The organism is Streptomyces sp. NPDC050121, from assembly GCF_044460385.1.
Classification (GTDB): Bacteria; Actinomycetota; Actinomycetes; order Streptomycetales; family Streptomycetaceae; genus Streptomyces; species Streptomyces soliscabiei.
In genome coordinates this window covers 1-115,343 of record NZ_JBITJV010000030.1, presented here as the reverse complement: position 1 = coordinate 115,343, position 115,343 = coordinate 1, and the positions used below count along the sequence as shown (strand labels likewise).

94 protein-coding genes and 8 pseudogenes (1 of these 102 running past the window's edge) are annotated in these 115,343 nt (G+C 69.6%); 55 read left to right on the top strand and 47 right to left on the bottom strand.

The window, feature by feature from the left end; all coding sequences use genetic code 11:
- The 3 genes from ACIBTS_RS35175 to ACIBTS_RS35165 all read left to right on the top strand — a co-directional run.
- Positions 1–139, top strand: partial view of an MFS transporter gene (locus tag ACIBTS_RS35175; protein ID WP_399324757.1) — the 3' portion only. The gene continues 1,331 nt to the left of window position 1, outside the view; only the last 139 of its 1,470 coding nucleotides appear in the window; the start codon falls outside the window, past its left edge; its stop codon occupies positions 137–139.
- 854 nt (positions 140–993) lie between these two features.
- On the top strand, positions 994–1,467 hold the full coding sequence (locus tag ACIBTS_RS35170) for a hypothetical protein (protein ID WP_399324756.1): 474 nt from the start codon (positions 994–996) through the stop codon (positions 1,465–1,467).
- A 278-nt stretch (positions 1,468–1,745) separates the two neighbouring features.
- Positions 1,746–3,758: an NB-ARC domain-containing protein gene (locus tag ACIBTS_RS35165; protein WP_399324755.1), complete on the top strand. Its 2,013-nt coding sequence runs from the start codon at positions 1,746–1,748 to the stop codon at positions 3,756–3,758.
- Positions 3,759–3,806: 48 nt separating this feature from the next.
- Here ACIBTS_RS35165 and ACIBTS_RS35160 read toward each other — a convergent pair whose 3' ends face one another.
- From ACIBTS_RS35160 to ACIBTS_RS35150, 3 genes are all read right to left on the bottom strand, one after another.
- The gene (locus ACIBTS_RS35160) at positions 3,807–5,984 is read right to left on the bottom strand and encodes a hypothetical protein (protein ID WP_399324754.1); all 2,178 of its coding nucleotides are present in this window, start codon (positions 5,982–5,984) and stop codon (positions 3,807–3,809) included.
- A gap of 50 nt (positions 5,985–6,034) precedes the next feature.
- Complete coding sequence (locus tag ACIBTS_RS35155; RefSeq protein WP_399324753.1) at positions 6,035–6,295, bottom strand: trypco2 family protein; 261 nt, start codon at positions 6,293–6,295, stop codon at positions 6,035–6,037.
- 219 nt (positions 6,296–6,514) lie between these two features.
- On the bottom strand, positions 6,515–6,982 hold the full coding sequence (locus ACIBTS_RS35150) for a zinc-binding dehydrogenase (RefSeq protein WP_399324752.1): 468 nt from the start codon (positions 6,980–6,982) through the stop codon (positions 6,515–6,517).
- Between ACIBTS_RS35150 and ACIBTS_RS35145 the strand changes: the two are divergent.
- Positions 6,957–7,232, top strand: a pseudogene (locus tag ACIBTS_RS35145) (helix-turn-helix domain-containing protein); the annotation flags it as partial. The gene ACIBTS_RS35150 and the pseudogene ACIBTS_RS35145 overlap by 26 nt on opposite strands.
- A 402-nt stretch (positions 7,233–7,634) precedes the next feature.
- Here the strand turns inward: ACIBTS_RS35145 and ACIBTS_RS35140 are convergent.
- The 4 genes and pseudogenes from ACIBTS_RS35140 to ACIBTS_RS35125 all read right to left on the bottom strand — a co-directional run bounded on the left by ACIBTS_RS35140 (position 7,635) and on the right by ACIBTS_RS35125 (position 9,628).
- Positions 7,635–7,901, bottom strand: a complete 267-nt coding sequence (locus ACIBTS_RS35140) for a metal-sensitive transcriptional regulator (RefSeq protein WP_327731253.1) — start codon at positions 7,899–7,901, stop codon at positions 7,635–7,637.
- 95 nt (positions 7,902–7,996) lie between these two features.
- Positions 7,997–8,530 (bottom strand): MMPL family transporter, encoded by a 534-nt coding sequence (locus ACIBTS_RS35135; protein ID WP_399324765.1) that lies wholly within the window; start codon positions 8,528–8,530, stop codon positions 7,997–7,999.
- 106 nt (positions 8,531–8,636) lie between these two features.
- A pseudogene (locus ACIBTS_RS35130) lies at positions 8,637–9,116 on the bottom strand (MMPL family transporter); the annotation flags it as partial.
- Positions 9,053–9,628, bottom strand: coding sequence for a hypothetical protein (locus ACIBTS_RS35125; RefSeq protein WP_399324751.1), 576 nt, complete (start codon positions 9,626–9,628; stop codon positions 9,053–9,055). The pseudogene ACIBTS_RS35130 and the gene ACIBTS_RS35125, both read right to left, overlap by 64 nt.
- A 113-nt stretch (positions 9,629–9,741) precedes the next feature.
- Between ACIBTS_RS35125 and ACIBTS_RS35120 the strand changes: the two genes are divergently transcribed.
- Positions 9,742–10,128 (top strand): DUF302 domain-containing protein, encoded by a 387-nt coding sequence (locus ACIBTS_RS35120; RefSeq protein WP_399324750.1) that lies wholly within the window; start codon positions 9,742–9,744, stop codon positions 10,126–10,128.
- Here ACIBTS_RS35120 and ACIBTS_RS35115 read toward each other — a convergent pair.
- The 4 genes from ACIBTS_RS35115 to ACIBTS_RS35100 all read right to left on the bottom strand — a co-directional run bounded on the left by ACIBTS_RS35115 (position 10,049) and on the right by ACIBTS_RS35100 (position 15,669).
- Positions 10,049–10,816: a hypothetical protein gene (locus ACIBTS_RS35115; RefSeq protein WP_399324749.1), complete on the bottom strand. Its 768-nt coding sequence runs from the start codon at positions 10,814–10,816 to the stop codon at positions 10,049–10,051. The genes ACIBTS_RS35120 and ACIBTS_RS35115 overlap by 80 nt on opposite strands.
- 293 nt (positions 10,817–11,109) lie before the next feature.
- On the bottom strand, positions 11,110–13,062 hold the full coding sequence (locus ACIBTS_RS35110; protein ID WP_399324748.1) for a primary-amine oxidase: 1,953 nt from the start codon (positions 13,060–13,062) through the stop codon (positions 11,110–11,112).
- A 68-nt stretch (positions 13,063–13,130) separates the two neighbouring features.
- Positions 13,131–14,609: an APC family permease gene (locus tag ACIBTS_RS35105; RefSeq protein ID WP_399324747.1), complete on the bottom strand. Its 1,479-nt coding sequence runs from the start codon at positions 14,607–14,609 to the stop codon at positions 13,131–13,133.
- 214 nt (positions 14,610–14,823) lie between these two features.
- Positions 14,824–15,669, bottom strand: a complete 846-nt coding sequence (locus ACIBTS_RS35100) for an IclR family transcriptional regulator (RefSeq protein WP_399324746.1) — start codon at positions 15,667–15,669, stop codon at positions 14,824–14,826.
- Between the two features lie 63 nt (positions 15,670–15,732).
- On the opposite strand from ACIBTS_RS35100, the gene ACIBTS_RS35095 reads away from it, so the two are divergent.
- The 13 genes from ACIBTS_RS35095 (at position 15,733) to ACIBTS_RS35035 (ending at position 28,447) form a co-directional block, all read left to right on the top strand.
- Entirely contained in the window at positions 15,733–17,214 is a 1,482-nt protein-coding gene (locus ACIBTS_RS35095; protein ID WP_399324745.1) for an aldehyde dehydrogenase family protein, read from the top strand.
- A 58-nt stretch (positions 17,215–17,272) separates the two neighbouring features.
- Complete coding sequence (gene wrbA / locus ACIBTS_RS35090) at positions 17,273–17,896, top strand: NAD(P)H:quinone oxidoreductase (RefSeq protein WP_399324744.1); 624 nt, start codon at positions 17,273–17,275, stop codon at positions 17,894–17,896.
- Positions 17,883–18,659, top strand: coding sequence for a DsbA family protein (locus tag ACIBTS_RS35085; protein ID WP_399324742.1), 777 nt, complete (start codon positions 17,883–17,885; stop codon positions 18,657–18,659). Before wrbA ends, ACIBTS_RS35085 begins: the two co-directional genes overlap by 14 nt.
- A 174-nt stretch (positions 18,660–18,833) precedes the next feature.
- Positions 18,834–20,411: an acetolactate synthase large subunit gene (locus tag ACIBTS_RS35080; protein ID WP_399324741.1), complete on the top strand. Its 1,578-nt coding sequence runs from the start codon at positions 18,834–18,836 to the stop codon at positions 20,409–20,411.
- 11 nt (positions 20,412–20,422) lie between these two features.
- Complete coding sequence (locus ACIBTS_RS35075) at positions 20,423–21,973, top strand: aldehyde dehydrogenase family protein (RefSeq protein ID WP_399324740.1); 1,551 nt, start codon at positions 20,423–20,425, stop codon at positions 21,971–21,973.
- Between the two features lie 24 nt (positions 21,974–21,997).
- Complete coding sequence (locus tag ACIBTS_RS35070) at positions 21,998–22,792, top strand: SDR family NAD(P)-dependent oxidoreductase (RefSeq protein WP_399324739.1); 795 nt, start codon at positions 21,998–22,000, stop codon at positions 22,790–22,792.
- A 28-nt stretch (positions 22,793–22,820) separates the two neighbouring features.
- Positions 22,821–23,843 (top strand): WD40/YVTN/BNR-like repeat-containing protein, encoded by a 1,023-nt coding sequence (locus ACIBTS_RS35065; RefSeq protein ID WP_399324738.1) that lies wholly within the window; start codon positions 22,821–22,823, stop codon positions 23,841–23,843.
- The gene (locus ACIBTS_RS35060) at positions 23,843–24,406 is read left to right on the top strand and encodes a VOC family protein (RefSeq protein ID WP_399324737.1); all 564 of its coding nucleotides are present in this window, start codon (positions 23,843–23,845) and stop codon (positions 24,404–24,406) included. Before ACIBTS_RS35065 ends, ACIBTS_RS35060 begins: the two co-directional genes overlap by 1 nt.
- A gap of 37 nt (positions 24,407–24,443) precedes the next feature.
- Positions 24,444–25,046, top strand: a complete 603-nt coding sequence (locus ACIBTS_RS35055) for an amino acid synthesis family protein (protein ID WP_399324735.1) — start codon at positions 24,444–24,446, stop codon at positions 25,044–25,046.
- 1 nt (position 25,047) lies between these two features.
- On the top strand, positions 25,048–25,968 hold the full coding sequence (locus tag ACIBTS_RS35050) for an alpha/beta fold hydrolase (protein ID WP_399324733.1): 921 nt from the start codon (positions 25,048–25,050) through the stop codon (positions 25,966–25,968).
- Positions 25,965–27,656 carry a bifunctional 3-(3-hydroxy-phenyl)propionate/3-hydroxycinnamic acid hydroxylase gene (locus ACIBTS_RS35045; RefSeq protein ID WP_399324732.1) on the top strand — a complete coding sequence of 564 codons (1,692 nt, stop codon included), beginning with the start codon at positions 25,965–25,967 and terminating at the stop codon, positions 27,654–27,656. The genes ACIBTS_RS35050 and ACIBTS_RS35045 overlap by 4 nt, the downstream gene beginning before the upstream one ends.
- On the top strand, positions 27,653–27,958 hold the full coding sequence (locus ACIBTS_RS35040; protein ID WP_399324731.1) for an NIPSNAP family protein: 306 nt from the start codon (positions 27,653–27,655) through the stop codon (positions 27,956–27,958). The genes ACIBTS_RS35045 and ACIBTS_RS35040 overlap by 4 nt, the downstream gene beginning before the upstream one ends.
- 57 nt (positions 27,959–28,015) lie before the next feature.
- Positions 28,016–28,447: a carboxymuconolactone decarboxylase family protein gene (locus tag ACIBTS_RS35035; RefSeq protein ID WP_399324730.1), complete on the top strand. Its 432-nt coding sequence runs from the start codon at positions 28,016–28,018 to the stop codon at positions 28,445–28,447.
- 762 nt (positions 28,448–29,209) lie between these two features.
- Here the strand turns inward: ACIBTS_RS35035 and ACIBTS_RS35030 are convergent.
- Positions 29,210–30,883 (bottom strand): histidine phosphatase family protein, encoded by a 1,674-nt coding sequence (locus ACIBTS_RS35030; protein WP_399324729.1) that lies wholly within the window; start codon positions 30,881–30,883, stop codon positions 29,210–29,212.
- A gap of 347 nt (positions 30,884–31,230) precedes the next feature.
- Between ACIBTS_RS35030 and ACIBTS_RS35025 the strand changes: the two genes are divergently transcribed.
- Complete coding sequence (locus ACIBTS_RS35025; protein ID WP_399324728.1) at positions 31,231–31,734, top strand: transposase; 504 nt, start codon at positions 31,231–31,233, stop codon at positions 31,732–31,734.
- 92 nt (positions 31,735–31,826) lie between these two features.
- Here the strand turns inward: ACIBTS_RS35025 and ACIBTS_RS35020 are convergent, their stop codons facing one another.
- Both ACIBTS_RS35020 and ACIBTS_RS35015 read right to left on the bottom strand, forming a co-directional pair.
- Positions 31,827–32,504: a response regulator transcription factor gene (locus tag ACIBTS_RS35020; protein ID WP_399324727.1), complete on the bottom strand. Its 678-nt coding sequence runs from the start codon at positions 32,502–32,504 to the stop codon at positions 31,827–31,829.
- A complete protein-coding gene (locus ACIBTS_RS35015; RefSeq protein WP_399324726.1) occupies positions 32,501–33,754 on the bottom strand; it encodes a sensor histidine kinase in 1,254 nt (417 codons plus the stop codon). The genes ACIBTS_RS35020 and ACIBTS_RS35015 overlap by 4 nt, the downstream gene beginning before the upstream one ends.
- A 125-nt stretch (positions 33,755–33,879) precedes the next feature.
- Between ACIBTS_RS35015 and ACIBTS_RS35010 the strand changes: the two genes are divergently transcribed.
- The 5 genes from ACIBTS_RS35010 (at position 33,880) to ACIBTS_RS34990 (ending at position 40,621) form a co-directional block, all read left to right on the top strand.
- The gene (locus ACIBTS_RS35010; protein WP_399324725.1) at positions 33,880–34,824 is read left to right on the top strand and encodes an ABC transporter ATP-binding protein; all 945 of its coding nucleotides are present in this window, start codon (positions 33,880–33,882) and stop codon (positions 34,822–34,824) included.
- Positions 34,821–36,389, top strand: coding sequence for a hypothetical protein (locus ACIBTS_RS35005; RefSeq protein WP_399324724.1), 1,569 nt, complete (start codon positions 34,821–34,823; stop codon positions 36,387–36,389). The genes ACIBTS_RS35010 and ACIBTS_RS35005 overlap by 4 nt, the downstream gene beginning before the upstream one ends.
- On the top strand, positions 36,386–37,222 hold the full coding sequence (locus tag ACIBTS_RS35000) for an ABC transporter permease subunit (protein ID WP_399324723.1): 837 nt from the start codon (positions 36,386–36,388) through the stop codon (positions 37,220–37,222). The genes ACIBTS_RS35005 and ACIBTS_RS35000 overlap by 4 nt, the downstream gene beginning before the upstream one ends.
- A gap of 223 nt (positions 37,223–37,445) precedes the next feature.
- On the top strand, positions 37,446–37,955 hold the full coding sequence (locus ACIBTS_RS34995) for a hypothetical protein (protein ID WP_399324722.1): 510 nt from the start codon (positions 37,446–37,448) through the stop codon (positions 37,953–37,955).
- Between the two features lie 341 nt (positions 37,956–38,296).
- Complete coding sequence (locus ACIBTS_RS34990) at positions 38,297–40,621, top strand: glycosyl hydrolase family 95 catalytic domain-containing protein (protein WP_399324721.1); 2,325 nt, start codon at positions 38,297–38,299, stop codon at positions 40,619–40,621.
- A gap of 56 nt (positions 40,622–40,677) precedes the next feature.
- Here ACIBTS_RS34990 and ACIBTS_RS34985 read toward each other — a convergent pair whose 3' ends face one another.
- Together ACIBTS_RS34985 and ACIBTS_RS34980 are read right to left on the bottom strand one after the other, a co-directional pair.
- Entirely contained in the window at positions 40,678–41,430 is a 753-nt protein-coding gene (locus ACIBTS_RS34985; RefSeq protein ID WP_399324720.1) for a polysaccharide lyase, read from the bottom strand.
- Positions 41,431–41,436: 6 nt separating this feature from the next.
- On the bottom strand, positions 41,437–42,117 hold the full coding sequence (locus tag ACIBTS_RS34980; protein WP_399324719.1) for a polysaccharide lyase family 7 protein: 681 nt from the start codon (positions 42,115–42,117) through the stop codon (positions 41,437–41,439).
- Positions 42,118–42,478: 361 nt separating this feature from the next.
- Here ACIBTS_RS34980 and ACIBTS_RS34975 point away from each other — a divergent pair, with 361 nt between their 5' ends.
- Together ACIBTS_RS34975 and ACIBTS_RS34970 are read left to right on the top strand one after the other, a co-directional pair.
- Positions 42,479–44,173, top strand: a complete 1,695-nt coding sequence (locus ACIBTS_RS34975; RefSeq protein ID WP_399324718.1) for a glycosyl hydrolase family 28-related protein — start codon at positions 42,479–42,481, stop codon at positions 44,171–44,173.
- Between the two features lie 49 nt (positions 44,174–44,222).
- Positions 44,223–45,497 carry an alginate lyase family protein gene (locus ACIBTS_RS34970; protein ID WP_399324717.1) on the top strand — a complete coding sequence of 425 codons (1,275 nt, stop codon included), beginning with the start codon at positions 44,223–44,225 and terminating at the stop codon, positions 45,495–45,497.
- Positions 45,498–45,568: 71 nt separating this feature from the next.
- Here ACIBTS_RS34970 and ACIBTS_RS34965 read toward each other — a convergent pair whose 3' ends face one another.
- Positions 45,569–45,742: a carbohydrate-binding protein gene (locus ACIBTS_RS34965; RefSeq protein WP_399324764.1), complete on the bottom strand. Its 174-nt coding sequence runs from the start codon at positions 45,740–45,742 to the stop codon at positions 45,569–45,571.
- A gap of 726 nt (positions 45,743–46,468) precedes the next feature.
- Here ACIBTS_RS34965 and ACIBTS_RS34960 point away from each other — a divergent pair.
- Complete coding sequence (locus tag ACIBTS_RS34960) at positions 46,469–46,936, top strand: cytosine permease (protein WP_399324716.1); 468 nt, start codon at positions 46,469–46,471, stop codon at positions 46,934–46,936.
- Between the two features lie 1,074 nt (positions 46,937–48,010).
- Entirely contained in the window at positions 48,011–49,063 is a 1,053-nt protein-coding gene (locus tag ACIBTS_RS34955) for a substrate-binding domain-containing protein (RefSeq protein WP_399324715.1), read from the top strand.
- Between the two features lie 63 nt (positions 49,064–49,126).
- Here ACIBTS_RS34955 and ACIBTS_RS34950 read toward each other — a convergent pair whose 3' ends face one another.
- The 3 genes from ACIBTS_RS34950 to ACIBTS_RS34940 all read right to left on the bottom strand — a co-directional run bounded on the left by ACIBTS_RS34950 (position 49,127) and on the right by ACIBTS_RS34940 (position 54,528).
- On the bottom strand, positions 49,127–50,227 hold the full coding sequence (locus ACIBTS_RS34950; RefSeq protein ID WP_399324714.1) for a LacI family DNA-binding transcriptional regulator: 1,101 nt from the start codon (positions 50,225–50,227) through the stop codon (positions 49,127–49,129).
- Positions 50,228–50,339: 112 nt separating this feature from the next.
- Positions 50,340–52,499, bottom strand: coding sequence for an alpha-galactosidase (locus ACIBTS_RS34945; RefSeq protein ID WP_399324713.1), 2,160 nt, complete (start codon positions 52,497–52,499; stop codon positions 50,340–50,342).
- A gap of 43 nt (positions 52,500–52,542) precedes the next feature.
- Complete coding sequence (locus tag ACIBTS_RS34940) at positions 52,543–54,528, bottom strand: beta-galactosidase (RefSeq protein ID WP_399324712.1); 1,986 nt, start codon at positions 54,526–54,528, stop codon at positions 52,543–52,545.
- Between the two features lie 180 nt (positions 54,529–54,708).
- On the opposite strand from ACIBTS_RS34940, the gene ACIBTS_RS34935 reads away from it, so the two are divergent.
- Positions 54,709–56,553, top strand: a complete 1,845-nt coding sequence (locus ACIBTS_RS34935) for a ricin-type beta-trefoil lectin domain protein (protein ID WP_399324711.1) — start codon at positions 54,709–54,711, stop codon at positions 56,551–56,553.
- Between the two features lie 7 nt (positions 56,554–56,560).
- Here the strand turns inward: ACIBTS_RS34935 and ACIBTS_RS34930 are convergent, their stop codons facing one another.
- The 4 genes from ACIBTS_RS34930 to ACIBTS_RS34915 form a co-directional block, all read right to left on the bottom strand.
- Positions 56,561–58,699, bottom strand: a complete 2,139-nt coding sequence (locus ACIBTS_RS34930) for a beta-galactosidase (protein ID WP_399324710.1) — start codon at positions 58,697–58,699, stop codon at positions 56,561–56,563.
- 135 nt (positions 58,700–58,834) lie between these two features.
- Positions 58,835–60,589 (bottom strand): cellulase family glycosylhydrolase, encoded by a 1,755-nt coding sequence (locus ACIBTS_RS34925; RefSeq protein ID WP_399324709.1) that lies wholly within the window; start codon positions 60,587–60,589, stop codon positions 58,835–58,837.
- A gap of 55 nt (positions 60,590–60,644) precedes the next feature.
- Positions 60,645–62,159 (bottom strand): glycoside hydrolase family 43 protein, encoded by a 1,515-nt coding sequence (locus ACIBTS_RS34920; RefSeq protein WP_399324708.1) that lies wholly within the window; start codon positions 62,157–62,159, stop codon positions 60,645–60,647.
- An 88-nt stretch (positions 62,160–62,247) separates the two neighbouring features.
- Entirely contained in the window at positions 62,248–65,091 is a 2,844-nt protein-coding gene (locus ACIBTS_RS34915) for a glycoside hydrolase family 3 C-terminal domain-containing protein (protein WP_399324707.1), read from the bottom strand.
- A 393-nt stretch (positions 65,092–65,484) separates the two neighbouring features.
- Here ACIBTS_RS34915 and ACIBTS_RS34910 point away from each other — a divergent pair, with 393 nt between their 5' ends.
- From ACIBTS_RS34910 to ACIBTS_RS34855, 12 genes and pseudogenes are all read left to right on the top strand, one after another.
- Positions 65,485–67,167 carry a Tat pathway signal sequence domain protein gene (locus ACIBTS_RS34910; RefSeq protein WP_399324706.1) on the top strand — a complete coding sequence of 561 codons (1,683 nt, stop codon included), beginning with the start codon at positions 65,485–65,487 and terminating at the stop codon, positions 67,165–67,167.
- Between the two features lie 53 nt (positions 67,168–67,220).
- Positions 67,221–68,267 carry an ABC transporter permease gene (locus ACIBTS_RS34905; RefSeq protein ID WP_399324705.1) on the top strand — a complete coding sequence of 349 codons (1,047 nt, stop codon included), beginning with the start codon at positions 67,221–67,223 and terminating at the stop codon, positions 68,265–68,267.
- Positions 68,264–69,217, top strand: coding sequence for a carbohydrate ABC transporter permease (locus ACIBTS_RS34900; protein ID WP_399324704.1), 954 nt, complete (start codon positions 68,264–68,266; stop codon positions 69,215–69,217). The genes ACIBTS_RS34905 and ACIBTS_RS34900 overlap by 4 nt, the downstream gene beginning before the upstream one ends.
- A gap of 39 nt (positions 69,218–69,256) precedes the next feature.
- A pseudogene (locus tag ACIBTS_RS34895) lies at positions 69,257–69,427 on the top strand (LacI family DNA-binding transcriptional regulator); the annotation flags it as partial.
- Positions 69,424–69,964 (top strand): annotated as a pseudogene (locus ACIBTS_RS34890) (phytanoyl-CoA dioxygenase family protein); the annotation flags it as partial. The pseudogenes ACIBTS_RS34895 and ACIBTS_RS34890, both read left to right, overlap by 4 nt.
- Positions 69,965–69,977: 13 nt before the next feature.
- Positions 69,978–70,313 carry a hypothetical protein gene (locus ACIBTS_RS34885; RefSeq protein WP_399324703.1) on the top strand — a complete coding sequence of 112 codons (336 nt, stop codon included), beginning with the start codon at positions 69,978–69,980 and terminating at the stop codon, positions 70,311–70,313.
- Positions 70,314–70,422: 109 nt separating this feature from the next.
- Positions 70,423–71,406: an acetylxylan esterase gene (locus ACIBTS_RS34880; protein ID WP_399324763.1), complete on the top strand. Its 984-nt coding sequence runs from the start codon at positions 70,423–70,425 to the stop codon at positions 71,404–71,406.
- Between the two features lie 40 nt (positions 71,407–71,446).
- Positions 71,447–72,847 (top strand): GH1 family beta-glucosidase, encoded by a 1,401-nt coding sequence (locus ACIBTS_RS34875; RefSeq protein ID WP_399324702.1) that lies wholly within the window; start codon positions 71,447–71,449, stop codon positions 72,845–72,847.
- On the top strand, positions 72,844–75,126 hold the full coding sequence (yicI, locus tag ACIBTS_RS34870) for an alpha-xylosidase (RefSeq protein WP_399324701.1): 2,283 nt from the start codon (positions 72,844–72,846) through the stop codon (positions 75,124–75,126). Before ACIBTS_RS34875 ends, yicI begins: the two co-directional genes overlap by 4 nt.
- An 89-nt stretch (positions 75,127–75,215) precedes the next feature.
- Positions 75,216–76,205: an aminoglycoside phosphotransferase family protein gene (locus ACIBTS_RS34865; RefSeq protein WP_319670642.1), complete on the top strand. Its 990-nt coding sequence runs from the start codon at positions 75,216–75,218 to the stop codon at positions 76,203–76,205.
- A 108-nt stretch (positions 76,206–76,313) separates the two neighbouring features.
- Entirely contained in the window at positions 76,314–78,296 is a 1,983-nt protein-coding gene (locus tag ACIBTS_RS34860) for a TIM-barrel domain-containing protein (protein ID WP_399324700.1), read from the top strand.
- A 162-nt stretch (positions 78,297–78,458) separates the two neighbouring features.
- Positions 78,459–78,719, top strand: a pseudogene (locus ACIBTS_RS34855) (IS110 family transposase); the annotation flags it as partial.
- Positions 78,720–78,734: 15 nt separating this feature from the next.
- Here ACIBTS_RS34855 and ACIBTS_RS34850 read toward each other — a convergent pair.
- Positions 78,735–79,061 carry an ankyrin repeat domain-containing protein gene (locus ACIBTS_RS34850; protein WP_399324699.1) on the bottom strand — a complete coding sequence of 109 codons (327 nt, stop codon included), beginning with the start codon at positions 79,059–79,061 and terminating at the stop codon, positions 78,735–78,737.
- A 101-nt stretch (positions 79,062–79,162) separates the two neighbouring features.
- Between ACIBTS_RS34850 and tpg the strand changes: the two genes are divergently transcribed.
- A complete protein-coding gene (tpg, locus tag ACIBTS_RS34845; protein ID WP_399324698.1) occupies positions 79,163–79,420 on the top strand; it encodes a telomere-protecting terminal protein Tpg in 258 nt (85 codons plus the stop codon).
- A 140-nt stretch (positions 79,421–79,560) separates the two neighbouring features.
- On the opposite strand, the gene ACIBTS_RS34840 is transcribed toward tpg, so the two are convergent.
- On the bottom strand, positions 79,561–80,364 hold the full coding sequence (locus tag ACIBTS_RS34840) for a helix-turn-helix domain-containing protein (protein WP_399324697.1): 804 nt from the start codon (positions 80,362–80,364) through the stop codon (positions 79,561–79,563).
- Positions 80,365–80,470: 106 nt separating this feature from the next.
- Complete coding sequence (locus ACIBTS_RS34835; protein WP_399324696.1) at positions 80,471–80,692, bottom strand: alpha/beta fold hydrolase; 222 nt, start codon at positions 80,690–80,692, stop codon at positions 80,471–80,473.
- A 174-nt stretch (positions 80,693–80,866) separates the two neighbouring features.
- On the opposite strand from ACIBTS_RS34835, the gene ACIBTS_RS34830 reads away from it, so the two are divergent.
- The gene (locus ACIBTS_RS34830; RefSeq protein WP_399324695.1) at positions 80,867–82,471 is read left to right on the top strand and encodes a M48 family metalloprotease; all 1,605 of its coding nucleotides are present in this window, start codon (positions 80,867–80,869) and stop codon (positions 82,469–82,471) included.
- The gene (locus ACIBTS_RS34825; RefSeq protein WP_399324694.1) at positions 82,468–82,656 is read left to right on the top strand and encodes a hypothetical protein; all 189 of its coding nucleotides are present in this window, start codon (positions 82,468–82,470) and stop codon (positions 82,654–82,656) included. Before ACIBTS_RS34830 ends, ACIBTS_RS34825 begins: the two co-directional genes overlap by 4 nt.
- A gap of 229 nt (positions 82,657–82,885) precedes the next feature.
- On the opposite strand, the gene ACIBTS_RS34820 is transcribed toward ACIBTS_RS34825, so the two are convergent.
- From ACIBTS_RS34820 to ACIBTS_RS34780, 9 genes and pseudogenes are all read right to left on the bottom strand, one after another.
- Entirely contained in the window at positions 82,886–83,587 is a 702-nt protein-coding gene (locus tag ACIBTS_RS34820) for a hypothetical protein (protein WP_399324693.1), read from the bottom strand.
- Positions 83,584–84,984, bottom strand: a complete 1,401-nt coding sequence (locus ACIBTS_RS34815) for an SMI1/KNR4 family protein (protein ID WP_399324692.1) — start codon at positions 84,982–84,984, stop codon at positions 83,584–83,586. Before ACIBTS_RS34815 ends, ACIBTS_RS34820 begins: the two co-directional genes overlap by 4 nt.
- Before the next feature lie 560 nt (positions 84,985–85,544).
- The gene (locus ACIBTS_RS34810; protein ID WP_399324691.1) at positions 85,545–85,796 is read right to left on the bottom strand and encodes a DUF3459 domain-containing protein; all 252 of its coding nucleotides are present in this window, start codon (positions 85,794–85,796) and stop codon (positions 85,545–85,547) included.
- A gap of 440 nt (positions 85,797–86,236) precedes the next feature.
- Positions 86,237–87,604 (bottom strand): annotated as a pseudogene (locus ACIBTS_RS34805) (molybdopterin-dependent oxidoreductase); the annotation flags it as partial.
- On the bottom strand, positions 87,601–88,167 hold the full coding sequence (locus ACIBTS_RS34800) for a universal stress protein (protein WP_399324690.1): 567 nt from the start codon (positions 88,165–88,167) through the stop codon (positions 87,601–87,603). The pseudogene ACIBTS_RS34805 and the gene ACIBTS_RS34800, both read right to left, overlap by 4 nt.
- Positions 88,164–89,522 carry an MFS transporter gene (locus ACIBTS_RS34795; protein ID WP_399324689.1) on the bottom strand — a complete coding sequence of 453 codons (1,359 nt, stop codon included), beginning with the start codon at positions 89,520–89,522 and terminating at the stop codon, positions 88,164–88,166. The genes ACIBTS_RS34800 and ACIBTS_RS34795 overlap by 4 nt, the downstream gene beginning before the upstream one ends.
- A gap of 280 nt (positions 89,523–89,802) precedes the next feature.
- On the bottom strand, positions 89,803–90,138 hold the full coding sequence (locus tag ACIBTS_RS34790) for a carboxymuconolactone decarboxylase family protein (protein WP_366362841.1): 336 nt from the start codon (positions 90,136–90,138) through the stop codon (positions 89,803–89,805).
- Positions 90,135–90,692, bottom strand: coding sequence for a hypothetical protein (locus ACIBTS_RS34785; protein ID WP_399324688.1), 558 nt, complete (start codon positions 90,690–90,692; stop codon positions 90,135–90,137). Before ACIBTS_RS34785 ends, ACIBTS_RS34790 begins: the two co-directional genes overlap by 4 nt.
- A gap of 319 nt (positions 90,693–91,011) precedes the next feature.
- On the bottom strand, positions 91,012–92,226 hold the full coding sequence (locus tag ACIBTS_RS34780; RefSeq protein ID WP_399324686.1) for an MFS transporter: 1,215 nt from the start codon (positions 92,224–92,226) through the stop codon (positions 91,012–91,014).
- A gap of 61 nt (positions 92,227–92,287) precedes the next feature.
- Here ACIBTS_RS34780 and ACIBTS_RS34775 point away from each other — a divergent pair, with 61 nt between their 5' ends.
- On the top strand, positions 92,288–93,184 hold the full coding sequence (locus tag ACIBTS_RS34775; protein ID WP_399324685.1) for a LysR family transcriptional regulator: 897 nt from the start codon (positions 92,288–92,290) through the stop codon (positions 93,182–93,184).
- 354 nt (positions 93,185–93,538) lie between these two features.
- Here the strand turns inward: ACIBTS_RS34775 and ACIBTS_RS34770 are convergent, their stop codons facing one another.
- From ACIBTS_RS34770 to ACIBTS_RS34755, 4 genes and pseudogenes are all read right to left on the bottom strand, one after another.
- Entirely contained in the window at positions 93,539–94,474 is a 936-nt protein-coding gene (locus ACIBTS_RS34770) for an ISL3 family transposase (protein ID WP_399324684.1), read from the bottom strand.
- A 115-nt stretch (positions 94,475–94,589) separates the two neighbouring features.
- Positions 94,590–94,959, bottom strand: a pseudogene (locus ACIBTS_RS34765) (transposase); the annotation flags it as partial.
- 357 nt (positions 94,960–95,316) lie between these two features.
- Positions 95,317–97,620 carry a beta-L-arabinofuranosidase domain-containing protein gene (locus ACIBTS_RS34760; protein WP_399324683.1) on the bottom strand — a complete coding sequence of 768 codons (2,304 nt, stop codon included), beginning with the start codon at positions 97,618–97,620 and terminating at the stop codon, positions 95,317–95,319.
- Positions 97,621–97,778: 158 nt separating this feature from the next.
- The gene (locus tag ACIBTS_RS34755) at positions 97,779–98,213 is read right to left on the bottom strand and encodes a hypothetical protein (RefSeq protein ID WP_399324682.1); all 435 of its coding nucleotides are present in this window, start codon (positions 98,211–98,213) and stop codon (positions 97,779–97,781) included.
- Positions 98,214–99,030: 817 nt separating this feature from the next.
- Between ACIBTS_RS34755 and ACIBTS_RS34750 the strand changes: the two genes are divergently transcribed.
- The 3 genes from ACIBTS_RS34750 to ACIBTS_RS34740 all read left to right on the top strand — a co-directional run bounded on the left by ACIBTS_RS34750 (position 99,031) and on the right by ACIBTS_RS34740 (position 103,805).
- Complete coding sequence (locus ACIBTS_RS34750; RefSeq protein ID WP_399324681.1) at positions 99,031–100,458, top strand: glycoside hydrolase family 43 protein; 1,428 nt, start codon at positions 99,031–99,033, stop codon at positions 100,456–100,458.
- Between the two features lie 295 nt (positions 100,459–100,753).
- Positions 100,754–102,322 (top strand): alpha-L-arabinofuranosidase B, encoded by a 1,569-nt coding sequence (locus ACIBTS_RS34745; protein WP_399324680.1) that lies wholly within the window; start codon positions 100,754–100,756, stop codon positions 102,320–102,322.
- Between the two features lie 88 nt (positions 102,323–102,410).
- Positions 102,411–103,805, top strand: a complete 1,395-nt coding sequence (locus ACIBTS_RS34740) for a glycoside hydrolase family 43 protein (protein ID WP_399324679.1) — start codon at positions 102,411–102,413, stop codon at positions 103,803–103,805.
- On the opposite strand, the gene ACIBTS_RS34735 is transcribed toward ACIBTS_RS34740, so the two are convergent.
- Both ACIBTS_RS34735 and ACIBTS_RS34730 read right to left on the bottom strand, forming a co-directional pair.
- Positions 103,741–104,661: an IS3 family transposase gene (locus tag ACIBTS_RS34735; RefSeq protein ID WP_399324678.1), complete on the bottom strand. Its 921-nt coding sequence runs from the start codon at positions 104,659–104,661 to the stop codon at positions 103,741–103,743. The genes ACIBTS_RS34740 and ACIBTS_RS34735 overlap by 65 nt on opposite strands.
- Positions 104,649–104,981, bottom strand: a complete 333-nt coding sequence (locus ACIBTS_RS34730) for a transposase (protein WP_399324677.1) — start codon at positions 104,979–104,981, stop codon at positions 104,649–104,651. The genes ACIBTS_RS34735 and ACIBTS_RS34730 overlap by 13 nt, the downstream gene beginning before the upstream one ends.
- Before the next feature lie 578 nt (positions 104,982–105,559).
- Here ACIBTS_RS34730 and ACIBTS_RS34725 point away from each other — a divergent pair.
- Positions 105,560–106,351: an IS5 family transposase gene (locus ACIBTS_RS34725; protein ID WP_399324676.1), complete on the top strand. Its 792-nt coding sequence runs from the start codon at positions 105,560–105,562 to the stop codon at positions 106,349–106,351.
- Here the strand turns inward: ACIBTS_RS34725 and ACIBTS_RS34720 are convergent.
- Both ACIBTS_RS34720 and ACIBTS_RS34715 read right to left on the bottom strand, forming a co-directional pair.
- Entirely contained in the window at positions 106,308–106,844 is a 537-nt protein-coding gene (locus tag ACIBTS_RS34720) for a hypothetical protein (RefSeq protein ID WP_399324675.1), read from the bottom strand. The genes ACIBTS_RS34725 and ACIBTS_RS34720 overlap by 44 nt on opposite strands.
- A 421-nt stretch (positions 106,845–107,265) precedes the next feature.
- Positions 107,266–107,424, bottom strand: a pseudogene (locus ACIBTS_RS34715) (ATP-binding protein); the annotation flags it as partial.
- Positions 107,425–107,768: 344 nt separating this feature from the next.
- On the opposite strand from ACIBTS_RS34715, the gene ACIBTS_RS34710 reads away from it, so the two are divergent.
- The 3 genes from ACIBTS_RS34710 (at position 107,769) to ACIBTS_RS34700 (ending at position 109,933) form a co-directional block, all read left to right on the top strand.
- Positions 107,769–108,242, top strand: coding sequence for a DUF1348 family protein (locus ACIBTS_RS34710; protein ID WP_399324674.1), 474 nt, complete (start codon positions 107,769–107,771; stop codon positions 108,240–108,242).
- A 405-nt stretch (positions 108,243–108,647) separates the two neighbouring features.
- Positions 108,648–109,352, top strand: a complete 705-nt coding sequence (locus tag ACIBTS_RS34705; protein ID WP_399324673.1) for an ATP-binding protein — start codon at positions 108,648–108,650, stop codon at positions 109,350–109,352.
- Positions 109,353–109,357: 5 nt separating this feature from the next.
- On the top strand, positions 109,358–109,933 hold the full coding sequence (locus tag ACIBTS_RS34700) for a TetR/AcrR family transcriptional regulator (RefSeq protein ID WP_399324672.1): 576 nt from the start codon (positions 109,358–109,360) through the stop codon (positions 109,931–109,933).
- A gap of 429 nt (positions 109,934–110,362) precedes the next feature.
- Here the strand turns inward: ACIBTS_RS34700 and cynS are convergent, their stop codons facing one another.
- Both cynS and ACIBTS_RS34690 read right to left on the bottom strand, forming a co-directional pair.
- The gene (gene cynS / locus ACIBTS_RS34695; protein WP_399324671.1) at positions 110,363–110,833 is read right to left on the bottom strand and encodes a cyanase; all 471 of its coding nucleotides are present in this window, start codon (positions 110,831–110,833) and stop codon (positions 110,363–110,365) included.
- A 110-nt stretch (positions 110,834–110,943) separates the two neighbouring features.
- A complete protein-coding gene (locus tag ACIBTS_RS34690) occupies positions 110,944–111,567 on the bottom strand; it encodes a carbonic anhydrase (protein WP_399324670.1) in 624 nt (207 codons plus the stop codon).
- Positions 111,568–111,693: 126 nt separating this feature from the next.
- Between ACIBTS_RS34690 and cynR the strand changes: the two genes are divergently transcribed.
- Positions 111,694–112,602 (top strand): transcriptional regulator CynR, encoded by a 909-nt coding sequence (cynR, locus tag ACIBTS_RS34685; RefSeq protein ID WP_399324669.1) that lies wholly within the window; start codon positions 111,694–111,696, stop codon positions 112,600–112,602.
- 353 nt (positions 112,603–112,955) lie between these two features.
- Here cynR and ACIBTS_RS34680 read toward each other — a convergent pair whose 3' ends face one another.
- Positions 112,956–113,327 carry a hemerythrin domain-containing protein gene (locus tag ACIBTS_RS34680; RefSeq protein ID WP_399324668.1) on the bottom strand — a complete coding sequence of 124 codons (372 nt, stop codon included), beginning with the start codon at positions 113,325–113,327 and terminating at the stop codon, positions 112,956–112,958.
- 762 nt (positions 113,328–114,089) lie between these two features.
- Between ACIBTS_RS34680 and ACIBTS_RS34675 the strand changes: the two genes are divergently transcribed.
- Complete coding sequence (locus ACIBTS_RS34675; RefSeq protein WP_399324667.1) at positions 114,090–114,464, top strand: hypothetical protein; 375 nt, start codon at positions 114,090–114,092, stop codon at positions 114,462–114,464.
- A gap of 181 nt (positions 114,465–114,645) precedes the next feature.
- The gene (locus ACIBTS_RS34670) at positions 114,646–115,152 is read left to right on the top strand and encodes a transposase family protein (protein WP_399324666.1); all 507 of its coding nucleotides are present in this window, start codon (positions 114,646–114,648) and stop codon (positions 115,150–115,152) included.
- The last annotated feature ends 191 nt before the right edge of the window (positions 115,153–115,343 follow it).

Below are 115,343 nucleotides of genomic sequence, written 5' to 3'. Positions count from 1 at the left end.
CGTCACTTTGGCCACCGCCGTGTTCACCGGTCTGTGGCTGGCGGGGTCCAAACCCGCGGAAGGCTCCGCGGCGCCGCAACGTTCCACTGATCCAGGTGCGGTCACCACCTCGAACGAGGCATCTGTGAACAGCCGTTGACCATGACAACTCCTTGGCCGGGAGAAGCGGCTGCGCGCCGAAGCGTCGACATCACCATGCCGCTGCCGAGGACCCCTGGACGAACGCTACTTCCAGGTCACCGACCCCGGCGGCGTGATCGTCCAGTTCATCGAGTAGGTCACCCCGCCCCTCCCCGAGAACACCTGAAGCCCCACCGGGCCGGCGTGATCCGCCCCCGGCCCGGCGACGCCCCACCAGGGCCGCGTGCGACATCCAGTTCGGCGGCCGGTGGGCCGGCACGCGGTCTTCTCCTGGCGGCCGGTCACGGCCTCGCTCGCGCCGTATGCGCTTTCTGCCCCGCCCCTGGCCACAGGATCCGCGTACGTATGGGTTCAACACGCTGCACTTGACAGGGAACAGGCGCGATCGGTGTACAGCTTGGTGAAGAGTTGATGCCCGCACCCACCCAGCCAAACGCCGCACCAGTAGGTCTGGCCGGCGTGATGGGCCCCGGAGTCGTCGAGCTCCATCGCTTCCATCGGAAGGACCGCAGGGAGCTCGGAATCGGCGTGGGCGATCACTGCGGTCTGCACTCGGCCTCTGTCCAGGGCCATGCAACCTCCAGCCGTACTGGAGCCGAGATCCGCCTCCGGTCGGCGCCCCGCCACACTGCTGGGCGCCCAACTGATTGACGGTACGTTCGGCGAGCCGGCCTGGGACCACGAGGCCCGTAAGCTGCCCGGACCGGTTGCCCGGGCAAACGGGACCCGGCTCCGCATCGGTGCTGTCTGGTCCGTGCGAATCCTTTGTGAAGAAACCACCCGGTGTCGAGGAGCGCGCCGGGGTTAAGATCAACGACATCTTTGGTGATCAGCACGGAAGGGGGATGGCGCGTGCTGCCTGAGGCTTTGACGGTGCTGGCAGCCACCGGGGGAACCGCGGTGGTGCAAGCAGCCGGTACGGATGCCTGGGAGGGGTTCCGTCGACGGGTGGCGGTGTGGTTCGGGCGCGGGGACGCTGAGCGGGAGTCCGGTGAGCTGGCGCGTCTGGACCAGACTGCGGCTGATCTGGCGGCGGAGGACGGAGTGGCGGCCGAGCGGATTCGCATCCGTCAGGAGGCGTGGTGGCAGGCCCGTTTCGAGGGCCTTCTGGAGGGCCTCGCGCAGGACGAACGCGACCGTGCGGTCGCGGAGTTGCAGTCGCTGCTGGACGCAGCCAGCGCGTCCAGGGCAGTGGTCGGGGACGGCGGACTGGCCGTCGGCCGGGACCTGAACGTCAGCGCCGACAATGGCTCGGTCGCCGCAGGGGTGATCAACGGAGGTGTACAGCTGAGCCCCCCTCCACCGCCGGTTTCGTCCCAGGGCTGAGCGAACCGGCTGACGACCCCAGCCCGCGCCCCTCCTCCGCTTCCTCCACCGCGTCAGCGCCGCACGTCGTCCAGGCCAGTCACCACGGCGTGGCCGTCGGGCACGCCGATCAGGTTTCGTACTACGGCAATGCCCGTCCTCCCGCGTCGTGGCCGCTTCTCGTGGGAGTCGTTCCAGCTGCGGTGCGCTGCTTTCAGCCACGCCGAGAACTCGACGAGGGAACGGGGCTCAGAGGGCCGGCGGACACTGGGGACGCGTCGGACGCCGTGCGTTGCACGGTGCTCGTCGGCACTGCGGGTGTCGGCAAGACACAGCAGGCCGCCCGGATCGCGCGCGCGGCCTGGCGGGATGAGCAGGTCGACCTGCTCGTGTGGGTCACAGCCACCGACCGCAACGCAGTCGTCGCCGGATACGCCCGCGCCATGGCCGAGATCACCGGGACCGATGCGGCCACCGGCTCGGGCACGTCCGCAGCCGAACACGCGGCGCAGGCGTTCCTCGCCTGGCTGCGGCCCGACGCCGAGGGTGCGCAGCGCCGCTGGCTGATCGTCCTTGACCATGTGGCCGACCCTGATGATCTGCAGGGTTTGTGGCCGCCCGATCACCCGGACGGCCAGCTCCTGGTCACCACACGGCGCCGAGACGTCGCCCAGCCAGGGCTGAACCGCCTGGTGGTCCCCGTGGCGGACTTCAGGCCCCACGAGGCGACGGCCTATCTCTCGGAAGTGCTGGCCGAGTACGGGCATCCGGGCACTGCGGCCGATGAACTCGCCGTCCTCGCAAGGACGCTGAGGTATCTGCCGCTGGCCCTGTCGCAGGCGGCTGCGCAGCTGGCCGGCGCGGGGCTGGGCTTGGCGGCGTATGTCCGCCTGCTGGAGGAGTACGACCTGCTCGGTGGGCCCGACGAGTGGGGCGAGGTCCGACCTCGCTGTGGGCAGCCGCTCGCCGAACTCGTGCCCAGACATGGCGCGTTGCCCGACGGCCAGAACGCAGCCGTGCCCGAGGCATGGCGGTCGTCGCTGGACCAGGCCGACCGGATGCCCTCTGGCGACCTGGCCCGTCCCCTGCTGGAGCTGGCTTCCCTGCTGCCTGCCGAGGGGATACCCGAATCCGTCTTCACCAACTCCGCTGCCGCGGAGTACCTCCAAGAGCACCGCACCACTGCGGCGTCCGGCCAGACGCTGCGGGCGGACGAGGTGCACAGTGCGCTCCGCCTGATGGACCGTCTGGGGATCACCGACTACACACCAGGCGACCCGTACCGTGCGGTGCGTGTACACCCAGTACTCCAGCGCGCGACGCGCGAGGCACTGTCCGTCGGCCGGATACGCAACCTCACCTGGAAAGTCGCCTCGGCACTGGTGAAGGCAGCCGACGCTCAGAAAGAGGTCCCCGGTTTCGCCCCAGTACTCGTCGACGCCGTCGAGGTGCTCCGCGGGCACGCCGACTCGGCCCTCTGGTCGGGCATGCCCTACCCCAGACCCGAGGAATTTTCCGGCCTCTGGGGCAACGGCCCGAGCCCGACCGACCATGAGCTGCTCTACCGCGTCGGTGAGGTGCTGGGGACGACCGGCCAGGCGCAGGCAGCCGTCGCCTATTTCGAGCGGCTGGCCGACGCGGCACTTCACCACCAAGGCCCCTACTCTCCGGGCCTCGAATTCGCCCGCCTCCGTCAGGCCCACTGGCAGGGCGAGTCCGGCGACGCAGCCGGGGCTGTGGCGGGGTATGAAGCAATCCTCGACCAGCAGAGCCGCTTCTTCGGACCTCACCACAAGCGCACACTCGACACCCGGGCCGCCCTGGGCCGCTGGCGCGGCGCCGCGGGTGACGCGGCCGGCGCGGTAGCCGCATACACCGAACTCCTGTCCTTGCTGCAGCAGCACTCGTTCCCGGACTCTGCCGCTGTCCTCGACACCCGAGCAGAACTCGCGCGCTGGCAGGGTGAGTCGGGAGACTCGTACGGAGCAGCGATGGCGTGCGAAGCACTCCTGGCCGATCTGATCCGCGTACTGGGCCAGCACGGCGGCCTCCGGCATCCGAAGGAGACACTTTCGGGGCCATACCGGAGCGGCCTGGAAGACCTGACCGCGCTCTCCAACTGGTTGAAGGTGTTCGACGCCCACCACAGCCATGCCCACTGGCGCGGCCGGGCCGGAGACCCCGCCGGGGCCGCGACCTCCCTCACGTATCTGCTGAACCAGCAGATACAGATCCTTGGCCCCGACCATCCCCGAATCCTGGCCACACGTGAAGAGCTGGCCTACTGGGAGGAACGCGCCCGGATCCGGTGAGCCTGCCGTCAACGGCCATCGCTGGTCATGGCTGCCGTCAGCCTGCGGTCACGGCCTGCCGCAGCCGGCGGTGATGAATGTCGTGCTGAGCCTGTTGGACTGCTCGATCAGGGCGTTGGCGAGGCGTGGCAGTCGGTTCGGATCCCCCGCTGGAAGGTTGCGCGTGCGGTTGGTGAGCATGGTCGTGGCCGTTGCCACCCACCCCGCGAGGCGCTGGGTCGAGGCCGGAACCCAACTGATGAGTCGTTCGAGCTCGTCCAGCACGAGCTTCTCGCCGGTGATGCATTCAAGTGCCGCCAGGAGTGGGCCGGGATGCTCGGTCTGGATGGCGACGTCGATGTGTTGTGGAACGAACCGCGTCCCGTTCCGCACGCAGAGGCCGGTCAGATGGTCGTCCAGTCGACCACGGACGTCGGGGTGGGCTGCGGCCCGGCTGTAGACGGTCAGCAGCTGCGCGGCCTGCAGGTCGTCCGCGCCCTGCACCAGGCTTTCTGCCAGGTCTGGGTCCTTCTCGAGTCGCAGCCCGACAAACCGTTCGGCCAGCCGGTCGGGATAGAGGGTTCCCCACAGGCGGTCGGCGTCCAGCGAGGGGAAGATCGCCGCCAGCCAGAGCGCGACCGCTTCTCGCCGGTCGCGCGGCAGCTCGGCCAGTCTGTCCACGCGCCGCAGCGTTCCGTCGGCCTGCCTGCCGTCGGCGGCACCGACGAGCAGGGCAGCGGTGACCGCCTCGTGAAGGGTGGCTTCGAGTATCCCCGTCACCCCTTCGGAACTGGCCGTTCGGGCCCAGTAGCGGGTCTCGTGGTTGAGCAGTCGTTCTTCCACACTCGGGCGCGGCGCCGTGTTGTGGGAATCGGGCTTCTCTGCCTCGTCGAGCAGGTCCGCGAGCGCCGTCATCTGCAGGGTCAGCGCGTTGCCCAGTGCCTCGCGGGTGAGCTCGGGTACCGGGAGCCCGGCGGCCAGCTTCGTCCAGCCGTGGTTCTCGTAGCCCTCGACCAGAGGAAGGCTGTCGGCGAAGGCCTGCATGGCATCCTGATAGGCCTTCACCCGGTCCGGTGGGTCGGGATCGAGCGGGGGGAGAGCGACGTCCTGGGTGCCTACCAGGTAGCTCTCGGTGATGCTGGTGAGGTTCTTCGCCCGGCTCCACCAGTCACCGGCCGTTCGGGCCAGCAGGAGCATCTTGAACGGGGTGCCGCCACCGTGCTCGGCGGCGGCCTCCACGAGTCCGGCGATCTGATCTGTGCGTGCCTCTGCGTAGTCGACGACGATCAGCAGTGGCTTGGCGGCATGTCTCAGGCCTCGGATCTCCTGGGCTGTGGCTCCGGCACGCAGCCACAGCACTGCCCAGCTCTTCTCGGCGAGAGTGCCGGCGAGATGGCGGGTGACTCTGGTCTTGCCCTGGCCGCCGGGCCCGTGCAGCAGCCAGGCGCCGAACCCGCTCAGGTCGCACCAGGTCTCCAACTGGTTCATCAGGTCGACTCGGCCGTGGAACGGAACGGTCTGCCGATCCGCGGTGAGAAGCGCCGCAGGCGAAGCCGGCCCCTTGTTGAGGGCGGGCTCCACGGCGGCCAGGTCCTGGAACTCCACTGCTTCCAGCTGCTGTGGTCCCGCATCGTGAGCCGCCAGTGCCTCACGGAGCGTCTTGTCGTGATGCAGCACATAGGACGGGACGATCTTCAACGCCGCATGCGCGGAGTGTGCCGCCTCCGCGAGGACCACGCCGGTCAGCAGCCGGTCGCAGAACATCGCAGCGCCCGACAGGCCTCCCCATGGTGAGGTGGTGCCGGACGGCCAGCTCGGCGGGTAGGCCGACAGGTCCATGACGTAGCGGTTGTGGACGTAGCCACTGCCGGGGTTGAGGTGACCGCGCTGGTGACTGACGTCGATGGCCGTGCGGCGCTTCTGGACCAGGTCGGGCACACCCCAGGTCTCGCATTCCCGGCCCGGTCGCATGGTCGCGAGTCGACCCCAGCGCACGTCCGGTCCCGGCGGCGGCCGCCAGCCGCTGTCGGTCACTACGACCAGGGCGGCGTCGTCGATGTCGCCCGGTGTCCCGCACCACACGGTCTCGCCCGTGTACTCCCGTTCGATGCCCTGGTGGAAGACCTTCACCCGGGCGCCCTTTCGGGCCACGACGTGCGCTGATGTCAGGACGAGCCGTGGCCCCACCACGTACCCCGATCCCGGCCCAGCCGTCCCGGTGACCGCCACCAGTCTCGCCTCGTTCACCGCTACCCCGAACCCGCTGAGCCGACCAAATCCCTGTCACCGACGCACCGTCAGTGCGGCACATGGCGGGTGGTGCGGCCCGGTCCGTCGGCACGTTCCGTCGATCCTTTGATCAGCAGGTCCTCACCGCTTGCGCTCTTCGGCGTCAGCGTGAACGTGACCCTGTGCGTCCGGCCCCGGGAGACTCCAGCCTCCGTCTTCGCGGAGACCGCCCACAAACGGAAGCCGCCCGTGGCCTTGACATCGGCCCGCAGCTCGACCTGGAACTCCATCTCGACGGGCCCCACCGCGAACTGGATCTCCTGGTCCACCCCCCCCGCGCAGCCGCTGCCAGCAGCTCGTCGCGCACCGCCGCCACGGCGTCCACCAGAGGAATGTCCATCCGCCCCACCCCGACTCTGACACTGCATCACATCGCTTGCTCGTCAGCTTAGAAGCCCGAGCCGGTGCCTCGCCGCGCAATCCACGAATCGCTGCCGCACACCGGCCTGGTGCCAACGAGCGGCAGCACAGGCTCTGGGCCTGCATCGTCAGCAGCGGACTCGCCCCGTCAGCTTGACGCGCTGGCGCGTGCGCCAGCGGTGCTCCATCAGCACGATCTTGCCCGTGGTGCGGTTGGTCTCTCCGAGGGCGTGGGCCTGGGCGGCCTCGGAGAGGGGGAAGACAGCCTCGACGTGGGCGCGCAGGGTGCCGGCTTCGACGAGGTCGGCGATGGCCCGCGTGCCGGCGTGGTCGGCCTCGACGAGGAGACCCTCGACGCGGATGCCGCGCCCGGCGCCGTCCGCCGCAACCTGGGGGTCGCCGCCCAGGAGCGAGACGAGGGTGCCGCCCGGGCGCAGGACATCGAGCAAGCGGGCCAGCGTGTCCCCGGCGATCGGGTCGAGGACGATGTCGACGTCCTTGACGGCCTCGGTGAGGTCGACCGTCCGGTAGTCGATGACCTCGTCGGCTCCGAGGGAGATGGCCGACGCCGCCGACCTTGCGGGCCACTCCCACATGAGCCTGCGCGCCTTAGCCTGCTGCTTGGCCGAGGAGGTGGGCATGAGCCCGGCACGGTGGCTGATCCAGCAGCGCGTCGTCCGGGCCCGTCACCTCCTGGAGACCACCGACCTGCCGGTGGACGAGATCGCCGGCCAGGTCGGCTTCGCCGCCGACACATCGCTACGACAGCATCTCCACGCCGCCATCGGCGTCTCCCCGCTCGCCTGCCGACGCACGTTCCGTGGCCCTGTGGCACCTCACAGCTGAGCATCGCCGTACGTGCCGCTCTCGAAGGCGCCGATGAACCGGCGTGCCTCTAGAGATCAGTCACGGACCGCGAGCGAAAGCCACCCTCGGAAGTGCGGATCGCCGGCGATGTCGAGTGCCGTGGCGGTGTCGGCACAGGTCCGGGTCCGGGTCCCTTCGGTGATGCTGCTGTTTGCTTTCCGTATCAGGACGCCAGATGCCAGTGGGTCCCGAGCAGCCCGGTGCCGGCTCGGGACGCTCTGCGCTACCTGCCGGAGGTCGTGGACGAGGCCCGGTTCAGCGGGCGCCGGGAGGCGCGACGAACGGATCGACCGGGCGTTGAGCGCATCACGCCGCGGCGCCGTCGGCGGTCGGCTCTGCACAACGGACGGACTCATGGTCGTGATGCACGGCCGAGAGGTGTCAGGCGAGGGCGAGGAAGAGTTTTTCGAGTTCGGCTTCGCTCATCGGGGGTGCGTCCTCGTCGGCGGCGGTCATGCACTGGCGCATGCCACTGGCGACGATTTTGAAGCCGGCGCGGTCCAGGGCGCGGGAGACTGCGGCGAGCTGAGTGACGACGTCCTTGCAGTCGCGGCCTGCCTCGATCATGGCGATGACGCCGGCGAGCTGCCCCTGGGCGCGACGGAGGCGGTTGAGAACGGCGGTGCTGGCTTCCTCGTCGACTTTCACGGGCGGCTCCTCCGAGTGAGTTCCTTGCGGTCGATGGTACCCCCTGGGGTATCGGTGGCCCCGGTCGGGACCGGGGCCACCGGGGCGGGGAGCGGTCAGTCGTGGGAGAAACGGATATCGGGCAGGACCTTGCGCAGGCATGCGGGGCTCCACCATGCGGCACGGCCGGTGACGCGGGGCAGGGCGGGGAGCAGAACGAGTCGGATGAGGAAGGCGTCGAGGAGAACGGCGGTGCCGAGGACGATGCCCATCTCCTTGGGCGGGAGCGGCTTGGCCAGGGCGAAGGTGAAGAAGACGGCGACCATGACGCCCGCTGCCGCGAAGATGACGCGGCCGGAGTGGGCGAGGGTGGCGGTCATGGCCTGACGGGGGTCGCCTGTGCGCTCGAAGTGCTCCTTGGCGGAGGAGAGCAGGAAGACGGTGTAGTCCATGGCGATGGCGAAGATCACCGCGAAGAAGAAGACCGGACCCCAGCCGTCCAGGAATCCCTGCGGGTCGAAGCCGAGCAGCCCGGAGCAGTGGCCGTCCTGGAAGATCAGCCGGGCGACGCCGAAGGCTGCGGCGGTGGCGAGGAGATTGGTGAGCACCCCGAGGGCCGCGATCAGCGGGGCCTGGAGGGCGATGAGCAGCAGGACGAAGCTGGTCGGCGCGGGTCCCGGGCAGGGCGAGCTTGTTGACGCGCGGGCCCAGCTTGCCGAGGACGGCGGGCAGCAGAGTCAGGGTCGCGGCGAGCACGAAGACGACGGAGAGCATGATGCCGACGGCCATGGTGCGGACCGCCGGGGCGGGCACGAGCATCACGGCGGACAGGCTGACGAGCACGGTCAGTCCGGACGGCAGCACGGCCTTGCCTGCGGTGTCCATGGTCTCCTCCACCGCGCGGCGCGGGTCGCCGTGGCGGGCGAGGGCGCCGCGGAAGCGGATGACGAGGAAGAGCGCGTAGCCGATATCGAGAGCCAGGGCGAACATCAGGGCGAAGTCCATGGCCCAGATGGAGATCGGTGTGACATGGCTGATCAGGACCAACGAGCCCACGGAGGCGGCCGGCCCGGCCATGGTGAGCAGCAGGGGCAGGCCGACGGCGACGAGCGAGCCGAAGGCGATCACGAGTACGACCAGGGTGACCGGCCAGGAAAGGATCTCGGCGTGGATCATCGCGTCCAGGTTGGCGGTGTTGAAGTCGCTCCACATGACCGACGCTCCGGTGGCCCGCACGGCGATGCCGTCGGTGGACAACGTGCGCAGCGGATCCTTGAGGTCATCGGAGGCCCGCACCATGTCGTCCGGGTTGGCCTTGGCGCGCCCAGCAGTACGGCGGTCCTGCCGTCCCGGCTGATCGTCGCCCCGGCCCGGGGCTGGACGACCTCGGAGATCCGGTCGTCGGCGGTCAGTAGCTTGGTCGCGTTGGCGAGCACGGTCTGCACGGCGGGGTCGGTGACCGGCCGGTCGGCGTGGACGACGACCTGGATCGCGGTGGAGCCGGTGCCGCCGAAGTGCCGCTGGGCCAGCTCACGGACCGCGACCGACTCCGAGCCGTTGCTCTGCCAGCCCGCACCGGACAGCGCCGTGGTCACCTGCGGCGCGAAGACACCGAGCACGGCGACCACGATCACCCACCCCGCCAGCACGGTCCTGAAGCGGCTCGCCGTCCAGTCGCCGAGGCGCCCCAGCGGGCCGGGTGGGGAAGGTGGTGCTCCGGTCTTCGGGGCGTGGTCGACGATCGTCATAAAGTCCTCCTGGGATACCCCTGGGGGTAAGCAGTCTGCGGCGACGAGCGCACCAAATACCTAGGGGGGTATTGTTGGGCGCGTTCGCATGCTTGCCCATCACTGGAGAACCCGTGAGCTACGACCGCACCGTCAGCCTGACCAGTGACTTCGCCACCACGGTCGACGCCGTGCGCGAAGCCCTCGCCGCCCAGGGCTTCGGCGTCCTCACCGAGATCGACGTCAGGGCCACCCTCAAGGCCAAGCTTGGCCACGACATGGAGGACTACCTGATTCTCGGCGCGTGCAACCCGCCCCTGGCCCACCGCGCCATCGAAGCCGACCGTGCCATCGGTCTGCTGCTGCCCTGCAATGTCGTCGTGCGCCGAGAGGGGGACCACACGCTCGTCCAGGCCTTGGACCCGAACACCATGGTCACTCTCACCGGTCTGCCCGCCCTGGAGCCCGTCGCGCAGGAGGCCGCTGCCCGCCTGGACGCCGCCCTCGCCTCGCTCGCCTGACCGCCCGTGAGGTCTCTGCCTCGCGAGGCGCGACCTGACGCGCCGCTGCGGATTGCCGCCAGGCGGTCTCCCCCGCGGCCGTTCGGCTCCCGGCGAGCGAGAGTGAGGGCCCACGTCGTCGGCCCGGGCGGCAGGGTGCCATGGCGCATTCCGGCCGCCCATCGGACCAGCCCGGCGAGTTGTCGCGTTCCGTCCCGGTGACCGGCCGGTCCTCGGTGCCGAGCTTGTACTGAAACAGCAGTGGGAGGGGTGGGTTCCAGACGCGTTCGTGGGTGTCGTAGGCGCTGACAAGTGGGATGGCGCCGTCGGCTCTGCGGACGCGGCTGACGATGGTGCTGAGGACATCAGCGAGTTCGGGACTGATCAGCAGGAGTCGTTCGGTGTCGGTCTTGGACGGCGCGACCTGGAGGAGGGGGATGAGTTCGCCAGTGGTCGGCAGCCGGTATTGCACGAAGCTGTGGTGGTTGAGCTCGTGCAGCTCTTCGATCCGGATGCCGGTGTGCCTCAGGACTTCGATCGCTGCCCAGGCCCAGAACGTGGCGTGTTCCTCGTAGGTGAGGTTGTGTACTTCTCCAGTGGCCGCGTCGGTGACGTGGATCGTGTTGGCGTCCCTGCGGACGGTGGTGGGCCGCAGGTAGGAGATGCCCTCGAAGGTGAGAGTGGTGCCTGGCTCGGCCTTGTTGGACACTCTTCGTCGTCGCCGCGGGCTTCCAGGTCCACGCCGTCCTCACCCCCACGACCACGACTGCCGAACGCCAGATCCAGGTGCTGGAAGCACTCCTGGCGTCCTACGCCTGAACGGCGCGCCCGTGGGCGGAAGCCCGTGCGGTCGGTGTCGCCGCCCCGTGTCCTGGCAAACGCCGCCCTCCCTCCCACGCGGTGGGAGGGAGGTGCTCGGAACGGCTCCGGCGACCGCACGTGCCGGCCGGTGGCGGCGCCTCCATGGCGGCGCCGCCACCGGAACGCTGGGGTCCCCGAACGTCACGAGGCCTGTTCGGTGCCGGGCTCATGGCAGGGGGCGCAGTGCGCGGTGCCGTGGCCGGCGGGCGGGGGGACGTCCAGCGAGGGGTTCCGGTCGAAGAACCCTGCCGGCTTCAGAGAGAAGCCGACGTAGTCACACGGCATGATCGGCCAGTCCTCGGGCCGTGGCAGGTGTGAGGTGCCGAAGGTGTGCCACAGCACGACGTCGGTGTTCAGCAGATCGCGTTCCTGCTTGACCCATTCGCCGATGCCGTCGCCGGGATGCTGGTTGGGGTAGTCACCGGCCGCGTGCAGTTCGGTGGGTGAGTAGCGGGTGACCCACAGATGCGTCCGGGCGAACTCCGCTCGCCGCGCGAGATCGCTGTCCGGGGCCGCCAGCAAGGTCGGACCGACGAAGGGTACGAGCTTGTAGGCGACCGGTTCGCCGTGGCGGTTGAGCACGCCGGGGTTGATGACCTTCCAGGTGCGTGCGGTGAGCGGGTCGCACATCCGGCGGCTGTCCCGTTCGTTGCCGATCGGGGTCTTGCGCGCCACGATGGCGTTGCCGTAGGGATTGTCCGGTCCGATCGGCATGCCCACCGCGTCGACTTCCACGACGGTGTTGTCGGGGCCGTCGACTTCCAGGTCCAGCCGCATGTTGAACAGGTGCTGGTGGTTGGGGGCGTCCAGTTGCGGGGCCACAAGAGCTCCGAACTGCGGGGTGGCGCCCGGTGCGATCGCCCGGGTCTGGACGATGCCGGTGAGTTTCGCCTCGAACTGGATTGTTCCGTCGAGATAGAAGTACCAGAAGAAGCCGTATTCGTAGTTGCCGATGGTGTGGATCGCCGACACGACGAAGCGGCGTGAGCGGCGGACCTCGGCCTGGTCCGTATAGCGGAAGTTCCAGTGCTTCCAGAGGATTCCGTAGTCCTCCTCGTGCAGACAGATCGCGTTCGTCACGGTGTGCGGAACACCCGATTCGTCGGCCAGTACCGCGTCCATGTAGCGGATCTCACCGAGGCAGTCGCAGCCCAGTGACAGGGATCCGACGGTCTTCCCGAGGTTGTACTCGCCGGCGTCGAAGACATTGCGGAAGTAGAAGTCGTCGCTGGTGTCGCCGTAGGGCACGACCATCTCGCTGATGCTCGCCCGGTGCAGGACCGACCGCCGACGATCCCCGTCGAGGTAGGAGACATCGCTGATGACGAGTCCTTCGACGGTGTCGATATGCGCGTGCAGCCGCCACCGCTGCCACTCGATGACGTGTCCGTCCAGCGTGAACGACGGGCCGTCGGGCTGGGTGATCTCCAGCGGGCGCAGATCCGTTCGGAGCGGTCCGACGCTGTCGACGTCGTAGTTTCCGCTCTCCGGGGGGACGGGAATCGGGTCGCCCTCGATGATCGCGGCCACGGACTGCTCGTTGCAGTCGATGACGAACACCAGGTTGCCGACCGGCCGGGCGTAGCCGTTGTCCTCCGGGAAGGTCCGCACATATGCGCTGGCCCGGATGATGCGCCGGCGCGCGTCGATGCCGTCGATGGAGAGCGTTCCCGTGGACCAGGGATCGATCTGCAACAGGTCCAGGTCGTGAACTCCGTGCCGTTCGAGAGCGGCCACGGCCCGGGGATCCTTCTTCACGATGTCGTCCAGGGCCATGATCTCCTCGATCATGATGGCCGGCTGGATGCCCGGAAGATGGGTCCAGGACGTGAGGGTCCCGGTGGTGAGATCGACACGCGCCTCGTAGGTGGCGGTGTCGGCGCGGTCGTAGACGACGAGGAATGCCGACCGGGGGAGCGGGGCGTGCGGATCGTGGTCGCGCACCGACTGCTTTTCGGGATGGTCGAGGCGCACGAGGGGGAAGCGCGGGGCCGTCAGCTGCGGCTTGCCGGCTCGAACGGCTGCGACGGCCGCCTCGATCTCCGGGGCGGACAACGGGTCGTACGGGTGGGCCGGGGTGGACTGCTGCGTCATGCTGGTCGTCTTCCAATCGACGGTTTTTCGGACTGCCGGGCCGAGGTGTTAAGGCCTTGGCCGTTCGGCTATCCCTTCTCGCTGGCGAGCGGAGAGGGATCGGCGACCGGGAACTCGATGCCCGGGCGCTCTTGGCGGCGGAGGGCGAAGAAGGCCCAGATGACGCCGAGAACGAGCCAGATGCCCAGCGCCGGCGCGACGGTGTTGAGCGGGCTGGTCGCCTTGTAGATCGATCCGAACACGGCTCCGGTGGCGACGAGGATCCCGGCGGCGGCGGCGATCACCAGCTTCACGCGGTTGACCTCGTGCCACAGCCCCTTGGCGCCGGCGGCGCTGACGACCAGATACATCAGCGCCAGGCCGGTGCCCCCGAAGCCTGCCATCCAGCCGAACATCGGTGACCACTCGGGCTGCAGAACACCCGGTTCCCCGGTGGCGAGGGAAAAGATTCCGTGGTTGACCCGGACCAGGACGATGGCGATGACCGACACCACGCCGAGCAGCACGGCGCCGCCCACGGGGGTGAAGAACCGGGGATGCACCGTGGCCAGCGGAGCGGGCAGCCGACCGGCGCGCGCCATGGCGAGCATGCCCCGGGTGGCGGCGACCCCGACTCCGATCGCGACGGCCATGACGTCGAGGATGATCAGAACGGCGACCACGTCGCCGAACGTGCTCGAGCCGAAGGCGCTGCCCGAGGCGAGGGTCTGAAGCGGGAAGACGCTGTTCTTCCACGCCGTTCCGTTGAGGCCGAAGCCGATGTCCTGGGCGTAGGCGGTGATGACGAAGTACACCCCGACGATGGTGAGTGACATGAGCACGGCCCTCGGGACATGCCGTTTCGGGTCGTCGGTCTCCTCGGCGAGGTTGGCGGCCGACTCGAATCCGATGAACATGTTGATGCCGTAGAGCACGCCGTAGAGGAGGTCCACGCCGCTGATGGACAACGGGTTGAACGGCTTGGCCGACAGGCTGTGCCCGCCGAGGCCTCCCCGGAAGATGATGTAGAGCGAGAAGCCCAGCACGACCGCGGAGGAGATCAGTACCAGCGCCAGCTGGGCATTGACCGAGACCTGGACGCCGATGACGACGATGACCAGCACCACGGCGAGGAAGGCCAGCGCGAGCGGCCACCAGGGCACGTCGATCGAGAAGGCGGTGTGCAGGAACGACTGGGTGAGACCGCCCAGCACCAGGAAAGTCGCGGCACCGAGTATCAGCATGGCGCCGTAGTACACCCAGCCGGCCACGATGCCCACGCGTGGTCCGGCGCCGTCGCAGACGTATTCGTACAGCGAGCCGCACAGGTGAATCCGCTTGGCGTACTGCGCGATGATCCAGCCTGCGCCGAATATCCCGATGCCCGCGACGATGATCGCCAGCGGTGTGGCGACGCCCGCACCGCGGCCGGTGGCCGACAGTCCGACGATCAGCGGCAGCAACGCCGCGACCGAGAAGACCGGTCCCATGAAGCCTACTGATTGAGCCAGGACGCCGGTCATGGAGAGTTTGGCACGCCCGAGCGACTGACTGTCTGGAGAAGCCATCTGTCCGCTCCCTGTGGAGGGGCCGAGGAACGCTGTACGATTTTCGTACAGGCTGTTCGCTATTGGGCAGATGGTGGGGTCATGCAGCTCGCGTGTCAACCATGCGGCTTGTTAACTCTGGATGCAGGGCCATGGGGCGGACGCCTGCCGGGTACGTCGAATCCGGGCATGCCGATGAGCCGCTCGGTGCGGCTGCGTTCATCGGTGGTGGGGTCTAGTGACCGCTGGGCATGTCGAATCCAGGCGCCCCGCTGAGCCGCTGAGCCGCTTGGGCGGCCGCGCTCGTCACCAGGTCACCGAAGGCGGGGTCGGGCGCGTTGGCTCCGATCCGGACGATGCCGAGGCTGGCGGTCGGCCAGTCCGAGACGCGGATCGGGGCTGCCACGCCGACGGCGCCCTCCTGTAGGGCGCCGACGCTGATGGCGTAGCCCTGCCGGCGTGCACACAAAACGTCTTCCGTGTCGGAAGAGCTCGGTGGCCGGCCGGCGAGAATTGCCACGCCGTCGGCTCCCACGGTGAGCGGGTGCCGCGCGCCCTCCCGCATCGCCAGATGCATGGTGCTGTCGGGTGGCTCCGCGGTGAGCAGGACCAGGGCCTGGTCGCCGTCGGCGACGCTGAGGATCGCGGTGCTGTTGGTGCGTTGGCTCAGTTGTTGCAGGATCGGCAGTGCGACGCTCTGAAGCCTGGGCCGTAGTCGGCTGGCCAGCTCGGCGAGGCCGAATCCCAGGACGTAGCGCGTGTCGAGGCGAGTGACGAGATTGTGGGCCTCGAGAGTGCGCAGCAAGCGATAGACGATCGCGCGCGCGGCCCCGATGTGCCCGGCGAGCTCGGCGGCGGTGAGGCCGTCGCTGTGCTTGGCAAGCAGTGCCAGCACGGTCAGTCCGCGGTCAAGCGTCTGCGATGTCTCGCCGCCCGAACTCACTCGCGCCGCCTTCCCCTTGGGCCGATCCCGGTATGCCGACTCATGCTGCCATGTTTTTCGAATGCTCATGACCGGGTCGAATTCGACATGATCCCGGCAATCCGTTACCGATCCGGCGTCGCTGCCCAGTATCAGCACCCTTGACTGCTTGCATCAAGCCGCGTAGCGTCCGACTATCGTCCAGTAGAACGGTAATCGTACATGTCGAAGCGTGCAGAGGCGGAAGAGCTGGCCAGTACGGTGCCCTCGGTGCCGTATGTGGCGGGAACATGGGAGCCGACCGGAAAGGCCGGGACTTTTGAGGTGATCGACCCGGTCACCGAACGTGTTCTGGCGTCGGTCACCGAGGCGGACGCCGCCGCCGTCGACCTCGCGGTGTCGGCCGGGCACTCGGCGCTGGACGACGGTGAATGGGGCCGACTGGACGGCGCCGCGCGCGGTGTGCTGCTGGGCCGGCTGGCGGACCTGCTCGAATCGCGCACGGAAGACTTCGCGAATCTGGAATCGCTCGAAGTCGGCAAGCCCGGCATCGAGCCCCGGGTGATCGACCTGCCGCAGGCCGTGCAGACCTTCCGGCACTACGCCGGGTGGGCGGACAAGATCGAGGGGCGCACGATCCCGACTCCGGGATACATGGGCCACCAGACCTTGAGCTACACGATCCGCCAACCGATCGGCGTCGTCGCGGCCATCACGCCGTGGAACTCACCCACGATGATCGGGTCCTGGAAGGTCGCGCCCGCCCTGGCCGCCGGCTGCGCCGTCGTTCTGAAGCCGCCGGAGGACGCGCCCCTGACGTCGTTGCTGCTCGCGCAGCTCATCGACGAGGCCGGGTTCCCGCCGGGCGCGTTCAGCGTCCTTCCCGGCCGGGGCGCGACGACGGGCAACCTGCTGATCGAACACCCCGGCGTGAACAAGATCTCCTTCACCGGCAGCCCGGAAACCGGGCACATCGTCGCGATCGCGGCGGCCAAGGGGTTGCGGCCCACGACGCTGGAGCTCGGCGGCAAGAGCCCGCAGATCGTCTTCGCCGACGCCGACCTCGACGCGGCCGCCGACGGGGTGGCTGTCGGGATCTTCGCCAACCAGGGCCAGGTCTGTGCGGCCGGGAGTCGCATCCTGGTCGCACGCTCGGTGTACGGCGAGTTCGTCGAGAGGCTCGTCGCCCGAGCGGAGGCCGCCGTGCTGGGCGATCCGTTCGATCAGGGCACCACGATGGGCGCGCTGATCAACGCCAGGCAACGCGAGCGGGTCGCCCGCTACATTCAGATCGGCCGGGACGAGGGCGCCCGACTCGTCGCCGGCGGCGGGCGACCGGATCGCAGTGGCTACTTCATCGAGCCGACCCTGTTCGCGGACGCGTCCAACGACATGACCATCGCGCGGGAAGAGATCTTCGGACCCGTCGGCACCGTCATGTCTTTCGACACGGACGACGATGCCGTAGCCCTTGCCAACGACAGCGACTTCGCTCTCGCCGCGACGCTGTGGACCTCCGATCTCAGTCGCGCGCACGCGGTGGCACGGCGCGTCCAGGCCGGCGCCGTCGCGATCAACGGCTGGTCACCCCTGGACCCCCGGCTTCCGTGGGGCGGATCGAAACTCAGCGGCCACGGTCGCGAACTCGGCCGCGCGGGGATCGAGGCCAACACCGAAGAGAAGACCGTGACGGTCGTCCTGTGAAACCCATCGCCCGGGCTGCTTCGCAGCCGCACCGCGACATCCTGAAAGGCATGCAGTCATGACCGCTCGCATACTCGTCGCCTATTACAGCGCGACCGGCTCGGTCCACCGCCTCGCCGAGGCCGTCCGGGACGGCGCCGTCTCGGCGGGTGCCGAAGTCCGCCTGCGCCGCGCCGCCGAGCTCGCCCCGGAGGAGGCCATCGAGTCCAACCCGGCCTGGGCTCAGCATCGGCGTGACACTCACGACGCCGTCGAGGTGGCCACGCTGGAGGACCTGGAGTGGGCGGACGGATACGCCTTCGGCACCCCGACCCGCTACGGTGCCCCGGCCGCCCAGCTCAAGCAGTTCCTCGACACGGCCGGCGGCCTGTGGCAGGACGGCAAGCTCGCCGACAAGCCCGTCACGGCGTTCGTGTCCTCGGCCGAGCGCAACGGCGGCCAGGAGTCGACCATCCTGTCGCTGAACAACGTCTTCTACCACTGGGGCAGCATCATCGTCCCGCTGGGATACACCGACGACGTCGTGTTCGCGGCCGGCGGCAACCCGTACGGCACCTCATGGCCGGCGGGCTTCCCGTCCACGATGCCCGACGACGTGACGCTGGAATGCGCCCGGTTCCAGGGCGCGCGCCTCGCCCGGTTCGCGGTCGCCCTCGCAGCAGCTCGCCATGTCGCCGCCTGACAGCCCGTCCGATGCCGCCCTACAGGTGGAGATCTGGTCGGATCTGCACTGCCCTTGGGCGCTGGTCGCGCTCCACCGCCTGCGGACAGCCCGTCAGGAACACGGCCTCGACGTCGTTTTCGTGCCCCGGGCCTGGCCCCTTGAATGGGTGAACAGCCGCGGCACGCCGCGCGAGATCGTCACCACCGAGACCGCCGCGCTCGCGAGCCACGAACCCGACCTGTTCACCGCCTACCGCGTCGAATCCTGGCCGTCGACCTTTCTCCCCGCGTTCGAACTCGTCGCCGCCGCCCGCCGTCTCCACGGTGTCGTGGCCGCGGAGGAGGTCGACTACGCGCTGCGCCTGTCGTTCTTCCGGGACAGCGTGGACGTCAGCATCGCCGCCGGGCTGTACCGGGCGTTGGAGCTGGCAGCGGGCACCACAGAACTGGATCCCGAAGCGGTCATGGATCTGTGGCGGGAGTCCGACGTGCGGTCTGACGTCGCCGCCGACTACCGCGAGAGCGGGCGGGTCGCGATCCAGGGAAGCCCCCAGATCATGTGGCCGGACGGGTCGAGCGATCACAACCCGGGGATGACTGATCACCAGTGGCACGGTGGGCTCGTAAGGATCATGAGCACCGACCGTCGTGCGCCCGAGCGGCGCCTGCTCGAGGTCTTCCGCGCCGTCCGGGAAACCGACTCGTCGCGGGATGCGATCGAGACCGAGACCGAGGCCGAGACCGAGACCGAGGCCACGAGAACGCCGGACGCCGGCATCTGACATCCGGTCCTCCGCTCCTTCGCTCCTTCGCTCGTCCGCACGTCCACTTGTCCGGCCCCGCCCACCCCTTTCCGGCTCCGGTTCGACCGCGTACCAAGCCCGCTGCGCCTGAGCCGGCGGGCTCGGCCGAATCACGAGAGGCACTGCCGTCCTATGACTGATCCGATCACCGACATGACCACGCACCGGGGCGGGGACAAGACCGGCGCACACCTACTGGTCGAGACCGCCGCCGCCGAGGGCGTCGAGGTCTGCTTCGCCAACCCCGGTACCACCGAGATGCCGTTGGTGACGGCGCTCGACGCAGTACCCGCCGTACGTCCTGTGCTCGGTCTGTTCGAGGGCGTGTGCACCGGCGCGGCCGACGGGTACGCGCGTATCGCCGGAAAGCCGGCCATGACCCTGCTGCACCTGGGCCCCGGTTTCGCCAACGGCGCGGCCAACCTGCACAACGCCCGCCGGGCCTACTCACCGATCCTCAACGTCGTGGGCGATCACGCCAGTTGGCATCTCTCCTACGACGCGCCCCTCACCAGTGACATCATCTCCCTGGCCCGCCCGGTGTCCGGGTGGGTCGGCACGGTCGGCTCGGCGGACGACATGAGCCGCGCCACCACCGAGGCCCTCGCAGCGGCCCGGACCCCTCCGGGCTGCGGTGCCACGCTGATCGTTCCGGTGGACTTCCAGCAGCGGACCGTCACCGAAGCGCTCGCCGGCACCCCACCGCGACCGGCAACGGCACCGGCACGTGTCGACGCAGACGCGGTGGCGAGGCTGGCCAAGCGCCTGCGCGGCGGTTCACCAGCCGTGCTCCTGCTCGGTGCGGGAGCTCTGACGGAACACGGACAGCGCGCCGCGGAACGGATCGCCGCCGTGACCGGGGCCACGCTCTACAGCGAGACGTTCCCCGCGACCGCCGAACGCGGCGGCGGCCTGCCCGACCTGGACCGACTGCCGTACTTTCCCGAAGCGGCGATACAGGCTCTGGCCGGTGCGGGGACGGTCATCCTGGCCGGCGCCGTGGAACCCGTCTCCTACTTCGGCTACGAGGGGATTCCCAGCCTGCTGGCCCCGCCCGGATCGGTTGAGGTGCTCGCGGCCCCGGGCGACAACGCCGTACAGGCGCTGGAGGACCTGGCGGACGCGCTCGGAGCGCCCTTGGTCACCCAGGGCCGGGCGGCCGTGCCCGACGGCACTCATCTGCCAAAGGGCCCGCTGACCCCCGGGACGATCGGCCGGATCGTCTCCGCTCTCCTGCCGGAGCAGGCCATCGTCTCCGTCGAGGGCGGCACCTGCGGCTACCCCTTCTTCACGGCTTCGGTGAACGCTCTGCGCCACACCACACTGACCAACACCGGAGGAGCGATCGGCCAGGGACTGCCCGCCGCACTCGGCGCGGCGATCGCCGCGCCCGAGCGTCAGGTCGTCGCCCTGCAGTCCGACGGCAGCGCCCAGTACACCGTCCAAGCCCTGTGGACGATGGCCCGAGAGCAGACGTCCGTCGTCACGCTGATCGCTTCCAACCGCAAGTACAACATCCTGCAGACCGAGCTGACCCGCCATGGCGCGAGCGTCGCCGGCCCCGCATCCACAGCTCTGACCAGCCTCGACGACCCGGCACTGGACTGGATGGGGCTTGCCCGTGGCTACGGCGTCCCGGCCGCACGGGCGCAGACGGGCGACGAACTGGCCCGCGCGCTGCGGCGGGCACTGGCCGACGGCGGCCCCCGGCTCATCGAGATGGTCCTGTGAGAGGAATCCCCGTGCACGACACTGCTCCGCCCCCAGCACCCGGAACCGATCTGACCGAAGCCCATCTGACGGAAGCCCAAAGGAAGGTACAGCGGTACCTGTCCGCTGCGCGCACGATGCTCGTCGGCGGAGCGTGGGTGCCGGCCGTCTCCGGCCGGACCTTCGACACCCTCGACCCGGCGACCGGCACGGTACTCACCAAGGTCTCCGACGGTGATGGCGCCGACATCGACCGCGCCGTCGCCGCCGCGCGGCGTGCCTTCCAGGATTCTCGCTGGCGGCGCATGAGCCCGATGGACCGGGGCCTGCTGCTGCACCGGATCGCCGACCTCATCGAGGCCAACGCCGACGAACTGGCCCTGCTCGAATCCCGTGACAACGGAAAGCCCGTCTCCGTGGCCCGTGCCGTCGACGTCGGAACCAGCGTCAAGCTGTTCCGCTACTTCGCGGGCTGGCCGAGCAAGCTGGAGGGCAGCACGATCCCGGTGTCCCCCCGCGGCGGAATGCGGGTGCTGAACTACACCACCCACCAGCCGGTCGGTGTGGTCGGCCTCATCGTTCCGTGGAACTTCCCCATGTCGATGGCCTGCTGGAAGCTGGCCCCCGCACTGGCCATGGGCTGCACCGTCGTGCTGAAGCCGGCCGGGGAGACTCCGCTGTCCACGCTCCGGCTGGCCGAGATCCTGACCGAGTCGGGCCTGCCCGACGGTGTGGTCAACGTGGTCACCGGCGGCGCCACCGCGGGCGCCGCCCTGGCCGCACATGACGACGTCGACAAGATCGCTTTCACCGGCTCGACGGAGACCGGCCGGGCCATCGTCCGGGCCGCCGCCGGAAACCTGAAGAAGGTCTCGCTCGAACTCGGCGGCAAGTCACCCAACATCGTGCTGCCCGACGCGGACCCGCAGAGCGTCGCGGAGGCCGCCGCCCAGGCCATCTTCTTCAATCAGGGCCAGGTGTGCACCGCCGGATCCCGGCTGTACGTCCACGACGCGATCTACGACGACGTGGTGGACGCCGTCGCCGAGCAGGCCCACAAGATCGTGATCGGGCCGGGCAGCGATCCGGCCACCGAAATGGGCCCCCTGGTCTCCGCCCGGCACCACGACAGGGTCTCCTCCTACATCGAATCCGGCCGGCAGCAAGGCGCCCGCCTGGCCACGGGAGGCCGGCGACCCGAACTGGCGTCGCCCTACGACGGAGGCTATTTCCTCGAACCGACGGTCTTCGCCGAGGCCGGCCAGGGCATGCGGATCGTGCAGGAGGAGATCTTCGGGCCGGTGCTGGCCGCGTTGCGCTGGAGCGACGTGGACGACCTCGTCGCCAAGGCCAACGACACCCCCTTCGGGCTGTCGGCCGGAATCTGGACCTCCGACCTCGGACACGCCCACCGGATCGCCGACGACCTGCAGGCGGGCACCGTCTGGATCAACTGCTTCAACGTGACCGATCCGGCCTCCCCCTTCGGCGGCTTCAAGCAGTCCGGCTGGGGCCGCGAAATGGGCCGCAAGGTGCTCGATCTCTACACCGAGGTCAAGAGCGTCTGGGTCAACCTCGACTGACACCGCATCACTTCGGAGCGATCGATGGATCTTGAACTGACCGGCAGAGTCGCCATCGTCACCGGCGGGAGCCTCGGCATCGGCAAAGCCGTCACCCGCGAGCTGGCCAGGGAAGGCGCCGACGTGGTGATCACCGCGCGCCGGCTGCCCGCCCTGGAGGCGACCGCAAAGGAGATAGCAGCCGAGACCGGCCGCCGGGTGGTCCCGATCAGTTCGGACACCACCGACACCCGGTCCGTACGCGACATGGTGCGCGCGGCCGCCGACGAACTCGGCCGCGTCGACATCCTCGTCAACGGTGCGGCCGCCCCGTCCGGTCTGGTGCGCAACGGCGTCGAGGACGCGGACCCCGAGCTGCTGCTCGCCGACATCGACACGAAGGTCGTCGGCTACTTCCGCTGTGCCCAGGCCGCCACCCCGTACATGAAGGAGAACGGCTTCGGCCGGATCATCAACATCGGCGGGCTGACGGGACGTTCCAGCCACGCGCTGTCCGGCATGCGCAACCTTGCCGTCGTCCACATGGCCAAGGCCCTGTCCGACCAGCTCGGACCGTACGGCATCACCGTGAACACCGTGCACCCCGGCGTGGTGGAGACCGAACACATTCACGAGCTGTACGAGAAAGAGGCCGCCAAGCGCGGCATCACGGCGGCCGAGGTCGAGGCCGACTTCGCCGCCCGCACCCCCATCCGCCGTGTGCTGGAGGCGCAGGAGGTGGCCCAGAGCATCTGCTTCCTCGCCTCGCCGCGAGCGGCGGCGATCACCGGTGAGTCGCTGGGCATCGACGGCGGTCTCACCCGCGGCATCTTCCTCTGACCAGCTCTGACCAGACAGGAGTCCGCTCATGCAAGGAACCATTCTCGTCGCCACCGCAGGCCAGGGCGTGCTGCGCAGCTCCGACGACGGCGCGACCTGGTACCGGGTCGGCCTTGGGCAGGCCCTCGAATTCGACGCCGTCGTGCGCTGCCTCGCCGTGCACCCCGAGCAGCCGAACGTGGTCTACGCCGGAGCCGATGTGGGCCTCGTCCGCAGCGACGATGCCGGTGTCACCTGGCACCGCGTCGACTCGCCCCTGAACGACCGGACCATCTGGTCACTGGCGATCGACCCGAACGACGCGGACTTCATGATCGCCGGCACCGGGGCGCCCTCGCGAGCCGCGGTCTTCCGTACGGCCGACGGTGGCGCCCACTGGGACCGGTTGCCCCCGCAGATCCCCGAGTTCTGCGCGGGAGTCAGCAAGCCACGCGTTCTCACCGCGACCGTCGACCGGTACGACCCCAAGAACCTGTGGTTCGGCATCGAGGAGGGCGGGCTCTGGCGCAGCCGCGACCGGGGCGACACCTGGGACCGCGTCGACGGCACACCCGCGACCCTGCCCGATGGGGTCACCAACTCCGACATCCACTGTGTCCTGGTTCTGGAAGGCCCGCCGAAGACTGTCGTGTGCGTCGTCGTCAACGCCCTGTTCGTGAGCCAGGACGACGGCAGGACCTGGACCCGCACGGACACCCGCAAGGAATGGGGCATCTACTACACCCGCCTGGTCAAGCAGATACCGGGAACCAACGAACTGCTGCTGGGCATCGGGGACGCCACGCCGGGGACCCTGACGAGGATCTTCCGCTCCACCGACCTCGCGCAGACCTGGCAGGAAGCCTCGCTCGACATGCCGGCCAACTCCACCGTCTGGGCCTTCGGCGTGCACCCCGCCGACGCGCGGGTCGCGTTCGCCGGTACCAAGTACGGCCATCTGTTCCGCTCCACCGACGCCGGACGTACGTGGGTCAAGGAGTGGCGCGAGTTCAGCGAGATCACCGACGTGGCCTGGACCCCGGCCATCGCCGCAACCCCGGAGGGACACTGATGAACCGCAGCATCGACGACTCCACGCAGACCGGTATCGACCCCGACGAACGCGCGCTGGAAGAACACCAGCAGCCGACACCGATCCGCGACGAGAGCGTGCACGACCTCAAGCCGAGGGTGGTGCGCACGCACCTGTCGCTGTTCGTCCGCGACCCCGAGGCATCCGCCCCCTGGTACGAGGACGTGCTCGGCATGGAGGTCACCGCGCGGGGCCCGCAGTGGGTGTTCCTGTCCTTCGGCAAGAAGCACCACGACATCGCCCTCATCCGTGCCGAGGAAGGCGCGGCGATGAGCGGCATCGGCCTGCAGCACTACGGCCTGGAGGTCGACGGCAGCCTGGACGAATGGCGGCGGCTGTACGGAATGCTGCTGGCCAAGGGCGTGCCCGTGGTGAAGACCACGGACCACAAGGTGGGCTTCGGGCTGTACTTCACCGACCCGGACGGCAACCGCTTCGAGTTCTTCCACGAGACCGTCACCGACGACGAGGAGGGCAAGCGCATCCTCGGCCTCTACGGCGCCCCCAGCGATCCGTTCGAGGTCGAGCCCCTCCACAGCTGAACACCCCCGCCCCACTTCCCACAGCATGGAGAACGCCGTGCCCCAGCCGAACTTCGCCGGTTACCACATCCGCAAGTGGTTCACTCAGGTCGAGGAGACCCTCGCCAACGAGACCGGAGCCCACGCCGACGGCGAGCCGGTGCGCAAGATCGTCATCGCCGCCGCCGTCCACAACCCCTACGCCGGCCGGTTCAGCGAGAACCTGGACGACATCGTCGCCGATTCCCCCAAGCTGGGCGAGGAGTTCGGCCGCCGTATCACCGAGGCCGCGGGCGGCCTGGCCGTCGAGAGCTACGGCAAGGCGTGCCTGGTCGGCGTCAACGGCGAGTACGAACACGGCAACGCCTTTCTGACCGCCGTCTTCGCCGACCCGGTTCGCGAGTCCGTCGGCGGCGGGAAGTCGTGGGTGCCCTCGACCGGCAAGCGCGGCGCGCCCGGGACCGTGATCGACGTGCCGCTGGCCCACAAGGACGCCCTCTACGTCCGCTCCCACTACGACACCGTCACGGTCGGCTTCACCGACACACCCGGTCCGAACGAGGTCGTCGTCATCTTCGCCGTCGCCACCCGCGGGCGGTTGCACGCGCGACTCGGCGGCATCAAGGCCGACGAGATCCAGGGACAGGACGGGCTGCACTGAGATGGACAGCGGCGCCCACGGCCGGGGCGAGGCGACGGGCAACGGCCCGTCGGCCGCCGACGCCGACGCAACCGGCAAGGACCGCTTCATCACGCTGAACGGCCTGCGCGCCCACTACGTCGAGTGGGGCGAGCCCGGCCGTCCCGTCATCGTCATGCTGCACGGCCTGCGCAGCTACGCCCGCACCTTCGCCCCGCTGGCCGCCCGCCTCGCCGGCAGCCACCGCATCCTCGCCGTGGACGCCCGCGGCCGGGGGGACAGCGACTGGGACCCGCAGGGCGAGTACTACACCTCCGCGTACGTCAGCGATCTGGAGCAGTTCGCCGACCGACTCGGCCTGGAGCGCTTCATCCTGCTCGGCCACTCGATGGGCGGTACCACTTCCTACGTCTACGCGGCCCGCCACCCCGGGCGGGTCACCGCGCTGATCGTCGAGGACATCGGCCCCGGTTCATCGCTCTCCGGGGAGGGAGCCGAGCGCATCAAGCGCGAAATGGGCGACACACCTGCGGAGTTCCCTCACTTCGAAGCCGCTCGTGCCTACTGGCGCACGCTCCGTCCCGGCATCTCCGAGGCGGCTCTGGAGTCCCGGCTCAACAACACGCTGCGACCGGGGACCTGCGGTCGATGGCTATGGAAGTTCGACATGCCGGGTATCGCGAAGGCCCGCCTGAATTCCGATCCTGCCCGCCAGGTGGACCTGTGGCCCCACGTCGACGGGCTGCGCTGCCCGACCCTGGTCATCCGCGGCGGTGCGTCCGACTTCCTGCCCGCGGCCACCGCCGAGGCCATGGCCGGGCTCAACCCACGGGTGCGGGCGGTGGAGATTCCCGGCGCGGGCCACTACGTCCACGACGACGCCCCGGATCTGTTCCACCACCAGATCGCACAGTTCCTGACCGATCCGGAGGTCAACCCATGAGCGAGCCCACCGAGATCCGTACCGAGGTGGCCGTCGTCGGTGCCGGACCCTGCGGCGCCACGGTCGCCAACTACCTTGGCCTGTACGGGGTACAGGCCCTGCTCATCGACCGCAGCACCGAGATCATCGATTACCCCCGCGCCGTCGGCATGGACGACGAATGCGTACGCAGCTTCCAGGGCATCGGGCTCGCGGAGGAGATGCTCGCCGACGCGGTCCGCAACGTCCCGCTCAAGATGTTCGCAGCGGACGGCCGGTGCTTCGCCGACATCCGGCCCACCACCAACGAATACGGCTGGCCCCGCCGGAACATCTTCATGCAGCAGCTGGCCGAGGCCACGCTGCGCACGGGCCTGGAACGCTACCCGCGGATCAGGCCGATGCTGGGCCATGAACTCGTCCGGCTGGAGCAGGACGGCACCGAGGTGCGCCTCCATGTGAGAGGTCCCGCCGGTGAGAAGGTGCTGGTGCGTGCCCAGTACGTGGTCGCCGCGGACGGCGGCCGCAGCACGATCCGCACCCACCTGGGGATCCCCCTGGTCGGGGACACCCATCCACGCAAGTGGGTGGTGGTCGAGTGCGACAACGATCCGCTCGACGCCCCCTACACCGGGTTGCACTGTGATCCGAAACGGCCGTACGTCTGCGTGGACCTGCCCTACAACTACCGGCGCTGGGAGTTCATGCTCTTCCCCGGCGAGGACGCCGAGGCGATGCTCCAGCCCGAGAAGGTACATGAGCTGCTCACCGGCCACGTGCCCGACCCGACGGCGCTCAACATCGTCCGGGCCCGCGTCTACACCCACCACTCGCGCGTCGCCGCCCGCTTCCTCGACGGCCGGATCTGCCTGGTGGGCGACGCCGCCCATCTGATGCCCCCGTGGGCCGGTCAGGGCATGAACACCGGAATCCGGGACGCCACCAACGTCGCCTGGAAGCTCGCCGCCGTGGTGACGGGCCGGGCGCACCCGCGGATCCTGTCCACGTACGACACCGAGCGACGCGAGCACGCCAAGGCGATGGTCGGACTGTCGGACACCCTTGGCCGCGTGCTCTCGTCGACCAGCACCTGGGCGGCACGCACCCGCGACGTTCTGCTCCGCGGTCTCACGGTGGCGCCACAGGTGCGCGACTGGCTTCTGGAGATGCGATTCAAGCCGATGCCCCGTTACACGGAGGGCGTTGTACTGCACAGCCGGCGGCCCGTGGCCAAGGACTCGGCTGTCGGCCGGATGATCGTCCAGCCGAACGTGGAGACGGCGGACGGGCGGTCGGTGTTGCTCGACGACATGCTCGGTGAGTGGTTCACCCTCGTCGGTTACGGAACCGACCCCCTGGTGCACCTGGACCCCGAGTCCCGTGCCTTCTGGGACAGGATCGGCACCCGCTACGTCACCATCGTCGAGTCCCGTTCAGGGCGTTCGCGCGCCGAGCGCCTCCGCTCAGTCACTGATTCGGTCGTCCTGGAGGACCTCGACGGCGCCTTGCGGAAATGGTTCGCCGCTCAGTTGGGCACCGTGGCCGTGATCCGTCCCGACCGCTATGTGGCGGCCATGGCCGACACCGCGGAACTCCCGGGCATCAGCGTCGACTTCGAGCGGCTGCTGTCCCCCCGGCGGAGGCCGGACGCGCACGACGAGAAGCCGCCCCGCCCGGCCGCCGTCCTGGCCGACGGGGGTGCGTCGTGATCATCGAGGAACGCAACTATCTGGTCAGACCCGGGGCGGCTGCGAAGTACGCCCGGCTGTGGGACGAGTACGGCCGCGAACCTCAGGTGCGCATCCTCGGGAACCTGCTCGGCTTCTACGTCACCGAGGTGGGGGAGCTGAACACGCTGGTCTACCTGTGGGGCTACGAAGGGCTGGACGACCGGGTCAAGAGGCGGGCCGAGCTCGCCGCCGCCCCCGACTTCGCGGCATTCCGCGCCCAGGTGAGAGACCTGCTGGTGCGTCAGTCCAACAGGATCCTCACGCCCGCCCTGCAGTCCTGAACACCTGCGCCGCGGAGCGGAAGCGGCGACTGAACAGCACTCGCGCCCAGGAGAACAATGTCCACCGACGCCCAGATGCCGAACAACGCGCAGGAATACATCGACGCGATGGCCCGAGAACGCGGGTACGTTCTCGACTACCACAAGATCATGGCCCAGCACGACTTCGAGGTGCTGCAGGCGACCAACGCCCTGGTGCGGGCCGCCTATCTCGCTCCTCGCGCCCTGGACCCTCGTACCAAGGAACTGCTCTTCATCCTGAGCCTGACCGTGATGAGAGCGGGCAAAGGACACATCCAGAGCCACATCCGGGTAGCCCTGGACCTCGGTGTCACCTCGCAGGAGATCCTCGAAGCGATCGAGATCGCCCTCCCGGAGGCCGGAATCGTCGCCTTCCAGGCGGGCTTGGACGCGTGGCGCGAGGTTGTCGACGCCCGCGGCGTCGAACCCACCGTACAGGTGCACCAGGGCGGCTCAGGAACGGGCTGACAGAGCCCCGGCCGAGCGTTCCTCGACGTTCCTCAGCCTTACGGTGCAGGTCACCGTACTGGTCGGGGCCCCGTCGGGCCATGGCCCAGGATGCGAACAACCCTCATTGGTGAAACGCTCGCAAGCATGGACGAAACGCGACTGATCCCCCTTCGAGGCAGTAACGACCCGGTCGGCGATGGAGGTTGGGGCGTGCTCTCCTGGCGGTTCGGCTGGTGGGTGATTCAGCAGGCGGTCCGTCGAGCGAGTACCAGTTCGGTGCTGTGCACGGGTCGGGTGGGCCGTCGGGCGGCGCGGTCGGAGACCAATCCCGCGATCGCGCGGTGTGCCTCGGCGTAGTCTTCGCGGCGTCCGGTGCAGCGCTGCAGTGGCCGCCACTGGCGCATATCGGCGGTGGCGTGCTCGACGGCGATGCGGCGGGAGGACTGGCGGCGGCGCGTCTCGCGCCGGGCCCGTTTGTCCCTGTCGGGGGCGACGACGCGAGCACGGCGACTGGCACGCGGCCGCCCAGCGCAACCTCTTCAACCGCATGATCGGCCAGCTCTACCACTGTCTCCAGCACCGCAAGCTGTTCGACGGGGACACAGCGTTCCCCGCCGAACTCCCTGCCGCAGCTTGGCACGTTGGCATCGTGAGGTGTCTGCTTCCATGCGCCGACCTCACGCGATCACCCGATCACCCGATCAGGAACCCTGTTCGACCAGCCCGGCCCCATGATCGATAATCGGATGGCGACTCAGTGCTCTATTTCGAGGTCTCCGATCACTTGCCCGGTGTCAACAGGCCCGGGATGGTGCGGGTCTGCCGCGTTTCGGAGGCTTCGGGGACGCTCGGGGTCAGGTCGTGGCGGTGGGCGTGAAGGAAGATCCGTTCGTCGGTGTAGACCGCGAAGAAGAAGACGAGTGCGACGCCGAGGCCGATCACCGAGGGGCGGTGGCCCGTGGTGGGGGCCAGGACGGCGGTCATCGCCAACCACAGGAAGACGTTCGGAGTGTTCTGTGTGATGTAGAGGTCCCGGCCGAGGCCGGTGCCGTGGGGGCGCAGGTGCAGGAACAGCGTCGTCAGGAGGCGCTGGGCGGTCAGGGCCGCCGCTGCGGCGGACATCACCAGCAGGAGTCGGATGGCCGTGTGGGAGGTCAGACCGGTCGGCGGGGTGAGGGCGAAGGTGGCGAGGCCGGCCACGGGGACCAGGGCCAGGCCGCCGAGCCAGTTCCAGTTGGTGCTGAGGGCGCCCGCCCGGATCGGGTCGCGCCGGCGCAGGGCCTGCGCTCCCACCCCGGGCAGTACAAGGGCGGCGAGCAGGACGGCCGCGTAGGCGAGGAGGGCCGGTTCGAGCCTGCCCAGGGTGAGGGCCGGTGCGGTGCCTGGGAGGGAGAGGGGGAGGGCAAGGCCGGTGAGCAGGAGCGCGGGGAGGGCGAGCGAGGCGGCCACTGTGTGGCGTACGGCGAAGAAGTAGTCGCCTCCCCAGAGCAGTGAGAGGGTCGGGGCTATCAGGGCGGGTGGGAGGAGCAGAAACAAACCTGCTAATTCCAACGGGAGCGAGTGCCCGGCCCAGATGAGGAACAGGCCCAGTGCGAGACGGGGGAGCAGTAGAGGCCAGGCGGCGCGGAGGCTGCTCAGGGGGCGGCGCAGAGTGGGCGGGTCCACGCGCAGCATGGCGAAGAAGGAGCCGACGGCCAGGAGGGCGGTGAGGGCGGTGGTGAAGACTGTGGCCGGGACCTGGATGCCGAGCGCGAGCTGGACCGCCACGCCCATCGCGGCGGCCGTGGCCACCAGCAGGGGGAGGCGGATCTCCACGATCTCGCCCAGGTCGTTGACGAGCCCTGCCGCGGCGGGGGCGGCAACCGCGCGGCGCAGGTCCTGCTCGGAGAGCGGGCGCGCGTTGGGGATCTTGAAGTCGCGGTACGTGTCCGGGCGCGCTTCCGCGACGACCAGGGCGAACATCTCGACGACATACTTGTGGGCGACGACCAGAACAGTGCGTCCCGCGCTGGAGGCGGGCAACAGGACGTCCTCGTAGTACGCGGCGACCCGGTCGTACATCTCCCGCCAGCTCTCGCCGCCTGGCGGGCGGCCGGTCGGGGAATGGAAGGCCTCGGTGTAGCCGGCGAAGCCGATCGTCTTCTTCACCAGGCTCTTGTTGCGGCCGCTGTAGACGCCGAAGTCGCGCTCGGTCAGTGCTTCGTCGACGGTGATCCGGTCCGGAGGTTGTGGGAGCCGGTCGATGACGGTCCACGCGGTCTGGCGGGCGCGTTGGAGCGTGGACATGTGCACTTCGTCGATGCGTACGCCGCTCGCGGCGAGCGCGGCGACCCGCTCGGCTGCCTGGTCGGCCTGGCGGCTGCCGAGGGCGGTGAGCGGGGTGTCCAGGCGCCCGGCGAACCGGTTCTGTTCGTTCGCCTGGGACTCGCCGTGGCGAAGGAAGAAGAGGGGCATTGAGTGTCCCTTTGCGTGGGGGGCGTAGGAGTTGTCGAGTGTGGTGGGGGGCGTGAGCGACAGCTGTGCTTGTTTAGTATTCAAGTACATGGTGAGAGGTGTTTGTTTTCCGTGGGAAGGCTGTGCGGGAACGTTCAGATTTCTTTGGCCTGAAGCTGTGGCTGATTGGCCGAAGCCGTGGCGGTGAGCGACCGCGGGTGCACGTACGTGTGTCGTCTCTCGCGCCGCACCACCGCCGTTGGCCGGAGTCGTTCGCCGAGGCCACTGGCAGGCGCATGTCGCGACGCGGCAGCAGGCGTCGCGGACCAACCGGGGCGATCACGTGACCTGTTCAGCGGACCGCGCAGATGCGGCAAGAGAGCTGGCGCGCGGATCCTCGCCTGCTGCTCGCCGGTCACGGGCAGCCCAGTGCGGCAATCATCGACAGTCAGTCGGTGGACGCCTCCGAGACCGTGGGCGAGGACAGTCGCGGATACGACGGCGGCAAGTCACGTGACGGGCGCAAGCGTCACATCCTGACCGTGACCACGGCCGATGTGCACGACTCCAAGACCGCCCCCGCGCTGCTGGAGACGTTCATGGACCAGCCGGGCCGGCTGCTGAAACTGGTGTGGGTCGACAGCGCCTACCAGGGGCCGGCGCGGGCGAAGGCGTTCGCCCGCCACGGAGTGCGGATCGAGGTCGTGCGCCGCTCCGACGGGCAACGCGGATTTTGTCGTACTGGCCCGCAGGTGGGTCCTGGAGCGCATGCTGAGCCGGCCGGAGAAACGCCCCGGCCGACTGCCCCGGGCGCAGGCATGAACCGTCCGTCCTCCGCCCGCACCAGCCAGCCCCGCTTCTCCAGCACGTAGGCACGGTGGCGGATCTTCTCCACCTCGATGACTGGACTCGGGGGGCACTGAGCACCGCCTCCGCTCGCGGGCCGCCGGCCCCTGGCGGCTGCTCAGTCTGGTGGGACGGCTGGGTCGATGATCCGATACCCCACGCCGGGTGTGGTGGCGATGACCGGGGGAGCGCCGAGTTTGCGGCGCAGGCGGCTGACGGTCACCGTGACGGTGTTGGTGAACGGGTCGGCGTGTTCGTCCCAGACCTGTTCGAGGAGGTTCTCCGTGCTGAGGAAGGCGGGGCTCGCGTTCAGGAGGGCTTCGAGTACCGCGAATTCCTTGACGGAGAGGTCGAGTTGGTGGCCGTCGCGGCTGGCGGTGCGGCGCATCGGGTCGAGTTCGATGCCCGCCGTGCTCAGGGTGCGGGAACGGGCGGCGGGCCGGCGGCGGGCCAGGGCGCGGATGCGCAGGATGAGTTCGGGAAAGTGGAAAGGCTTGGCGAGGTAGTCGTCGGCGCCCAGGGTCAGGCCGCTGACGCGGTCGCCGGGTGAGTCCGCGGCGGTCAGCATCAGGACCATCACGCGGCCGTCCCGCTCGGTGATCATCTGGCAGAGGGTGTCGCCGTGGATGCCTGGCAGGTCGCGGTCGAGCACGACGACGTCGTACGCGTTGACGTCCAGTTTGGCCGCGGCGTCGAGCCCGTCGTGGGCCACGTCCACGGCCATGCCCTGGTCGCGCAGTCCCTCGGCAATGACTTCGGCGAGGGGGCGGGCGTCCTCGACCACCAGGACTCTCAACGCGCCACGCTCGTCTCTGTGTCGGGGGCTTCCGCCGTCGCCCTGCCGTCCGTACGGGGGAGGGTGATGGTGACGCGCAGGCCGCCGTCGGGGCGGGCGCGCAGGTCCAGGGTGCCATGGTGGGCCTGAGTGACCGCCGCGACGATGGAGAGGCCGAGGCCGCTTCCCTGGCCGATGCCGGTCCTGTCGGCGCCAAGGCGGCGGAAGGGCTGCGCGAGGTCCGACACCCGCCGCTGGTCGAGGACCGGGCCGCTGGACTCGACGACGAGGGACACTGCGCCTGCGCCGTCTCCTTCGGCCCGTACCGCGATACTGATCCAGCCCTCGGGGTCGTTGTGCGCGATCGCGTTGTCGACCACGTTGTCGACCGCGCGGCGCAGCAGCGTCTGGCTGCCCCACACCCACGCGGAGTCGTCGATCCGGGTTTCACGCACGGTCAGGCCCTTGGCCGCAATGTCCTTTGCCCGTCCGGTCAGGGCGGTCAGCGCGAGTTGGCCGAGGGCGAGGCGCGCCGAGTCGGTGAACTCGCCGTGCTGGGTGCGAGCCAGGACGAGGAAACTCTCCAGCAGCCGGTCCACCTGGTCGAGTTCGGCGCGCAATCGGGCGGCCAGCGTGGCCGTGGTCTCGGGCACTGGGCCCGGCTTGGCGAGGGCCACGTCCAGGGAGGCCCGCATCGTGGTGAGCGGGGTGCGCAGCTCGTGGGAGGCGTTGGCGACGAAGAGGCGCTGGGCGTCGAAGGAGCCCTCCAGGCGGCCGAGGAGGTCGTCGATGGTGTCGGCGAGGTCCTTCACCTCGTCGCCGGGGCCGCCGATGGCCAGGCGTTCGTGCAGGCTGTCGGCGGTGATCCGGCGGGTGGCCGCTGTCATCACGCGCAGCGGGCGCAGCACCCGGCCGGCGACGAACCAGCCGAGGCCGACCGAGATCACCGCCATGACGCCGAGGGCGATGGCGGAGCCGAGCAGGATCTGCCGGGACTGGGTGTCGTGCGCCTGGGCCAGCTGCTGCTCCAGATCGTCGATGCGGCCCTGGGCCTGTGCCGCCGTGGCTCGCTGATCGGTGCCACCATCGGGGGCGGACTGGCTGGAGCGCGATCCGCCGGACGCCACCAGGGCCGCGATGGCGAGCAGCGCCGTTCCCGACAGCAGGAACAGAGTCACGTACAAAGCGGTGAAGCGGGTGCGGGCAGTGCCACGGCGCAGGCCGAGCCGGGCAGCCAGGCCCGCGAGCCGTCGGGGCGGACCCCATTTCATCCGCATGCTCCCCTCTCGCCACCGCACCATGACACGTACCGGGCCAGGCTAAGCCGAGGCGCCTAACAGCGAGATGACAGTGGCTGTTCGGCCCCTGTAACGCGCTCCGTCGCAGGGTGTCGCCCATGAGCGATGAGAGTACGAAGGCGACGATCGAGGTCATCGGTCTGCGTAAACGCTTCGGGCCACGGCTGGCTCTGGACGGGATGACGTTCACCGTGCGGCCCGGACGGGTGACCGGCTTCGTCGGTCCGAACGGCGCGGGCAAGTCCACCACCATGCGCGTGATCCTGGGCCTTGACGCAGCTGAGGGAAAGGCCCTGGTCGGCGGGGTGCCGTACCGCACCCTGCGTCGCCCGCTTCGACATCTGGGGGCACTGCTCGACGCCTCCGCGCTGCAGCCGAGCCGCACCGCCCGTAACCACCTGCTGTGGCTGGCCCACTCACAGGGCGTGCCGCCTCGGCGGGTGGACGAGGTCATCGAACAGGCCGGCCTGGGCACGGCGGCCCGGCGCAGGGCCGGCGGCTTCTCGCTGGGCATGCGCCAGCGCCTGGGGATCGCGGCGGCGCTGCTCGGTGACCCGCCGGTGGTCATGTTGGACGAGCCGTTCAACGGCCTCGATCCCGACGGCATCGTGTGGATGCGCGGCTTCCTGTCGTCGCTGGCCCGGCAGGGCCGCGCCGTCCTGGTCTCCAGTCACCTGATGAGCGAACTCGAAGACACCGCGGACCATCTCGTGGTGATCGGTCGCGGCCGGGTCGTCGCGGACACCAGCGTGTCCGAGTTGCTCGCCGAGGCGTCCGGCGGCCGGGTCACCCTGCGTACCTCCGCGCCTGCGCGCGCCGCCCAAGTCCTGCACGGCGCGGACGCCACCGTTCTCGCCACCGGCCACGACACCCTCGGCGTCACGGGCCTGCCCGACGAGGAGATCGTGGCCCTGCTCGCCCGGAACGGGGTGCCGTTCTCCCAGGTGTCCGCGCACCGGGCGACGCTCGAAGAGGCGTACATGCAGCTCACCCGGCACGCGGTGGAGTACCGGGGCATCCCGGCGGGGGAGCCCACGCGATGACCGCCACCCTCACCTCTCGCCCCCCGGCCACGAGACGCGCTGGGCGGAGCGGGTTCTTCAGAACGCTGCACGCCGAGTGGACAAAGTTCCGTACGGTGCGCGGCTGGGTCCTCGCCATGGCGGGGGCGCTCGTGGTGACGATCGTGGTCGGCCTGCTCGGCACGGCCGCCCCCGCCCCCGCCCCCGGCGGTCGCGGCGCCGACTCCGCCTCGTATCCGAAGGGCCCCGGCGGCGAGGCCGTCAACGACAACTTCTACTTCGTCCACAGGACGCTCACCGGCGACGGCGCCCTCACCGTTCCCCTGCGGTCCCTGACCGGTGTGGCCGACACCGGGATCGGCAAGACGGCCCAGGGCGCCCAGCCCTGGGCGAAGGCAGGGATCATCGTGAAGGAAAGCCTCACCCAGGGATCCCCGTACGCGGCGGTCATGGCCACCGGCGGTCACGGCGTGCGCATGCAGTACGACTACACGCACGACACGGCGGGCCCTTCCGGCAAGGTCACCCAGGGGTCCCCGCGCTGGCTGCGGCTGGTTCGCTCCGGTGACAGCCTCACCGGTTACGCCTCTACCGACGGCTCCCACTGGACCAAGGTCGGCCATGCGAAGCTGCTTGGGCTTGCGCGCACCGTGCAGGCCGGGCTCTTCGCCACGTCACCGGAGGCGAAGCAGGACACCGCGGCGGGCACGGGCTTCGGCCCCGCCGTGGCCACCGGCACCTTCGGCCGTCCCGGCCTCACCGGTGGCTGGTCCCAGAGTGTGTGGAGCGGCACACAGGTGGGCGGCGACGCGGGCACTTCCGGCAGCTACACGAACACCACCAAGGGCGGCTTCACGCAGACCGACGGCGGCGGGTTCACCGTGACCGGGGCCGGTGACATCGCACCGGTCGTCGGCGGGCCCGTCATGGGCGTCGGCTTCTCCGTCGAGAACTTCCTCGTCGGTACCTTCGCCGGGCTGATCGTGGTGATCGCCGTGGGCACGGTGTTCATCACCGGCGAGTATCGGCGTGGTCTGCTGCGCACGACCGTGGCGGCAACTCCCCTGCGGAGCTGGGTGCTTGACGCCAAGGCATTGGTGGCCGGGGGCGTCGCGTTCGCCATCGGCCTGCTGGCCGCCGCGATCACCGATCCCATCGGGGAACGCAGCGCGCGCGGCAGGGGCTTCCATGTCTTCCCCGTCACGTCGGCGACCGAAGTGCGCGTCATGGTCGGAACCGGCCTGCTCTGCGCAGCCGCCACCGTGCTCGCTCTCGGCGTCGGTGCCCTGCTGCGGCGCAGCGGCACGGCGGTCGCCCTGGTCATCGCATCGATCGTGCTGCCCTTCCTGCTTGCCACTTCCGGCGTACTGCCCCCGGGCGTCTCGGAGTGGCTGCTGCGGGTGACCCCGGCTGCGGGCTTCGCCATCCAGCAGACCCTGCCGCAGTACGCGCAGGTGCTCAGCGTGTACGAGCCGTCGACCGGCTACTACCCGCTGGCGCCATGGGCCGGCCTCGCCGTGCTGTGCGGATACGCCGCGCTCGCCTTCGGCCTGGCCGTGGTGCGGCTGCGTGGGAGGGACGTATGAGTCTCCTGAGCGGTGCACGACTCGCGAGCACGGCCGACGGCGCGTGGCGAGGGGACTTCGGCCGCGCCTTGTGCGCGGAGTGGACAAAGCTGCGCACTGCAGGGGACATGGGCAGGTTGCTTCTGCTCGCCGTCGCGCTGACCGTGGCCGTCGGCTGCGGCACCGCCAAGGCTGTGAAGTGCCCGGACGCGGGGTGCGGCCAGGACGCCGTCAAGCTCGCCCTGACCGGCGTCACCGTCGGGCAGGCGGTCATCGCCGTCCTCGCGGTGCTGGCCGTCAGCGGCGAGTACGGCACCGGGATGATCCGCACCACGCTCATGGCAGTGCCAAACCGGATCACCATACTCACCGCCAAGGCGACGATCCTCACCACGGTCGTCCTCGTCTCCGGGACGGCTGCGGTCCTGGTCTCCCTCCTCGCCGGCCGCTACATCCTGCCCGGCAACGGATTCACCGGGGCGCACGGCTACGCCCCGCTCTCCCTGGCCGACGGCCCGACCCTGCGGGCGGCCGTGGGCTCGGTCCTCTACCTCGTCCTGATCGCCCTGATCGGCCTCGGCGTGGCGACGGCGGTACGGGACGCGGCGAGCGCCATCGGGATCGTGCTCGGGCTGCTCTACGTCTTCCCGGTCGTCACCCGGGTGGTCAACGACCCGGAGTGGCAGCGCCACATCCAGCAGATCTCACCCATGACCGCCGGGCTCGCGGTCCAAGCCACCGTCCATCTGCACGAGCTGCCCATCGGCCCATGGGCCGGCCTGGGCGTGGTCGCGGCGTGGGCCGCGGCCGCGCTGCTGGTCGGCAGCCTGCTGCTGCACAGGCGCGACGCGTAGCCGAATCGAGCCGTCCGCGAGCACGGTGGCTTCGGGCACCTCCCCGGCCCGGCGCCTCACCCGGTCAACGATCCGGCCGACCGGGAGCGATGCCGGGCGGGCGGGTCTTCAAGATGCCGACCCGGACCCACCGTCCGCCGCCGATCGGGCGGCTTCCGCTTCGGGCACGGTGCGGGGGCCGGGCGCCATGGACGCCGTGGCGGCGAGGGCGAGGTGTGAGTTCATGTCCAGCTCGAACCGACCGCAGGGGTTCACGTGGGTCCAGAACAGCGGGGACAGGGCCCGCCGGTCGGCGTCGGTGAGTCGCTTCTGCCGGCTGCTGCTCGCGGGGTGGGCGGCGCAGTGGCTGACCGACGGCCGCGACAGCGAAGCCCTTCGCGAGATGGCCGGACTCAACGGCCGTGATACCCGGGCCCTGGCTGACCTGCTGCCCACTGTTCTGGCCGAGATGGGCGTCGACCCCCTTCCGGGCACCCTCGAAGCCGTAACGATGGTCTTCCGGAACATCGCCGCAGACTGCCTGACCGGTCGCCTCGATGAGCGCGCAGTCGTACAGCAGGTCGAGGAGATCGTCATCAGCCACGACTACGCCTCCGAGATCATCGACCTCCCGCTCGGCCTGCTGTACGGCCTCGACGACGAGTGGCAGGGCGGATGGGGCGCCACCGTGGAGCAACTGCGCGCGACAGTTCGCGCTCGATGCACGGACCAACTGGCCCAGTCTCCGACGTAGCTGACGCCCGCTGCGATAACGCAGCAGGTCAGGCCATGATCGACCGCCGCGCGAAATCCTGGGCTGGATCGGTCGACCCCGCCGACAAGCAGGTCGCGACTTGCCCCGACTACGTAGAACTACTTGTCACTTCGCGGCAGCTTCGCTGAGCGAGGACCTGCCGGTGGCGATGAGTGCTCTACGGACACTTACGGAAGAACGTCATCGAGCCGATGCGAGGTCCTTCAGAGTCGCGATCGACGCTCTCTTCCTGATTTCCGATACATCGGAGGTCTTCCCCTGTCCCTCAAGGGCCTGCACTATGCCCTGGAAGTTCACAACCGGAAATGGGAGGCACCTACGTGACCGCGACGCCAGGGAACGGGATCTCTCGAAGAGGTGTGATCGGCACGGCGGCCGCGGTCGCCGCGGGGGGTTGGTCGATCGGGTCCGGCACCGCCTGGGCGGCGTCCCCGTCGTCGGGAGGGGCGACGGACCTGTACGAACGGATGGCCAGGGCTGCCGCCTTGCGGTGGCGGCGGATGCCCGGCGACTGGAAGGACGGCCCCTTCCTCGGCAACGGTCTGCTCGGGCTGCAGGTGTACCGAGGCGCGACGGCCAACTCCGTGAAAGTCATGGTCAGCCACAGCCAGGTACAGGACCAGCGACCTCAGTGGCGGGCTCCGTACGGGTTCTCCCGGTTACCCATAGGGCATTTCGACCTCACCCTCGCCGGCGAGGTGACCGGCATCGACTGGACCCTGGACATCTGGGACGCCGAGCTGCGCGGTGTCGTCACCACCACCCGGGGCAGCGTCCGCTTCTCGATGCTGGTGCACAACGCCCGTACCGCGCTTTTGATCTCCACCCGGCCCGGTGCCGGTGAGGAAGCCGCGGCCTGGTCGTTCAACTGGTTGTCCGCCATTTCGCCACGTGAAAAGGACAAGCCCGCCGACTACACGGGTAACCCCGACCCCCGGACCGGATCCGCCGGCGCCACCCACTACGTCGAGCAGCCGCTGATCGCGGGCGGCGGATGGACCACCGCCTGGCGTGAACGGCGCGTCGGCAGCGGCAGGTTGCTGGCCGCGCACATCGTCTACCGCTACCCCGACGACCTGTCGCGCGCGACGAGGCTGGCCGTCGCCGAAGTGGCCCGCACGCTGTCCACGGAACCGGACGACCTGGTGCGCGACCACCGCGCCTGGTGGCACCGCTTCTACCGACGCAGCCTGCTGTCGGTACCGGACAAACGCATCCAGGACTTCTACTGGATCCAGCTCTACAAGGCCGCCTGCGCAACCCGGGCCGGCGGGCCCTCGATGTCCGAGTGGGGGCCGTGGTACCCGGAGACCGGGGGCAGCTGGAGTGCCGTGTGGTGGAACCTCAACGTGCAGATCGCCACCTGGCTGGTCCAGGGGTCCGATCACCCCGAACTCGACTCCGTCACCTCCACCTTCAAGAACTTCGAGAAGTACCTGCCGCTGTCCGTCCCGCCGGAGTTCCAGGACGGCGCCACCTACGCCCTGGCCCACCCCTCGGACTGGATGCTGCGCCCCGGCGCCAAGACCGTCGGCGTCCCCGGCACCTCCACCAAGACCGACAACAACGGCAATCTCATCTGGGCCATGCACAACGTCTGGCTCAGCTATCGCCACACCATGGACCTGTCGATCGTGCGTGACGTCCTCTACCCGATCCTCGTCAAGGCGGTGAACTTCTACGACCACTTCCTGTACGAGGGCGGCGACGGAAAACTGCATCTGCCGCTCACCCGCTCGCCCGAGTGGGCGGACGCCACCGACTGCACGTACGACCTGTCCCTGATCCGCTGGGGCTGCGCGACCCTCCTCGACTGCCTGCGCCTGCTGCGTACGGACCATCCACGCGCCGGACGCTGGCGCGAGATCCTCCAGCGCCTGGTGGACTACCCACGTGACGCGACCGGCGTCAACATCGGGGCCGGCAAGCCGCTCACCGAGTCCCACCGGCACTTCTCGCACATGCTGTGGCTCTTCCCGCTGCACGAACTGAGCTGGGACCGGCCCGCCGACCGGGACACCATACGGACGACCTTCGACCACTGGGTCAAGGACCGCAGCCTGTGGGCCGGTTACAGCTACGCCGCCGCGTCCTCGATGGCCTCCCTGATGGAGCGCCCTGAGGACGCGCTCGACCACCTGACCTTCTTCACCGACGGCAACCTCATCAAGAACGCGTGGATGACCGCCAACACCATGTACGTCGAGGGCGGGAACCTCGCCGTCGAGAGCCCGCTGACGGCGGCCCAGTCGGTCCTCGACATGGCGGTGCAGAGCCACGGCGACGTCGTACGGGTCTTTCCCTCCGTGTCACGGCGCTGGCCCGACCTGTCGGTCCAAGGGCTGCGCGCCCAGGGCGCGTTCCTCGTCGACGCGGACCGGTCGAGCGGCCGGACCCGATGGGTGCGCGTCCACAGCGAGGCGGGCGCCCCGCTCCAGCTGCAGCACGGCATCGACGGCGCCATCGACGTGCGGGACGAACGCGGGCGGCGGCTGAGCTACCGGGAGACAGGGGCCGGCCGCGTCCGGATCCAGCTCGGCCGGAACGACACCGCCGTCGTTCTCCCACGCGGCACCCACCCGGACCTGGCTCCGCGTGAAGTGCCGGCCGTCGGCGACGCGAAGCCGTGGGGCCTGCCGGACTGAGCCGGTGCCCGCGTCGAACCCCCCGGCAACGTGCACGTTGCCGGGGGCAGCGGCCGTCAGGACCAGTTGGCCGGTTCGGCGAGAGCGTACGACGAGGCGATCCGGTGGTTGTCGTGGTGGATCGTCAGTACGTCGGGGCCGCTGGGCGTGCCGTCCCGCCACGCGGTGCAGTAGATGCCGTTCGACCAGCGGATGGTGCGCGAGGTCGACGGCAGGACCGTGATGCCGGTCATGCTGACGGTCTTCCTGCCGTTGAGCCAGACCTCGAAGGCTCCCGCGGAGTTCCCGGCCAGCTTCAGGCGGGCGACGACGCGCAGCCACGTACCGCGCAGGGCCGTGATGGAGCCGACGGCGCCCTTGATGCCGCCGGAGCCGCCGAAACGGATCTCGTCGCCGATGACGAACATCAGGAGCCAGGGGCCCTCCGGGTCCTCCGGCGACCACTGCTGGAAGGTGACGTTCTGGTCATGGAACTCCCAGTCGGGGGCGAGGCGGATGGCCTGGCCGTAGTACATGTCCTCGCCGACGCTCTGCGCGCCGCGCTGGATGACCTCCGAGTGGTAGCCGCCCATCTCGCCGATGTACGTCTGGGTCGCCTCCAGACAATGGGCGCCCTTGTACACCGGGGAGTCCACGGTGGCGATCACGCCGTCCTTCTGTGCGTAGGCGTAGTCCCACCCCTCGACGCTGCCGCGGTTGTGGAAGTACACCTCGTCGGCGGCGTACGCCTGCCCGACCGCGCCGTTCGCACCGACCGTGCCTGCCAGGACGGTGCCGCCGAGCATGGCGAGAGCCTGTCGTCTGCGCACGTCGGGTCACCTCGTCCAGTAGCGGATGTTGCGGAAGCGGGCCTCGGCGCGGCCGGAACCGTGGTTGTACACGCCGTTCTTGAAGTACCGGGTGGCGGGGCCCCGGTCGTCGACCGTGAGAATGAGGGAGTCGTCGAAGTAGACCTTGATGGTCCCGGTCCCGGTGCTCGCCTGATGGGCGATCTTCACGTTGAACCACTTGTCGTACGCGTTCGTCCGGAGCACGGTGCCGTCGTAGCGCCGCACGGTGCCGCCGCCCGTGTCGTAGACGTTGAGCATGATGTCGGTGGCGGGGGTGCCGGACGGGTGGACGCCTCGCAGGATCTGGACGAAGGAGGCGGCGTCGGTGCCGGACGGGAGGTAGACGTCGGCGTCCCACATGCGGTTGCCCGTCTTGTAGTCGACCTTCCAGCGCATCTCGGTACGCGGGTCGGTCGAGCTGTCCTCCTCGAACGGCTCGTCGGTGTCGTACACCCACATGCGGTGCACGCCGTCGTTGTAGCTGTGCCGGTCACCGAGGTCGAGGTTCCAGGGTTTCTGCCAGCTGTACGTGAACGAGGTCTGCGTCCAGCCGTCGGTCGGGTCGGCGGCCGGCGCCGCGGTGGCGAGCGGGACCTTCGGCAGGGCGAGTGCGGCGCCGCCGGCCAGCAGGCCGGCCCCGGCCCGTAGGACGGATCTCCTGTACATCGGGTGTCCTTTCCGGTGCGTGGGTGGTGGTGGCCGATCATGTCGGCCGTCCTCCGGACCCGGAGTCGTCGAAGCGCCGGCCGGGTCCGGCCGGGTGCGTAAGGGGGCACACGGCGTCGAAGTCCCGACCGCGTCGAGCGAGAACGCAGGCAACCTCAATACATCGGAGGAGTCAAGGACTTGAACCAGGTTTGTTGACGACCCGTCAGCTATCGGATGCACAAGCCCCTGGCGGGCGCCCTGATTCGAGCTTTGCCCTGCATGTCTCTTTCCCGTCCCCGGAAAGGCATGGCATGCTCACGACCGGCATAGCTGTGAACGTTGTTCATCTACATGAATAACTGTGGAGGAGCGAGCGGACATGAGCGAATTACCTGGCAGTGAGAGCCGAGACGGATACACCGGCATCACGAGACGAGGCCTGCTGGGCAGCGCCGCGGTCGTTGCGGCCTACGCCGCGACGGGTGGCACAACCGCTGCCGCCGCGTCCGGCACGCACGGGCAAGTCCCGTATTTATGGCGCGAGTTCACGCGCACCCCCTATGCCCACCCGCAGATCCCCTACGTCGGCCGGGCCGGCTACCGCGGCGGACAGGTGCGCTTCGTCCGCCACCCCCGCCTGTTCGACGTACGCGCTTTCGGGGCCAAGCCCGGCGGCACCACCGACTCCGCTCCCGCGATCAACCGTGCCATCGCCGCTGCCGGCCGGGCCGGTGGTGGCACGGTCTTCATCCCGCCCGGCACCTTCCGCATCGACGATGTCATACGGGTCGGCCACTCGAACGTCGTCCTGCGCGGCGCCGGAAGCGGCCGCACCAGGCTGTACGCCACGCGCAACCTCACCGAACTGATCGGCGTCTACGGCTCCCGCTACGGCGGTGACAAGTCGTCCTGGTCCTGGGCGGGTGGCCTCATCTGGCTCGCACCCGAGGCCCGTTGGAACTCCCTCACCGAGGCGATCCGAGCCAAGGCGTGGCCGTTCGAGGGATGGACGGGCAACCGGCGCGACGAGTGGCGGCCGCTCACCGGTGTCGCCCCCGCCCGGCAGGGCTCCTGGACGGTGACGGTCACGAGCCCCGCCGGGCTGCGTCCCGGCGCCCTCGTCCTCCTGCGGCTCGCCGACGACCCCGGCCACACCCTGCTGGAGCACATGGCGGGCGGAGGGCCCGGCCCCGAGGCGTACTCCTGGGACGACAAGACGAAGCTGACCTCGTACGTCCCCTACGAGTGGCCGGTGCGCATCGCCGGTGTCCACGGCAGGAGGGTCACGCTCGAACGTCCCCTCCCGCTGGACGTACGGCCGGAATGGAACCCTCAGCTCACCACCCACGTACCGGAGCTGACGGGCTCGGGCGTCGAGGGCCTGACCCTGGAGGCCGTGGAGACACCCCAGCAGCAGCACCTTCTCGACAAGGGGTACAACGGCGTCACCCTGCAGTGCGCCTACGACTGCTGGGTGGATGACATGACGGTCCGTCATGTCGACAACGGCTTCGGCCTGGTGGCCGCCTCCGCCTGCACCCTGCGCCGGACCCGGGTCGCGGGTCGCGGCTCCCACCATCCCTACTTCTGCCGCGAAGGGTCGCACGACAACCTCATCGAGGACTTCACCATCGAGGAGCGCACCAGCCCCGCGCAGTCCAACACCCAACTGCACGGCATCAACGTCGAGGGACTGTCCTCGTACAACGTGTGGTCGCGCGGTGACATGCGGATGGGCACCTTCGACAGCCACCGCGGTATGCCCTTCGCCAACGTCCGCACCGACATCATCGTGAACAACAACGGCCGTCACGGTGGTGACGCGAGTGCGGGGCCCCTGTTCGGCGCCCGCTTCGCGCACTGGAACATCCGCGTCACGAACGGCCGGGCGGGCCTGATGAAGATCGACGCCCTGGCACCGTACTCCGCCACCGTCGGCGTCAACGAGGTCACGGAGTTCGACCAGATCGACGTCCCCGACTTCACGGGCGACCTGCACACGCGACTGGAGCTGTACGGCAGCCCCGGCGCGGTGCGTCCGCAGAACCTCTACGAGGCCCAGCGCAGGCTGTAGGCCGCGCCACGCCAACCCCTGACTTCACATGCGTGATCGGAGTTGACCTATGAGCGCTCGCTCCCGCCTGGGTGTCCTCCTCGCGGCCCTGGCCGCGTTCACCGCCGGCGCGGTACCCGCGGCGACGGCGAGGGTGGAGCACCCGGAGCCCAAAGCCCCGCACACCGCCGTCCTCGACGGCACCCGCATGCAGCAGACCAAGATCCGTCTGGACCGCGACGACCCACAACTGCGGCGATCCGCAAGGGCGTTGACGGCTCGTGCCGACGGGTGGCTGAACCAGGGCCCCTGGACGGTCGTCGACAAGCCCAAGCCGGCACCCGGGGGTGACACCCACGACTATCTCAGTCAGGCCCCGTACTGGTGGCCCTCCACGCCACCGACCCCCGACAACCCGTGGGGCTGCCCGTATGTGCAGCGCGACGGGGAGCGCAACCCCGAGGTCGACACCGGAACCGATCGCCAGGACGTCGAGAAGGTCTTCGACTCCGCATACGACCTGTCCCTGGCCTGGTACTACACCGGCGAGAAGCGGTACGCCGTCAAGGCCGGGCAGATCCTGCGCGCCTGGTTCCTCGATCCGGCCACGAAGATGAACCCGAACCTGAACCACGCGCAGTTCATCCCCTGCACATACGACGGCCGGGCCATCGGCATCATCGACTTCTCACAGTCGTACACCGGCGTCCTCGACGCGCTGGCCATCCTGGACACCGGCACCGCCGGCTGGACCAGGACCGACCGTGCCGGCATGGCGCGGTGGAACACCTCCTTCCTCGACTGGCTCAAGAACAGCGACTTCGGCAAGCAGGAGGGGGCCGCGAAGAACAACCACGGCACCTTCTACGACATGCAGGTCGCCGCCCTCGCCTACGCGACGGGCGACACGAACCTGGCCCGGCGCACCGTCCTGAACGCGCAGAGTGCACGCATCGCCCCGCAGATCGCCGCGGACGGCAGCCAGCCCCAGGAGCTGTCCCGGACCCGCAGTTGGCACTACTCGACCTTCGACCTGGTCGCGTACACCCGGCTCGCGGCCATTGGCCGGCACGTCGGTGTGAACCTGTGGAAGTACCAGGGCCCTGACGGGCAGAGCCTGTTCAAAGCGGTGGACTACCTGCTACCCGCCGCGACCGGAGCCGCCGCGTGGCCGCATCCGGAGCTCGAGTTCTACCAGTACGCGGCCACCGACGTGGTGCACGCGGCCGCCGACGCGGGCGACCGTCGGGCCCAGCGGTCGGTGCCCTCGCTTCAGGAGCCACCGGGCGGCGATCTGTGGGCGCTGCGTCCGGCTGCGGAACAACTGGACTCCATTGCGGGGTGACATCGCAGCGCGGCGGGGACGCGACAGGCCGGGCGACGGGAGGGGAATCCCGCCGCCCGGCCCGTCCCGTGTCAGGGCCTGATCGTCAGCCAGTCGAGCGCGGCGACCCGGGCCGCGCCCTTCGCCACGAGGTAGAGGTCGTGCGTTCCGGTGATCTCGCGCTTCAGGGTCACGGACTGCTCCTGCCAGCCACCGTCGGCCGCGACGGGAAGCACGGCGGCCGGCGGACCGTCCGGCGCGTCCAGGCGCCGGCTCCTGGTCCAGCAACTTCATGACCGAGTGGCACCAGCGCTACCGGGGTCCAGGCGTGCTCATCTACTGACACGTCGAGAAGAAGGAACACCCCGCGACCTGGACCCCCGAACGCCTCACCACGGCAGCCGGCAACCTCAACCGGCTACTTCGCCCAGGCTCGACCGCCCCTGCCCAGCCGACCCGCCAGAAGCACGCCGGGGCCGACGCCTGAGGTGGGCCGCGAGGCATCCTGCCGAGAGAAGATGGGCAACCCAGTGGTCTGCCCCCAGCTCCCGGATCCGCCGCCAGGCGATATCCATCTGCGCGGAATGATCGCCGCGTGGCGATTATCGGACGACTGCAGGACAGGGGCGGTCAGGCCCGCCGGCCGGTGAGGTCGGGTGTCCCGGGTTCTGCCGCTGACCGCGTTCGTCGGCGGTGAGCGGCAGGCGAGATCAGCGATGCCGCCGAGCCGCACGGCGAGGTGTCGTTCGTTCGGACTGCCGGGATGGGGCCTACTGCCGCGCGGCGTTGCCGCGGAGCCCGAGCCTTGTGATCGTGCGGCGGAGTGCGGTGCGGATCGCCTGCGTCGTCGACGGGTCGAGCGGTGTGGAGAGGTGGTCGATCTCCAGACCCGCGATGACCGAGAGAATGATCTCTGAGTCTGTCTCGGGAACCTGATCACGGGCCTGTCGACCTTCGTCAAGATCTCGAACTCGTTCCGGACCCGTGCAGCGATGATGCTGCCGACCCTCGCCATCGGTCTGGGCCTGGCCGTCACGGCCTCACAGGACTTCACCGGCAACCTGACGGCGTTCCTGTCGTTCCTGCTTCTGCTGCTCATTCCCTGGGGTGCGGTGAACCTCGTGGACTTCTACCTCGTCCAGCACGGAGCGTACGACGTCCCCGGCATGTACATCCGCGGCGGAAAGTACTGGAGCGACCCGGCCACATGGACCCACAACGGGGTCAACCTCAAGGTCCTCATCGCCTTCGTGATCGGCGTGGTGTCCGGTATTCCGGCCATGAGCAACGCGTGGTACGTCGGGCCCGTCGCGCGACACTTCTCCAACGCCGACCTGTCCTGGATTCCCGGCATGGTGGTCACCTCGGTCGTCTACCTGGCGCTCGTCCGTGTCGGCCGCGACGCCCGTGGCAAGTCGTTCACGGCAGTCGCGAGCCAGCAGCAGACATCTCCCCTGTGACCAGAACTCCCAGCTCTGGTGCCCAAGCCTGACCTGAGTTTCGGCCCGCCGGAGTCGAGCATGGTTGACGCACCGGGCATCGCCGACCACCTCCGCCGGCCGGCCGAATCCGCCTCAGGCACGCTCAGGCAACAAGGGACTCGAACAGTGCGGCAACTGGGCCTGGGGCGGAGATGACGCCGTCATGCCCCCTGGGAGTTCTGCGAACTTCCAGTGAGGCCCGTGCAGCGTGAAGTTAGCAGGTCAAGGGTCTGGTGTGAGGGGCGAGCGGATACTCATGGTGGTCGTCGGCGGGTGTCCACGGCGAAGATCGTCTGCCGTGGCGGCCGTTGCCGTTGCCGTTGTCGGGTTCTGCCGTGCCGAGGACCGTGCCGCTCTTACCATCCGTCAGCGGGACGGTAGGGGGTGTCGCGGGGAGGGCGTTGGTATGCAGGAGCTGGAGCGGATCACAAGCTCGCCGGACTGAACTGGACGTGCTGGCCGAGGAGTTGGCCATGCGGCCGCAGGAGGTCCAGGCCGGCCGAGTGGGAGGAACTGGTGATCGCGGAGCGGGTGCTGAACCGGCTGGCCGAGCAGGACCGGGCCGCGGCGGAAACCGCCGTCGCCCCGGCTCTCGCCCGGGAGGCGGGGCGGGCGGTCCTATCGCGCTCACCGACGACCGGGGCCGGCTGCTCTTGGTCTCGGCGGGCCCGGCCCGGACGCACCTCGGAGATCACTGCCTGCCGCTCGCCGCTGAGCGATAACCAGCGCCGCAGACCTTGGCCTGTGGAAACGGCCACAGAGGCGCCGCCCCGACACCGGGGGCGGGGCCTCCGGGCCGCTCGCTTCGGAGGTTCGTCTGACGCCCCTCCAGCCGGATTGACCGCGCCTGACGGCGGGGGGACGACGACTTCCGTCCCCCCGCCCGCGGAACTGCCGGGGCAGAGCCGAGCCCGCCCCCTGTGTCCGGGCGGAGCGCTTTGTCTGGGAGCTGTTGCACGGAGGACTTGGTGAATAGCCTGTGTCCCAGTGCTCCTGCGCAGGCTTCTTGGCTGGACAGGGGCGGCCAGGCCACGGTGAACAGGAATTGCTGCTGTGACTGATACTCCATCCGCAGGTACCCCGGTCGGTCACGAGCGCTCGCGCCTCGTGGATCCGCCGTGGCCGACCATCGCCTACATACCCGAGCCCATGGACGGCGTGCCGGTGCTCGCGCTTTCGGTGCTCGAGGACGGTTCCCGGACCTGGGACCGCAGCCGGAGACGGTTCGGGGAGCTGATCAGAAAGCACGCTCACCGCGAGCCTTCGGCTGGGGGTGACCAGGGCGACATCGTGGAGATCCTGTTCCCGGAGCTGGTGCACATGTGGGGGGCGGAGATCCTCCGCGGTGTGGAACGCGTCGCCAGGGAGAACCGCGTCGGGGTGGTGTTCTCGGAGCTCGGTTTCGACCGGGCGACCGCGGTGTACCTCGATGGCAGCGGGGGGCAGAGCGGGCAGGATGTGCTGTCTATCACGTTCCTGCGGGAGGGCCAGCGGGAGCGACTGCGGGCCCAGGGAATCCCCTTCGTCGTGTTCGACCCGGCCGAGGAGCTTGCCGAGGACGTGCCGTTCGTGAGCGCGACGCATTGGAAGGGGGCACGGGCCGCGGTCGGGTATCTGGCAGACCTGGGTCATCGGCGCATCGGCATGATCAGCGGGCCCGACCACTCGTTCTGCGTCGCCCGGGTGGCCGGGTACACCTCCGCGCTTCAGGAGGCGGGCCTCGGGCGGGAGCCGGATCTGTTCCTTCGCACCGGGCTGACCCGTGAGGACGGATACGCGGCGGCACGTGAGCTGCTGTCCCGTCCGGACCGGCCCACCGCCGTGTTCACCGCCAGCGACATGCAGGCCATCGGGCTCTATCAGGCTGCCCGGGAACTCGGCCTGTCGATCCCCCGGGACCTGAGTGTGGCGAGTTTCGACGATCTTCCCGTCGCAGCGTGGATGGACCCGCCGTTGACGACCGTGCGCCAGCCGCTGACGGCCATGGCCAGGGCGGCCGCGGAACTCGCCCTCGCTCTCGGCAGCGGCGAGGACGTGCCGCAGACAAGGCTCGACATCGCCACGTCACTGGTGGTCCGGGACAGTACCGCCCCGCCGGCGTTCTGAGCGAATGTCGCCGCAGTCGGCGGCACTGCCCGGCGGCGCACCGTGAACAGCGGTTCCCCCGTGCTACCTGGGCTCCTTGCGGGCTGCCCGCGCCGGGCGAGCCTTCGGCGGGGCGGTGCTGGCCCGGACGGTGAGAGTGGTGGCGATCTCGAGGCCGACCTGGCCCACCTCCTCGCCGCGGCCGAGCGCGAGAGCCAACTCGGTCGCGGCCACGGCCATTTCGGTCAGCGGCTGATGCACGGTCGTCAGCGGCGGTTCCACCCAGGCCGCGATGGGCAGGTCGTCGAAGCCGACGACGCTCAGGTCCGCAGGGATGGACAGGCCCAGCTCGCGGGCGGCCTGGTAGACGCCCACGGCCTGGAAGTCGTTCGCGGTGAACACGGCGGTGGGCCGGTCGTCGCGGGACAGCAGGTCGCGGGCGGCCGCGTGCCCCTCCTCGCGGGTGGGCTGGGTCTGCACCAGCAGGTCGGGCTCGGCGGGGACGCCGGCCTCGGCCAGTGCGGCGAGGTATCCGGCCTTGCGGGCGAGGAAGTACGGGTGGTCCGGGCCGCTCAGCATGGCGATGCGCCGGTGTCCCAGGCCGAGCAGGTGCCGGACGGCGGTGTGGCCGCCGCGGAAGTCGGTGGCGCCGACGAAGGGCACGTCGTCCGGCAGGTCGTTGATCGGGTGGATGACGACGAACGGGATGCCCTTCGCCTCCAGTTGCTCGCGTTCCTTCTGCGAGAGCTGGGACACGGACAGCACGCAGCTGGGACGGCGCCTGACAGTGTCGTCGATGGATATGGGCTGGCTGTCGTGGAGCGCGAGCTCGGAGACCATGACGCCGGCGCGGTTCCTGCGCGCCACCCGCTCCACGCCGCGGATGATCTCCACCGCCCACAGGCTCTCCAGCTCCCGGAAGACCAGCTCCACCACGTTGGCGCGGTTGGCCGCCGACTTCCGGTAGCCGTAATGGTTGATCAGTTCTTCGACGCGGGCCCGGGTCTGGTCGGAGACTCCCGAGCGACCGTTGAGCACCTTGGAGACGGTGGGGATCGAGACGCCGGCGGATTCCGCGATGTAGGCGATGGTGACGGAACCCGGCTTGTCGGCAGGAGAGCTCTGCTCGTCCACCGTCGGCTCGCCCGATCCGTTGTCCGTCACGTTCTCCCCTTCCTCGACCATGGCTGCACCCGGGGCCCGCCTCCTGGTACGGGAGGGACGGCTGCGACGCGCGAGCGTGCCTGCTGGGGTCATTCTGGCATCCCGGGCCCGGGGCGGAGCCCCTCATCAGGCTTCACCCGGTCGGCGTCGCCGGTCCAGCGGCCTCCTGCCCGCCGGTTTCCGGGACGAGCCGGAGCACGACGGCGGACGGCGCGGCGGGGAGGGTCAGCTTCAGGGCGGCGCTCTCCTGGTTCCAGTGGGAGCGTGCCTGACTGGTGGAGGGGTACAGCACCTCCGCGCGTACGGCGGCGTCACGGAACTGCGGCAGCGGGAGCACGGTGGTGTCCTTCCCGCCCGGGCGGCGCCAGACAGTGAGGTAGGTGGTGGCCGGGGTGTGCAGGGCGAGGGCGATCCACGGGTCGTCCCAGGCAGGGAGTCCGAGCGGCCAGGTGGGCAGTGCGGTGGCCAGGTCGGCGCGCAGGGCCTTGTGTGCGGCCACCGCTTCGGCGACCAAGTCCTGTGCGGCGGGCGACAGTTCGGGGAGCCGCCCGGAGAGGTGGATCCGCCCGAGCAGGGCGTTGGCCATGGTGAAGGCGACCTCGTCGAGGGTGTCCTCCGGCTGCGGGTAGGCCCAGACGGCGCCCTGTTCGGGGGTGACCGCGGTGGGCGCGGAGGCCGCGATCGGTGCGTAGAGGGTGAGGTTCTGCTGGTCGCTGGTGGACTGGAGCTGGAGCCGGGACAGCAGCGCGTAGTCGGTGCGCATGCCGCCGGAGGCGCAGTTCTCCAGGACCAGGTCGGGGTGGCGGTCCAGGACGCCGTCCAGCCAGTCCAGGTGGGCGCGGTTGTGGCCGAGCAGGCCGTCGGCGGCAGCCTCGCCCGGGTTCTTGCTGGTGCCCGGCCCGGGGTCGATGTTGTGGTCCAACTTGAAGTAGCCGATGCCGAGTTCGCCGACCAGGCGGTCCACCACCCGGTCGAGGTGGTCGCGTGCGGCCGGGTGGCGCAGGTCCAGGTGGTAGCGGCCGGTCTCGACGACCCGGACGCCGTCGCGGCGGAAGAACGCCTCCGCCGGCAGCGAGTGGGCCAACGGGCTGGTCACGCCGACGACTTCGGGTTCGAGCCAGAGGCCGGGGACCATCCCGTGCTGCCGGATGCGGTCCAGCACCTCGTGGATGCCGCGCTCCCCGGGGAAGCGGGAGGACGAGGGCTCCCAGGCGCCGACGCTGGTCCACCAGTTGCCCTCGTCGTCGTCGTACCAGCCGGCGTCGATGACGAAGTACTCGGCACCCGCCGCGGCGGCCGCGTCGATGTGGGGGAGCAGTTTGGCCGTGGTCGGGTCGCCCATCAGGCAGTTCATGTAGTCGTTGAAGATGACGGGCAGGCGCCGGTGGTCGGGGTGCGGTCGGCGGACGGCGCGCCGGTACCGGGTGAGCGCGGCGAAGGCCTCGTCGGGTCCTTCGACGCCGAAGGCGATCGCGACCGGGACGGTCTCGAACGAGGCGCCGGGCTCCAGCAGCCGGGACCAGCCGTGCCGTCCGGCACTCGGTCCGGACAGGGCCAGGTATGCGGAGTCGTCGTGCTCGCCGCACTCCCAGTGCCAGCCCCCGCCGTTGTGCTCGATCTGCCACACCCACGTCCGGCCGGTCCGGCGGTCGGTCAGCCCGCCCATCGGCAGCCGGTCGCAGCTGGACCACGTGCCCTGCCCGGCGACGGCGAAGCCGCCCTTGCCGTACCGGTAGTGGACGCGGCCGCTGAGGACCGGTGAGCTGAGCCGCATCGGCCGGCGCTGCCAGCGGTACTCGGCGAGCCAGTCGTTCTCCGCCCACAGCAGGTCGGCCGCCTCGAGGTCCGCATCCGCGGTGAGGCCGCCCAGCACGAGGGAGGTGACGGACTCCAGGCGCAGGCTCCGGGTGCTCTCGTTGCGGATCACAACCTGGCTGCGCAGCGCCGGGACGCCGTCGGGGGAGCTGAGGACCACCTCCGCGGCCAGTCCGCCGGCCGGGTCATGGAGCTGGACGGTCAGCCGGTGCCAGGCGCCGTCCCGGGCTGCGGTGTGCCCGCGGTAGCGCAGGTCGGCGCCGATGACGGTGTCGATCACCCGGTGTCCGGACCAGTGGTGGCCGTGGCTGGTGGTGGTGGCTTCGACGAGCGGCAGGGGCGCCGCCGCGGGCGGTTCCGCGGGCAGTTGCCCGGGGACGCCGAACCGGCGCAGCCGTGGCGGGCCGTCCGGGTCGGTGCCGATCTCCAGGTGGAGGGCGTCGTGGCCCCAGCGGATGGTGGGGGATTCCTCGGTCACGGGGATTCCTTTCCGGAGGAACGGTCAGGGGAGACAGGGCAGTTCAGAACCTTCGGAGTACGGCGCAGCCGCCGGGCGGCAGTTCGCTGACCCCGGTGCCGGTCAGCAGGTCGTGGCCGGGGTCGGGCAGCGGCACCGCGTCGCGCCGGTGGTTGAGCAGGAACTGCCAGGCGCGTCCGTCGGCGGCCCGGCGGGTCACCGCTTCCACGTGCTGTGGCAGGCCGGGCGCCCCCGGTCCGAGGGTGGCTTCCGCGGCCAGCCGCCGGACCAGGGCGGCGTACGGCGCGTCGACGAGCCGGGTGGACAGGTACCAGCCCTGCCCGGATCCGAACCGGTGGCGGGTCAGCGCCGGACGGTCCGTCAGCATGCCGTGGGTGTAGCGGGCGAGGGCCTCAGCGCCGTCGGTGCGCAGGCTCTCGGACCAGGAGCCCGCCTCGGTCCCGTCGGACAGGACGATGCGCTCGCCCCGGCGCAGCGGCCGGTGTTCCTCGACCCGGACGCCCAGCGCCTCGCGGAGCGGCTGCGCGGGATAGCCGCCGAGACGGGCGTGCAGACGTTCGTCGACGCAGCCGCTCGCGTACTGGACGAGCAGGGTGCCGCCATGCTGGACGTAGCGGCGCAGATTGGCGGCGGCCGCGTCGGTGAGCAGGAACAGCGCGGGGGCGAGCACCAGGCGGTAGCGGCTCAAGTCCTGTGCGGGGTGCGCGAGATCGGTGGTGACGCCCGCGTCCCACAGCGCGCGGTGGGCGCGGCGCAGCGCGTCGTGGTAGTCGAGTTCGGCGGAGGGCAGGCCGTCCACGTCGAGGGCCCACCAGGCGTCGGAGTCGTGCAGCACCGCGGCATGGGCCGTCACGGTCGAGCCGGCGATTTCACCGAGGCGGGCCACGGCCGCGCCGGTCTGCTCCACCTCGCGGAAGACGCGGCTGTCGGGGCCGGCGTGCGGGACCATCGCGGAGTGCCACTGCTCGGCGCCCGCGCGGGACTGGCGCCACTGGAAGAACAGCGCGCCCTCCGACCCGCGGGCGATGTGGCCGAGGGAGTGCCGCAGGATCTCCCCGGGTTCCTTGCCGAGCACGCGGTCTCCGTCGTAGACGGTGCTGGTGCCCTGTTCCATCAGCAGCCACGGCCGGCCGCCGCCGAACGAACGGGCGCGGTCCGCGCCGAACGCCGTGTCGGCGGCGGCGTCCAGACCGGGGGCGACCGGGTAGTGGTCGATGGCGACCAGGTCGACCTCGTCGCCGAAGGCCCACAGGTCCAGGTTCTGGTAGCCGGGCAGCATGAGGTTGGTGGTCACCGGACGGTCGCTGCGGGCGCGGATCGCGTCGCGCTGCTCCCGGTAGGCGCCGAGCACCTCGTCGGACCAGAACCGCCGGAAGTCGAGTGTCTGCCCGGGGTTTCGGTGCCACTGGGTGGCGCGCGGTGGCAGCACCTGCTCCCAACCGCCGTACCGCTGGCTCCAGAAGGCGGTCCCCCAGCCTTCGTTGAGGGCGTCGAGGGAACCGTGCCGGGCACGCAGCCAGGTCCGGAAGGCGGCGGCGACGTGGTCGCACCAGCACAGCGTGGCGTACTCGTTGTGGACGTGCCACAGCGCTACGGCGGGGTGGTCGCCGTAGCGTTCGGCCAGCGCGGCGGCCAGGCGGCGGGCCGCCGCGCGGTAGGCCGGGGCGGCGAGGCAGTAGGTGTCGCGGCTGCCGTGGGTGAGCCGCACCCCCTCGGCGGTGACCGGCAGACCGTCGGGATGTGCCAGGGAGAACCACGGCGGCGGGGAGGCGGTGGGTGTGGCCAGGCCGACGGCCACGCCGTTGGCGTGCAGCCGGTCCAGGTGGGCGTCGAGCCAGGTGAAGTCGTATCGGCCCTCCTCCGGCTCCAGCAGGGCCCAGGAGAACACGCCGACCGTCGCCAGGTTGACCCTGGCTCGGCGCATGAGCTCGTCGTCCTCCTTCCAGACGGCCGCGTCCCACTGCTCGGGGTTGTAGTCGCCGCCGAAGGCCAGGCCCCGGAGGTGCCGGCTCAGTTGTGGTGCGGACAATGTCACTCCTCGCAGACGTATGAACGAAACTTTCCTGAAGGGGCGGGAGCGCCCGGTGCGCAGCCAGCTGCCGGGGAGGCTCGGAGCCGGACGGAAGACATTGACGTGCTCATGTCCGAGCAGTACGTTGCCGCAGAAATTACTTGGAAACAACCAAGAAATTTTCTCGCGGAGGTGGTTGTGCGCAGAACGCTTCTCACCCGCGCCCTTGCCGGCCTGACCACAGCGCTGCTCGCCTCGACGGCTGCGCTCCTCGGCGGCGTTCCCGCCGCCCACGCGGACACCGCGGTGACCGTGTCCGTGGACGCGAACCGGCCGCTGGGCTCCATCCCGTCCATCGGCTCGGGCGTGAACACCGCCGTCTTCGACGGGCAGATGAACTCCTCGGCCACGCCCTCGCTGATCGCCGGCGCGGGCTTCAAGGCCGTCCGCTACCCCGGCGGCAGTGTCTCCGACGCCTACCACTGGCAGACCGGCACCGAGGAGAACGGCGGGTACGTCGCCCCGAACACCGGCTTCGACGCCTTCATGGGCACCGTCCGCGCCGCCGGCGCGCAGCCGGTCATCACGGTCAACTACGGCTCCGGCACCCCCGACGAAGCCGCGGCCTGGGTGCGCTACGCCAACATCACCAAGGGCTACGGGATCAAGTACTGGGAGGTGGGCAACGAGGTCCCCGGCAACGGCGAGTACAGCAACGGCAGCGGCTGGGAGCTGGACAAGCACAGCAGCCACAGCGCCACTACCTACGCCACCAACCTGCTCCAGTTCGTCTCCGCGATGAAGGCCGTGGACCCCAGTGTCAAGATCGGCGCGGTGCTGACCACTCCGGGCAGCTGGCCCGACGGCATCACCGGGCCCGGCGACACCGCCGACTGGAACCACACCGTGCTCTCCATCGCCGGCCCGAAGATCGACTTCGTGATCGTGCACCACTACCCCAGCACCACCAGCGAGAGCGACCTGCTGACCAAGCCGCAGGCGGACATCCCGCGGATCACCTCCACCGTCCGCTCGCTCATCAACCAGTACGCCGGCAGCAACGCGCCCAACGTCGGCATCGCGATCACCGAGACGAACGGCCAGCGGGACGTGGACACCGCGCCCAACGCGCTGTTCGCCCCGGACGAGTACCTGACCTGGTGGGAGAACGGCATCTTCAACGTCGACTGGTGGGACCTGCGCAACGGCACCGACTGCTCCTCGGTGACGAACGTCGGCGGCGCGACGGACTACGCCGACGGCGGTCTCGTCTCCAGCGGCGCCTCCTGCGAGCCCGCCCTCAACACGCCCTTCGCCCCGTACTACAGCCTCCAGCTGATCACCAAGCTCGGCGCCCCCGGGGACACGATGCTGTCGTCCACCAGCTCCACCTCGCTGGTCAGCGCCCACGCCGTCCGCCGCAGCAATGGCGACCTCGACGTCATGCTGATCAACAAGGACCCGAACAACGCGGCGAACGTGGCCCTCTCCTACAACGGCTTCACACCCGCTTCGGCCACTCCGACCGTCTGGTCGTACCTGAAGAACGCAGGCGGCCTCAGCTCGGCCGCGACCGGCGGCCCCTCGCAGCAGACCGTGCCGCCCTACTCGATCGTCGTGGTCCAACTGCACCCCTCCGGCGCGGCGGCCACGGGCTCCCTGCACGCAGTCGGCGCCTCCAAGTGCCTCGATGTCCCCGGCGCCACCACCGCCACGGGCACCCAGGTGCAGCTCTGGGACTGCATCGGCAGCGCCAACCAGCGCTGGACAGCCACCAGTTCGGGTCAGCTGACGGTGTACTCGGGCAGCTCCCAGATGTGCCTGGACGCCTACGGCTGGGGCACCACCTCGGGCACCAAGGCCGTGATCTGGTCCTGCACCGGCGGCACCAACCAGCAGTGGAGACTGAACTCCGACGGCAGCATCACCAACACCCTGTCCGGACTGTGCCTGGACGCCGCCGGGGGCGGGACCACCGACGGCACCTCGGTCCAGCTGTGGACCTGCACCGGGGCCGCCAACCAGAAATGGCAGCTGAACTGACGCCATGTCATCGATCCGCGGCGAGGACACGCACGTCCCAGGGCCCCAGCTCGACCGGGGCCCCGGCCGGGACAGCGCTCCGCGCCGCACCGTCCGTCCCGGACGCGAGCACGTCCGCCAGGTCACCGGGCGCGACGGCGGAGGCGGGCTCCCAGCTCCAGTTGTGCACGACGTGGACGCGGCGGCCGTCCGGCGCGGTCCCGGTGCAGGCCGTCACCGAGGCGGGCAGGTCACGCCAGCCGCTGCACGGCTTCGGCACCAGCCACGCCATCAGCGCCCGGGCCGCCGCCCCGTTGGGGACCGTGCCGACGCAGGTCACCCCGCCCCGGCCGTGAACGCGGCTGGTCACCACGGGCCAGCGCCCGAAGTGCGGGTGCCGGTACCCGGCCAGCACCTCGGCGCCGTCGGTGACCAGGGCATCCACCCGGCGGGTCGCCCGGGCCCCCGCCGGAAGCTGCAACGGGCTCTCCGGCACGGCCCGGAGCGGCAGTTCGGCGGAGAGGTTGCTGAATTCCTCGTAGCAGACCCCGGCCGCGCCGGACAGTCGCGCGGGCGCGGGTTCGGGCCGGGCGCGCCCCTCGGGATCGGCATAACCGGTGCGCGGGCCGAGGACCAGGTGGCCGCCCGCCTCGGCGTAGGCGGCCAGCCAGTCCAGCAGGCCGTCGTCGGCCAGGTACAGGCCGGTGGCGACCAGCACCGGGTGGCGCCGTGCGACCACGTCGGGGGCCGGCCTCGCGCCGGGGTCCTCCGGGTCGTGCAGCTGCCTGGCGTGCAGGATGCGCACCTGCCGGCCGGACTCCACCGCGCCCCGGTAGAAGGGGTCGAACAGGCCGTGGTAGGAACGGTTGTCGGGGCTGTTGTCCGCGGCGGCCAGCGGCGGGTACTTCTGCATCAGCCACTTGCTCGGCAGCGAGTACACCATGGCGATGTCGGCGTCCGGCTCCAGCCCGGCCACCAGCTCGCCGGCCGCCGCGAACTCACGGCCCAGACGGGCGAGCTCGGCATACGCGCGGCCAGGACGCCCGCTGTGCGGCAGCACCCCGCCCCAGTAGGTCTCGGCGCCGAAGTGCAGGGTGTGCCAGTGCCAGTACTCGACCATGCGCGCCCCGCGGGCGACCAGCGCCCAGGCCGCCTGCCGCCACTGTCCGTCGTAGGCGGGACGGTTGTCGTGGGTGCCGCCCACCGCCTGCGCGTTGGTCTCCGTGACGAGGAAGGGCTCCTGACGTGAGGACCAGGCCCGGTCGGCCTCCTGGAACAGCCCCCATACGCCTCCGGCCAGCCACGCGTGCGGCGGCCGGTCCGGATCGGCGGGCAGTGCCAGCGCGTCCTGCATCTCGTAGTACGGGTTGGCCGCCGCGATGTCCAGACGGTCTGCCAGCCGGTCGTCGTCCAGGGCGGGATGGTGGTGGTGCAGACAGGTGGTGACGAACTGGTCGGAGCGGGCGTACTCCCGGACCAGGCCGGCCTGCCAGGTGATGAACTCGGTGGTCTGCCGGGCCTGGAAGGCGCGCCAGGCCACGTCGTACTGCGGCTGCGCGTTGCCCTCCGGGGTCCACAGGTCGACCCAGGTGGTCAGCCGGTGCGACCAGTAGACCAGGCCCCACTCCCGGTTGAGCGTCTCCACGTCCCCGTAGCGGGCCCGCAGGTCGTCGACGAAGCGCTGGAACACGCCGTGGTTGTGCGGCAGCCGGCAGCCGGGTTCGTTGTCGACCTGGAAGCCGATCACGGCCGGGTGGCCGGCGTGGCGGGCGAGGATGCGGCGGACCCCGCGCTCCGCGTGGAAGCGGAAGGCGGGGTGGGTGATGTCCATCTCCTGGCGGGCGCCCCACGGGGCACGGCGGCCAATGGCGTCCTGCGCGGCGATCTCCGGGTGGAGCCGGGCCAGCCACGGGGGGACGGCATAGGTCGGGGTGCCCAGCACCACCGCGATGCCGCGGGCGTGGGCGGAGTCGAGGACCGGCTGCAGCCACTCCAGGTCGAAGCGGCCGCTCGTAGGCTCCCAGGTGGACCAGACCGACTCGCCGACGCGGACCACCGTGAAGCCGGCCTCGGCCATCAGGTCGAGGTCGGCCTCGATGCGGTCCATCCGGTGGTACTCGGGGTAGTAGGCGGCCCCGAACAGAACGCGGGGCGCAAGCGTGGTCACGGCGGTCCTCCGGCCGGGGCGGTGCGGCCAGCCGAACACCGGTCGGCCGCACGGGGGTTGACATGGGTGCTCCGGTGCGGAGGTCAGGGGAGGGGGTCCGCACCGGAGCGGTTCACGGTGCCGGCTGGTCCTGGCTCAGGAGGCGGTGCCGGTCACGGTCGAGCCGGAACGGGTGACGTGGTAGGTGACGGTGGCGCCGCTCCAGAAGTGGAAGGTGAGCGTCACCGGGGCGCCGTCCTTGACCGTCTTGAGGAAGTCGGCCTTGACGGTGGTGGTGTTGTTGCCGTAGTCGGGGCGGTAGTTGTCGAACGACTGGAAGGTGGTCCAGGAAGCCGGGCCGGCGGCGGTGCCGTCGGCGTAGGTGGACTCGACGTTGGCCATCAGGTCACCGTTGAACCGGGTGGGTATGGTGAGTCCGTCCTCGGTTCCGGTGGCGTCGGTCATCACCGGCTTGTCGTACGAGCGCACGAAGAGTTTCCACGGGACGCCGTCGGAGTACCGGACCTCGAGGGTGGCGTTGACGCCGGCAGCACGGTCGCCGGCGAGCCGGGTGAGGGCGTCGGCGGTCAGGGTCAGCCGGTCGCCGTTGAGGGTGTAGTCGACGAACGGGATCAGCGGGCGGTCGCCCTGCCAGAGGCCGGCGAACGAGAGGCCGTTGCGGTTGAGCGTGATGGTCTGCGCCGCGATGGGACCGGACTTCGACAGGAAGATGTTGTCGGTGGCGGCGGTGCCCGAGCGGGTCCGCCAGGAGCTCTGGATCAGGGCCTTCATCTCGGGGACCTGCCACTGCATGGTGGAGCGGTTCAGGAAGTCGTTGGCGGCGTCCCAGACGGCGGAGGTCATGCCGTTGATGCGCGCCTCGTAGTTGACGTGCTCGAAGTACTTCAGCATCTCGCCGCGTTCGACCACGCCGGAGTACGGCGAGGTGAGCAGGCCGTACTCGCCGAGGTAGACGGGGATGCCCTTGGCCACGAAGGTGTCGTGCACCCGGGCGAAGCCGTCGGTCAGGTCCTTCTGGGCCGTTGCGTCGTAGGTGGTCCCGTTGGCGATGTTCACGCTGAACGGGTACCAGCTGTAGTAGTGCACGGTGGCGACCAGGTTGGGGTCGTGCAGCGAGCTCATCGTCGTGGACAGGTCGTCGAGCCAGTGCTGGGCGTTGTTGGTCTCCTCCGAGGGCAGGACGAGCAGGCGGTCCTTGTTCCCGCCCCCGGAGTTGCGCACGACGCCGTAGAAAGAGGTGTTGAGTTCCCGCAGGTACTGGGTCTTCTGGGCGTCGGTCGCGTTGGAGAACTGCGGCTCGTTGATGCTCTCCATGAGCAGCTTGCGCGGCTCGTCCTTGAAGGTGGTGGCGATCTGCTGCCAGGTCGACTTGAACCGCGCCATCACGTTGTCGTGGTCGGTGGACATGTTGGCGATCCACTTCCACGAGTCGTGGTGGACGTTGATCTCGACGTAGAGGCCGTCCTCCAACGCCCAGTCGACCACCTGCTTGACCCGCTTCATCCACACGGGGTCGATGGTGTACGGGGCGGTGTCGGACTGGTGGGGGAACCAGGTGACGGGAATCCGGACACTGCGGAAGCCCTGGGCGCGGAGACCGTCGAACGTGGCCTTGGTGGTGAGCGGGTTGCCCCACGAGGCCTCGTCGGGGAACGCGTCGAAGGTGTTGCCGAGGTTCCAGCTGGGCTGCATCTGGGCCACGGCGGCCATCGCGCTACGGGGGGTGTGGTCCGCTGCTGCCGGCGCCTGGCCGGCCGGTGAGGCGACGGCGGTGCCGCAGGTGAGGCTGCCGGCGGTGACCACGGCCGCCAGGAGCCCGGCCGTCCGGTGCAGGCGGCGGTTGTGTGGGCGGGCGGCGCGCGGTGTGCCCTTCTGCTGTGCGTCGTTCACGGTTCGTCCCTTCGGATGAAATGGGTGGTGGGGCGAGGAAGCCCCTGACGCGTACTCAGGGGAGCGGGAGAGGCTCGTAGTCGAACCAGTCGAAGCAGACCGTGCCCGCGGTGGCGTACAGGCCGATCACGCGGCCGGTGAAGCCGCCGGCGACCTCGGTCGACAGGTAGCGGCCGTCCACGGACGCCAGGTCGCTCGTCGTGCCGTCCGCCGTTCCGACCGCGAAGACGAGCGAGTCCGGGCCCCTGCGCGCGTCGTGCGGCTCGGGGGCCGGGCCGGTACGCACGGACAGGACCAACGGGCCTGCGGGGAGCGCGCGTTCGGCGACGATGGACCGGACCGTGCCGATCCGGGCGATCACCCGGACCCGCCCGTCGGCGTCGGCCTCGATCGCGTAGTGGTGGCGCTCGTCCAGCCGCACGGCCAGGCCGCCGGTGCCCGTACCGGGGTCGATCAGCGTGCGAGCCTCGAAGGCGAGGTGCTGCTGGCGGCGGCCGACGAAGACGACGTCCGGCTCGTCGAGGGAGCTGCCGCGGGCGCACAGGGTCAGCCAGCCGTCGCGCTCCTTGGTGCCGACCAGTTCCGCCGGGCGGTCCCGCAGCGAGATCCAGCAGGGCCGGAGCTCGGCGGCATCGAAGTCGTCCCGCTCGGGCAGCGGCTGAGGCGGCGACACCTGCCAGGGAAGTTCCGCGAGTTCGAGGCCGACCTCGCCGACCACGGGCCAGCCCTCCTCCCAGGTGACCGGCGCAAGGAAGGTCTCACGTCCCAGCACGTGCCAGCCCGGGGTGCCGCCCTGAGGCCTGACGCCCAGCAGCACCATCCACCAACTCCCGTCCGGCGCCTGGACCAGGTCGGCGTGCCCGGTGTTCTGCACGGGCTTGGTCGTGCTGCGGTGGGTCAGGATCGGATTCGCGGGGCACGGCTCGAAGGGCCCGCGGGGAGAGGGGCCACGGGCGATGGAGACGGCGTGGCCGCGCTCTGTGCCGCCCTCGGCGATCATCAGGTACCAGTAATCGCCGATCCGGTACAGGTGCGGCGCCTCGGGCGCGGCGGCGCCGGGCGTGCCGGACCACACGCGGTACGGCTCGCCCAGGGTCTCGCCGGTGTACGGGTTGAACGGCACCTGCGCGACGCCCGCGACGGTGCACCAGCAGTTGCCCTCCTCGTCCCAGGCCAGGTCGGGGTCGATGCCGGGCACGCCGGGCGCGTGAACGGGCTCGGACCAGGGGCCGGCCGGATCGGTCGCGGTGACCACCAGGTTCCCGCCGCCGGAGACATTGGTGACCATGAGCCAGAAGCGCCCGTCGTGATGGCGCAGGGTCGGCGCGTAGATGCCTCCGGACGAGGACGTCTCCACGGGCAGCCGCAGCTGGCTCGGCCGGTCGAGGACGTTACCGATCTGCGTCCAGTTCACCAGGTCGCGGCTGTGGAAGATCGGCACGCCGGGGAAGTACTCGAAGCTGGAGCAGGCGAGGTAGTAGTCCTCGCCGACCCGGCAGATGCTCGGGTCCGGATGGAAGCCCGGGATCACCGGGTTCGTCGCGACGGTGGACGGCTGGGGCGTCGGCATAGGGCAGGTCCTCGGCAGGGAATCGGAAGGAGAGCGTTGGGGACGACGGCCGTGCCTCCCCTCACAGAGGTACGGCCGTCGTTGGCTCTCAGGGGGTGAAGGTGAGGGTGGTGAGGCGTTGTTCGCCGGTGAGGATGACGCGGAGGTCGTGGACACCGGTGGGCTGGTGTCCGGTGAGGTCGGCGAGGACGGTGGTCCAGGTGTGGCGGTCGCCGGTGGAGGGGACCGTGACGGTGGTCAGCAGGCGGTCGCCGGCCCAGAGTTGGAGCTGGGCGGTGCCGGGGGCGGTGCGGGAGACCTGGAGGGCGACGGAGCCGGCGCCGGCGAGGTCGACGTCGCGGAAGAGGAGTTCGCCCTGCTCGGCGGTGGGGGTGACGGCGTCGCCGTGGGTGGGGGTGGCGTCGACGAGGGTGATGTTCTCGTAGTCGTCGAAGTCGGCTGCGCGGAGCGGGACTTCGAGGACGCGGCGAGGCTCCGGTGCGGGGCCGGTGACGGTGAGGGTGGCACTGCGGACCGGCTGGCTCGCCGAGCGGGCGGTGATCAGTTCGTAGCGGCCGGGGTGGACGGTGAAGGCGCTGGTGGCCACGTCCCAGTGGGCGAGGGCGTCGGTGGCGGGCAGGGTGAACTCGAGCTCGGTGGTCTCGCCTGCCGCGAGGCGGACTTTGCGGTAGGCGGCGAGGCGGAGCTCGGGCGCGTGGTAGCGGGCGTCGAGGTGGCGGGTGTAGAGCTGGACGGTTTCGGTGCCGGGGCGGGTGCCGGTGTTGGTCACGGTGAGGGTGGCGGTGACCTCCCCGTCCGCGTCCAACTCGGTGTGGCCGAGCTTGAGTTCGCCGTAGTCGAAGGTGGTGTAGGACAGGCCGTGGCCGAAGGGATAGAGGGGTGCGGTCCGGTGGTACTGGTAGGTCCAGCCGGCCTTGATGATGTCGTAGTCGAGGGGTGCGGGGAGTTCGTCGTCGCTGCGGTACCAGGTCTGGGGGAGGCGGCCGGTGGCGTCGGTGTCGCCGCGCAGGACAGCGGCGAGGGCGCGGCCGGTCTCCTGGCCGGCGTGGGAGGTCCAGACGATGGCGGGCAGGTGCTGGTCGGCCCAGTTCACCGCGTAGGGGTAGCTGGACATGACGACGAGAACGGTGTCGGGTTGGACGGCGGCGACTTCGCGCAGCAGCCGGTCCTGCTGCGGGGGAAGCCGCAGCCCGGCGCGGTCCTGGGTCTCGCGGCCGTTGATGTGAGGGTCGTTGCCGAGCACGACGATGGTCACGTCCGCGGCTTGGGCGGCGGCGACGGCTGAGATGACGCCGTCGCGGACGGTGGTGCGGGTGAACCGCAGGGCCTGCTCGGGGGTGTCGGCGGTCATGGCCAGCTCGCCGGTGGCGGGGTCGGCCTGGGCGTAGCGACCGGTGAACTGGTTGCGCAGCACCTCGGTGCCGTCGGTGGCGGGTTCGAGGTGGAAGGTCTCGTGGACGAACCAGTCGCCGGGCTGGTCGCGGTTGGCGGTGACGCGCTGGTCGGCGTCGCGCAGGGAGGCATACCGGCCGGTGGCGGCGGAGCGGAGGGTGAGCACGCCCAGGTCCCAGTCGAACAGGTCGAACTGGGCGGCGGCGTCCGTGTCCTGGGCCTGGCCGAGCACCAGCAGGCCGTCCTCGCCCACGGCGGTGACCGCTTGCCCGTCGGTGGTGCGCAGCACGATCCGGTCCACGCCCTCCACCCCTTCGATGCCGAGGCCGTCGGAGACGGTGACGCGGTAGGGGTGGGTGCCGCTGTACCAGTCCTCGAACAGGGTGCAGGCCAGCGGCCCGACCACCGCGATCCGCCGCTCCGGGGCCAGCGGCAGTAGCCCGGTGTTCTTGAGCAGTACCACCTGTTCGGTGGCGGCGCGCAGCGCCAGGGCCTGGTGTGCGGGGGAGTTGACGACGTCCCAGCCGATCCCGGCGTAGGGGTCGAGGTCGGGGTCGAACTCGCCGAGGCGGAAGCGGATCGACAGCTGGCGGCGCACCGCCCGGTCGATGTCGTCCTGGGTCAGCAGGCCGCGCTCGAGGGCGGCGGTGATCCGGCCGATGGTGACGGGGCTGTCCTCGCCGTGGTCGGTGAAGGAGTCGATGCCGGCCTTGAGTGCGGCGGCGTGGGAGGCGGCGTGGTCGTCGAAGTAGTGCTCCGGGTCGACCAGGTTGGAAGGGGCTTCGGCGTCGCTGACGACGAACAGCTCGTGGCCGGTGGGCTCGGCCCAGCGGCGCAGCTCCTGCTCGATCAGGGGGCTGACGTGGCAGGGGCGGCCGTTGACGAGGTTGTAGGCGGCCATGACGCCGGTCGCCGCGCCGGTGGCGATGGCCGGGCGGAAGGCGGCCAGGTCGTACTCGTGCAGCACCCGGGGCCGAATCGCCGAGGAGGTGGTGCAGCGGTCGTCCTCGTTGTTGTAGGCGAGGAAGTGCTTGAGCACCGGGGCCGTGCGCAGGTACGTCGGGTGGTCGCCGGTCATGCCCCGGCAGAACGCCGTCCCCAGCCGGGCGGACAGCAGCGGGTCCTCGGAGTAGCCCTCCTCGTTGCGGCCCCAGCGCGGATCGCGCAGCAGGTTCACCACCGGCGCCCAGCCCTGCAGGCTGTTGCGGCCGGTGCCGCTGACGGGCGGCCGGTGGTGGTGGAACGCCCGCTGCTCGACGGAGATCGCCGCCGCCACCTCGCGGACCAGGTTCTCGTCCCAGGTCGCGCCCAGGCCCACGGCCTGCGGGAAGGTGGTGGCCTCGCCCAGCCAGGACACGCCGTGCAGGGTCTCGGTGCCGGTGCGGAACTCGGCGACCCCGAGATGCGGGATCGCGGGCGAGTACTGGTGCAGCATCGCGATCCGCTCCTCGAGGGTCAGCCGGGAGAGCAGGTCCTCGACGCGCTCGGCGAGTGGGAGCTCCGGGTCGCGGAAGGACAGCGTGACGGCATCAGTGCTCACAGGTGGAAGTCCCTTGCAGGTGTGTGTGAGGCAGCGTGGAACGCCCAGGACGGAAGGGCCAGACGGCCGGCTCCGGTGGTCCGAGGGCGGTGGTGAGGATGGCGTGTTGAAGCGCTTCGACGCTGGCATGCGCCCACAGGACTGTCAAGAGAAAGTTTCCAAGAAAATACTGTTCATGTGGCGGGTGAGATTTTCCGTGGCACCTCTTGCATCCTGCGTGAAGCCACTCTTAACCTCTCGGCAACATTCAAGCGCTTCGACGCTCCGCAGGGACGCGACGACAACCTGCCGGTTGCCTGCATGTCGACGGTGCCGTTCGCACCGTCCCCTCCACACCGCCGCACACCAGTACGTCGCTCGATACGGATCGTCACCGGCGAAGGGTCGCCCACCATGAGCATCGCAATGAACCGCAGAGCCTTCGTGAACGGCGCAGTCGCCGTCGCCGGGGCTGCTGCCCTGTCACCCCTACTGTCCGCCTGCGGCAACGGCTCCTCCCGCAGCAAGGGCGGGACCAACTCGAAGAGCGGCCTGAGGGCCGCGCTGCCGGACTACGTGCCGGGACAGGCCGTCAAGCCCGACATCCCCTCGGTGCAGGGCGCGGCAGGCGCGTTCACCGACCCGGGCTTCCTCACCTACCCGGCCAAGCAGATCTCGACGGTGTCCGGCACCCCGGGCAAGGGCGGCAGCTACACCGCCGTCACCCCGCTCTGGGGGACCATCCCGCCGGCCAACAACTCGTTCTACCAGGCCGTCAACAAGGCGCTGGGCGTAAACCTCACCATCAAGCCGGCCAACGGCGTCAACTACGACACCATCGTCCCGACGATGACCGCGTCGAAGAAGCTGCCGGACTGGATCCAGCTGCCCACCTGGTGGAACGCGGCGTTCAACATGGGGGAGCTGGCCGGTACCCAGCTGGCGGACCTTACGCCGTACCTGGCGGGGGACAAGATCAAGAAGTATCCGAACCTGGCCGCCATCCCCACCTTCGCCTGGCAGGTCGGAGCCTGGGAGGACAAGCTCTACGGCATCCCGTGCAACGCCAGCGGCATGTCGCTGGCCGGCCACGTCTTCTACCGGGCCGACATCCTGGAGTCGAAGGGCATCACCGCCGACCAGGTCAAGTCCGCCGACGACTACATGAGCCTGGGCAAGGAACTGACCAGCGCCAAGGCCGGCGTGTGGGCGTTCGGCGACGTGTGGACCTACCTGTCCCTCTCCTGGGGGCTCCCGCCCGGGTGGACGGTCAGGGGCGGGAAGCTGGTCCACGGCTACGAGTTGCCCGAGTTCCTGGAGGCACTCGACTGGCACTACAAGCTCGCCAAGTCCGGCTATGTGCACCCCGACGCCCTGGCCGGCAACGTCAACGCCAGTGCCACCCGCTTCTACGCGGGCAAGGAACTGATCCAGGGCGGCGGCACCGGCGCCTGGAACCTGTCGGACCACCAGTCCGGCACCGCCGCGAACAAGAACTACCGGCGCGGGGCGTTCAACGTCATCGCCGCCGACGGGAAGTCCAACCCGCAGATCTTCCTCGGCGCCGCCACCGGCGTCATCAGCTACCTCAACGCCGGGCTCTCCCCGGACCAGATCGAGGAGCTGCTGGCCGTCGCCAACTACCTTGCGGCGCCCTACGGTTCGACCGAGTACACGATGATCACGTACGGCGCCGAGGGCGTCCACCACACGATGGTGAACGGGATGCCCAGCTACACGGACGAGGGCAAGAAGTACGCCCAGCCCACCACCTACAACTTCCTCGCCTCGCCCCCGCAGGTGATCAGCAACCCCGGCGCCGACCAGGTGACCAAGGACTACACGTCCTGGTTCGCCCGCACCGCCCCGCACGTCTACAAGCCGGTGTTCTACGGCATGAACATCACCGTGCCGCAGCGGTACGCCACCGCGGCTGCCGCGAAGTCGGTCGTGGACACCGTCGTCGAGGTCACCCACGGCCTGAAGAAGGTCTCCGACTTCCAGGCCGCCGTGTCCTCCTGGAAGTCCAGCGGCGGCGACCAGTTGAAGAACTGGTACCAGACCGAAGTCCTGGACAAGCACGGCACCGGCCAGTAGCAGACGACGTCAGGCGGCGGGCCGCTCGGCCCGCCGCGGAGCGAGGAGGAACGGTGGCCGGCACGTTCACCACCAAGACGAAGAAGGCCGGCGGAGGCAGCTCCGGCGGCACCGAACCGGCGGCCGACACGGAGCCGGACGCCAACGGCCGCGCCCGGCCGAGGACGCGGCCCGGGCGGGCCCAGGAGGGCGGACTGACCTGGCGACTGCGCCTGCGCCGGGACAGGTCGTTGATCCTGATGACCCTGCCGGCTGTCGCGCTGCTGCTGGTCTTCAACTACGCGCCGCTGTTCGGCCTGATCACCGCGTTCGAGTACTACGACCCGCTGGTCGGCGTGCTCCACAGCGACTGGGCCGGGCTCGACCAGTTCCGGATGCTGTTCAGCGACCCGCTGTTCTGGGGGGCGCTGCGCAACACCCTCTGGCTGAGCTTCGTGCAACTGGTGCTGTTCTTCCCGATCCCGATCGCGCTGGCCCTGGTGCTCAACTCGGTGATGAGCGAGCGGCTGCGGAACTTCATCCAGTCGGTCGTCTACCTGCCGCACTTCTTCTCCTGGGTGCTGGCCATCACCATCTTCCAGCAGATGCTCGGGGGCGCTGGGGTGCTCAACCACTTCCTCGCCCAGCACAACCTGGGGACCTGGGACGTGATGACCGACCCGCACACCTTCGCGCTGCTGGTCACCTCGCAGGCGGTGTGGAAGGAGGCCGGCTGGGGCATCATCGTGTTCCTCGCGGCGCTGGCCGCCATCGACCAGAACCTCTACGAGGCCGCCGCGGTCGACGGCGCGGGCCGGTGGCGCCGGATGTGGCACATCACCCTGCCCGGCATGCGCGGCGTCATCGTGCTGATGCTGGTGCTGCGGCTGGGCAACGCGCTCACCGTCGGCTTCGAGCAGTTCCTGATCCAGCGCAACGCCGTCGGCCACGACACGGCGGACGTGCTGGACACCTTCTCCTTCTACTACGGCATCACCACCAACAACTACAGCTACGGTGCCGCCGCCGGGCTGTTCAAGAGCGTGATCTCGCTGCTGCTGATCTGGGGCGCCAACAGGATCGCGCACGCCTTCGGTGAGGACGGGTTGTACCGGAAATGAGCCAGACGCTGACGCACACTCAGAACCGGCCCGCGCTTCGGCCCGACCGCAACAAGGGCCGCCCTGTGTGGGACGAGAAGCCCGGCGCCGCCGGACAGACCCTCAAGGGCGGCGTGCTGCTCCTGGTCCTCGCCGTCGTACTGGTGCCGCTCTGGATCGTGGTGCTGACCAGCTTCTCCACCAGCGCGGCGATCAACCGCGCGGGTGGCCTGGTATTGGTCCCCGACGGCCTCACCCTGGACGCCTACCGTGCGGTGCTCGGGGACGGCCCGGTCACCAGGGCCGTGCTGGTGAGCCTGGTGATCACCGCGGTCGGCACCCTCCTGTCGATGGTCGTCTCGGTGCTCTGCGCCTACGGCCTCTCCCGCTCGCGCTCGTTCGGACACCGCACCATCCTCATGGTGCTGATCGTCACCATGTTCGTCAGCGGCGGACTGATCCCCACTTACCTGGTCGTCACCGGCCTCGGCGGCTACGGCCAGTACTGGGCGCTGATCCTGCCCGGCGCGGTCTCCGTCTTCAACATCCTGGTGCTGCGCTCCTTCTACTCCGGCACGGCGGCCGACCTCATCGACGCGGCCCGCATGGACGGGTGCAGCCAGTGGCGCATCCTGTGGTCGGTGGTACTGCCCACCTCGCGCGCGGTCACCGCGGTGATCGCCCTGTTCTACGCGGTCGGCTACTGGAACTCCTTCTTCAACGTCATGCTCTACATGCCGACAGAGAGCGCCAAGTGGCCGCTGCAGTACGTGCTGCTCCAGTACGTCAGCTACGGCCAGTCCATCCCCGGCACCACCAACTCCGGGTTCGGGTCGCTGCACCAGCAGAGCGCACCGTTGTCCCTGCAGATGGCGGTGGTGGTGCTGACGCTGGTCCCCATCCTGCTCGTCTACCCGTTCATGCAGAAGCACTTCAAGACCGGTGTGCTCACCGGCGCCATCAAGGGCTGACGGCACGTCAGCGACAGAACGGGAGAGGGAACCACCGGCATGGAGACACTGGCCGAGGTGGCAAAGGCCGCGGGCGTCTCGCCCAGCACGGTCAGCCACGTGCTCAGCGGCAAGCGGGCGATCTCCGAGCCCACCCGGGCACGGGTAGAGCAGGCGATCAGCCAGCTCGGCCACCACCCCCATGCCGGTGCCCGCGCGCCAGCGCGATCGACCACCACGCCGTGCACGTCCGGGAGCCGCACGGCGGGAAGGCGCAGTCGCTGCACGCCGACGCGATCACCGACGTCCGCCCGGACGCCTTCGACGTGCAGCTGGCGTACTACCCGCAGCACGTCACGCTGGAGATGGGAGGCACGCTCAGCGTGCCCGGCAGCCATCTGCGGCGGATCAACGAGACCGACACCGGCCGCTACCGGAACCTGCTGGGGCAGGACCGGCTGGTCTGCCCGACGGGCACGGGGGTGTTCGTGCCACGGCCTCTGGCATGGCGGGCGGCGCAACGACAGCGACGTGACCCGTTACATGCTCAAGATCCGCTTCAATCCGACCGTCCGCCGGCGCCCGCTGTGGGACACGTCCGACCTGGACGACCCCCGGGTCGCCGCCGAACTGAGGGCGTGGTTCCCCCGGTACGAGCAGGCGACCGGCCGGCTCGAGCCTACAACCGGGTCCTGCTGTGGCGGGCGCTCACCGGGGGACGACAGCTTCGACCTCGACCACTGGGCGACAGGGTCGCCAACCGCACCCAGGAGGCAGCACGATGACCACCCTCTCCACCCCCGGCCCCACCTCACGCGTCGGCGCGGGGACTGCCCAGCGGCAGCAGGTGCTCGTGCTCTGCCCCTCCGACTCCTCGCTCGACTCCCGCATCATCGGCTGGTCGCTGAGCAACGGCACCCGACGCACCTCGCCCACCACGGGCGACAGCGACGAACCCCCGTACCCCAGCGGCACTGCCGCTCTCCGCGACGGCCGGCGGCTGTTCCAGGCTGCCCAGTTGCTGCCGCCCTACCCGGGACACGAGTACGACGTCTCCTTCCTCAAGCACGAGTTCTTCTTCGAGAGGCTCCACGAGGTCCCGGAGACCGGAACGTAGGCACCACCCGCCCCAGCCGTGCCGCCCCGCCACACCCAGGAGCTCCGCCGTGTCGCACGTCATCCTCTCGTCCGTCACCTCCAACTCGCTCCACCCGGAGGAACACCCCATGCCGTTCACCGACTTCGGAGTTGACGAACTCGTCCGCTACCGCCCTGAGTCGGCCGCCCCGCTCGACTTCGACGCGTTCTGGCAGCACACCCTCGACGACGCCCGGGCACGGGCCGGGGCCATCAAGACGGAACCGGTCACCGACCGGCACCGGCTGCGCACCATCGAGGTGGACGATGTGCGCTTCCCCGGCTGGAACGGCGAACCGGTGGCCGCGTGGCTGCTGCGCCCGCGTGGCGTCGAAGGCCCGTTGCCGGTCGTCGTCACCTACGTCGGATACACCGGCGGCAGGGGCCTGCCCACCGAGCACCTGTTCTGGCCCGCGGCGGGCTACGCCCAGCTCGTCGTCGACAGCCGCGGCCAGGGCCACGACACCCCGGACCGAACCCTGGGCGACGGCACGCAGTGGGCCGGGGGATTCATGACCCGAGGCATCGACTCGCCCGAGAACTACTACTACCGGCGCCTGATCACCGACTGCGTGCGCGCCGTGGACGCCGTCGCAGAGCTGCCCGGCCTCGACGCCAACCGGATCGTGGTGGCCGGCGGCAGCCAGGGCGGCGGACTCGCCCTCGCCGTCGCCGGGCTCACCGGGGACCGCGTGGCTGCGGTGATGCCGGACGTCCCGTTCCTGTGCCACTACCGCCAGGGCGCGCAGACATCCCTGGACGGCCCGTACCAGGAACTCGTCAACTACCTGCGCTGGCACAGCCGGCACCGCGTGCAGCCGACCTTCGCCACCCTCGACTACTTCGACGGCGTCCACTTCGCCCAGCGGGCCACCGCGCCGGCGCTGTTCAGCGTCGGTCTGATGGACCCGGTCTGCCCGCCCCGGACGGTGTACGCCGCGTTCAACCACTACGCGGGCGAGGACCGCACCATGACCGTCTGGCCCTTCGCCGACCACGCCGGCGGCTGCGGCTCCAACCCGCCCGTCCAGCTGTCCTGGCTGCACGACCGCGGGCTGGCGCCGGAGCTGTGACCGCCCTGCCCGATCACCGAGAGAACAGGACGTGCGCCGCATGAGTAGGTTGGCCTTCCCGGAACTGCCACCCGGCTTCCGGTTCGGCGCCGCGACCGCCGCCTACCAGATCGAGGGCGCCCACGACGAGGACGGCCGCGGCCCGTCCATCTGGGACACCTACAGCCACACACCGGGCCGTACCCTCGGCGGCGCCACCGGCGACACCGCCTGCGACCACTACCACCGCTACCCCGAGGATGTCGCCCTGCTCCGCGAACTCGGCGTCGACGGTTACCGCTTCTCGATCTCCTGGCCGCGCCTGCTGCCCGACGGTACCGGTGCGGTCAATCGGAAGGGCCTGGACTTTTACGACCGGCTGATCGACGAACTGCTCGCCGCCGGAATCGCGCCCGCCGCCACCCTCTACCACTGGGACCTGCCCCAGGCCCTGGAAGACCGCGGCGGCTGGCGCGTCCGGGAGACCACCGAGGCTTTCACGGAGTACGCGGCCGTTGCCGCCGAGCGCTACGGCGACCGGGTGGAGCGCTGGATCACGCTCAACGAGCCGTTCTGCTCCGCCTTCGTCGGCTACGCCGAGGGCCGGCACGCGCCCGGCGCCCGGGAGGGCCGCGGGGCCCTGGCTGCCGCGCACCACCTGCTGGTCGCCCATGGCCTGGCCGTGCGGGAGCTGCGCGCCGCCGGCGCCCGTGAGGTCGGCATCACGCTCAACCTCGACCGGCTGCACGCCGCCTCCGACCGGAGCGAGGACCTCGCCGCCCTGCGCCGGGCCGAGGTGCTGCACAACGAGGTCTGGACGGAGCCGCTGTTCGCCGGGCGCTATCCCGAGCACGAGGCCGAGACCTGGGAGGGGCTGGCCGACGGCCCCTGGCGCCGGCCCGGGGACCTGCAACTGATCGGCGCACCAATGGACTTCGTCGGCATCAACTTCTACCGGCCGATCACCGTCGAGGCCGCCCCGCACCGCGAGGACGACCCCGAACCGCGCACCGCCATGGACATCGGCGTCGCCGAGCCGAACCCGTACGGCACCCGGCTCACCACCATGGGCTGGCCCGTCGTCCCGTCCGCGCTCACCGAACTGCTCTGCGGACTCCACGCCCGCTACCCGCAGCTCCCGCCGGTCTGGATCACCGAGAACGGCTCCGCCGAGGACGACACCCTCGCCCCCGACGGCCAGGTGCACGACGAGGAACGGATCGACTACCTGGCCGGTCACCTCGCCGCCGTCGCCGACGCCATCGCGGTCGGCGTCGACGTGCGCGGCTACTACGTCTGGTCCCTGCTGGACAACTTCGAGTGGGCCCGTGGTTACGAGCAACGCTTCGGCCTGGTCCGCGTCGACTACGACACCCTGACCCGAATCCCCAAGGACAGTTACCACTGGTACCGGGGCGTGATCACCGCGCACCGCGCGCGGACGAAGGAACCTGCACGATGAAATTCACCGACGGATACTGGCTGATGCGCCCGGGCGTCACCGCGCGCTACGCCACTGAGGTCGCCGACGTCCGCACCGGCGAGGACCGGATGACCCTCTACGCGCCCGTCAAGCACGTGCGCGGCCGCGGTGACACGCTCAACAGCCCGCTGCTGACGGTCGAGTGCTGGTCGCCGGCCGAGGGCGTGATCGGGGTGCGCACCACGCACCACGCCGGCTCGGTGCGCCGGGGGCCGCAGTTCGACCTCCCGGGTGCGGAGCAGGGGGTCGGCAAGGTGCACCACGAGGGCGTGGCGGTGCAGCTCAGCTCCGGTGACCTCACGCTGCGGGTGGACACCTCCCAGCCGTGGCGGCTGGAGTTCACCGCCCAGGGCCGGGTGTTGACCTCCGTGGGCGAGCGCGGCACGGGGTTCGTCACCGACGCCGAAGGCCGCCACCACATGCTCGGCCAGCTCTCGCTGGGTGTCGGCGAGTCGGTGTACGGGCTGGGGGAGCGGTTCACGCCGTTCGTCCGCAACGGGCAGGTGGTGGACATCTGGCAGGCCGACGGCGGCACCAGCAGCGAACAGGCCTACAAGAACATCCCGTTCCACCTCACCAACCGGGGTTACGGAGTCTTCGTCAACCACCCCGGCAAGGTCAGCTACGAGGTCGGATCGGAGGCCGTCGGGCAGGTGCAGTTCAGCGTCGAGGACCAGTCGCTGGAGTACTTCGTCGTCCACGGCCCGACCCCGAAGCAGATCCTGGCCCGCTACACCGCGCTCACCGGCCGACCCGCACTGCCCCCGGCCTGGGCCCTGGGCCTGTGGCTGACCACCTCGTTCACCACCGACTACGACGAGGCCACCGTCAACCGCTTCGTCGGCGGCATGGCCGAACGCGGCATCCCGCTGAGCGTCTTCCACCTCGACTGCTTCTGGATGCGCGAGTACCAGTGGTGCGACTTCGCCTGGGACTCCGACACCTTCCCCGACCCGGCGGGCATGCTGGCCCGGCTCAAACGGCAGGGCCTGCGCATCTCCGCCTGGATCAACCCCTACATCGCCCAGAAGTCCGCGCTGTTCGCCGAGGGCATGCGCGAGGGCTACCTGGTGCGCCGCCCGGACGGCAGCATCTGGCAGTGGGACCTGTGGCAGCCCGGAATGGCACTGGTGGACTTCACCAACCCCGCCGCCCGCGACTGGTACACCGGCAAGCTGCGCACCCTGCTGGACGTCGGTGTGGACTGCTTCAAGACCGACTTCGGCGAGCGCATCCCCACCGACGTCGTCTGGCACGACCGCTCCGACCCGGAGCTGATGCACAACTACTACACCCATCTCTACAACCAGGCCGTCTTCGAGCTGCTGCGCGAGGAGCGCGGTGAGGGCGAGGCTCTGCTCTTCGCTCGGTCCGCCACCGCGGGCGGCCAGCAGTACCCGGTGCACTGGGGCGGAGACTGCGAATCGCACTTCAACGCCATGGCGGAGTCGCTGCGCGGGGGCCTGTCCCTGGGCCTGTCCGGCTTCGGCTTCTGGAGCCACGACATCGGCGGCTTCGAGGGCACCCCTACCCCCACCGTTTTCAAGCGCTGGACGCAGTTCGGCCTGCTCTCCTCGCACAGCCGCCTGCACGGCAGCAAGTCCTACCGCGTGCCGTGGGACTACGGCGAGGAGGCCGTCGAGGTCACCCGAGAGTTCACCCTCCTCAAGCACCGCCTCGCGCCCTACCTCCAGTACGCCGCCCAGCAGGCGCACGTCACCGGCGTGCCGGTGATGCGCGCCATGGTGCTGGAGTTCCCCGACGACCCCGCCGCCGCCGCGCTCGACCGGCAGTACCTGCTCGGCGACGACCTGCTCGTCGCCCCGGTCTTCACCGACGACGGCACGGTCGAGTACTACGTCCCCGAGGGCACCTGGACGAACTTCCTGACCGGCGACCAGGTCACCGGCCCGCGCTGGGTACGCGAACAGCACGGCTTCCACACCCTGCCGCTGCTCGCCCGCCCCGACTCCGTCATCCCCCTCGCCGCCGACGACCAGCACCCGGTCTCCGCCTGGGCCGAGGGCGTGGAACTGCGGGTGCACACCTTCACCGACGGCGTCGAGCGCACCGTGGTGATCCCGAACACCGACGGCACCGGCCGGACCGCCGTCTTCCACCTGCGCCGCGAGGGTGGCCTGCTGCGCGTGACCACCGACAGCCCGCACCCCTGGCAGCTGCGCATCGGCGGCCCGGATGGCGTCCTGCACGTCAGCCCGCCCGGCACCGCGGAGGCCGAGCTGCCCTACCCGGGCTGAGGCCGGACCCCGGACGCGCGAGGCCTCGCGCGCCCCGCAAGGGCGTGCGGGGGCGCTGCCCCCTCCAAACCTGGCACCCGGAGGTGTCCGTGCAGAGCCGCACCAAACGTCATCTCACGCCCGCCGCGCTCGACGCCCTACTGCGCGGCTCCGTCGGCCTGGGGTGCCGTCTGGAGCACGAGCTGACCGACGGCTGGTTCAACAGCGCCTACCGCGTGCTGCTGGATGATGGCCGGCCCGCCGTCGTCAAGCTTGCGCCACCGGCCGACGCACCGGTACTGCGGTATGAGCGGGGCATCCTCGGGACGGAGACGATGGTCTACCGGCGGCTCGCAGCCCTGCCGGAAGGCACAGTTCCGGTGCCCGAACTGCTCCACGCGGAAGAGGAGTTCATCGTCCTGTCGCTCCTGGAGGGAACTCCGTGGGACAAGGCGGGCGAGCAGCTTTCCGCCGACGCGGGAGCCCTGCTCCGCCGGGAACTGGGCGCGATCACGGCCCGACTGCACACCCTGGCCCCGGCTGACGGCCTCTTCGGCTACCCGGCCGCTGAGTCCGGTCTGTCCGCCGCAGCCTGGCGCACGGCCTTCAGCGCCATGGTCGAGGCCCTGCTCGACGACGCCGACCGCTGGCGCTCGCCGTTGGCCGTATTGTCATCGGACATCCGCACGCTGGTGTCCGAAGGCGGGTACGCCCTGGACGAGGTCACGGAGCCCCGGTTGGTTCACTTCGACCTCTGGCCGGGCAACATCTTCATCCGGCCGGGTGACGCAGGGCAGGCCGGGATCACCGGGCTCATCGACCACGAGCGGGCCTTCTGGGGCGACCCGGCAGCAGAGCTGGTCTCCCTGGCCTTCGGCGGCGGCACCGGCCCGGACAGCGACCTCGCCACCGGTTACACCGCAGCAGGTGGCAGCCTGGACTTCAGCCCCGCCCTTAGGCATCGAGTGGCGCTCTACCAGCTCTACCTGGCCCTTCTGCTGGTCGTGGAGTGCGCCCCGCGCGGCTACGGGGAGGACCACCTCGCGTTCTGCCGCCGCATGCTCGCCGACTCCGTCGCCCGGCTCCGCGCGCTGGGATAAACAGCCTTGGATCCGGGTCGTGGCTCCTGCTGTGGAAAGCGCAGACGGCGTCGGTGATCGGCGACCGGCTGTACTCACCCGCCATTTGAGAAGAACAGAGGAAACACCTTGTCCTACAGCATTGTCGCGGGCGGTCTGGAGCGGCACACCGCCGCGGAGATCCTCCGCATCGAGCCCTGGGGACCGGACGCCGTCCGGGTGCGGGCCTCGTCCGGGACCATCGACCCCGCCGCCCCCGGTGCGCTGGAGAACCCCGCGCCCTGCCTGCACGCCGAACTGTCCGTATCGGACGACGGCTGTGCCCGCCTGGTCAACGGCCTCGTCGCTGTCGAGGCCTCGGCGGACGGCCGTCTGAGGTTCCGCCACGCCGACTCGGGCCGCGAACTCCTCGCCGAGAGGAGCCCGTACGCGCATCACACCGGCTCTCGCGTCCACGCGGCGGGCGGCCGGACAGAACAGTCCTTCGAGGCCTACGACGGTGAACGGCTGCACGGCCTGGGGCAGCATCTGCACGGGCGCCTGGACCAGAAGGGCTGTGTGATCGACCTCGTCCAGGCCAACACCGTGGCGGCCATCCCCTTTCTGCACTCCTCGCGCGGCTACGGACTGCTGTGGAACAACCCCGCCACGGGCCGTGTCGAACTGGGCGCCGACACCACCCGGTGGACCGCCGACGCCGGCGGGCGCGTCGACTACTGGATCACCGCCGGCGACACCCCGGCCCAGATCCTGGACTCCTACACCCAGGCCACCGGACGCCCGCCCCTCCTGCCCGAGTGGGCGTCCGGATTCTGGCAGTCGAAGCTGCGCTACCGCACCCAGGACGAACTCCTCGCGGTGGCACGGGAGTACAAGCAGCGGGGACTACCGCTGTCCGTCATCATCTGCGACTTCTTCCACTGGTCCAGGATGGGCGACTGGCGATTCGAGGAGAGCGAGTGGCCCGACCCCGCCGCCATGGTCAACGAGCTGACGGACCTCGGGGTGAAACTCGCCGTCTCGGTGTGGCCCACCGTCGAGCCCGGCAGTGACACGTACGACGAACTGCGCTCGGCCGGACACCTCGTACGGGACGCCGACGGCGGCCTGCTCACCTTCCCGTGGCCGTCCCGGTACGGCGGAGATGCGCTGATACGCCCGATGGCGTACTACGACGCCACCCACCCCGGAGCACGCGCCGCGCTGTGGCAGCGGCTGGACGACAACTACCGTTCGAGGGGCGTGGCGTGCTTCTGGCTGGACGCCTGCGAGCCCGACCTGCCGCGCGATCACTCCGACCGCGCCGTCTACGCCGCCGGGCCGGCCGCCGCGGCCGCGAACCTCTACCCACTGCTGCACGCCCGCGCGGTCGCCGACGGCCTGAGCGCGGCGGGCGAGGACCGGCCGCTGTCGCTGATCCGCTCCGCCTGGGCGGGCAGCCAGCGGTACGGGGCCCTGCTGTGGTCCGGCGACATCCCCACCACCTTTGACTCCCTCGCGCGCCAGATCAGGGCCGGCCTGAACGTCGCGATGAGCGGCATCCCCTGGTGGAACACCGACATCGGCGGCTTCTTCGGCGGCAACCCGGACGACCCCGCGTACCGCGAACTGCTGATCCGGTGGTTCCAGTACGGCACCTTCAGCCCCGTCATGCGGCTGCACGGGGACAGGAAGCCCAACCACCCCACCTTCTCCACGGACATGACCGGCGGGCCGAACGAGGTCTGGTCGTACGGGGAGGAGGCGTACGGCATCCTCCGCGACCACCTGTTGCTGCGCGAGCGCCTGCGCCCGTACCTGCGGCGGCTGTCCGAGGACGCCCACCGCACCGGCGCCCCGCCGATGCGCCCGCTGTTCTTCGACTTCCCCGAGGACGAGCGTGCCTGGGAGGTGGACGACCAGTTCCTGCTCGGCCCCGACGTGTTGGTGGCACCCGTGTACGAGGCGGGCGCCCGGGCCCGCCGGGTGTATCTGCCGTCCGGCGCCCGCTGGCTCGACCCGGCCACCGGAGACGTCGTGGAGGGCGGAACGACGCTCGACGCGCAGGCCCCACTGGAGCGCATCCCCGTCTTTGTACGGCAAGGGGCCGACGTCGCAGCCGGTCTCGGCTGACCTCCCATGAAGTTCAACGAAGGAACGAGCAGTCATGCAGTCCCTCGTCATGTTTTCCACGGTCCTGAAATGGGACCGCCGGCATCCGGGCCCGGCATGACTGTGTCCCCCTGTCGAAGGCATGACCTGGGGGGCCTACGTTGTTGATGGGTCTGATGGGCTGTCGTACGGTCCGGAGGATCCAGTGGCCCCGGGTATGGCTTGGGCGTGGTTGACTTCAAGCAGCTCAAACGGGCTTTCTTCCTTTCCGCGTTCGCCGCCCTGGGCGACCCGGCTTCGCGGGCCTACTACGACAGGAAGATCGCGCAGGGCAAGCACCACACCCAGGCCCTGCTCTGCCTCGCCCGACGCCGGGCCGATGTCCTCTTCGCCATGCTCCGCGACGGAACCTTCTATGAGCCACAGCCCGCCAAAGCCGCCTGACCTGCATAAACTGCACTACGAGACAGGACGATCCCCGAGATGCGCCACGGCATCTGAACCAATACGCCAGTCGGCAAGGCGCCGCGGACTCACACCGTGAAGGTTGTCCATGTCCGGATCGGCACCGGCATTGACCAGCAGCGACAGCACCGCACCATCACCTCGATACGTGAACACCGCCTGCCACAAAGGCGTATTGCCCTGCTCGTCGGGGACATCCACTCCCGCACCCGCCGCCAGGAGAGAGCCGACAGCCACGGCATCCTGCTCATCCGCCGCGAAATGCAGCGGCGTCCACCCCCGGCGGCTCTCACGGCCCGAGCCCCGCACCCCATCCGTCATGCCAGCCATCATCACGACAGCTTGACGAGGGGCATAGGGGCCCCCGAGGGCGATCGCCGACCGGATCGACGCCGCGGGCCGCCACCACGGGCGGGATCACCGTGGAGACCCGGGCGCGGTTCGGCTACGACGCTCCCGGCGGCACCACCGACGACGGCCGCTTCCGCCGCATCACCGCCCATCTGCCGGCCTCCTACGCCAAGCGGCTGTTCGACGCCCAGCAGGGCCGTAGCACCGAGTCACCGAACGAGGTGATCGCCGAAGGCCTACAGGAGGTCTACTTCAAGGACAACGGCCGTCGTGCCGACCGCCTTGAAGCCGAATTCACGGATATCGACTACATCGACGTCGATTATTGAAAGGCCAGAAACGAGAATGGCGAGCATCAATTACTGTGCCGAAGCACGGTAGTTGTCAGAAAGGTAGGCTTGTTGTCACCACGACCGACATCCGGGCAAGTTCTGAGGGCCGCCACCTGCTCCGTTCGTGGAGCCTGTGCTCACCTCGCCGGGACCTGACGTAACGCAGACAGCGACGGCGGTAGGCCGGCGAACGAAGTCGGCCACGCGACGTCGTCCATCGCGAGCCACGGCGCAGCGGCTACGGCGGTGGGCGTCACCCCGGTAAACGCCTTGACCTCGCGGTGGAGGTGGGACTGGTCGACGTAGCCGCTTGCGGCCGCCACCCGATCGGTGGCGTTACCCGCTGCGAGAAGGTGGGCGGCGTGGTCGAAGCGCACCAGCTGGGCGGCGCGCTTGGGAGTGAGGCCAACCTGGGACCGGAAGCGGGACCACAGGCGCTTACGGCTCCAGCCCACCTCGTTCGCCAGGCTGTCGACCCGCGCCTGTCCCCGGCTGTTGAGCATCCGCCGCCAGGCAGCAGCGACCTCCCGATCGAGCGGCGGGCGGGTGTCCAGCCGTCGGCCGAGGACATCCGCCGCGATCGTGAACCGTTCGTCCCACGATGTGGCGGCGCGCAGCCTGTCCTCGGCTCGCCTGGCGTCGCGGCCCCAGAGATCTTCCAGCAAGACCACGGTCCCGACGACCCCGGTCGACGCGCTGAGCACTGCGGCCGCCGCGACCGGCGACAACCGAATCTGGAGGCACTGGCCTGCCTCGGCCGTCCGGCTGCTGATCCGGAAGTCGCCCGGGATGAGGCCTACGACCACGCTGCCGCGTTCGCGTCGGCCGTGGGCGTTGTAGACGAGGCCGTCTTCGCTCAGGTCCACGAACAGGGTGACTGATGGGTGCGCGACCATGGTGATGTCCACGAGCGCCGGGACGCGATGGTTGAACCCGGCCATGCTGATCCCGGGCAGTCGCTCTGCCTGCCGCGGTAGTGCAACCTGCACCGACGTTCAGTCAGGTGGTAACTCTGTGGCCCGCACAGCACCAGGGTAGCGATCGGTGTCAGCGGTCTGCCGCCGCGAAGGCAAGCAGCAACTCGCTTGTCGTCTCCGGCGCTTCCAACATGGGGAAGTGTCCGACGTCGGGCAGCCACTCGACGCGCGCATTTGGCACCGTGTCGTAGAGATGTGCCGAAGACGGGTCCCTGCGGCGGTCGGCATTGCCGAAGATGACCAGGACCGGGACGTCGAAGACGTCGGACGAGGAGACACTCCGGCGGGGCACCGCCCCAACCGGCCGGTCGTGCCCAGGCGGTAGGTTCGCCCGGCCTGCCGGGGCGTCCCCGCCGCACACGGCGCCACCAGGGGGAACGGCCCGCCGATCAAGTTGCCGTAAGCGCCCCCGGGGCCGCATGATGCGGATCCGCACCGCACTTCATCCCGGGGGGGATCTGTTCATATGGGCGCTTCGCTGCGCGCTCTGCGCGCCCTCGTCCTGCTCGCAGGCTTCTACCTGCTGGGCGTCGTCCTGCTGGCAGTCCTGGCCGGCATCGACTACGTCGCCATCAGGAGCGGGCTGCACGCCACCGCCGACAGCATCGTCGTCTTCTCCGTCGTCCTCGCGATCCCGGTCGTGCGCGGCCTGTTCATGCTGCGCCCCCCCACGGCCGAGCCTCCGGCCGGCATCACCGTCACAGTCAGCGAGGCCCAGGAGCCCGCGCTGTGGGAGGCCATGCACGATGTCGCACGCCAGGTCGGCACGCGAGCGCCCGACGAGATCGTGCTGATCGAGCACGTGAACGCGGCCGTCAGCGAGGGCTCCTCGCTGCTGGGCCTGCGGCCCGGTGCCCGTCGCCTCTACCTCGGCCTGCCGCTGATGATGGGCCTGGACGAGATGCAGCTGCGCGCCGTACTCGCACACGAGATGGGCCACTACGCCAACTTCGACACCCTCCTCACCCCGCTGATCGCCCGTGGTCGCGCCCAACTGATCCGCACTGTCGCCCACTTCCACGAGCGCTCCGACAACAAGCAGGCCAGGGAGCGCGAGAGGCAGGAGGAGAAGGCCGCCAAGCGGGCGGCCAAGGGCAAGAAGACCCTGATGGTCGACACCCCGGGCCTGGGTGCGACGTACCGCGGCATGGCCAAGATCTACACGGCGTACGGCAACTTCTACCTGCGCGCCACACTCACCACCTCCCGCCGCCAGGAGCTCGCCGCCGACCTGGCCTCGGTCCGGGTCGCCGGACGCGACTCCGCCGCGTCCGCGCTGCGCGAGGTCAATGCCCTCGGCTCGGCGCACGCGTTCTACATGAGCTCGTACGCCACCCTCGGCGTCGGCGCCGGTCTGCTGCCCCGGCCAGGCGAGGTCTTCGGCGGCCTGCGCCGGCTCCTCGACGCCCGCTCGGCCGAGCTGGAGGAGCTGCGCCGGGAGCTGTCGACCGAGCCCGCCTCCCCGTACGACTCCCACCCCTCGCTCGCCGAGCGCGTGGCCCGTATCGAGGCCCTGCCCGACGACGGCCGCGGCCGACGGGCAGCGCGGCCCGCTCTGGAGCTGCTGGCCGACCCGGACGCGGTGCTGGCCGCGCTGGAGCAGGCCGTCCTCACCCCGGAGGCGCTCGCGCTCAAGCGGGTGGACTGGGAGGACCTGGTCCATGAGTCGATGACCTTGTACGTCGCCCAGGGCGCGGAGGACATCCGTGAGGCCCTCTCCGCCGAGGGCGCGGGCCCCGACCTCCAGGCCCTGCTCGACGCGATCGACGACGACCCGGCCGTGCGCTGGCGGATCGCCGACCAGTTCCCGAAGTCCGAGCAGGCGGCGGCCGCGACCGGCAGCGTGGCCCGCGAGTTCTTCCGCCCGGCGCTGCGGCGGGCCCTGAACCAGCTGGTCACCATGGAACTGACGGCCCGCGGCGCCGCACGCTGGCAGCTGTCCTGGTCCGACTCGGCCACCCTGCGCTATCCCGCCGACGGCTTCGAGGACCAGCTTGGCCTGGCCCTGGACGCGGCCGTCGCGGACCAGCCCGACACGCAATCCCTGCGAAAGCTGGTGCTCGCCCCGTGATCGGCCTCTACATCCGGGGCGGCATGCTGCTGTTCGGCGCGTTCAAGTTCCTGCGCGGCGTCTACTTCATCCGCAAGTCGAAGCGGCTGGAAGGCGAGATCGCGACGCTGAACGGCTGCCGCCGAAGTGAGCGTGCCCACGTTCCCCGAGGTTCCCAGATACGCCAGAAACCCGCCACGGGATGATCTTGAGGTCCTGAGCGGGGTCGCCCCGTCGCCGCCGAAGGTTGCGTGGGAGCGCCCGGAGCTGCGGTTCACCACTGTCTGACTGGGCGCGGCCGGCCGGACTTCTCACCCCTCGGCAACGACGCTTCCAGCACAGCCCATGGTTCGTCCGTCAGATCTCCATGTGCCGCGAACGAAGATCGTCCCATGGCCAGGATCTGCTTTCGGCACGCGCCCGGGCGACCCGGCGTCAGTGCTGGTTCACCGGAAAGACGGCCGCCGGATCGCAACGCGCCGGGCAGGCCAGCAGGTAGACCTTGTTGCCGAGGAACAGGAGGTAGGCGTCGTCCCGGATGCTGTAGGGCTGCACCGGGGCCCCGGGGTGGACGCCGAACTCCTGGTACTCGGGTACCTGGCAGAGGAACGCCATCTCCGTGCCGCACGCGCACCAATACCGCTCGGGCCACTGCGCCCAGGCCGCCGTACCACCCACCTTGAAATGCACGTCGAACGGCCCGTGCGCGTCCACGAAGGGCCGCAGGGTCAGGGTCAGGGCGCGCACGGCCGGTTCGGGCTCCGCTTCCGGCACCCCCGGGTCACGCTGGAGCAGCACCCGCCAGAACGAGCCCGGGAACGGCGGCTGCGGAGCCTCCCAGAACCGCGGCACGAGGCGGCCGTCGGCCGTCACCGGGTCGGACGCGTCGTTGTGGTGGGCGCAGTGGAAGACCGACAGGTGTTCTCCGCCGAAGAACTCGATGTCGTCCGGCAGGTCCAGTTGGAAGAACAGGGCCATCCGCTCGTCGCAGAAGCAACGCGGCCACTCCTGGTCGTCGTCGAAGTAGGGCCACCCGCCCAACGAGTTCCGGGCCGGCCGGTCCAGCGGTTCGGTACCGGTCTCGACCCTGTACGCGGGCAGCGGCGCCCACATCTCCTCCACTCCGCCGTCGCTCACCGGGTGCCCCCGGCCGTCCGGTCGGTGTCCAGGTCGCCTTCGAGGACGGTCCGGGTGATCAGGGGGCGGTCCCACAGGGCGAGGAGTTCGTTGGCGAGGTCGAGGACCGGCAACGGGTGCTGTTCGCCCTGCACATCGATGGCGGCGGCCGACAGGCTCCGGGGGACGGCGCCCGCGTTGAGCAGGACGCGCCACTCCTCGGGGCCGAGGCTCAGGTATTCCAGACCCGTCAGCCCGGCGATCTCCAGGGGATCGGCCAGTGTGCCCGGGGAGGCGGTGAGCGTCCGCAGGCGGGGGAGGCCGGCGACCAAGGCGAGGCCGACCGGCTCGCCCTTCCGACCACCGATCCGGAGCACCTCCAGCTCGGGCCGGGCGGCGGTCACCATGCCGCCCGGGCTGTGGGTGCTCACCTGGGCCACCACCGGCGGACGGTTCCAGTCATCGTTCGAACGCCAGTCGTCGCGGTGGTTGACCACCATGTCGGTAAGGGAGTCGGCGCGCAGTGCCGCCCCGATGCTCCGCTCGTGGTCGATCATGATGACCTGCCCGGCGTGTCCGCCCGGGCCCGGTGTCAGGTCGAGGGCCAGCCGGTCGCCGCCGCCGTTGTCGCCGAAGGCGATCCAGCCGGGCGAGCCGACGAGGCCCTGCACGGCGGCGTCCGGTGCGGTGACGACCGCGTCCTTGGCGGCGAACTGCCAAGGGCAGGGACGGGACCGGGCGTCCGCGATGTAGAGCCCGTCCAGGGGGAAGAGCTCACAGCCGACCGCTTTGCTGCCGCGTTCCTGCGCCGCGTAGTCGCCGCTCCAGTCCTGCCACCGCGCACGGGTGACGCGGTAGAGGGTCTTGAGCTCGTCGGGCAGCGTGACACCGAGGCGCGCCTCCGCTGCGGCTATCTCCTCCTCGGTGGCACCGATGGCGTCGGGGAGCCGCTCGCGAAGCGTCCGCGCCAGCAGCGCCGGGTCCGCCGACGGCGCCGGCGCCGCGCCCGGGAACTCCTCGGGCAGGCGCCGCCAGGGCTCGGGAACGGCGCCCTCGACCAGGAGCAGGGCTCCTACGAAGGGGCTCCTGACGCCGTGCTCCACGGCGGGCCCCGCATCGATGACATGGAGCACGGTCTTCCCGTCCGGCGCCGTCTCGACCATGTACGAAACGCCGCTCGCGCCGTCGGCCCTGAGGGCGGCCTGGACCCGTTCCACGGCGGTGAACTGGTCCTGCATGTCTGCCACTTGTAGGGCTCGCCCTGGCACTGGGCGCGGCTGTTGCGCAGGAAGGGTCCAACTGCCGAGACTGATCTGGCCCGTGAAGCGACCGCCGGGCGCGGCAAGCCGTTCCGGGTGGGAATCGCGCACCAGCCGCAGCAGCGGCTCCCAGGTCGCGAAGTCGTGTATCGAGGACAACGGCGCTCTCCGCTCGGTCGGTTGGTTGGCCGGCAGGACTCCTGGCCAGTGCGTTCGACGCGATCCTAGGGCCGGCCACTGACACTGCCGCTGCCGTCTGGTCTACGGGCTCCTGGGACACGGAGACCGGGAGAAGAGCGATGGGTGTTCTGACCGACTACCGCGCGCACCGAAGGTGGCGTCGCTCACGAAGGTTCCGATCACCTTGTGGGCGGGCAACGGCCGACGGCGTGGGCGTTTGCAAGATCGGCGACCCGCAGTGGGGCTTACTTCCTGGGCAACAGCATCGCCCAAACACCTGGCCGAAGGCGGCTGCGTCTTCGGACAGGTACGCCGGACGGTGCCGTGTCGGGCGCCACGTCCCTATCGTTGCGGATTCGCAGATCGAGGAGCTGTTGCCGTCGGGTCGCGGGACGGTCCCCCCAGAGGCTGGGGGGACCATCGGGCAGTAGGTCTCCAGTGCCAAGAACATGTTCTTGGCACTGGAGACCTACCTTGCTTGCGGCGGCTGCGCTGCTGACGGCGGCGTCTGGTGGCTACGTCAGCAACTGTATGTCCCGTCAACCGTGGCGGAGCCAGATGGCGGTGTCCGTCGGCAGCAGGCCGTCGTCGAGCGGGCCTGACGCCAGCAGCACAGTGGCGGCTTCGGGAAGGGGCAAAGGTCGTTCGGAAAGGTTGATCGCGCAAGACACGCCGTCGCCCCGTTCGAAGAGGAGGGTGCCGGCCGGGCTGTCCAGCCAGCGGAAGTCCTCGCCCCGCAAACCGGGGTGGGTGCGGCGCAGGCGCAGGGCGGAACGATAGAGCTGGAGCATGGAGGCGGGGTCGGCCTGGTTGGCTTCCGCCGTGTACGACTTCCAGTCCTCGAGCCCCCTTGTCGAGTCGTGGTCTGCCCGACCACGGACCCCTTGTCCGATTCCGTGCAGGCCGCCAGGAGCGGGCGTTTCTCCTTGACCGACTTCGCTACCGGCCGCCGTCAGGTCGCGGACAAGGGGTGGTTGTTCACGATGGCCGCCACGCGCCCGCAGGAGGGGCATGCAGTGGCCACCGAGCCATCGGGGTGGCTTCCCTCGCGGGTGACCACCGGCCGTCACAGGGCCGGTGGAGGACACCACGACGCAAGGGAGAGACCCGGGATGATGACCGAAGTCCAACCCGCGCTCGCGGGCGGACATCGAGTAGCATCAGCGCCGACTCCAGCACCCGGCTCAGCGTCGGCTCGCAGAACGCCCCCCGGTCGTCGAACGCGGCAACGTGTGCCCACGGTGTCCAGACCGTGGTCTCGGGGCGGGGTGAAGCCGCACGCCTCGCCCAGGCGGTCGAGGAACGCGGGAGAGGGCCGGTGGTCGATGCCGCAGGTGCGGTTGCCCTGGACGTTGCTGTGGCCCCGCACCGGTGACGGGCCGGCGCCCGCGCGGCCCAGGTTTCCGCGCAGCAGAAGGAGGTTGACGATCTCCCGGACGGTGTCCACGCCGTGTTCGTGCTGGGTCAGCCCGAGGCACCAGCTGATGATGGTGCGCTCCGAGGCCAGATAGATGTCGGCCGCCGTGGTGATCTCGTCACGGCTGACTCCGGACTGGCGCTCGATGGTCTCCCACGATGTTGCTGCGCACATCGCGCGATAGGCATCGAAGCCGCTGGTGCACTGCTCGATGAAGGCCCGGTCGACGGCCGAGGGATCGACACGTGCGGCATCCAGGACGGCCTTGGCCATGCCGCGCAGCAGGGCCATGTCGCCGCCGATGCGCGGTTGAAGGTTCAGCGTGCTGGTTGGGGTGGCACGGAAGCGGGCCATCTCCATGAACTCGTGCGGGACGATGGTGCTGCCCGCGGCGGCCTCGATCATTGGGTTCACGTGCACGATTTGTGCCCCGCGCCGGTGGGCCTCGGCCAGGGAGGTCAGCATTCTCGGGGCGTTGGAGGCGGCGTTCACGCCGAAGACGAACAGTGCGTCCGTGGACTGCCAGTCGCTCAGGTCGACGGTGCCCTTACCGGTTCCGATGGATGCCTGCAGAGCCCGTCCGCTCGCCTCATGGCACATGTTGGAGCAGTCGGGCAGGTTGTTCGTGCCCAACTCCCGGGCCAGCAACTGGTACAGGAACGTACCCTCGTTGCTCAGCCGGCCCGACGTGTAGAAGGCGGCCTGGTTCGGGTCGTCGAGAGTGCGCAGCGCCTCACCGACCATGGCGAACGCCTCGTCCCATCCGATGGGCACGTACTGGTCACTCACCGGGTCGTAGGCCATCGGCTCGGTCAGCCGTCCCTGGTTTTCGAGGTCGAAGTCGGACCACTCCATCAACTCCGTCACGGTGTGCGCCGCGAAGAACTCCCGGTCGACCCGTTTACGGGTCATCTCCCAGGTGACGTGCTTGATGCCGTTCTCACAAATGTCGAGGTGCAGGCCCTTGCGGTCGTCCGGCCAAGCGCACCCCGGGCAGTCGAAGCCGCCGTTCTCGTGGTTCATGCGCTGGATGGCGCGCGTGCCGGCCACCAGACTGTGCTCGCGCAGCAGGAACTGCCCGACGCTCTTGGCGGCGCCCCATCCGGCGGCGGGATGCGGATAGGGGCGACGCTGCGGCGTCTGGTCTGCGGACCCGGTGTCGTGGTCGTTGTCGGTGGTCATCGTGCTCCTTCTTCCCCTGGCTTGAGTGTGGGCCGACCGGCGGGAGCAGCCGCACGGCATCCGGCGTCGTCCGGATGGCTCACCTCGTGAACCTTTGGCAGCGAGGCGGGAATCGGACCGGGAGGCAGGTCGTCGCCATGGATGATCAGGGTGAGGCAGGCGGCGTGCTCTGCACACGCGGCGCTGACCGAACCCAGCAGGAGCCCCGCGAACCCGCCGTGACCCCGGCTGCCGAGGATGAGCATCCTTGCCCCCGCGCTGGCAGAGAGGAGAGCGGCCGTGGCGGGCCCTTCGAGCACCGTGAGCCGAAGATCCGACGGCTGGTCGTCACCGAGCACCTCGGCGCAACAGGCTGTGAGCATGGCTCGCGCCTCCGCGACGGGGTCCCAGTCGTCCGCGACGCCGGTCCAGGAAGTGGGGTTCTGCCAGGCTGTCACGACCTCCAGGACGCTCCCGGTTGTCCGCGCCATGAAAAGCCCCCAGGCCAGAGCCCGTTTCGAGGACGAGGAGCCATCCACACCGACGACGATCCGGGGTGCGAGAGAGGGCACGGTTTGCGTCATCGGGGTTCGTCTCCCTTGTGTGCCAGGGTGCTGACCTTCAGCGAAGGACCATGCCCCGACGGCCCGGCGTGGCAGGCGTCGGCGCACACGTCGACGGCCGCGGAGCCGGTGCCGGGCGCGCACCCCGACACGGCCTCCGGCGCCGCAGGGGCTCTGGCCCCCGAGGGCCCGAATGTGCTGATGAGAGCCAGCAGCGCGAGAAGCATCACGGCGATCCCGTAGATGTAGGCAGCCCTCTCCACTCCACCGCCGTACACAACGATCACTCCCGCCACAATGGTCGGGAGGCCGAAGCCCAGGTAGGAGATCAGATACATCACGGACAGCAGTCCCGATCTCTCGTGCGGTTCGGCAAGGGGGACGACGGTGCGTACGCCCCCCTGGAATCCGGCTCCGAATCCGACTCCCGCGACCGCTGTGCCGGTGAAGAACAGCCCCGCCGATCCGATTGCGATGGACAGCAGGGTGAGGGCGACGCCCGCGATCAGAGCCACAGTGCCGATCCGCATGGTGGTACACGGTGCAGCGGAGCGCAGGACCAGAACGGTCAATGCACCGCTGGCCGTGAGAGTGAACAGCGCCAGTCCGCCCAGGAGCGCTCCCTCACCGGTGACGACACCCCGGACCAGTGCAGGGCCCAGCGAGCCGTAGAACCCCGCCAGGGCCCAGACGGCCAGGACGACCGGAGCGACCCGCAGCAGCGGGCCGCGTGCCTGCGCCGGCACCGACCAGGTCACGCGCAGGGAGCGCAGCGCGCCCGGTGTGCGGGCCGCCGTCTCTGCCATGAGGACCACCCCGACGGCCTGCAGGACGTAGATGCCGAAAAGGATGTGGTAAACGAGATGAGTTGGCTGCGGGGCGTAGGTCACCAGCAGCCCCGAACCCAGGGCGCCAACGGCGGTCCCGGCTGCCGGCGTCACCGCGTTGGCGAGGGTTCCCGCGGAACGCCAGATGTCGATCATGCCCGCGCCGACGGCTCCCACGACCGTGCCCGTCGCGAGTCCTTGGAGGATCCTGGCGCACAGCAGAGCCGGAACGCCGTCAGCGGCCGCGAAGACCACGACTGCCGCCGTCTGGACGACGATCGAACCGAAGATCACGGGCCTGCGGCCGACATGGTCCGACAACGAGCCGACGACGAGGAGCGCCAGCAGGATGGCCACCGCGTACACGCCGAAGATCACTGTGGTGGTGATCGGTGAGAAGTGCCACTCCTGCTGGTACGTGGCGTAAAGCGGGGTGGGCGCGCTGGCCCCCGCGAGGAAGAAGACCACCACCGAGGCCTGAAGGCTGAACGCCGACCAGGGACCCAACCGCCGGGGCGGCGGAACCGCCCGGCCCTCCACTGTCGTCATCAGGACTCCTGCTCTGCGGAACACGTGAACGCGATCGTCGAATTGATGGGGCGGAGGAGAGCCGGCGGCCCCGTACCGTGCCGCCTGCCGCGCTCGGTCCAGAAGCGTCGGTGCCCCGACGGCCGACGCTGAGATAGTTGCGGCCGAGACCACGGGCCAACCGTCCGCCCCTCGTCTGTCGTCATCGGGACCGCTGTTGCGCGGCACGCGCGGATGCGGTCCTCGATGTACGGGGAAGGGCGGGAGCGGGAGGTGGCCCGCGGACTCGGGGTGTGCGTTCTCAGTCCAGGAGCGTGCGGGCCGCGATGGCCGAGGCGCTGATGGCTGCCGGGAAGCCGGCGTAGAACGCGATGTGGGTGATGATCGCCGCGAGTTCGGCCTGGGTCACTCCGTTGTCCACGGCCCGCCGCAGTTGCGCGGGCAGTTCCTCGGGGCGGTAGAGCGCCACGACCGCGGCGACGGTGGCGATGCTGCGGTCCCGAGGACTGAGCGCGGGATCAGCCCACACCTGGCTGTACAGGGGATCCTCCACCAGCTCGGTCAGGGCCGGGGTGAAGGCGCGGGCCATCTCGCGCGGCGACGGAGCCGTGGACTGCGCAGCGGGCTGCGTGGTCACTGTGCGCTCCGTGCGTGGGCGTGGCGGGCGATGCTTGCGGCGAACAGCGGGGTTTCCCGCCGGTTGTGGTCACCGGAGGCGGCCTGCCGTGCGGCGGCTGCTTCTTCGAAGGTGCCGCCGGTCGTCTCGAGGAAGTCTATAAACTCCTGGGTGGGGTGGCTGGTGACCTGGTTGGTGTAGGTGACGGTGCCGTCGCCGTTGTTCTTGGCCGACAGGTCCCAGATCACCTGGACCGTGGTCCAGCCGTGCGGGGTGAGGACATCGGAGGTGGACACCATGTGGCAGTGGTGCTTCTCGGCGATCTCGGCGACGTAGTGCTGGATCACCAGCCCGGTGCCGATCATTTCCACGTTGATCGACATCGGTCGGCCGTCGTCGGTCGTTGTGTAGCCGGCCGCCTTGTGGTCCGGCGGAGCGCAGCGCTGGTACTCCTTGTCCGGGAGGTTCAGCAGCCAGTCGGCGATGTCGATCGTCTCCCAGGGCGCGTCGAGGGGCGCGTGCTCCGTCGAGGTGGACAGCACCAGATCGGTCAGGACCTTCTTCGCATCACTCATGGTGTGTTTTTTTCTGTGGGGGCCACGGCTGGTACCGGGCCGACTTGTGCAGGTCATGGCCGACCGGACACTGCCAGTTCGACCAACCTTGGGGATTCGCCGACTGCCTTGTGGCCATCGACCGGAGGGGGCAACTAGGGGTTCGCCGCCTTGTGCCGTCACCGTAGAACCGGTGGACGAGGGGTCCATGCTCGTCAGCGCACGGCCGCTGTACCCACGGTGCACCGCGCGTCGAGCACGCGAAGGGGCAGGTCATGGGAGTGCGGAAGAGATGGATGGGCCGGTGGACATCCCGCTGACCAGGCCCTTCACCCCCTCGCTATGTTCTGGCTGCGAGCGCGGCTCCCAGTGCGGCCAGGGCTGCGGCGACCAGCGCGGTGACAGTCCAGCCGCCGTGTGCGAAGAGCAGTGCCCCTGCCGCGGAACCGAGCGAACCGGCCGCGAAGTACGCGGTCATGTAGAGGGTGTTGAGGCGGGCGCGTGCCTCGGGATGCTGTGTGAGGGCGTGGGTCTGATTGGCGACGTTGCTCACGCGGGCACCGGAGTCCAGCAGCAGCGCCCCGACGATGAGGGCACCGGCCGACAGGCCCCATACACCGGCGATGAGGAGGCCGAGAGCCATCACCGCCGCGGCCGCCACCGCGAGACGCCGCCGCATGCGGCCGTCGAGGAACCGGCCGATGGCCAGTACCGTGGCGGTGCCGACGACGCCCACCAGGCCCAGCAGTCCAGCACTGGTGGTCGACCAGCGGTGTGCCGGGCCGGTCACGTACAGCGTCACGGCGGTCCAGAAGACGTTGAAGCCGGCGAATCCGGCAGCCGCGGTCAGCGCCGCCCGGCGCAGCCCGCGCTGACCACGCAGGAGAGGCAGAAGCGAAGCCAGCAGGGCCCGGTAGCCCAGCCCGTGGCGCACGGGCGGTTCGGGCAGGCCTCGCAGTGCAAGGTGCACGAGCAGCGTCATCAGCGCCGACAGCACATACACCGAACGCCAGCCTAGGAGACCGTCGAGCGCCCCGGCGATGACCCGGGCACCGACGATGCCGCCGAAGAGACCGGCTGTGATGCGTGCCGTCGTGCGCCCCACCGCCTCGCGCGGCGCAAGCGACGCCGCGGCGGGCATCAGAATCTGTGCCAGCACGCTGGTTGCTCCGAGCAGTACTGATGCCGCCGCGAACAGCGCGTAGTCGGTGGCGGATGCAGCAAGCGCCAGGGCGAACAGCCTGCCGGCGTTCAGCCAGCGCATCAGCCGGTGCAGTCCCGTCCTTTCCAGGGCGGGCACCACCAGCAGCAGCCCGGCAGCGTAGCCGACCATGGTGATCATCGGCAGCAGTCCGGCGAGTGCGTCGGACACGCCGAAGGACGCCGCCAGTGGCCGCAACAGCGGCTGCAGGTAGTAGACGTTGGCGACACTCACGCCGGCCGCGACCGACATCCACGTCACCTGCCCCTTGCTGAGCCCGGGTGGGCCAAGGGTGTCCGCAAGCTTCGTCTTCGTCCCGTCGAGGCGCCTCGGCGCCTGTGTCACGTCTGCCATGCCTCTACAGTGAAGATAAACAAGCAAGAGGTCAAAGACCAGTTTTTGATGCCATTAATAAATGAGGTTGATGATCGTGGAACTGCGGACCTTGCGGGTCTTCGTGGCCGTGGCCGAGGAGCAGAGCTTCACCCGCGCCGCCGAGCGGCTGTCGGTGGCACAGCCCGCTGTCAGCCACCAGATCCGCTCCCTGGAAAAAGAACTCGGCGAAGCGCTCTTCGAACGCAGCACCCGCAGCGTCCGACTCACCCAAGCCGGACGAGTGCTGCTTCCCCTGGCCGCCCAGACCCTCGCCGACGCCGACCGAGTGACCGCCGAATTCGCCTCCCGTGCCGCCCTGGTCACCGGCACACTCGTCCTGGGCACCGTGGACGGGGCCGAGCACACCCCCCTGCCCGCACTCCTGGGAACCTTCCACCACCAGTACCCGGGCGTCGCCGTGCAGCTCGTCGAGGGACGCAGCGCCGCACTCATCTCGCGCGTCGAAGAAGGCGAACTGGACGCCGCCGTGGTGGCCCTGCCCCAGCAGCCCCTCGCCGAAGACCTGCGCAGCGTGGTCATGCTCGAGGACGAGATCGTGGCCGTCGTACCAGCAGACTCTCCGCTGGCCGGCCGGGAGAACATGCCCATCGAGCTGCTGTCCGGCAAGACCCTGATCAGTTACGACCCCGACAGCGGACTACGATCACGCCTGCAGTCCGCGTTCGACGCGGCCGGCATCGACTTCACCACCCAGTACGCAACCAACGACGGGGGCCTGCACGCCGCCTTGGTGGAAGCCGGAGTCGGCATCTCCCTCACCGTGAGCACCGACCGGGCCCTCACAGCAAACTCCCGGATCCGCACCGTCCCGATCAGTCCCTCCCTCACCTACCGCAAAGCACTGATCTGGCGCGGCACCCCCCAGCCCACCCGGCCACTCCAAGCCCTCCTCGCCCTTCGCCCCACAGCACCCTGACGACGTGCCCCACCAACGCGGAGACGCTTCTTAGTGAGCGTTTGATTCTCGGTTGTCTGTTTCATTTGGCTTAGCTGTTGCGCCAGTTGGGGGTGGCTTCTTCTGCCAGGACGACACCGGTGGCTACACCGCGTTCTGCCTGGAGGATCTCCATGACGGTCTGCTGGGCGACAGACGAACCGCTGACCTCAGAGATGGGGACATGCGGGGCAGGTGAGCGGTGTCGCCACCCGCTTGCGCCGCCATCGTCGGCCTCAACCGGGTCTTCACGATCCTCACTGACAGCAACTGACGCACACCCGGGCGCGCCTGTCACCCAAGGCGGTACGGGCGAAGCGGCGCACGGTGGAGTGGTCAAGCCGCAGTTCCCGGCCGATTGCCATCAGGGACTTGCCCTTGGCCAGTCGCTCCTGCACCGCCGCGTAGCGTTCCTTGGTGCGGGCGACCAGGCACCGCGGGCGGCCGAGGCAGTCGCGCGTGCTGTCCGGAGGGCCGAAGGGCTGCATCGTGCCGTTTTGCCGTCTCCAGCTCACTGGCTGGACTCGTTGCGAACGCGGAGCGGATGCAGTTGTGGTGCGAGCCGACGGTCTTCTCCACGGCCTCGGCGAGGTTCCGCCACAGATGCCAGCCCTCGGCAACCTGGACAGCCTGGGGAGCACCGGTCCGGGCACCCTCGGCGTAGGCACCGGCCCGATCCCGGCAGATGATCTCCACCTCCGGATGCCCGGCCAGCCAGGCGGCCAAGGGTCCGGCGTCCCGGCCCGGCAGCACATCAACCGGTCGGCGGGCCTCCAGATCCACCAGGACGGTGGCGTACGAGTCACCCTTGCGTAGAGCGAAGTCGTCCACGCCCAGGACCCGCACCGGCCCCTCACGCCGGTCAGGCATGGTACGGAGCAGTTGCAGCAGGGTGTCCTTGGCGACGCCGATGCCGAGCAGCGCGGCTGGGCGGGCGCCGGGCCGGCCGGCGAGCGTGCAGGCTATGGACAACAGTACCGAGCGCAGCAGCGGGGTCTTACGGGCGTGCGGCGTGGTCAGCCCCTCGATTTGCTCGGCGAACGTCACCGCGCTGCAGGCGCCGTTCAGGCAGCGGAAGCGGCGCACGAGCAGCTCGACGACCACGGCTCTGCCCCCGATCGCCGCGTCCGCCAGACGCCGGACGTACCGCCCGTGTACCCGCCCCGACGCCCTGGAGCAGTGCGGGCACCTCGCCCCTGCCGCTCGCGCGTGGGCGTGCAGGACGATCTGGGCCGCTGAGTGCTGAACGACCTCGACTACGACATCGACCAAATGGGGATGAAATGTCTCAAAACTCCGTGAATTACACGCCTGACATCGTGTCAGGATGCCCTGGTGTCGCGGGCCCGGTCACAAGATCTTCGCCAGAGCCGAAAAACTTGATCGTCGACAGGCAGATGAGGGCTGCGTTGAGGCGCTTGTTTTCCGCCCGTTTCCTGTCGTAGTAGGTTCGCGACTCGGGGCTGCTCAGCGAGGCGAACGAGGTCAGGAACAGGGCCCGTTTGAGCGTCTTGTTGCTGCCGCGGGGCGGTCCTTCGCCCCGGACGGAGGTTCCCGAACGGCGTGTGGTGGGGGTCAGTCCCGCATAAGAGGCCAGGTGGGCGGCGGTGGGGAACGCGCTGGCGTCGCCGGCCTCGGCCAGGATGCGGTGCACCGGTCCTGACCGCGACCCCGGGCATGGAGGTCAGGACCTTCGCGACAGGGTGGGCCTCCAGCAGGGCCGTCGTGCGGGTCTCCAGGACCTCGCGGCGTTGCTGGTCGCCGGGCTTTCCCCTCCCCGGAGTCACCACCGGTGGCCCGCCGGGCACCGGAGATCGGCAGCCACATTACGCAGCCCTGCCTGTCGGCGGACACGCTTCCATCAGCGACCATCCGGTGCCGCCGGGACCGGCGACAGCACCCCCGGATCATCGAGGACAGGGGCAAAGAGTCATACCGGCCCCGAAGGCCACGAGCCCCAACCGGGCTCTACAAGGAAGGCAATGGGCATCGGAAGCCGCTTGTGGCGGGTCCGAGAGGCACCGCCACAAGCTTTGTCCGGTATGACGAACGATGGTCGAAGGGGCTGAGCATAAGTGGGGGAGAACGACCAAGCCCTCCTTCCGCGACGGACGCTAGTTCAGCACGATGCGCCAGCGGTTGTCGGCGGTGCCGTCGTCCGTGTCCTGGACCGCGAACGCGCCGACCGCGGTGGAGTTGCCCGCGATGGCGAGCAGCTTGCCGCTGTTCACGTTGCGGATCTTGTAGGTCCCGTCCTGCTGGTCGAGCAGGGTCCATTTGTGGTCGGCGGTGCCGTTGTCCGACCACTGCAGAACGGTCGCGCCGTCTGCCGTGGACATGCTCAAGACGCCGAGCACCTTGCCGCTGTTGGCGTTGCGGAAGCGGACCGCGCTTCCATCAGTGATCATTTCCCAGTTGTGGTCGGCGGTGCCGTTGTCCGTCCACTGCAGAGCGCGGCCGCCGTCGGCCGTGGACATGTTCTGAATGCCCAGCAGGAGACCGCTGCTCGCGTTGACGAGACGGACGGTATTGCCGGTGGTGTTCCAGTAGACGGTGTAGTTGAAGCCGTGCGCGTCGTAGAACGGGCCCAGGTTGACGGGGGAGCCGCTGGAGGTGGCGGTAAAGGCGAGTGAACTGCTGCTGGTCCGTTTGATCGAGGACGTGGTCAGCGCAGGGAGGGAGCTGAGCGTGGAGTCACCGTAGTTGCCGGACAGGACCACCGGCCCGTAGGTGATCGCGGCGACGTTCGCGTTGTCGTTGGCCGGTCGGATGCCGATCCGCATGGGCAGGCGGACCGTGACCGTGTCGCCGGAGGTCCACGAGCGGTTCAGGGTGGCGTAACTGCCGGGCGTGGTGGCGATGTTCTGCGCGACGCCGTTGACGCTGATGGTGGCCCCGGTGGTCCAGCTCGGTATACGGATGCGCATCGCCCAGGTGCCGCTGACGCTGCCGGTGACCTGAAGGGTCGTGGTGTCGCTGACGGGGTAGGTCGTCGTCTGGGTGACGGTGATACCGCGCTCCGTCCAGGTGAGCACCGACGGCACGAACATGTTCACGGTCAGCGTGGTGTCGTTGTGGAAGTAGATGGAGTCCATCAGCCTGGTGTGCATCTCCAGGCCCGTGCCCTGGCAGCACCAGAAGGTGCCGTAGTCGGTGCTCCAAGTGCCGCCGCCCAACGCCGGGCCGACACCGCGCCGGCCTCCCGGCTTGAGGGGGGTGAAGTAGGTGACGTGTCCGTGGTCGTCGGCCGGGTTCTGCTGGCCGATGATCTGGTTCAGCCACGCCCGCTCGTAGTAGTCGAACAGCGCGACGCGGTTCGGGTCCAGCGCGAACAGCTCCCGGGTGAGGGTGAGCATGTTGATGGTGTTGCAGCTTTCGCACGTGTCGTTGGTCAGGTAGCCGGCGATGGCGTTCGGGGCGCGGAAGTGCTCCGCCTGGCTGTTGCCGCCGATGGCGTAGGTGTGCGCGTTGACGGTGATGTTCCAGGCGTTGGTGGCGATGTCCCGGTAGCGGGTGGTGCCGGTGGCCTTGTACTCCCGGGCGGCCCCGATCCACTTGGGCACCTGGGTGTTGGCGTGGATTCCGTTGAGCTGGTCCTGGTTGGCCGCCAGGGGGTCGAACACCGCGGCGTGGTCGAAGCGCTGGGCGACGGTGAGCCACCGCGCGTCGCCCGTCTGCTGGTAGAGATCGGTCAGCACGGCGTTCATGCCGCCGAACTCGACGCGCAACATGGTCTGCATCTGCTGGGTGGTCAGCCGGCCTGTGCGCCAGTCGACCCATCCGGCCAGGGCGAGCAGCACGTCCCGGGCCTGTGTGCTGCCGATGTGGCGCCATACGTCCAGCAGGCCGGTGAGGGTCTTGTGGATCGTGTAGTACAGCACCTCGCCACTGGTGCCCTGCTCGAGAGCAGTGAAGTTGGACTCGGGGTAGCCGGAGAGGTACCCGGCGCTGAATCCGGCGGCGCTGTTGTTGGCCTGGCACTTGGCCAGCTCCGCGACCATGTAGGTGGCCTTGTCCCGGCAGGTGGTGTCCCCGGTCACGGCGTACGACTGTGCCCATGCCGTGAGGAAGTGCCCCTGGATGTGGGTGCGGAAGCCGAAGTTCGGCGCGTCCCAGCCGCCGTTGGCGGTCGCGCCGTTGGTGGACAGCTTGTGGTTGGCGCGGAAGTTGTACAGCAGCCGGTCGACGTCGATGAACCGCAGGTAGTTCTGGGTGCGGTTCTGGTTGTCCAGCCACCGGCTCGCGGTGAGTCGTACCTGGCCGAGTTCGAAGGGGTGCGCCAAGACCCCGATGTCGGTCCTCGCGGGGGCGATGGCCGCTTGGGCGGAAGACGCGCCGAGGAAGGATCCGGTGGCAGAGGCGGCCACGGTGGCCCCGGCCAGTTGCAGGAGACGACGCCTGCTGACGGAGGAAGACATCTTGAGCCTTTCGATACGGCAGAGCGACTGCTTGGACTTTTGATGTGCTGGCTCACACGTCCGACGGTCGGGCGTGGCGTGTCACGGGCTTGTGTGCTGCCGACGCGGCGCCCTACGGCCGACAGGCCGACGACCTCTTCCTCACGTCGTTCGACTTTTCAAACGTCGTCCGAAATATGGAACGTGAATCTTCGCTGACACATGTGATGGATTAACGGATATGGACGTCGCTTGTGTCTAGCCTTGTGAACACAAATCCTTACCGGCTGGCGGGTCATCCCGTAGTTCTGTGCCCACGTGCTGCGGGGGTGCAGCTGCACGCCCCGGTGCACGATGGCCTGTGGACGGGCCGTGCAGCCGCTCTGCGAATGCGGGTTGGCGGTCAGCTTCGCGTACCCGGCGGTGCAGGGCGCGGCGCCGGCCTTCGCCTTGGCGGCCATGCGGGCGAGGTCGGCGCCGGTGTGGAGGAGGCCGGGGTGCGCGAAGGCTCCGCCCGCGGTCACCGAGGGGGTGGCGACGCCGGCGAGACCGACGGCTGCGGCGCCCGCGGCCTTGAGCGTGGTGCGCCGACTGATCTGTCGTGTCGCGTGCATGTACAGGAGACGGGGGGACGGCGGGGCAATAACAGAAACTGGGTGGACGTTGTGCAGGTGATTGCCTGACGGGGTTGAGCGCTGCGGTGTGGCTGGTGATCGAGGGTGGGGCCGGCTGCTGGTGCGGTGTGCTGGGGGTTGTGCGGGCGGGGATGTGCTGGATGCGTGGGAGCGGAGGCGGGGGCTCGTGGCCTCCTTGAGCCACCGCGGCCTGCCCGGCCCTGTCCTCGGCCGGCGTTCCCGGTAGTTGCGCTGGGCGTCGAGCAGGGAGACCTTGTTCGCGCCGCCAGCCATGGTCGTCAGCGGAACTGGACCCCGTCGTCCGCCCAGAAGCGGACGGGGCATATCGCGTATGAGCCGGGCCGGGGGGCCGGGTGAGTGCCGGGTCGCCCATTTGTACGTCGGCGGATCGGATGTGTCGGATGTATTGACGCGCCCTCCTTTCCGGATTTAACGTCTGCCCGATTTCACGAACAGCGTTCGATATTTCGTTCAACATGCCTGATTGGACAGTGAGTTGGCTACGAAGGCTTCCAGCCGAAGCGCCGCGCACCTGAAACGCCTTCACGGGCGCTGAGAAGCACACACACCCGGCCCGTGTCGCAACGTCCCCACCTGGGTGGATGCGCTTGCTCGCGCGCCCTGACCCGCCGTCACCACGGCACCATGGGCGAAGCGGTGAAACACCGTTGTTCGGATCCGACCTTCCGGCTCGCGCGGTATTCGGGTCCTGTCCCGCCCATGGCCAGACCAAGTTCCCCCCGCCGCCCCGCTTCCCCTTAGCCGGCGGTGGCACCCGCACGCGACAGGAGATCCCATGTCTGCGCTCCGCGCCCGGCTGACGGTGATGTTGCTCGCCGTCTGTCTCCTCTTCACGGGCCAAGCCCTGACCACGCCCCAGCGGGCGGCTGCCGCCGACCCCGGCTATCTGATGGTGCACTTCACCGGCGACTCCGCGACCGGTCAGATGCTGTATCTCGCGCACAGCACGGACGGCCTGCACTGGAACGACCTCAACGGCGGAGCACCGGTCCTGAACTCCATGATCGGCACGAAGGGCGTGCGCGACCCCGCACTGGTGCGCTCTCCTGACGGGAGCAAGTACTGGATCATCGCGACCGACCTGTGCATCCGCTGCGGCTCGACGTACACCAACGGCAGCCCCAACTTCGTGGTGTGGGAGTCGACCGACCTGGTGACGTGGTCGAAGCCGTGGCTGCTCGGCGCCGCCGGACTGATCCCCGGCGGCAAGAACGCGTGGGCGCCGGAGGCGATCTTCAACCCCGTGACCAACGACTACGTCCTGTACTGGGCGACGAACGCCACGGTGAACGGGATCTTCAAGTACCGCATCTACTCCGCCCGCACCAAGGACTTCCGCACCATCACCACCCCGCAGATCTGGATCGATCCCCCTGGCAGCACGCCGGTCGTCGACACGCAGATGACGGAGGTGCCCGCCGGTACCGGCCCCTACCGCTACCTGCGGGTCTCCGGCGACGGCCAGAACAACGTCGAGGGCAGCAACTCGATCCTGGGGACGTGGACCAACCTCGGCAACCTCTCCAGCATCGGCCTCACCGGCAATGTCGTCGAAGGCCCGGTCTGGATGAAGTTCAGAGACCGCAACGAGTGGGCCCTCTACATCGATTACAACAACCCGCAGGGCGTCCGCGAATACAGGCCGATCCTGACGACCAACCCGTTCGACGTCAGCACCTACCGGCTTCAGGATGCGACCAGCTACGACATGGGCGGCACCCCGAAGCGCCACGGCGCGATCATGACCCTCACGGCCGCCGAGGAGAGCCGCGTGCTCGCCCGCTGGCCCAACACCCCGGCGCAGCGGCTGCAGTCGTACAACTTCCCGGACCGGTACGTGCGCCAGATCAACTTCGACGTGCGCATCGACCCCGACGTCACCCCCGTCGAGGACGCCCAGTTCCGGCTCAGGCCCGGCCTGACGGGCACCGACACCGTCTCCTTCGAGTCGGTCAACTACCCGGGCTACTTCCTGCGCCACGCCAACTACGACTTCCAGCTCGTCCACAACGACGGCAGCGCCCAGTTCGCCGCGGACGCCACCTTCAACAAGGTCGCCGGGCTCGCCGACTCCACCTGGTCGTCGTTCCAGTCGTACAACCACCCCGACCGCTACATCCGCCACTACGCCTACTACCTGAAGCTCGACCCGATCACCACCGCGACGGGACGCAGTGACGCCACCTTCCGGGTGACCAGCTGACCCGACAGCGACAGGGGTGCCGACGCGTCTCGGGAGAACGCCGGCACCCGACCGCCCACCACACGAGCAACGGCGCTACAGCGGCTGTGACACCACCCTCACCGTGGCGCCAGGACACCAGCCGGTTCGCCGCCAACCCCTCGGAGCTGACCAGCAGCCCACCCCGCCTCCGGTGCCGACAACGGCCGAAGCCGCACCGGCAACGGAAGCGTCGACGCGACCCGCACCCCCCGCACAGCCGGACACCGGGGTTCGTCGACGCCCACCCTCACCCCATCCTGTGAAGGAGCCCTTCATGTTCAAGCCACCGTGGATACGCAGCGTCAGACGGGCGCTGCTCGCGGCCGGTGCCACCGCCGCGCTCGCGGCCGGTCTGCTCACCGCCACGGCCGCCCCCTCGCAGGCCGCCACCGAGGGGCCGTGCGACATCTACGCCGCCGGCGGCACCCCCTGCGTCGCCGCGCACAGCACCACCCGCGCCCTGTACGGGGCGTACACCGGCCCGCTCTACCAGGTCAAGCGCGCCTCCGACAGCGCGACCAAGGACATCGGCCTGCTGAGCGCCGGCGGATACGCCGACGCCGCGCAGCAGGACTCCTTCTGCGCGAACACCAGCTGTGTCATCACCGTCATCTACGACCAGTCGCCCAAGCACAACAACCTCACCCAGGCGCTCAAGGGCTACTGGCCCGGCCCGGCGGAGAACGGGAACGACAACCTGGCCAACGCCTTCGAGGCGCCGGTCACCGTCGGCGGGCACAAGGCGTACGGCGTCTACGTCGCCCCCGGCACCGGCTACCGCAACAACAACACCAACGGCATCGCCACCGGCGACCAGCCGGAGGGCATGTACGCGATCTTCGACGGCACGCACGTCAACGGCGGCTGCTGCTTCGACTACGGCAACGCCGAGACGACCGGCAACGACGACGGCAACGGCACCATGGAGGCCATCTACTTCGGCACCAGCACGGGCTGGGGCTCCGGCAGCGGCACTGGCCCCTGGATCATGGCCGACCTGGAGAACGGCCTGTTCTCCGGGGTCAACCGCGGAGTGAACGCGGGCGACCCGACCATCAACCACCGGTTCACGACCGCCATCGTCAAGGGCGGCCCGAACCACTGGGCCATCCGCGGCGGCAACGCCCAGTCGGGCAGCCTGTCCACCTTCTACGACGGCGTGCGCCCCAACGCCACCGGCTACAACCCGATGAAGAAGCAGGGCGCGATCATCCTCGGCATCGGCGGTGACAACAGCAACACCGGCCAGGGCACCTTCTACGAAGGCGTCATGACCTCCGGCTACCCCTCGGACGCCACCGAGAACGCCGTCCAGGCCAACATCACCGCCGCCGGCTACAACAGCGGCTCGACCAGCACCGGAACCCTCACCCCCGGCTCCCGGATCTCCCTGAAGGCCACCACCTCGCCCTGCTGCACCTCGCACTACCTGCGCCACAACAGCGCCGACACCAAGGTCGTCATCTCCAGCATCAACTCCGCCAGCTCGGCCACCGACAAGGCCAACGCCACCTGGATCGTCCGCAACGGACTGGCCAACACCTCCTGCCTGTCCTTCGAGTCCGCCGACAAACCCGGCCAGTACCTGCGCCACTCCAACTACCAGCTCTACCTGAACACCGACAACGGCGGCAGCTCGTTCGCGAAGGACGCCACCTTCTGCCCCACCGCGGGCAACAGCGGGGTCGGCACCTCCTTCCAGTCCTCCAACTTCCCGACCAAGTACATCCGCCACTACAACTACACGGCCTACATCGCCAGCAACGGCGGCACCAACGCCTGGGACAACACGAACTCGTGGGCCCAGGACACCAGTTGGCTCACCGCGTCTCCCTGGAGCTGACGAGGGACCGAACCTGCGGGCGGCTCCGGGCCGGGGCCGCCCACAGGTTCTGGATCCGCCCGCACCTTCCTACGCCCGGAGGCACCAGATGAGCGCAACCCCCCTCCCGTCGCGCCGGCTGTTCCTCGGCATGGCCGCGGCAGTGCCGCTGTCCACCACCGGCGCGCTGACCCTCGGCAGCCAGTCCGCGAGCGCCGCGACGACCTCCCCGTTCGTCATGGCCTACTTCACCCAGTCACCGGCAAACCTCGGTACGGACTACGGCCTGCACCTCGCCGTCAGCACCGACGCACTGCAGTGGATGCCGCTGAACCAGAACAACCCCGTCGTGACCCCGACCGCGGGCGACGGCGGTCTGCGCGACCCCGTCATCCTGCCCAAGCAGGACGGCACCTACGTCGTCATGGCGACCAACCTGAAGGGCACCGACTGGACCAAGAAGAGCCCGTACATCCACCTCTGGGACTCCGCCGACCTGCGCTCCTTCGACAACTACCGCCTGCTGAAACTGCACGACATGGCCACCCACACCTGGGCGCCCGACGCCTTCTGGGACGCCTCCCGCGGCCAGTACGCCATCATCTACTCGGCCGTGAACAGCAGCGGCCACAACGTGATCATGGTGAACTACACCACGGACTTCCAGACCGTGACGTCGCCGCAGGTCTTCTTCGACCCCGGCTACGACGTCATCGACGGCACCCTGGCCAAGGACGTGAACGGCGTCAACTACCTGTACTACAAGGGCCACAACAGCCTCACGGGTGCGAAGTCCACCTCGCTCAACCCCGGCAGCTTCACCCAGTTCACCTCGGGCCTGGCGCCCCAGGGAGGCATCGAGGGCCCGATCCTCGCCCAGGCCGCCGGCACGTGGTACCTGTGGGGCGACGCCAACGCGCTGTTCTACACCTGGCAGACCAGCGATCTCTCCACCGGCACCTGGACCGCCACCGACCGGCGCGTCTACACCCAGCCGCTGAACTCCAAGCACGCCGACATCAAGCCGATCCCGCAGACGGTGTACGACAACATGGTCGCTCGGTGGGGCAAGCCGGCCTGGAACCGGCTGAAGTCCTACAACTTCCCGGACAGATACTGGCGGCAGGTCGACTCCATCGGCCGCATCGACCCGTACCCCTTCGACCCCTACACCGACTCGCAATGGAAGGTGGTGCCGGGGCTGGCCGACTCCTCCGGCGTCTCCTTCCAGTCCGTCACCGACCCGACCCGCTACCTGCGGCACGCCTACTTCCAGCTGCGACTGGACGCCAACGACGGCACCGTGAAGTTCGCCCAGGACGCCACCTTCCACAAGACGGCCGGGCTCGCCGACCCGTCCTGGTCGTCGTTCCGCTCGCACAACTACCCGGACCGCTACATCCGGCACTATGTCAATCCCCTCGCAGCGTGGAGACGGTCTATGCGGCCAGCCCCTCGGCGAGGGTGGCCCGGTGGTCACGTTCGTAGTCGATCGGGCTCTTGAACCCACATACGCTGTGTAGACGCCTGGTGTTGTAGAAGTCGGTGATCCAGGTGGCGATCTTGATCCGGGCCTCGGTGCGGGTGCGGAAGGCATGCCGGTGCACGTACTCCACTTTGAGGACGCTGTTGAACGCCTCGCTCACGGCGTTGTCGAAACAAGATCCAACTCTGCCCATGGACTGCACGACGCCGAGCTTGCGACAGGCCCGCTTGAACCGCCGCGAGCAGTACTCGCTTCCCCTGTCCGTATGCATGATCACGCCGCGCACGTCGCCGCCGCGGGTGGCCGCGGCCATGTTCAGGGACGCGACCACCAGGTCGGCGTCATGCCGGGCGGCCATCGCGTAGCCGAGCAGCCGGCGGGAGAACAGGTCGATGACCGTCGCCAAGTACAGCTTGCCCTCGCCTGTTTCGATCTCGGTGAGATCGCCCGCCCAGACAAGATCGGGTTCCTCGGCGGTGAAGTCCCGGCGCACGAAGTCCGGGGTGGCCGGCCGCTTGCCCGGCCTCGTCAGCGACCGGCGCCTGCGGATCTTACGTCCGGCCAGCCCGAGCTCGACCATGACCTTTGCGACCGTGTTCACCGATACCCGCCAGTCTCTGCGTACCAGCTCGATGAACACCTTCGGCGAGCCGTAGGTGCCGCCCGAGCCGTGGAAGATCTCCTCGATCTCCTCGGCCAGCTGCTGCCTGCGCACCTCACGCGCGGTCGGCGGACGATCCCGCCACTTGTAAAACCACGACTCCGACACCCCCAGCGCCCGGCAGGCGGTGCGGTACGGAATCTTCTGCTCGGCCTTGCAGTTGCTGATCACCCCGACCGCGACGGCCGGGTCAGCGTCAGCTACTTCACCCACAAGGCCACGAATCGCTTGCACACATCACGCTCCATCTCCAGCTCGCGGATGCGCTTGTCCTTCTCCCTGGTCTCGGCCCGCAGCCGCTCCAGCTCAGCACGCTCGCTCTCCCGAAGCCGACCGCCGGGCGATGGCTCGGCCACCGGCCGGTCCGACGACGGCGACCCGTTGCGCCTCGCTCGCGACACCCAGCTGTGCAGGGTCCCCGGATGAATACCCAGGTCCTCAGCCACTTCCGGAATCGGCTTCCCGGTCTCCGTCACGATCCGTACCGCCCCCTCGCGGAACTCAGCGTCGTAGATGCGCTTCCTGGATGCCATGACCCCCAACTATCCCTCCGGTCACGGTCTCCACAGTAGGAGGGGAACCTCACTCGCCTCATGCGACGAGCCTGGTGGCAAAGGCCGCTATCAGCGGTGTCCGCCCTCAGCAGCAACTCAGGGTTGGAAGTTCCCGCCACGCGGACAGAGACCTCATCGCCACCCACGGCCTTGGCAAGGTGCACTTCGAGGTGATGGCCCGATCCGACGAGTGGATAGTTGTACCAGCGATCCGGGTGCTCATCATCGGTGGCCTCAAGGCCGAGTTCGACCACCTGCCAGTCGGTGCCATCGAAGTCATAGCTGGCGTAAGTAGCTGTTGTCGTTCCGATCTTGAGGGGTGGGCGTCGAACGGGAGTCTCGATCGGGTGATCGCAGCTGGTCGCGGGCATGAAGGCAGGGCCTCTTGGTGGCTCGGGGTTGCGAAGCCAACCGAGATCCAGGAGACCCTGTTGCCGCAGTTGTACGTGCTCGCGCCGGTGGAGTTCAACTCGGCGTCTCCGTCGTGTGATTGTGTCGCCCACCGGTTCGGAAACGCAGCCGATCATCCGGAACGTGTTCGGCGGTATCCGTCGGACATGACGGACACGGAGTGGAGTCAGGTCCGGCCGCTGTTGCCGGTGCCCGGCTGGCTGCGCGGGCGGGGCGGGCAGCCGGAGGCGTACTGCCACCGCGCGATGTTGGACGCGATCCGCTACCTCGTCGACAACGGAATCAAGTGGCGCGGTATGCCGGTCGGCTTCCCGCCGTGGGACCGGGTTTACGCCTTCTTCCGCCGCTGGCGCGACCACGGCCTGGTCAAGGAGTTCCACGACCGGCTGCGCGGACAGGTCCGTAAGACGCTGGGCCGCGACGCGGCACCGACGGCCGGTGTGATCGACTCGCAGTCGGTCAAGGCGGACGCCGTGGTCGGCGCGGACAGCCGGGGCTTCGACGGCGGCAAACTCATCAATGGCCGCAGGCGGCACGTCGTGGTCGACACGCTCGGCCTGCTGCTGGGCGTGATGGTCACCGCCGCGGACACGGGCGACCGCATCGCCGCCCAGGAGCTGCTCGGTCAGGTCGCCGACGTCTGCCACCGGCTGGAACTGGTCTGGGCCGACGGCGGCTACACCGGCGGCCTCGTCGCCCACTGCCTCACCACGCTCGCACTCGTCCTGGCGATCGTGAAACGCAGCGACAACGTGCGCGGCTTCGTGGTGCTGCCCAAGCGGTGGATCGTCGAGCGGTTCTTCGCCCACCTGATGCGCACCCGCCGTCTGGTGCGCGACTTCGAACGCCGCACCGCCAGCGCCGAGGCGATGGTCTACTGGTCGATGACTCTGCTCATGACACGCCGCCTTGCCCGGCCACACCCGCAGCGAGGGTGAACCGGCCCGGCTGCCGCTCGGCCAGCCAGCCCCGCGCGACCAAGCGCTTCGCTTTCGACCGCAGCGTCTCCACCTTGGCCGGCACCGCGTCAAGACCGAACATCACGGCCAACTCCTGGCAGGTCAAGGGCCCTTGGTGGAGCCGGTGCCGGTCCGCGAGCGCTGTGAGGATGCGCTGGTAGTCCACCGACAGCACCGACCAGGCCAGCCCCTCACTCCACACCGGCACCTGCGACTTCGGTTTCGCCGCAGGCCCGGACGCCGGGCGCGCGTCTGCGTCCTGCGGGCCATGGGCGGCCCCTTGACCGGCGATGTCACCGCCGTCCGGAGCCAGGACGGTGCCCACCCGCCTGCGGGCGATCGCCCACTCCTGCCATTCTTTCTCGGCCGCAGCCAGTTCGGCCTGGATGCGATCGGCTTCCTCACACAGCCCGTCGACTCGACGGCGAGCGGCGAGTTCGTGCTGTTCCAGCAGTCCGACGACCGACGGCATCTGCAGCCTCCCGAGGAGCGACGACACGGCATGTCACCACTCCCGCCGAATCACCGGCCCTATGCCTCACCAGCGAAAACACTGTCTTCAGATTCGGAACAACAACAGCCTCTAACGCGCCAAGAGCGCCAAGAAGGGCTGGACGTTCCCGTTCCAGACCCAGCCCTCTACCACGCGTTCCCGGTCGCTCTCTGCCATCCGGCCAGAGTGCCACGTGCGGCACGTTCGCTCCCTGCCATATGTCCGTTCACGGAACTGCGGACAGAGCCAATTTCAAGAAGCCCCAACAGAGCCGGTCACACATCTGCAGGAGAGCCCGGCAGCGGCTGCATGAGGACCATCGTGCCGGGCGCGCGGGGCGGCGCGGACGTCGACACGGTCCCACATGCTGAGCCTGGAGGCGCAACCGGTCCAGGGTGTGTCACGGCAGGCGGCCGGCCGGATCTCCGCCGGGGTCGTCGGCCGGCACGATGGCGGCCCTGACTCGCCTGCCCACCAGCTCGCGGCGCACCTCGAAGCTCTGGCACACGGCCATGATGATCTCCAGGCCGTGCTGCCCGACCCGGCCCGGGTCTGCGGGGCAGGCAGGACCGGCCGGACGAACGCCACAAGTACTCGGCGCCGACCGCGCAGCAAGCCCGGAACGCACCCGCCGCCTCAACCGGGCACGAGGCCGACTCCCTCGTCGCGAGCCCGTTCACGGTGGCCTGCCCCGGAAGCAGCGCTCCACCGGCCGAGGCGTCTGTGCGCGATGACCCGACAGGGGGGTGCCAGGTCGTGGTCGGTCGGTCTTGCATGAGAACCATCGTTCTCGTACAGTTGTGCTTGACGGTGAGAATGTTCGTTCTCGTGATGGTGCGCCCGCGCCGGCGGAATCCGCACCCCGCCGGCGGCGATACCGCCCACAGACTCAAAGGAAGCGACATGACTGACGAAGCACGCCCTCCGTTCCCGCCGTTCACCCGGGAGAGCGCCATCCGGAAGGTCCGCCTGGCGGAGGACGGCTGGAACACCCGCGACCCGCAGAAGGTCGCCGCGGCCTACACCGTGGACTCGCGCTGGAGGAACCGCGCGGAGTTCGCCGCCGGCCGTGAGGAGATCGTCTCCTTCCTCGCCCGCAAGTGGAACCGGGAGCTGGAGTACCGGCTCATCAAGGAGCTGTGGGCCTTCGACGGCGACCGCATCGCCGTGCGCTTCGCCTATGAATCCCGTGATGACTCGCACAACTGGTTCCGCTCCTACGGCAACGAGAACTGGGAGTTCGGCGACAACGGCCTGATGCGGCTGCGCTACGCCTGCATCAACGACCTCCCCATCAAGGAGTCGGAGCGCAAGTTCCACTGGCCCCTCGGGCGCCGCCCCGACGACCACCCGGGCCTGAGTGACCTCGGCCTCTGACCGCCCGCCCCCGCGCCGTGGATCGGGGCCCGACGTCGGATTAACGGCGTGGCCGTTCGTGTGTGAGGCTGTGCCTGCGGCAGGGGCCGCCGCGTACCTGGAGGGCTTTGGGCTCAGGATTGCCTCGCAGGCCTTGAAGACCCTCTCACCTGCGGTGAGCGTGGGGCGTTGCTCCGGATTTCGACAGTTCAACGCATCCCTCTCCCGCTGAGAACCATCGTTCTATAGGCTGATCTCCATCGATGGAACGATCGTTCTCGGCTGGGGGCTCACGACACTGTCACCGCCGGCCGGACGGATTGCCGGTTCGGCCGCCGCGAGTGCCGCAGGGCCGTCGCCTCGGCCCTGACGCCGGCCCGGTCCAGGGCCGAGGGCATAGAAGCTGCAGAACATGAGCCTCTTGATGTGGGCTCGGAAAGTTCGGATGGGCGTTGCCGTGACCCTCTCGCACACCGCAGCGAAACCCCCGCCGATGGTGCTGCCCTTGTCCGGCGGGCAGCCCCGGACAGCCCCTGTGGCCCGGCGCTGGCCCGTGCTCGTGCGGGCGTGCACCGGTTCGGCGTGATCGCCGTTCCCGCCGAGGAGCGCTGGGTACACACCGCCCGCCGCTTCGCCGCGTCCCTGCCGGCCCGGTGGGACGTCGTCCCGGAGGATCAGGACTCCGTCCTGCTGATCGTCGGCGAGCTTGCGGGGAACGCGGCCCGGCACGGACGGGCCGGCATGATCGTGAGCCTCACGTTCGAAGGCCGCGCCGTGCGTGTCGAGGGTGCGCACTCCGGCGCCACGGCGCCCTCGCCCCGCCCTCGCTGTGCCGGTGCCGATGATGAGCGCGGCCGCGGCGTGGGCATCGTCGAGTTGCTGGCGGACTGGACCGAGACGCTTGAGGAACGGCATCGCCGACGGGGCCGCGCCGGTGTGTGCGTCGCCACGCGCCGGCCGGGGCGTCCCGGGCGGGCCTTGTGCTCGCTTGAGGGCAGAGGGCAGGCCTGCCCGGCCTCGCTCCGGGCTGGCCGCGTTTCGGCGACACGGTCAGGCCCGCGCCCGGGAATGTGCCTTGCGGCCTGGCGCGCTCCTTACCGTAAGAGAAAGTTCGTTTTCGAGAATGGGTGATCGAAGTGGAGCTCGAAACGACTGAGCAGCGGGTCCTCGATGCTGCCGAGGAACTGTTCTACGGTCGAGGCATACAGTCGGTGGGAATGGATGCGATCCGCACCGCCTCCGGCGTGCCCCTCAAGCGCCTGTACCAGATCTTCCCTTCCAAGGACACCCTGGTGGAGGCGTACCTGAAGCGGCGGGACGCGAGGTGGCTCCATGATCTGGCTCGGTACGTGGATGCCCACGACTCGCCTACGCAGCGGATTCTGGCGGTCTTCGACTGGCTGTACCGCTGGTTCGGCGAGCCGGACTACCGCGGCTGCGGCTTCATCAACTCCTTCGGGGAGCTGGGAGCGACGTCCCAGGCCGTGGCCGACATCGCGAAGGCCCACAAGGATGCCTTCCGGCGCTATCTCGCCGAGCTCGTGGCCGCCGCGGACGCGCCCGCGTGGCTGACCGACCAGTTCGTTCTCCTCGCCGAGGGCGCGATGACCACAGCGGCCATCTCCGGGTCTCCGGAGCCCGCACGTCACGCCAAGGACGCCGCCCGCACCCTGCTGCGGGCCGCTCACGCAGACATGGTCACCGCTGCCTGAGCACGCCGTCGCCTTCACTCACGGCCCGGTGTCCGTAGGGGCGCCCCGGCCCTTTGCAGCTCGGTCCGGGGCGTTGGGACACAGAGCGAGGACAGCTTGATCGGGGCCGGTGATGCTGTGCGGCAGCCGCCAGGCTCCGAGCGCGGCGCCACGGCCTGCTCGCGTGACGCCCTGATTCGGGCGGGGAAGACGCTGACGGGACGCTGACACCGCCCAGTCTGCACACGCTCGGCGCTCTGCCGTCGTCCTGACTGATCCCGTGGCCGGAGTGAGCGCAAGGCCCCGCCGCCTCACCGCGACCCCATGTCGTGCTGGGGGCGCGGGAGGCGGCGGGGGCCCCGTGGTGGTGGCCCTGGTCGCTCGAAGCGAATCGGCGTGCCGGCCCGGGCGCCTCATCGGCAGCGGCCGCCGGCACGGCGGACGGCTGGGTCAGAAGGGCTTGGTGGGCAGGTACTTGCCGTCCAGGGTGATCACCGCGCGCTCGCCGCCCTCGGGGTCGGCGACCTTCTTCACGTCGAGCTTGAAGTTGATCGCGCTGATGATGCCGTCGCCGAACTGCTCGTGGATCAGGGCCTTGAGCGTGGTGCCGTAGACCTGGACGATCTCGTAGAAGCGGTAGATCGTCGGGTCGGTCGGGACGCCGCCGGGGATGGAGCCGCGGACCGGGATGGTCTGCAGCAGTACGGCCGCCTCCTCATCCAGGTCCAGCAGTTCGGCGACCGCCCTCGCGGCGGCCTCCGGCAGGGGATGCTGACCCAACAGCGCGGCGGTGGTGAATGCGACCGACAGGCCGCTGACGTCGGCGATCTGCTGCCAGGACAGGTCCTTGCGCGTCTTGGCCTCGACGACTTCGGCGGCCAGAGCCTGGCGAGCAGCGGGGTCGAACTGGGCGTGCACCATGAGGTGTTCCTTTCCTGCGTGCCGGCCCGCACCGCGGCGGGCACAGCGGACTCGAACGGTCGGGGGACCAGAGCGCCGGACGGCGGCCTGGAGAACGGGGGCAGGGCGGCTCAGGCCGCGAGGGCGGCGGATGAGCCCGTGCCGGGGCCGAGTTGGTCGACCGCGCCGGTGGCAATGTCGTAGACCCAGCCGCGCAGCGTGAGCGTCTTCGCCGCCAGGCCCCGGACGACGCAGGGGTGCGTCGCCAGGTTCGCCAGCTGGGCGATCACGTTGTTCCGTACCAGGACGCTCACCTTGTCCTCCCCGGCCCCGGGCTCGGCACTGGCCGCGCGCGCCGCACGGGCCAGGGAGGCGTCCGCGTGTCGCAGCCAGTGGGCGACGGCCGGCAGCGCGGTGAGGTCGTGGACGTCGGCCAAAGCGGTCATCGCGCCACAGGCTGAATGACCGCAGACGACGATGTCGGACACGCCCAGGACGGCGACGGCGTACTCGATGCTCGCCGTCACCCCGTCAGCGCCGGGGGCGTGGGCGGGCACCAGGTTTCCGGCCGTCCGGATGACGAACAGCTCGCCCGGCTCGCTCTGCGTGATCAGCTCCGGTATGACACGCGCGTCGGAGCAGCTGATGAACAAGGTGCTGGGCCGGTGCGTGGTGGCGAGGTGCCGGAAGCGCGCCGCCCTGGCGGGGAAGACGCCTCGCTGAAAATGTGCGACTCCCTCGGCGAGGTCTTGCATGGTCACTCCTTTTGGCGAGTACCGAAGTCGTGTGAGATTGACGAGATCCACCATGCATGAGCTCTGTTTATAGAGTCCAAGACGCTCTGGGAATAAAATCTATTGGTTGCATCTATAGTGGGTTTCATGGGCTTCGAACTGCGTCATCTGCGCTATCTGCTCGCCGTCGCCGAACACGGCAGCTTCACCCGCGCTGCCGAAGCCCTGCACATATCCCAGCCCACCCTGTCGCAGCAGATCAGGCAGATGGAACGCGTGATGGGCGCGCAGTTGCTGGACCGTACCGGCCGTGCCGTACGACTCACCGACGCCGGTGAGACCTACGTCCACTACGCCCGTCGCGCGCTGCAGGAACTCGCCGCCGCCGAACGCGCCGTCCACGACGTGGCCGACCTCTCCCGCGGCAGCCTGCGTCTGGCGGTCACCCCCACCTTCACCGCCTACCTCACCGGCCCCCTCGCCGCGCAGCTCCACGCCCGCCATCCCCACATCGGCCTGAGCGTCAGGGAGATGACGCAGGACCGCATCGAGTCCGCCCTCCTTGCCGACGACCTCGATCTCGGCATCGCCTTTCACGGTTCCCACCTGCCCGGCATCACCGCAGGCAACCTGTTCACCGAAACCCTCAGCCTCGTCGTCGGCAGCCACCACCCCGACGCCGGCCGCACCGGACCACTACCGGTGCGCGAACTGGAGGGGCGCCCTCTGGCCCTCCTCAGCAGCGACTTCGTCACCCGCGGGCACATCGACACGTACTTCGGCCGGCACCGCACCACACCGCACATCGCGGTGGAAGCCAACTCGATCCATGCCGTCACCGAAATAATCCAGCGCACCCCTTTGGCCTCGGTCCTGCCCGAGGCCATCGCCCGCGATCATCCCTATCTGCGCCCCGTCCCTCTCGACCCGCCTCTGCCCGAGCGCACCGTCGCTCTGTTCCGTCGCTCGGGCTCCTACCAGAGCGCCGCCGCCCGGGCCTTCGTCCGCCTCACCCGGCAATGGGTCGCCTCCAGCGGGTACCCCGCCTCCCCGTGAGAGCGCGGAGACAGGTGCCCTCGCAGCGTCGCCGCCGTCCGCCTCGGATCCGACAAGGCGGCCCGGCGGAGGCCGGTTTGGCCGACAAGATCGGCAAGATCCCGGCGTGTCCGCGTCGGCGGACTTCACCGCCTGCCGGGCTGCCGGCCCGCCCTGTGCCGGCGAGCAGCCTGCGGCCTTGCCTGATGTCCCGCTTCCCGCGCCCCCCAGCACGACATGGGGTCGCGGTGCGGCGGCGGGGGCCCCGGACGAGCTGAAGCTGATCGACGGACCGGTGGTGGTCGCCCACTCCTACGGAGGCATTCCGGTGAGCCAGGCCGCCGCCGCGGCGGGAAACGTGTCCCCATGCCAGTTCATGCCATACCGAATCCGAACACCTTGTCGGACCAGTCGGTGTCGGGTATGCCCTCGTCGAGGGCCTCGCTGATCGTGCGCTCTTCATAGCTGAAGCGGGATTCCGTGATTGCCGTCAATCCGTCGTGTTCGCGCCCGGTCGCTTCCGGGGCCGGGTCACGCGATTCGGCAGCTCTGTCAGCGAGTTCGCCCGCCTGGGACAGGGTCGAGGAGGTCAGTCCGTGGTCCTGGACAAGGTTCGTGACCGTCGCCGCGGGATCCGGGCGTTGGCGTAGTAGTTCGGAGAACGTCCCGTCGTCCTCGCCCTGGCGGTATGACGTCAACGCGGCACGAAAAGCCAGGCAATGGGTGAGAAGTACATCGTCGCTCAACCGGCGGTGACCGATACTTGTCCTGGTCTCGCTGGTCTGGCGACGCAGTGCTTGATGTGCTTGCGAGGTCCTGACTCAAGGCGACTGCACGGTCGCCGTCACGGGAAGCCACGGATGGCGGCCCCTTCGGTTCCGCACTTCCATGCCTGACGCAATCCGTCACCGACACGCGATGCTGGCGCTGTCCGGTCACGCGACGCCGTGGAACAGCAGGCACGGCTGTTCTTCGCCATACCCCGATACCGCTCGATCGATGGCGTCCCGCCGGGTGGTGTAGCCGATCAAGCCGCCGGAATCCGCAGGTCGGGGACGGTGGCTCCGCCGGACCGGGTATTCAACTCGCCTCAGTAGGGCGCCTCGTGGGCCACTGCCTCTGCGGAGATCGTCAGGGGCCTCGTACCGGAACGCGTGACGCTTGATCCCTTACACCACGACGTAGGACACGACCGCTCGATCCGGCGTCCCAGCCCAGCTCGACTCTTCCCCAGGGAAGAGCTGCACCCGGTGAGGAAGTGCGTGACCGGTTGCGCGTCCTCGCTGACGAGCGCGGCACCACGATCACCGAGCTGCTGGAAGAACTCGCCATCCGCGAGTTCACGGCAGCAGAACGCGAACAGCGGGCTGTCGCGGCTGCCGGTGAGCTCGGCATCGAGTACACCGAGCAGGTCCAGCAGGTCCAGCAGGCGGGCCAGGACGCCTGGGCGGCCTGGCCGGCCTGGACGCCTGGGCGAAGATCCGCGCCCGTCAGGGCGCCGCCGCCGCATGAACCTGACAGCTGTCCTGGACGACACCGCTCTGGGCGCCCTGTTCCGCGCAGATCCCTTCTTCACCGGCCTGTACATCGAGGCCTCGCGCGGCACCGGCCGGGTTGTCGTTTCTTCGCTGTCCGTGCTGGCTGGCGGGCGGCAGGTTGCCGGTGCGGGCAAGCACGCCGCATCCCTGCGGTTCGCGGAGAACGTGCCGTTCACCGCGGCGCACGCGGTGGACGCGATGGGCTGGGCAGACGTCGGCTGGCCGGTGGCGCACGCGGCGGCGGTCGCCTGGCAGGCGGTGAAGACGGGGGAGCCGATCACCGTCCTGTCATTGGACCCCGGCCTGTGCGTGGGAACAGGCATCGCATCGCTGAGCCCCACCTGACCCCGCCCCGGTTCCAGGGCTTCGGCGTAGTCGCATGACGCCCGGTTCGTAGTGATCTGTCGGTTCGGCGGTGCCCTGGGACGTGACCGGCACGGCTTCCAGGATCATGGAGTTCTCTACGCCCCGTGATCCGAGTGGAAGACCGTGCCTGCCGACGCATCGTTGCCGGTCCCGCCTGCCCTTGGCCGGCTCCGCGAGAATCGGCGAGGTCGTATCCGGCGAGGTCCCGCCTCTGTTGGAGCGGCTGGCCGAGGTGCCCGGCCCGCGAGAGGCACGCGGCGTACGGCACGCGCTGGTTGCCGTGCTCGCGCTGAGCGCATGCGCGGTTCTGGCGGGGGCGACCTCTTTGCCGGCAGTCAGCGAGTGGATCGCCGACGCCCCGCCGCACATCCTGGAACGCCTCGGCATACGCCTCGACCCGCTGTTCCCGAAGCGGTTCCTGCCTGCGCAAACGACGGTCCGGCGGCTGCTGGCCCGCATCGACGGCGACGCGCTGGACCGGGCGGTCGGACGCTGGCTCGCCGGCCGACGCCCGAAAACGACCGGGCTGCGCGGCCTCGCAGTGGACGGCAAAAGCCTGCGCGGCGCGGCCAGAGCGAAGGGCCGCAAGATCCACCTGCTCGCCGCACCGGATCACACCAGCGGCCGGGTCCTGGCCCAGCTGGACGTCGGCGGAGGGGGCGAATGAGATTGCTTGCTTCCAGCTGCTGCTGGACGCCGTTGTGGAATTGGCGGGAGTCGTCGTCACCAGCGGCGCGATGCACATCCGGCGCGGGCGCGGCGACTGCCTCCTCGGCCAGGGTGTCCACTGCGTCGTGATCGTCAAGGGCGGGCAGGAGAAGCTGGGCCGGCAGCTCAAGTCCTTTTCCTGGAAGGGCA

What these genes read in the sequence shown, in the direction of transcription:
- ACIBTS_RS35150 (WP_399324752.1), bottom strand. Translation starts at nt 6,982, where the DNA reads ATGTGGGAGTGGCCCGCAAGGTCGGCGGCGTCGGCCATCTCCCTCGGA.
- ACIBTS_RS35125 (WP_399324751.1), bottom strand. Translation starts at nt 9,628, where the DNA reads ATGACGATCGTCGACCACGCCCCGAAGACCGGAGCACCACCTTCCCCA.
- ACIBTS_RS35110 (WP_399324748.1), bottom strand. Translation starts at nt 13,062, where the DNA reads ATGACGCAGCAGTCCACCCCGGCCCACCCGTACGACCCGTTGTCCGCC.
- ACIBTS_RS35105 (WP_399324747.1), bottom strand. Translation starts at nt 14,609, where the DNA reads ATGGCTTCTCCAGACAGTCAGTCGCTCGGGCGTGCCAAACTCTCCATG.
- ACIBTS_RS35095 (WP_399324745.1), top strand. Translation starts at nt 15,733, where the DNA reads ATGTCGAAGCGTGCAGAGGCGGAAGAGCTGGCCAGTACGGTGCCCTCG.
- wrbA (WP_399324744.1), top strand. Translation starts at nt 17,273, where the DNA reads ATGACCGCTCGCATACTCGTCGCCTATTACAGCGCGACCGGCTCGGTC.
- ACIBTS_RS35085 (WP_399324742.1), top strand. Translation starts at nt 17,883, where the DNA reads ATGTCGCCGCCTGACAGCCCGTCCGATGCCGCCCTACAGGTGGAGATC.
- ACIBTS_RS35080 (WP_399324741.1), top strand. Translation starts at nt 18,834, where the DNA reads ATGACCACGCACCGGGGCGGGGACAAGACCGGCGCACACCTACTGGTC.
- ACIBTS_RS35070 (WP_399324739.1), top strand. Translation starts at nt 21,998, where the DNA reads ATGGATCTTGAACTGACCGGCAGAGTCGCCATCGTCACCGGCGGGAGC.
- ACIBTS_RS35065 (WP_399324738.1), top strand. Translation starts at nt 22,821, where the DNA reads ATGCAAGGAACCATTCTCGTCGCCACCGCAGGCCAGGGCGTGCTGCGC.
- ACIBTS_RS35060 (WP_399324737.1), top strand. Translation starts at nt 23,843, where the DNA reads ATGAACCGCAGCATCGACGACTCCACGCAGACCGGTATCGACCCCGAC.
- ACIBTS_RS35050 (WP_399324733.1), top strand. Translation starts at nt 25,048, where the DNA reads ATGGACAGCGGCGCCCACGGCCGGGGCGAGGCGACGGGCAACGGCCCG.
- ACIBTS_RS35045 (WP_399324732.1), top strand. Translation starts at nt 25,965, where the DNA reads ATGAGCGAGCCCACCGAGATCCGTACCGAGGTGGCCGTCGTCGGTGCC.
- ACIBTS_RS35035 (WP_399324730.1), top strand. Translation starts at nt 28,016, where the DNA reads ATGTCCACCGACGCCCAGATGCCGAACAACGCGCAGGAATACATCGAC.
- ACIBTS_RS35030 (WP_399324729.1), bottom strand. Translation starts at nt 30,883, where the DNA reads ATGCCCCTCTTCTTCCTTCGCCACGGCGAGTCCCAGGCGAACGAACAG.
- ACIBTS_RS35025 (WP_399324728.1), top strand. Translation starts at nt 31,231, where the DNA reads ATGCGGCAAGAGAGCTGGCGCGCGGATCCTCGCCTGCTGCTCGCCGGT.
- ACIBTS_RS35015 (WP_399324726.1), bottom strand. Translation starts at nt 33,754, where the DNA reads ATGAAATGGGGTCCGCCCCGACGGCTCGCGGGCCTGGCTGCCCGGCTC.
- ACIBTS_RS35010 (WP_399324725.1), top strand. Translation starts at nt 33,880, where the DNA reads ATGAGCGATGAGAGTACGAAGGCGACGATCGAGGTCATCGGTCTGCGT.
- ACIBTS_RS35005 (WP_399324724.1), top strand. Translation starts at nt 34,821, where the DNA reads ATGACCGCCACCCTCACCTCTCGCCCCCCGGCCACGAGACGCGCTGGG.
- ACIBTS_RS35000 (WP_399324723.1), top strand. Translation starts at nt 36,386, where the DNA reads ATGAGTCTCCTGAGCGGTGCACGACTCGCGAGCACGGCCGACGGCGCG.
- ACIBTS_RS34995 (WP_399324722.1), top strand. Translation starts at nt 37,446, where the DNA reads ATGTCCAGCTCGAACCGACCGCAGGGGTTCACGTGGGTCCAGAACAGC.
- ACIBTS_RS34980 (WP_399324719.1), bottom strand. Translation starts at nt 42,117, where the DNA reads ATGTACAGGAGATCCGTCCTACGGGCCGGGGCCGGCCTGCTGGCCGGC.
- ACIBTS_RS34975 (WP_399324718.1), top strand. Translation starts at nt 42,479, where the DNA reads ATGAGCGAATTACCTGGCAGTGAGAGCCGAGACGGATACACCGGCATC.
- ACIBTS_RS34970 (WP_399324717.1), top strand. Translation starts at nt 44,223, where the DNA reads ATGAGCGCTCGCTCCCGCCTGGGTGTCCTCCTCGCGGCCCTGGCCGCG.
- ACIBTS_RS34960 (WP_399324716.1), top strand. Translation starts at nt 46,469, where the DNA reads ATGATGCTGCCGACCCTCGCCATCGGTCTGGGCCTGGCCGTCACGGCC.
- ACIBTS_RS34950 (WP_399324714.1), bottom strand. Translation starts at nt 50,227, where the DNA reads ATGGTCGAGGAAGGGGAGAACGTGACGGACAACGGATCGGGCGAGCCG.
- ACIBTS_RS34920 (WP_399324708.1), bottom strand. Translation starts at nt 62,159, where the DNA reads ATGCCGACGCCCCAGCCGTCCACCGTCGCGACGAACCCGGTGATCCCG.
- ACIBTS_RS34910 (WP_399324706.1), top strand. Translation starts at nt 65,485, where the DNA reads ATGAGCATCGCAATGAACCGCAGAGCCTTCGTGAACGGCGCAGTCGCC.
- ACIBTS_RS34900 (WP_399324704.1), top strand. Translation starts at nt 68,264, where the DNA reads ATGAGCCAGACGCTGACGCACACTCAGAACCGGCCCGCGCTTCGGCCC.
- ACIBTS_RS34885 (WP_399324703.1), top strand. Translation starts at nt 69,978, where the DNA reads ATGACCACCCTCTCCACCCCCGGCCCCACCTCACGCGTCGGCGCGGGG.
- ACIBTS_RS34880 (WP_399324763.1), top strand. Translation starts at nt 70,423, where the DNA reads ATGCCGTTCACCGACTTCGGAGTTGACGAACTCGTCCGCTACCGCCCT.
- ACIBTS_RS34875 (WP_399324702.1), top strand. Translation starts at nt 71,447, where the DNA reads ATGAGTAGGTTGGCCTTCCCGGAACTGCCACCCGGCTTCCGGTTCGGC.
- yicI (WP_399324701.1), top strand. Translation starts at nt 72,844, where the DNA reads ATGAAATTCACCGACGGATACTGGCTGATGCGCCCGGGCGTCACCGCG.
- ACIBTS_RS34850 (WP_399324699.1), bottom strand. Translation starts at nt 79,061, where the DNA reads ATGACGGATGGGGTGCGGGGCTCGGGCCGTGAGAGCCGCCGGGGGTGG.
- ACIBTS_RS34840 (WP_399324697.1), bottom strand. Translation starts at nt 80,364, where the DNA reads ATGGCCGGGTTCAACCATCGCGTCCCGGCGCTCGTGGACATCACCATG.
- ACIBTS_RS34830 (WP_399324695.1), top strand. Translation starts at nt 80,867, where the DNA reads ATGGGCGCTTCGCTGCGCGCTCTGCGCGCCCTCGTCCTGCTCGCAGGC.
- ACIBTS_RS34810 (WP_399324691.1), bottom strand. Translation starts at nt 85,796, where the DNA reads ATGCTCCAGCTCTATCGTTCCGCCCTGCGCCTGCGCCGCACCCACCCC.
- ACIBTS_RS34800 (WP_399324690.1), bottom strand. Translation starts at nt 88,167, where the DNA reads ATGACGCAAACCGTGCCCTCTCTCGCACCCCGGATCGTCGTCGGTGTG.
- ACIBTS_RS34795 (WP_399324689.1), bottom strand. Translation starts at nt 89,522, where the DNA reads ATGACGACAGTGGAGGGCCGGGCGGTTCCGCCGCCCCGGCGGTTGGGT.
- ACIBTS_RS34785 (WP_399324688.1), bottom strand. Translation starts at nt 90,692, where the DNA reads ATGAGTGATGCGAAGAAGGTCCTGACCGATCTGGTGCTGTCCACCTCG.
- ACIBTS_RS34780 (WP_399324686.1), bottom strand. Translation starts at nt 92,226, where the DNA reads ATGGCAGACGTGACACAGGCGCCGAGGCGCCTCGACGGGACGAAGACG.
- ACIBTS_RS34775 (WP_399324685.1), top strand. Translation starts at nt 92,288, where the DNA reads ATGAGGTTGATGATCGTGGAACTGCGGACCTTGCGGGTCTTCGTGGCC.
- ACIBTS_RS34760 (WP_399324683.1), bottom strand. Translation starts at nt 97,620, where the DNA reads ATGTCTTCCTCCGTCAGCAGGCGTCGTCTCCTGCAACTGGCCGGGGCC.
- ACIBTS_RS34755 (WP_399324682.1), bottom strand. Translation starts at nt 98,213, where the DNA reads ATGCACGCGACACGACAGATCAGTCGGCGCACCACGCTCAAGGCCGCG.
- ACIBTS_RS34750 (WP_399324681.1), top strand. Translation starts at nt 99,031, where the DNA reads ATGTCTGCGCTCCGCGCCCGGCTGACGGTGATGTTGCTCGCCGTCTGT.
- ACIBTS_RS34745 (WP_399324680.1), top strand. Translation starts at nt 100,754, where the DNA reads ATGTTCAAGCCACCGTGGATACGCAGCGTCAGACGGGCGCTGCTCGCG.
- ACIBTS_RS34740 (WP_399324679.1), top strand. Translation starts at nt 102,411, where the DNA reads ATGAGCGCAACCCCCCTCCCGTCGCGCCGGCTGTTCCTCGGCATGGCC.
- ACIBTS_RS34730 (WP_399324677.1), bottom strand. Translation starts at nt 104,981, where the DNA reads ATGGCATCCAGGAAGCGCATCTACGACGCTGAGTTCCGCGAGGGGGCG.
- ACIBTS_RS34725 (WP_399324676.1), top strand. Translation starts at nt 105,560, where the DNA reads ATGACGGACACGGAGTGGAGTCAGGTCCGGCCGCTGTTGCCGGTGCCC.
- ACIBTS_RS34720 (WP_399324675.1), bottom strand. Translation starts at nt 106,844, where the DNA reads ATGCCGTCGGTCGTCGGACTGCTGGAACAGCACGAACTCGCCGCTCGC.
- ACIBTS_RS34710 (WP_399324674.1), top strand. Translation starts at nt 107,769, where the DNA reads ATGACTGACGAAGCACGCCCTCCGTTCCCGCCGTTCACCCGGGAGAGC.
- cynS (WP_399324671.1), bottom strand. Translation starts at nt 110,833, where the DNA reads ATGGTGCACGCCCAGTTCGACCCCGCTGCTCGCCAGGCTCTGGCCGCC.
- ACIBTS_RS34690 (WP_399324670.1), bottom strand. Translation starts at nt 111,567, where the DNA reads ATGCAAGACCTCGCCGAGGGAGTCGCACATTTTCAGCGAGGCGTCTTC.
- cynR (WP_399324669.1), top strand. Translation starts at nt 111,694, where the DNA reads ATGGGCTTCGAACTGCGTCATCTGCGCTATCTGCTCGCCGTCGCCGAA.
- ACIBTS_RS34675 (WP_399324667.1), top strand. Translation starts at nt 114,090, where the DNA reads ATGAACCTGACAGCTGTCCTGGACGACACCGCTCTGGGCGCCCTGTTC.